The organism is Terrimonas sp., assembly GCF_003075435.1.
Classification (GTDB): domain Bacteria; phylum Bacteroidota; class Bacteroidia; order Chitinophagales; family Chitinophagaceae; genus Agriterribacter.
Genome location: NZ_QCZJ01000024.1, coordinates 1 through 85,760 on the forward strand (window position 1 = coordinate 1; position 85,760 = coordinate 85,760).

General features: G+C 40.4%; 77 protein-coding genes, 1 tRNA gene and 1 other RNA gene. 37 read left to right on the forward strand and 42 right to left on the reverse strand.

Features of this window, described 5'->3' with window-relative positions:
- Positions 1–251 precede the first annotated feature (251 nt).
- Genes surE through lpxB form a run of 3 tightly spaced genes read left to right on the forward strand, consistent with a single transcriptional unit; the run spans position 252 to position 2,482 of the window.
- Positions 252–1,040 (forward strand): 5'/3'-nucleotidase SurE, encoded by a 789-nt coding sequence (gene surE, locus DC498_RS20265; RefSeq protein WP_116875991.1) that lies wholly within the window; start codon positions 252–254, stop codon positions 1,038–1,040.
- The gene (locus tag DC498_RS20270; protein ID WP_116875992.1) at positions 1,037–1,336 is read left to right on the forward strand and encodes a hypothetical protein; all 300 of its coding nucleotides are present in this window, start codon (positions 1,037–1,039) and stop codon (positions 1,334–1,336) included. Before surE ends, DC498_RS20270 begins: the two co-directional genes overlap by 4 nt.
- Positions 1,337–1,354: 18 nt before the next feature.
- Complete coding sequence (gene lpxB / locus DC498_RS20275) at positions 1,355–2,482, forward strand: lipid-A-disaccharide synthase (protein WP_116875993.1); 1,128 nt, start codon at positions 1,355–1,357, stop codon at positions 2,480–2,482.
- Here lpxB and DC498_RS20280 read toward each other — a convergent pair.
- Positions 2,451–2,669, reverse strand: a complete 219-nt coding sequence (locus tag DC498_RS20280) for a DUF6728 family protein (protein WP_116875994.1) — start codon at positions 2,667–2,669, stop codon at positions 2,451–2,453. The two genes, lpxB and DC498_RS20280, sit on opposite strands and share 32 nt — an antisense overlap.
- A gap of 73 nt (positions 2,670–2,742) precedes the next feature.
- Between DC498_RS20280 and DC498_RS20285 the strand changes: the two genes are divergently transcribed.
- Positions 2,743–3,747: a Smr/MutS family protein gene (locus DC498_RS20285; RefSeq protein WP_116875995.1), complete on the forward strand. Its 1,005-nt coding sequence runs from the start codon at positions 2,743–2,745 to the stop codon at positions 3,745–3,747.
- Between the two features lie 13 nt (positions 3,748–3,760).
- Here DC498_RS20285 and DC498_RS20290 read toward each other — a convergent pair whose 3' ends face one another.
- On the reverse strand, positions 3,761–4,582 hold the full coding sequence (locus DC498_RS20290) for an alpha/beta fold hydrolase (protein WP_116875996.1): 822 nt from the start codon (positions 4,580–4,582) through the stop codon (positions 3,761–3,763).
- Between the two features lie 104 nt (positions 4,583–4,686).
- On the opposite strand from DC498_RS20290, the gene DC498_RS20295 reads away from it, so the two are divergent.
- Both DC498_RS20295 and rnpB read left to right on the forward strand, forming a co-directional pair.
- Positions 4,687–5,016 (forward strand): hypothetical protein, encoded by a 330-nt coding sequence (locus tag DC498_RS20295; protein ID WP_116875997.1) that lies wholly within the window; start codon positions 4,687–4,689, stop codon positions 5,014–5,016.
- Positions 5,017–5,088: 72 nt separating this feature from the next.
- An RNA gene (rnpB, locus tag DC498_RS20300) (RNase P RNA component class A) lies at positions 5,089–5,454 on the forward strand.
- A 145-nt stretch (positions 5,455–5,599) separates the two neighbouring features.
- On the opposite strand, the gene DC498_RS20305 is transcribed toward rnpB, so the two are convergent.
- Positions 5,600–6,769: a glycosyltransferase family 4 protein gene (locus tag DC498_RS20305; RefSeq protein WP_116875998.1), complete on the reverse strand. Its 1,170-nt coding sequence runs from the start codon at positions 6,767–6,769 to the stop codon at positions 5,600–5,602.
- 499 nt (positions 6,770–7,268) lie between these two features.
- On the opposite strand from DC498_RS20305, the gene DC498_RS20310 reads away from it, so the two are divergent.
- The 4 genes from DC498_RS20310 (at position 7,269) to DC498_RS20325 (ending at position 17,325) form a co-directional block, all read left to right on the forward strand.
- Entirely contained in the window at positions 7,269–10,487 is a 3,219-nt protein-coding gene (locus tag DC498_RS20310) for a SusC/RagA family TonB-linked outer membrane protein (RefSeq protein WP_116875999.1), read from the forward strand.
- 11 nt (positions 10,488–10,498) lie between these two features.
- A complete protein-coding gene (locus DC498_RS20315; protein ID WP_116876000.1) occupies positions 10,499–12,373 on the forward strand; it encodes a RagB/SusD family nutrient uptake outer membrane protein in 1,875 nt (624 codons plus the stop codon).
- Positions 12,374–12,593: 220 nt separating this feature from the next.
- Complete coding sequence (locus DC498_RS20320) at positions 12,594–13,871, forward strand: Gfo/Idh/MocA family oxidoreductase (RefSeq protein WP_116876001.1); 1,278 nt, start codon at positions 12,594–12,596, stop codon at positions 13,869–13,871.
- A 58-nt stretch (positions 13,872–13,929) separates the two neighbouring features.
- Complete coding sequence (locus tag DC498_RS20325) at positions 13,930–17,325, forward strand: DUF1080 domain-containing protein (RefSeq protein WP_116876002.1); 3,396 nt, start codon at positions 13,930–13,932, stop codon at positions 17,323–17,325.
- Positions 17,326–17,645: 320 nt separating this feature from the next.
- Here DC498_RS20325 and kdsA read toward each other — a convergent pair whose 3' ends face one another.
- Positions 17,646–18,467 carry a 3-deoxy-8-phosphooctulonate synthase gene (gene kdsA, locus DC498_RS20330; protein ID WP_116876003.1) on the reverse strand — a complete coding sequence of 274 codons (822 nt, stop codon included), beginning with the start codon at positions 18,465–18,467 and terminating at the stop codon, positions 17,646–17,648.
- A gap of 166 nt (positions 18,468–18,633) precedes the next feature.
- Positions 18,634–19,566, reverse strand: coding sequence for an AraC family transcriptional regulator (locus DC498_RS20335; protein ID WP_133176919.1), 933 nt, complete (start codon positions 19,564–19,566; stop codon positions 18,634–18,636).
- 101 nt (positions 19,567–19,667) lie between these two features.
- Between DC498_RS20335 and DC498_RS20340 the strand changes: the two genes are divergently transcribed.
- From DC498_RS20340 to DC498_RS20365, 6 genes are all read left to right on the forward strand, one after another.
- On the forward strand, positions 19,668–21,191 hold the full coding sequence (locus tag DC498_RS20340; protein WP_116876005.1) for a sodium:solute symporter: 1,524 nt from the start codon (positions 19,668–19,670) through the stop codon (positions 21,189–21,191).
- Between the two features lie 68 nt (positions 21,192–21,259).
- Complete coding sequence (locus DC498_RS20345) at positions 21,260–22,198, forward strand: dihydrodipicolinate synthase family protein (protein ID WP_116876006.1); 939 nt, start codon at positions 21,260–21,262, stop codon at positions 22,196–22,198.
- Between the two features lie 102 nt (positions 22,199–22,300).
- Positions 22,301–23,392, forward strand: coding sequence for a sialidase family protein (locus DC498_RS20350; protein ID WP_206197710.1), 1,092 nt, complete (start codon positions 22,301–22,303; stop codon positions 23,390–23,392).
- 80 nt (positions 23,393–23,472) lie between these two features.
- Positions 23,473–24,762, forward strand: a complete 1,290-nt coding sequence (locus DC498_RS20355) for a hypothetical protein (RefSeq protein ID WP_133176920.1) — start codon at positions 23,473–23,475, stop codon at positions 24,760–24,762.
- A gap of 57 nt (positions 24,763–24,819) precedes the next feature.
- Positions 24,820–25,710 carry a hypothetical protein gene (locus DC498_RS20360; RefSeq protein ID WP_116876008.1) on the forward strand — a complete coding sequence of 297 codons (891 nt, stop codon included), beginning with the start codon at positions 24,820–24,822 and terminating at the stop codon, positions 25,708–25,710.
- 139 nt (positions 25,711–25,849) lie between these two features.
- Positions 25,850–26,488 (forward strand): hypothetical protein, encoded by a 639-nt coding sequence (locus tag DC498_RS20365; RefSeq protein WP_165813912.1) that lies wholly within the window; start codon positions 25,850–25,852, stop codon positions 26,486–26,488.
- Positions 26,489–26,497: 9 nt separating this feature from the next.
- Here the strand turns inward: DC498_RS20365 and DC498_RS20370 are convergent, their stop codons facing one another.
- Positions 26,498–28,366, reverse strand: coding sequence for a six-hairpin glycosidase (locus DC498_RS20370; protein WP_206197711.1), 1,869 nt, complete (start codon positions 28,364–28,366; stop codon positions 26,498–26,500).
- A gap of 122 nt (positions 28,367–28,488) precedes the next feature.
- Between DC498_RS20370 and DC498_RS20375 the strand changes: the two genes are divergently transcribed.
- Complete coding sequence (locus DC498_RS20375; RefSeq protein WP_116876010.1) at positions 28,489–28,815, forward strand: MmcQ/YjbR family DNA-binding protein; 327 nt, start codon at positions 28,489–28,491, stop codon at positions 28,813–28,815.
- 327 nt (positions 28,816–29,142) lie between these two features.
- Entirely contained in the window at positions 29,143–31,512 is a 2,370-nt protein-coding gene (locus DC498_RS20380; protein ID WP_116876011.1) for a TonB-dependent receptor, read from the forward strand.
- Between the two features lie 92 nt (positions 31,513–31,604).
- Here DC498_RS20380 and DC498_RS20385 read toward each other — a convergent pair whose 3' ends face one another.
- Entirely contained in the window at positions 31,605–32,375 is a 771-nt protein-coding gene (locus DC498_RS20385) for an META domain-containing protein (protein ID WP_116876012.1), read from the reverse strand.
- A gap of 241 nt (positions 32,376–32,616) precedes the next feature.
- Between DC498_RS20385 and DC498_RS20390 the strand changes: the two genes are divergently transcribed.
- Positions 32,617–33,174, forward strand: coding sequence for a PhnA domain-containing protein (locus DC498_RS20390; RefSeq protein WP_116876013.1), 558 nt, complete (start codon positions 32,617–32,619; stop codon positions 33,172–33,174).
- 94 nt (positions 33,175–33,268) lie between these two features.
- Here the strand turns inward: DC498_RS20390 and DC498_RS20395 are convergent, their stop codons facing one another.
- From DC498_RS20395 to hisH, 8 genes are all read right to left on the reverse strand, one after another.
- Entirely contained in the window at positions 33,269–34,204 is a 936-nt protein-coding gene (locus tag DC498_RS20395; protein ID WP_116876014.1) for an NAD-dependent epimerase/dehydratase family protein, read from the reverse strand.
- A gap of 59 nt (positions 34,205–34,263) precedes the next feature.
- A complete protein-coding gene (locus DC498_RS20400) occupies positions 34,264–34,854 on the reverse strand; it encodes a Crp/Fnr family transcriptional regulator (RefSeq protein WP_116876015.1) in 591 nt (196 codons plus the stop codon).
- Between the two features lie 58 nt (positions 34,855–34,912).
- Positions 34,913–35,308, reverse strand: a complete 396-nt coding sequence (locus DC498_RS20405) for an ExbD/TolR family protein (protein ID WP_116876016.1) — start codon at positions 35,306–35,308, stop codon at positions 34,913–34,915.
- A 44-nt stretch (positions 35,309–35,352) separates the two neighbouring features.
- Entirely contained in the window at positions 35,353–36,054 is a 702-nt protein-coding gene (locus DC498_RS20410; protein WP_116876017.1) for a MotA/TolQ/ExbB proton channel family protein, read from the reverse strand.
- 203 nt (positions 36,055–36,257) lie between these two features.
- Positions 36,258–37,016 carry an imidazole glycerol phosphate synthase subunit HisF gene (gene hisF / locus DC498_RS20415; protein ID WP_116876018.1) on the reverse strand — a complete coding sequence of 253 codons (759 nt, stop codon included), beginning with the start codon at positions 37,014–37,016 and terminating at the stop codon, positions 36,258–36,260.
- A gap of 28 nt (positions 37,017–37,044) precedes the next feature.
- Complete coding sequence (locus tag DC498_RS20420) at positions 37,045–37,443, reverse strand: four helix bundle protein (RefSeq protein WP_116876019.1); 399 nt, start codon at positions 37,441–37,443, stop codon at positions 37,045–37,047.
- 49 nt (positions 37,444–37,492) lie between these two features.
- The gene (hisA, locus tag DC498_RS20425) at positions 37,493–38,206 is read right to left on the reverse strand and encodes a 1-(5-phosphoribosyl)-5-[(5-phosphoribosylamino)methylideneamino]imidazole-4-carboxamide isomerase (RefSeq protein ID WP_116876020.1); all 714 of its coding nucleotides are present in this window, start codon (positions 38,204–38,206) and stop codon (positions 37,493–37,495) included.
- Between the two features lie 8 nt (positions 38,207–38,214).
- Positions 38,215–38,820 (reverse strand): imidazole glycerol phosphate synthase subunit HisH, encoded by a 606-nt coding sequence (hisH, locus tag DC498_RS20430; protein WP_116876021.1) that lies wholly within the window; start codon positions 38,818–38,820, stop codon positions 38,215–38,217.
- Positions 38,821–38,837: 17 nt separating this feature from the next.
- Between hisH and DC498_RS20435 the strand changes: the two genes are divergently transcribed.
- Positions 38,838–38,910 (forward strand) — tRNA-Gly (locus DC498_RS20435).
- Positions 38,911–38,913: 3 nt separating this feature from the next.
- Here the strand turns inward: DC498_RS20435 and trpA are convergent.
- The 10 genes from trpA to DC498_RS20485 form a co-directional block, all read right to left on the reverse strand.
- Positions 38,914–39,684: a tryptophan synthase subunit alpha gene (trpA, locus tag DC498_RS20440; RefSeq protein ID WP_116876022.1), complete on the reverse strand. Its 771-nt coding sequence runs from the start codon at positions 39,682–39,684 to the stop codon at positions 38,914–38,916.
- Positions 39,685–39,800: 116 nt separating this feature from the next.
- Complete coding sequence (gene trpB / locus DC498_RS20445; protein WP_116876023.1) at positions 39,801–41,021, reverse strand: tryptophan synthase subunit beta; 1,221 nt, start codon at positions 41,019–41,021, stop codon at positions 39,801–39,803.
- A gap of 227 nt (positions 41,022–41,248) precedes the next feature.
- Positions 41,249–41,737, reverse strand: coding sequence for a hypothetical protein (locus tag DC498_RS20450; RefSeq protein WP_133176921.1), 489 nt, complete (start codon positions 41,735–41,737; stop codon positions 41,249–41,251).
- A 65-nt stretch (positions 41,738–41,802) separates the two neighbouring features.
- The gene (locus tag DC498_RS20455; protein WP_116876025.1) at positions 41,803–42,294 is read right to left on the reverse strand and encodes a GNAT family N-acetyltransferase; all 492 of its coding nucleotides are present in this window, start codon (positions 42,292–42,294) and stop codon (positions 41,803–41,805) included.
- A 1-nt stretch (position 42,295) separates the two neighbouring features.
- The gene (locus DC498_RS20460) at positions 42,296–42,928 is read right to left on the reverse strand and encodes a phosphoribosylanthranilate isomerase (protein ID WP_116876026.1); all 633 of its coding nucleotides are present in this window, start codon (positions 42,926–42,928) and stop codon (positions 42,296–42,298) included.
- 5 nt (positions 42,929–42,933) lie between these two features.
- A complete protein-coding gene (gene trpC, locus DC498_RS20465) occupies positions 42,934–43,725 on the reverse strand; it encodes an indole-3-glycerol phosphate synthase TrpC (RefSeq protein ID WP_240628062.1) in 792 nt (263 codons plus the stop codon).
- Between the two features lie 71 nt (positions 43,726–43,796).
- Entirely contained in the window at positions 43,797–44,792 is a 996-nt protein-coding gene (trpD, locus tag DC498_RS20470; RefSeq protein ID WP_116876027.1) for an anthranilate phosphoribosyltransferase, read from the reverse strand.
- Positions 44,793–44,845: 53 nt separating this feature from the next.
- Positions 44,846–45,073 (reverse strand): GxxExxY protein, encoded by a 228-nt coding sequence (locus DC498_RS20475; protein ID WP_116876028.1) that lies wholly within the window; start codon positions 45,071–45,073, stop codon positions 44,846–44,848.
- A 113-nt stretch (positions 45,074–45,186) separates the two neighbouring features.
- Entirely contained in the window at positions 45,187–45,771 is a 585-nt protein-coding gene (locus DC498_RS20480; protein WP_116876029.1) for an anthranilate synthase component II, read from the reverse strand.
- A gap of 67 nt (positions 45,772–45,838) precedes the next feature.
- The gene (locus DC498_RS20485) at positions 45,839–47,275 is read right to left on the reverse strand and encodes an anthranilate synthase component I family protein (RefSeq protein WP_116876030.1); all 1,437 of its coding nucleotides are present in this window, start codon (positions 47,273–47,275) and stop codon (positions 45,839–45,841) included.
- A 248-nt stretch (positions 47,276–47,523) separates the two neighbouring features.
- On the opposite strand from DC498_RS20485, the gene DC498_RS20490 reads away from it, so the two are divergent.
- On the forward strand, positions 47,524–48,612 hold the full coding sequence (locus tag DC498_RS20490) for an acyltransferase family protein (protein WP_116876031.1): 1,089 nt from the start codon (positions 47,524–47,526) through the stop codon (positions 48,610–48,612).
- A gap of 89 nt (positions 48,613–48,701) precedes the next feature.
- Positions 48,702–49,298 (forward strand): bifunctional phosphoribosyl-AMP cyclohydrolase/phosphoribosyl-ATP diphosphatase HisIE, encoded by a 597-nt coding sequence (gene hisIE, locus DC498_RS20495; RefSeq protein WP_116876032.1) that lies wholly within the window; start codon positions 48,702–48,704, stop codon positions 49,296–49,298.
- 46 nt (positions 49,299–49,344) lie between these two features.
- On the opposite strand, the gene DC498_RS20500 is transcribed toward hisIE, so the two are convergent.
- Positions 49,345–49,863 (reverse strand): DUF2911 domain-containing protein, encoded by a 519-nt coding sequence (locus tag DC498_RS20500; protein ID WP_116876033.1) that lies wholly within the window; start codon positions 49,861–49,863, stop codon positions 49,345–49,347.
- A 46-nt stretch (positions 49,864–49,909) separates the two neighbouring features.
- Entirely contained in the window at positions 49,910–50,638 is a 729-nt protein-coding gene (locus DC498_RS20505; protein ID WP_116876034.1) for a pyridoxine 5'-phosphate synthase, read from the reverse strand.
- Positions 50,639–50,765: 127 nt separating this feature from the next.
- Here DC498_RS20505 and DC498_RS20510 point away from each other — a divergent pair, with 127 nt between their 5' ends.
- The 5 genes from DC498_RS20510 (at position 50,766) to DC498_RS20530 (ending at position 56,927) form a co-directional block, all read left to right on the forward strand.
- Complete coding sequence (locus tag DC498_RS20510; protein ID WP_116876035.1) at positions 50,766–52,067, forward strand: DUF5690 family protein; 1,302 nt, start codon at positions 50,766–50,768, stop codon at positions 52,065–52,067.
- A 24-nt stretch (positions 52,068–52,091) separates the two neighbouring features.
- On the forward strand, positions 52,092–53,204 hold the full coding sequence (locus DC498_RS20515) for a 2-aminoethylphosphonate--pyruvate transaminase (protein ID WP_116876036.1): 1,113 nt from the start codon (positions 52,092–52,094) through the stop codon (positions 53,202–53,204).
- A 101-nt stretch (positions 53,205–53,305) separates the two neighbouring features.
- Complete coding sequence (locus DC498_RS20520) at positions 53,306–55,018, forward strand: IlvD/Edd family dehydratase (RefSeq protein ID WP_116876037.1); 1,713 nt, start codon at positions 53,306–53,308, stop codon at positions 55,016–55,018.
- A 122-nt stretch (positions 55,019–55,140) separates the two neighbouring features.
- Positions 55,141–55,914 carry an SDR family NAD(P)-dependent oxidoreductase gene (locus DC498_RS20525; protein ID WP_116876038.1) on the forward strand — a complete coding sequence of 258 codons (774 nt, stop codon included), beginning with the start codon at positions 55,141–55,143 and terminating at the stop codon, positions 55,912–55,914.
- Positions 55,915–56,042: 128 nt separating this feature from the next.
- Positions 56,043–56,927, forward strand: a complete 885-nt coding sequence (locus DC498_RS20530; RefSeq protein ID WP_116876039.1) for a polysaccharide deacetylase family protein — start codon at positions 56,043–56,045, stop codon at positions 56,925–56,927.
- A gap of 194 nt (positions 56,928–57,121) precedes the next feature.
- On the opposite strand, the gene DC498_RS20535 is transcribed toward DC498_RS20530, so the two are convergent.
- From DC498_RS20535 to DC498_RS20545, 3 genes are all read right to left on the reverse strand, one after another.
- Positions 57,122–57,595 carry a 2-dehydro-3-deoxyphosphooctonate aldolase gene (locus DC498_RS20535; RefSeq protein ID WP_116876040.1) on the reverse strand — a complete coding sequence of 158 codons (474 nt, stop codon included), beginning with the start codon at positions 57,593–57,595 and terminating at the stop codon, positions 57,122–57,124.
- A 120-nt stretch (positions 57,596–57,715) separates the two neighbouring features.
- Positions 57,716–58,642 (reverse strand): lipoyl synthase, encoded by a 927-nt coding sequence (lipA, locus tag DC498_RS20540; protein WP_116876041.1) that lies wholly within the window; start codon positions 58,640–58,642, stop codon positions 57,716–57,718.
- 38 nt (positions 58,643–58,680) lie between these two features.
- Positions 58,681–59,499 (reverse strand): hypothetical protein, encoded by an 819-nt coding sequence (locus tag DC498_RS20545; protein ID WP_133176922.1) that lies wholly within the window; start codon positions 59,497–59,499, stop codon positions 58,681–58,683.
- A gap of 51 nt (positions 59,500–59,550) precedes the next feature.
- Here DC498_RS20545 and DC498_RS20550 point away from each other — a divergent pair, with 51 nt between their 5' ends.
- Positions 59,551–59,976, forward strand: a complete 426-nt coding sequence (locus DC498_RS20550) for an OsmC family protein (protein WP_116876065.1) — start codon at positions 59,551–59,553, stop codon at positions 59,974–59,976.
- Between the two features lie 408 nt (positions 59,977–60,384).
- Here DC498_RS20550 and DC498_RS20555 read toward each other — a convergent pair whose 3' ends face one another.
- The 4 genes from DC498_RS20555 to DC498_RS20570 form a co-directional block, all read right to left on the reverse strand.
- Positions 60,385–61,659 (reverse strand): DUF2851 family protein, encoded by a 1,275-nt coding sequence (locus DC498_RS20555; protein ID WP_116876043.1) that lies wholly within the window; start codon positions 61,657–61,659, stop codon positions 60,385–60,387.
- A gap of 215 nt (positions 61,660–61,874) precedes the next feature.
- Positions 61,875–62,450 (reverse strand): Maf family protein, encoded by a 576-nt coding sequence (locus DC498_RS20560; protein ID WP_116876044.1) that lies wholly within the window; start codon positions 62,448–62,450, stop codon positions 61,875–61,877.
- On the reverse strand, positions 62,450–63,406 hold the full coding sequence (locus DC498_RS20565) for a geranylgeranylglycerol-phosphate geranylgeranyltransferase (protein WP_116876045.1): 957 nt from the start codon (positions 63,404–63,406) through the stop codon (positions 62,450–62,452). The genes DC498_RS20560 and DC498_RS20565 overlap by 1 nt, the downstream gene beginning before the upstream one ends.
- A gap of 45 nt (positions 63,407–63,451) precedes the next feature.
- Entirely contained in the window at positions 63,452–64,237 is a 786-nt protein-coding gene (locus tag DC498_RS20570; protein ID WP_116876066.1) for a Rossmann-like and DUF2520 domain-containing protein, read from the reverse strand.
- Between the two features lie 57 nt (positions 64,238–64,294).
- Here DC498_RS20570 and DC498_RS20575 point away from each other — a divergent pair, with 57 nt between their 5' ends.
- From DC498_RS20575 to tsaD, 5 genes are all read left to right on the forward strand, one after another.
- A complete protein-coding gene (locus tag DC498_RS20575; protein WP_116876046.1) occupies positions 64,295–65,137 on the forward strand; it encodes an alpha/beta hydrolase in 843 nt (280 codons plus the stop codon).
- A gap of 108 nt (positions 65,138–65,245) precedes the next feature.
- Positions 65,246–67,819, forward strand: a complete 2,574-nt coding sequence (topA, locus tag DC498_RS20580; RefSeq protein WP_116876047.1) for a type I DNA topoisomerase — start codon at positions 65,246–65,248, stop codon at positions 67,817–67,819.
- Between the two features lie 50 nt (positions 67,820–67,869).
- Positions 67,870–69,129 (forward strand): ABC transporter permease, encoded by a 1,260-nt coding sequence (locus DC498_RS20585; RefSeq protein ID WP_116876048.1) that lies wholly within the window; start codon positions 67,870–67,872, stop codon positions 69,127–69,129.
- 115 nt (positions 69,130–69,244) lie between these two features.
- Positions 69,245–69,562 carry a hypothetical protein gene (locus tag DC498_RS20590; RefSeq protein WP_133176923.1) on the forward strand — a complete coding sequence of 106 codons (318 nt, stop codon included), beginning with the start codon at positions 69,245–69,247 and terminating at the stop codon, positions 69,560–69,562.
- Between the two features lie 39 nt (positions 69,563–69,601).
- Positions 69,602–70,663, forward strand: a complete 1,062-nt coding sequence (gene tsaD, locus DC498_RS20595; RefSeq protein WP_116876050.1) for a tRNA (adenosine(37)-N6)-threonylcarbamoyltransferase complex transferase subunit TsaD — start codon at positions 69,602–69,604, stop codon at positions 70,661–70,663.
- Between the two features lie 10 nt (positions 70,664–70,673).
- Here tsaD and DC498_RS20600 read toward each other — a convergent pair whose 3' ends face one another.
- From DC498_RS20600 to DC498_RS20620, 5 genes are all read right to left on the reverse strand, one after another.
- Entirely contained in the window at positions 70,674–71,054 is a 381-nt protein-coding gene (locus DC498_RS20600; RefSeq protein ID WP_116876051.1) for a response regulator, read from the reverse strand.
- A gap of 571 nt (positions 71,055–71,625) precedes the next feature.
- Positions 71,626–72,663 carry a tRNA dihydrouridine synthase DusB gene (gene dusB / locus DC498_RS20605; protein WP_116876052.1) on the reverse strand — a complete coding sequence of 346 codons (1,038 nt, stop codon included), beginning with the start codon at positions 72,661–72,663 and terminating at the stop codon, positions 71,626–71,628.
- A 130-nt stretch (positions 72,664–72,793) separates the two neighbouring features.
- Positions 72,794–74,221 carry an L-serine ammonia-lyase gene (locus DC498_RS20610; RefSeq protein WP_116876067.1) on the reverse strand — a complete coding sequence of 476 codons (1,428 nt, stop codon included), beginning with the start codon at positions 74,219–74,221 and terminating at the stop codon, positions 72,794–72,796.
- A 79-nt stretch (positions 74,222–74,300) separates the two neighbouring features.
- Positions 74,301–74,825, reverse strand: a complete 525-nt coding sequence (locus tag DC498_RS20615; RefSeq protein WP_116876053.1) for an FKBP-type peptidyl-prolyl cis-trans isomerase — start codon at positions 74,823–74,825, stop codon at positions 74,301–74,303.
- A gap of 71 nt (positions 74,826–74,896) precedes the next feature.
- Entirely contained in the window at positions 74,897–75,202 is a 306-nt protein-coding gene (locus DC498_RS20620) for a hypothetical protein (RefSeq protein WP_116876054.1), read from the reverse strand.
- A gap of 276 nt (positions 75,203–75,478) precedes the next feature.
- Between DC498_RS20620 and DC498_RS26245 the strand changes: the two genes are divergently transcribed.
- On the forward strand, positions 75,479–76,363 hold the full coding sequence (locus tag DC498_RS26245; RefSeq protein WP_206197712.1) for a hypothetical protein: 885 nt from the start codon (positions 75,479–75,481) through the stop codon (positions 76,361–76,363).
- A gap of 4 nt (positions 76,364–76,367) precedes the next feature.
- Complete coding sequence (locus DC498_RS20625) at positions 76,368–77,057, forward strand: lysoplasmalogenase (protein WP_165813914.1); 690 nt, start codon at positions 76,368–76,370, stop codon at positions 77,055–77,057.
- Between the two features lie 10 nt (positions 77,058–77,067).
- Here the strand turns inward: DC498_RS20625 and DC498_RS20630 are convergent, their stop codons facing one another.
- Positions 77,068–77,616: a DUF1599 domain-containing protein gene (locus tag DC498_RS20630; protein WP_116876056.1), complete on the reverse strand. Its 549-nt coding sequence runs from the start codon at positions 77,614–77,616 to the stop codon at positions 77,068–77,070.
- 75 nt (positions 77,617–77,691) lie between these two features.
- Between DC498_RS20630 and folP the strand changes: the two genes are divergently transcribed.
- The gene (gene folP, locus DC498_RS20635) at positions 77,692–78,519 is read left to right on the forward strand and encodes a dihydropteroate synthase (protein WP_116876057.1); all 828 of its coding nucleotides are present in this window, start codon (positions 77,692–77,694) and stop codon (positions 78,517–78,519) included.
- Positions 78,520–78,608: 89 nt separating this feature from the next.
- Here the strand turns inward: folP and secDF are convergent, their stop codons facing one another.
- Positions 78,609–81,680 (reverse strand): protein translocase subunit SecDF, encoded by a 3,072-nt coding sequence (gene secDF, locus DC498_RS20640; RefSeq protein ID WP_116876058.1) that lies wholly within the window; start codon positions 81,678–81,680, stop codon positions 78,609–78,611.
- A 268-nt stretch (positions 81,681–81,948) separates the two neighbouring features.
- Here secDF and DC498_RS20650 point away from each other — a divergent pair, with 268 nt between their 5' ends.
- Entirely contained in the window at positions 81,949–84,066 is a 2,118-nt protein-coding gene (locus DC498_RS20650) for a choice-of-anchor tandem repeat GloVer-containing protein (RefSeq protein WP_116876060.1), read from the forward strand.
- Positions 84,067–84,117: 51 nt separating this feature from the next.
- On the opposite strand, the gene DC498_RS20655 is transcribed toward DC498_RS20650, so the two are convergent.
- A complete protein-coding gene (locus DC498_RS20655) occupies positions 84,118–85,497 on the reverse strand; it encodes an MFS transporter (protein WP_116876061.1) in 1,380 nt (459 codons plus the stop codon).
- Between the last annotated feature and the right edge of the window lie 263 nt (positions 85,498–85,760).

Below are 85,760 nucleotides of genomic sequence, written 5' to 3' on the forward strand. Positions count from 1 at the left end.
TAAATCAAATAAGTTTATAATAATCCACAATTAAAATGTGGATTGTAAAAAGAAAAAAAGTAACAAAAAAAAGAAAAAGGGTAATAGTAGTAATAGTGTCTACTTTTTTCAGGACATGACACTGATAACTGATAGCTGACGGCTGATAGCTAACCGCTGATAGCTAACCGCTGACCGCTCACAACCCATTCACTTTGATTTGGGCATCAGGCGAATAATCAGGACTTTTACAAAAACAAGTTTTCGATTGCATGGCAGTATCAAAACGTAAGAAAAAAGACCCGGTGATATTAGTAACGAATGATGATGGCGTAATGGCTCCGGGCATACGCAACCTGGTAGAAGCGGTAAAAGACCTGGGAAAAGTGGTAGTGGTTGCACCTGATAAACCGCAGTCGGGCATGGGGCACGCTATTACTATTGGCTCGCCATTAAGGTTGCACCAGGTAAATTTAATGGATGGTGTGGAAGCCTGGAGTTGCAATGGTACGCCGGTAGATTGTGTTAAGCTGGCGGTAGATAAAATACTTGGCGGCAAGCCGGATATCTGTGTAAGTGGTATTAATCATGGCGCTAATCATTCTATTAATGTAATTTATTCCGGCACCATGAGCGCGGCTATTGAAGCATCTATAGAAAGTATTCCGTCCATCGGTTTTTCTTTGCTGGATTATAGCATGGAAGCTGATTTTACCGCGGCGCGCAGGTACGCGAATATCATTGTAAAGAAAATATTATCACAAAAATCAGATAAGCATCTTTGCCTCAATGTAAATTTTCCGCCGGTTACTGATGATCTTATCAAAGGCATAAAAGTATGCCGCCAGGCTTATGCCAAATACGAGGAAGATTTTGATGAGCGCAAAGATCCCGGTGGAAAAAAATACTACTGGCTTACCGGTGCATTCGTAAATTTTGATAAAGGAAAAGATACTGACGTGTGGGCGCTGGCAAATAATTATGTTAGTGTAGTGCCTGTACAATTTGATCTTACCAATTACGTTTTAAAAACCAAACTCGAAAAAACTTTTCATAAGTGATTTTTAAAAAAGACGATTTTCGTTTAGGAATAGTATTAGGGCTTTTGTTACCGCTGGTAAGCGTGGTAATATATTATTTTGTTAAGTTTTATCCCTTGTACAGTTTTGGAGATATGATGGCTGCTTTTAAAACCAATAAAAGCCTGGTAAGGGCAATCAGCATAACATGCCTGTTTCTTAATGTGGTTTTGTTCACTATTTATATTAATACCAGGAAGGATAAAACCGCAAAAGGAATTTTTGCCATAACAATAATATATGCCATCTCCTCACTGATTTTTAATTACTTTGGGTAGTAAATAAAAGAGCCCTTGGTGAAATATTATATCATAGCAGGTGAAGCTTCAGGCGATCTCCACGGATCTAATCTTATTAAAGCTTTAAAAAAAACAGATCAAAATGCAAGGTTCAGGGCATGGGGCGGTGATATGATGGAAGCTGCCGGCGCTGATGTGGTGAAGCATTACCGTGACCTGGCTTTTATGGGATTTGCCGAAGTGGTGATGAACCTGCGTACTATTTTAAATAATCTTTCTTTCTGCAAAAAAGATATACTCAATTATAAACCGGACACCCTTATTCTTATAGATTATCCCGGTTTTAATCTACGTATTGCAAAATGGGCTAAAACGCAGGGACTTAAAATTATCTACTATATATCGCCGCAGGTTTGGGCATGGAAAGAGAATCGTGTTAATACAATCAAGAAATGTGTAGATAAAATGCTGGTGATACTTCCTTTTGAAAAAGCATTTTATCAAAAATGGCACTATGACGTAACTTATGTTGGTCACCCACTGGTAGAAGTGATAGATGAATATTCGAAAAAAGATGCGGGCACGAATAATATACTTTCTTCTATTCAAAAACCTCTGATAGCGTTACTGCCAGGCAGCCGCAAGCAGGAGATATTAAAGAAGCTGCCTGTTATGCTGGAGGTAAGCAAAATTTTTCCTGACTACCAGTTTGTGGTAGCCAAGGCACCGGGGCAGGACGATAATTTTTATAAAGAACTGCTCAGTCATTATCCTGGTGTAAAAAGCGTAAGCGGTAAAACCTACGATTTATTGCTACATGCCAAAGCCGCCCTGGTAACATCCGGCACCGCAACGCTTGAAACAGCGTTGTTCGGTGTGCCTGAAGTAGTTTGCTATAAAGGAAGTCCTGTTTCTTATGCTATTGCTAAAAGGGTGATAAATATAAAATATATCTCTCTTGTTAATCTCATTATGGATAAGCCTGTGGTAAAGGAATTGATCCAGCATGAGCTGACTGTTGAGAATGTTGTAAAAGAATTGAATGACATTTTAAATAATCCCGAACGCATACAGCAATTAGGATCTGACTATCAGCAACTTCGCGATATTTTAAGCAGGGGAGGACATGCGTCGGATAATGCGGCTAAAGCCATCAACAGCTTTTTGCAAGGCGAACCATCATAACAATAATGGCAAACAGGAATAATAAAATGGATATGCGGTTTATCCCATGCATATACTTTATCCATGTAGTATCTTCCCTGTTCGGGTCTTTCTTTTTTATGTAGAGATACTCTGCGATCTGCCGCCAGACACCCATGAGGTAAATGTTTGTTTCAAAGGTATTGATTTGTAGGATTGATAATTTCATTTTTAATGATAAACACAGCCTATTGCCCACGGCTCACCGCCCACCGCTGCACTCTTTTCCTTAATTTCGCCCGATGAAATACCAGGTAGGAGATAAAATTTTGATATTGCATACCGATGAAGAAGGTGAAGTGATTGATATTATAAATGATAAAATGGTGATGGTGAGTGTGAGAGGTGTGAAATTCCCCATATATCTTGATCAGATTGACTTTCCTTATTTCAAAAGATTTTCGCAGAAAAAATTTGAGGATAAAAAGCCAAAGCAGTTTATTGATAATATTAAAAAAGAAAAAAGTTCGGCTAAATATAAAGTAACCGAAGGAGTGTGGATCTCATTTTTGCCGGTGTTTGATAAAGATGTTTTTGATGATGATATTGTAGAAAAATTCAGGTTGCATTTGGTTAACCAGTCAAATACAGCATATCGTTTTATTTATACGGTTTGGTATGACGGGCGGTTAGATTTTGAGCTTGAAAATGAAGTGCCGGCGCTCAGCGATTTTTACCTGCATGATATATCTTTTGAAGCATTGAATGACGCTCCGCGCTTTTCGTTTGAGTTTTCGCTAAGTAAGCCTGATAAGAAAAAAGCGGAGTATTTTGAAACGTTCATTAAACCAAAAGGTAAGCAGGTATTTAAGCAACTGGAAGAAATGCGATTAAAGCAGGAAGCTACTTTTTCTTACAGGCTATTTGATACATATCCCGATAGGGTAGAGGAAGAAAAGCCGGATTTGAGCAAACTTTCCAAAGCAGGGTTTAAAGTGCATGCCTCGGGTAAAACTTCGGTTATACCTCCCCGTACGGTTGTTGATCTGCACATTGAAAAACTTACAGACAACTGGCAAAAAATGAGCAATGCTGAAAAGCTTGATCTTCAGCTAAAAACTTTTGAGCAGCATTATGACGCGGCATTGCAGCATCATCAGGCGATGATTATTATTATTCATGGCGTAGGCACGGGAAAACTCAGGGAAGAAATACATGAACTGCTGCGTTTGAAAAAGGAAGTAAAATCTTTTGTCAACCAGTTCCATCCTTCTTTTGGCTATGGTGCAACAGAGATATATTTTTAAAAAGGAGAGACAGCTAATAATTTTCTTTTAAAAATTTTTGTATTTCAGTTGAAAATTGCGGCGTATGATACGCGCCTCCATGATTACCGGGGACCGTTGCGAACGAAGATCTTTTAAAAAGTTTTGCAAGGTCTGCGGCCGATCCATTATCGCTATCCTGGTCTCCGCAAATAACGAGCACGGGTTGTTTAACCTTATTCAACGTTTGTATACTGGTAGAAGGTTGGTATCGCTGCATCCACATCAATGCAGTACGGTCAAGATTTTGCCTGCTGATATTATCAATAACCGCTTTCATCTCAGGAATACTGTCTCCTCTCAATGCATGATAAAACATAATTCTTCTTGGCCAATCCGGGTTGGTAAAATCGGTTCCCATGCCACCAAGCACGGCAGCATGTATTCTTTTATCAAGCGCTAACAATTTTGCGGTAATAATAGAACCTCTCGAATAACCAATAACGGCATAATTTTTAATTTTCAGCTTATCCATCAGCAGCATAACATCTTTTGCTTCTGCGTCATTTTCATAAGCAGTGCTATCATGTGGTTTGTCAGATTTGCCATTGCCGCGCAAATCAAGCAGAATAACGCGGTAACCATTATTTAACAGATCTGTATACATCGCTGTCTTTTTCCAGGAGTTGCTGTTTACAATAAATCCATGTATAAGCACAACGGGCTTCCCATTTCCCCGGCATTCGTAATAAATTTTGGTATTGTCAAATGAAGAAAGATAGCCTGTATTAACAGGGAATTTTGCAGATAGGGAGTCTGTTTGTGTATAAGCAGTGCCCGTATATATAACTGCCAGCAAAATAAAAAGTGAACGCATGATAATGAGTATTGGTTATTGAAGATAAGAACAGGGATTATGATATATATTGAAATTTTTGTGGAAATTTTTTGAAATGGTGTCTAAAGCTAAAATCATAAGGTATGAAAAAGATATTTATTATTACCTGCATTATATGCACATCAACGGTTGTTTGCGCACAAAAGGAAACAAAACCGCCGCCTCCGCCACCACCTCCTCCTGCCATTGAAGCAACAAAATTTTCAGGGGTAAAAAGCTTTCTTGATCATAATCCTGGCGTTGCCAAAGTTCATTGGAAGGATCCTAATACGATTGTTTTAAAAATGAAAGACAAAACCACCAGGTCTTATAATTTGTCTGATGCAGCAATAAAAAAAGCGTTCAGCGATCAATACGGAGACATACCAGTGCCGCCGCCTCCACCACCTCCGCCTCCGGCAAAAGAAAATTGAGCCGGATATTTTGTTTTACGGGAATGCACCAGGAGTGCGAAGAAGAGGTATTAAAATTTTATCTTTGCATTTGCTGCATTCCATGCTATCGCGGTATAAGCAATATACTGAGGAAAGTCCGGACAGCACAGGGCAACGTACCGGTTAACAGCCGGGTTCCGATCACAGCGGAAACAGATAGTGCCACAGAAAATGACCGTCTTGCTTTAGCAGGATAAGGGTGAAAATGTGAGGTAAGAGCTCACAATTTTGCAGGGCAACTTGCAGAATGGGTAAACCTTGCGTGCTGAAATGCTATGTATACCCTGATTTTCCGCCTGCCCGGTGGAATTTCTCCGGAAATATCAGGGAGGGTAAGCAGATAGACCTGGTTAGTAATAACCCGGCCAGATAAATGATAGCACACGACAGAATCCGGCTTACAGGTTTGCAGTAAAAAATTAAAGAGGCTGTCTCAAAAGTATGAGATAGCCTCTTTTTATTCGGATACCTGATGGAGACAGGTGATCGTTTACGCGATTCTCAAGCTCTTCATTTATTTTTGATACAGCCTCTTTTTGTTAATAATGCATTATTCCCGGCATCAGTTTTGATGTTTAGATAACAGTAGCCTGTATTCCTCCAGCAGGGAATTCCATACAATATCCTGGTTATAGCGTGATGTAATAAAACTTCGGGAACTCTCCTGTAGTTTTATACGTAACTGACTATTCTCCAGTAAGGTTTTCATGGCTTCTCTTAGGGCTACTTCAGACCGGGGTTCAATAATGATCCCATTTTCATTTGGGATCACAATTTCATTGCAGCCGCTGATATCTGTAACAATCATTGGCAACCCCATTGCTCCGGCCTGAAGCACCACGTTGGGAAACCCCTCACGATAGCTTGGAAAAACCAAAGCGGTGCTTATAGCGAGAAAAGAGCGAACGTCTGGTTGAAAACCTACAGCAATAATATTAGAGTTATGCTCAATTTTTGCAATAGTTCCCGGCTCCAAAGGGTCTAATGCGGGTTCTGTATTTCCAACCAGCAGCAATTTTATATGTTGATATTGAGGTTGTGTATTCAATGCAGAAAAAGCGCTTACCAGTTCATTAATGCCCTTATCTTTTACTAATCTTCCTACAAAAACAAAAACAAAGTCTTCTGCACCGATATCCCACGTAAATTTAAGCTTAGCTTTTTCTTCTGCTGTTACCTGTTCAGGAGAAAAAAAATGGAGATCTATGCCATTAACATTACCATTGGCTATAATTTTTAAAGGCTTTTGAGTGATACCAAATTTTTGAAGATCATGCATTACGCCTTTGCCTTCAGGAAAGATGCTGGTTGCTGCCCAACATAAAATTTTATCAGTTGTGATAAGTATTTTCTGCAATAAGCCAGTGCGATAAGGAAACAGGAGTCCCGTAAATGTATGGATCCTTACAGGCACTCCGGCCATTTTAGCTGCAAGCATAGATAATAGTCCTGCCTTGGGAGTGATGGAGTGCACAATCTGCGGCCTTTCTTTTTTAAAATAGCGGTATAACTTCCAAAGGCTTTTTAAATCTTTTAAGAGTGAAATCTGTCGCTGCATTTCAATAGGGTAGGTTTTTACCCCTTCCCGCCTTGCAACTTCATCAAGATCTTTACCGGCTCCGGAGACTGCGGTTATATCAACATGCTGATTTAAAAATGAAAGCTGACCTTTTAACAGTAGGTTAAGCGAGAATGGAATAGTTGCCGTGCGAATAATCTTAGTTTTTTTCAAAGCATTTTTTTTGAAGGTCGCTAAATTATTATGAATTGTTCACTTGAGATGCACCAAACGTTTGGGATATCATAAATATGTTCAAAAACAAAATAAAGTAGCATATAATCAACTATGAGTGCCTGTATTAGATATAATTGTGGTGCATTTTTGTCAATTTTTATTCTTAAACAAGCTGTTAAAAAATAAAGTGTCAAAAAAACATTTGTAATTCTTTTTTGACTATTTTTACCTGCCAAACACAGTATTTGGGCTATTAACGATTGATTTTAATAGATAAGTCTATTTTATTAATAACCAAACTAACAAGCCATATGAATAGAAACTTTCTCTTTTCATTCCATTGCATTTAATGATGTTTTACAGCAAATAAAAATCTCAGCATTTTTATTGTAATCTCTTATCAGAGCCCTGGTCCCCATCCCTTTGAGTTAGCTTCTTCCACCCCACGTGACAACTTTTATTAATCAGTAAATACAAAACCAAACCAAACACACTTATGCAACAAGTTCTTCAAAAAGCAAAACGTGTCTGCTTAATCGTTATGGCATTGTGCATAACTACAGCAGCAGTATTTGCTCAGTCGATTGCTGTTAAAGGAAAAGTAGCTAATGACAAAGGTGAAGCTTTGGCCAATACCACTATTGTTGTAAAAGGTACTAACAATGGTACCACAACAAATGATGCCGGAGAATTTAGTATTAATGTACCCGGCACAAAATCAGTATTGGTGATTACCGCCGTCGGGCATCAGTCACAGGAGATAACAGTTGGTAATCAAACCAACATTAATGTAACCCTGCTTTCAGGCGAGGCCTCACAGTTGGAATCTGTGATAGTAGTAGGTTACGCAACACAGAAAAAAGTAACCGTAACCGGTGCTGTGGCGCAGGTTAAGGGGTCTGAGTTGCAGAAATCTCCTGCCGTAAACCTTTCAAACTCACTGGCAGGCAGGTTGCCTGGTATTACTGCTATTAATAGCAGTGGTGAGCCTGGTTACGACGGTTCTACCATACGCATTCGCGGTACAAATACCTTAGGAAACAGCTCAGCATTAATTGTAATAGATGGTGTGCCAGAGCGTGCCGGCGGTTTTGACCGTTTAAACCCTGCAGACATTGAAAGTATGTCAATATTGAAAGATGCATCTGCCGCTATATATGGAGCAAGAGCTGCAAACGGTGTAATACTTATTACCACCAAACAGGGTAAAACCGGAAAGCCTAGATTGTCTTATGATTTTAACCAGGGCTGGGCACAGCCTACCGTTATTCCTAAAATGTCGAATGTACTGGAATACGGGGAAATCAGGAACCAGAACCAGGTATTTGATAATGTAGCGCCGGCAAATTGGGCTGCAGCATGGCAGGCAATTCAAACTACAGGAACATATATTAACCCGGATAATGGAAACGAAGTAAAGGCCGCATTAGGCTTTATGCCGGAAGAAATGGAAAAATATCGTAACAAGTCAGATCCATGGGGTTACCCTGATACTGACTGGTTTGATGCGGTGTTAAAAAAATGGTCACCACAACAGCGGCATAATCTTCAGTTGAACGGTGGTACCGAGAATGTGAAATACCTGCTTTCAGTGGGACATCAGAATCAGGAGGGTTATTATAAAAACTCTGCTACCGGGTATAAGCAATATGACATGCGCTTTAACCTGGATGCAAAAATTAATAAATACCTGCGGGCAAATATTGGTGTATCAGCACGTGAAGAAGATCGTTTCTTCCCTATCAGAAGTGCAGGAGCCATCTTCAGAATGCTGATGAGAGGTAAGCCACAGGAAAATGCCATTTGGCCGAACGGGTTGCCAGGAAGAGATATTGAATTTGGAGATAACCCGGTAACCATTACTACCAATGCAACCGGTTATGATAAGGATAAAAGGGATTATTTTCAATCAAATGGAAGAATTGAGTTTGACATACCCGGTGTGGAAGGCTTAAAGCTCAGTGGTATTGCTTCTTTGGATAAGTCTTACAGGAATGTGAAAAGATGGGAAACGCCCTGGTATTTATATTCCTGGGACAAAAGTACATACGAGGCTGATGGCGTTACCCCGCTATTAATACGCGAGCTGCGTTCCAACTTCCAGGATCCCCGCCTTAATCAATTAAATGAAACCGTGCTGAATATCCTGTTGGGTGCAATGCTGAATTATGATAAATCTTTTGGTGACCACACGTTTAATTTTTTAGCGGCGGTAAACAGGGAAAGCATAAGGGCAGATAATTTCAGCGCCTACCGGCGTTTCTTCATTTCTTCTGCTATTGACCAGATGTTTGCCGGTGGCGACAGGGAGAGAAATAATGGTGGGGGTGCATACGAAAGAGCCCGTTTGAGTTATTTCGGTCGCCTGGGATATAACTTCAAAGAAAAATATTTAGCAGAGTTTTTATGGAGATATGACGGTTCGTATATGTTCGCGCCGGATCAGCGCTGGGGCTTTTTCCCTTCAATCTCTGCAGGATGGAGAATTTCTGAAGAGGATTTCTTCAGGAATAATGTTTCATTCATAGATAACCTGAAGCTGAGAGCTTCTTACGGAAGAATGGGTAATGACCAGGTATATTACAATGATGTATTGCAGGAGTTCCACTATATGTCTACCTATGGCTTTGATCGTTCTTATATTATTGATGACCAGGTGATGAAGGCTATTTATGAAAGAAGGGTGCCAAACCCGGGCTTTACATGGGAGGTTGCTAATAATATGGATATCGGGCTGGAAGGCTCTTTACTGAATAACAAATTGTCTTTTGAAGTAGATTATTTTGTAAATAAGAGAGAGAAAATCCTGATCCAGCGGTTAGGATCTACGCCCGGAAGCTCAGGTATCAGGAGTTTATTACCACCGGTAAATGAAGGTAAAATTGAGAACAGGGGATTTGATTTCAGGGTAGGATATAATGGTAGTATAGGCGACCTTACCTATAGTGTTTCCGTAAATGGCGGTTATGCAAAAAACAAAATTGTGTTTTGGGATGAAGGAAATGTACCGGAATGGCAGCGCTCTACCGGCAAGCCTTTCGGAACCAACGGAGCAGCTTTTTTAGCATACCAGTATGATGGTGTATTTGTTGATCAGAAAGATATTGATGCCAATGCCATTGATTACAGTGGGGCGGGAGGTACTAACCTGCGTCCTGGTGATATGAAGCTGAAAGATATTAATGACGATAAGGTAATTAATGGTGATGATATGGTGCGGCTAGACAAAACCAGGGATCCGCGGTTTACAGGTGGTTTTTCAATTAACCTGCAATATAAAAACTTCGATCTTTCCCTGCTTTTCCAGGGTGCTACAGGAGGGCTGCTGTTTATTGGTACTGAGTCGGGTGATATTGGTAACTACCTGAAATATTCCTATGATAACAGGTGGTCAATTGATAATCCGAGCAGCGAACACCCACGACTGGCAAACAGGAATAATACCTATTATACCAATGGCGGGCAGGCAGGAAATAATACTTACTGGCTGAGAAACAGTAATTACCTGCGTATGAAAAATCTTGAAATTGGCTATAATCTTCCTGCTAATATCGGGAAGAGATTAGGTATGTCTAATTTCAGGGTATATGTAAATGGTCTGAATTTAATTACCTGGGATGAATTGGGAATTTTTGATCCTGAATCAACCAGCAGCAGCGGGCAATACTATCCGCAAGCCAGAATTATTAACGTAGGTGCCAGAGTAACTTTTTAAATAAACTGATCATGAACTATATACATAAACTAACTATATTACTATTGCTGATAACAATATCAGTTGGATGCAACAAGGATTTTTTAGACCGAAGGCCGCTTGGAGAAGTATCTGCTGCTGATGTGTGGAAAGATGCACCTTTATCCGAAGCATTTATAACCAATATTTATGGTGGACTTGGTTTGGGAGGATTTAATGAACAGATGCTGGCTTCCCTGTCTGATGAAGCAATATTTACACATGCAGGAAGAAATATTAATACAGTAAACGAAGGCAGTGCCAGCCCTACCAATCCAGGATGGGTAAATGGCACTTATGAGTGGACCAGTATGTATAACTGGGTAAGAACCTGTAACGTGGCGCTTGCCGAACTGGAAAATGCCACTTTTGACAATCCTGCATTATTGGAAAGGTTAAAAGGAGAATCCTATTTTCTGAGGGCGTATTTTTATCACCAGTTGGTTAGGTACTACGGAGGCGTTCCGATAGTAGATAAAGTGTATGGGCTCAACGAGGATTATACTCAGGAAAGGAGCAGCTATGAAGATTGCGTAAACTTTATTTTAAGTGATCTTCAGCAGGCACAAACTTTATTAAGTGGTAAGTCTATTCCTAAAGGCAGAGCTTCTGTAAATGCAGTATTGGCGCTCAGATCAAGGGTTTTGTTGTATGCTGCCAGTGATTTGCATGATATACCAACCGCCAGCACTAAAGCCTCTGCCATTGGCGATTACGGTAATAAATCATTAATTGGATATGAATCCGGCGACAGGATTGCCCGCTGGACAGCAGCAAAAAATGCTGCCAAAGCTGTAATGGATGCAACTTCGGGTTATAAATTAGATCTGACTGCACCGGCAACTGCTGAACAGGGAAGGCTTAATTATAAATCTATTGCAATGGGAGGCGGAAGCAGCGGACCCGGCATAGATGCTGCTGCAGAAACAGAGATTATATTTGGAAGATATTTTGTGCCGGAAAAAAATGAAGATGCCGGCTGGCATGGAAGGCATAACGGTCCTAATGGTTATGCTAATTGGGCGGGCAATACACCTATCGGTTCGTTTGTTGATGCTTTTGAAGTACTGGAAGGTGGAAATGCTGTTCCTTTTGACTGGTCAAAACCGGCTCACAAAGCAAATCCCTATATCAACAGAGATCCCCGTCTGTATGCTACCATATTGTATGATGGTGCTTACTGGAAACCCCGTCCCAACAGCACCCTCGATCCGGTAAGCCGTATTCAAACCGGCGCATATGATATCATTCAGGGTGGGTCTCTTACCACCTGGCAGGGACTCGACACCCGCCTTTCACCAATTGAGGACTGGAATGGCAGCAGAACCGGTTATTATTTTGTGAAGTTTGTAGATATTAACCCTGCACAAATTGATCAAAGTATGCTGCAATATATTCCATGGCCTTTTTTCAGGCATACGGAAGCAGTGTTGAATTATATTGAAGCCTGTATAGAATTAGGTGAAGATGGAGAAGCCGTAAACTGGCTGAATAAAATACGCTTCAGAGCAGGAATGCCTGCTATTACTGAAACAAGTGGCACAGCATTGAGAGACCGGTACAGGCATGAAAGAAAAATAGAACTGGCATTTGAAGAACACAGGTATCACGATGCCAGGAGGTGGATGATCGCTCCAACAACATTGGGCAGAAAGGTGACTTACATAAGTGTAACAGGTAAATTTAAGCCTGGTCAACAGCAAAATGCGCCTTACCAGCACAATGAGGCTATATATAATTACACATATAATCCTGTTGAAAACAATACACATGAAAACAGGAAATGGGACGATAAAATGTATTATGTTCCCATTCACAGAGACGAGATAAACAGGAACGATAAACTGGTTCAAAACCCCGCGTATTGATGTGTAGGATGTAGAGCGTAAGGTTTAAGTGTAAGGTTTAAGGTGTAGGGTGTAAGTTCGCTTACCCTGCACCTTTTACCTTTGTGCCCTGTACCTTTTATCCTACAGCTTTTACCTTTTATGAAGCAGCTCTGCTGTTTTGAATCAAACGTTTGCGTAAACTTCAATCAATTTTATCGGTATTTTAGTGCTCTTATCACTAAACTTCTCATAAGCAAACATGAAATCAAAACAAAAAAACTCCCGGCGCTTTTTTTTAAAAAATACAATGGGCGCACTGGCGGCATTTACTATTGTACCGCGGCATGTATTAGGCGGTCAGGGATATCTTGCACCCAGCGATACGCTTACAAAAGCTATTGTTGGCGTAGGCGGTATGGGGCGTGGCCACATACCTTATGCAGGCACCAAAGTGGTAGCCGTCTGCGATGTTGATACAAGACATATTCAACTGGCGCTAGACGCAATGGGTGGAGGAAAAGGCGTAAAAACGTTTAGGGATTACCGGGAACTGATCACACTTCCGGAAGTTGATATAGTGCATGTGGCTACTCCGCCACACTGGCATGGTATTATAGCTTCCGATGCCGCAAGAGCGGGCAAAGATATATGGTGCGAAAAGCCAATGACAAGAACCATTGGTGAAGGCAAGCGCCTTGTGGAAGCAGTGCAACAATATGGAAGAATATTCAGGCTGAATACATGGTTTAGGTTTGAAGATAATTTTTACGGCATGAATACTACCGTTAAGCCTATTAAAAAACTGGTGGAAAGCGGTATGTTGGGTTGGCCTTTGAAAGTTACCGTGAGTAAACATACCGGGTTCGACTGGAAATTTTACTGGGTGGGTAAAACACATCTTGAACCGGAAGCCATTCCTGCAGAGCTGGATTATGAAATGTGGTTAGGACCAGCGCCATATAAGCCATACAACGCACATCGCGTACATACTACTTTCCGTGGTTACTGGGATTATGATGGTGGAGGTTTGGGTGATATGGGTCAACATTATATTGATCCTGTTCAATATTTTTTAGGTAAAGATGATACCAGTCCGGTATCGGTTGAAATAGATGCACCGCAGCAACACGACGATGCAGTGGGAACATGGCGTAAGATCACCTATACTTATGCAGATGGTTGCCAGATCATACTTGATGGCGCCGGCACTGAAGAAAAAGCGGCATATATAGAAGGTCCGAAAGGAAAAGTATATAAAGGGTTTAAATGTGATATTCCTGATTTTGAAAGAAAGCTTGCCGCATTTCCTGATCCTGAACCACAGGTTACTGATTTTATTGATGCAGTTAAGAACAGGAAAAAATTTGCATTGAATGAAGCAAACGGGCATCGCTCATGCACGATTGTAAATATGGGGAAAATCGCTTTGCAATTGGGACGCAGTCTCAAATTCGATCCTGTTAAGCAGGAGTTTATTGATGATGAAGGCGCAAACCGTTTGTTAAACCCGCCATTGCGTGCGCCCTGGTTTATTTAACTGTGTGCAATTGATATAAAATACATTTTGTAACCGAACGATAATAATAACATCTTTCATGCTACGTAAATTTTTATTCTTTTTTATAAGCTGTTCGCTCTGTGTTTCGCTGTATGCTCAAACTGACGATAACAGAACCGTTACTACCAAAATAGCAGACCTGCTTGCAAAAACGCCTGCAGAAGAAGCTAAGCAATTATTAACAAATGCAGAAGCTGTTGCCAATCTTGGAGAATCGGGTATTGCTGAGTTGGTGGCTGGTTTAAACAATGGAGGTGATGATACCAGGCTCCATTATGCCATAAACGGATTTTCATATTATGCTATCCAAACCGGAAAAGAAAACTGGCGTGCCCTTGCTGTAAAAGCATACGGACAGGCACTTTCAAAACTTACCAATAAAGAAGCACAGTTGTTTATCATTACACAGTTGGAGCATGTTGGTAAAGATGACGCCATTGCTTACCTGGAGCCATTTTTAAAAGACGAACGTTTATCAGACGCTTCCGCAAGAGCTTTAGCTACTATTAACACTGAAGCGTCAGGTAAGACCTTACTCCAGGCACTTAATGGAGCTAACGGCAATGCACAGTTGTCAATAGTGCAGGCCCTGGGCTATACCAAAAATACAGGCGCTTTGCCAGCGCTTTCAGGCTTTGTGGCATCTGGCGATCAGAAGTTAACTAAAGTAGCATTATATGCAATAGCTGAAATAGGAGATCCATCTTCTGCTAAAATACTTGCAGATGCAGCGGCTAAAAGCAATTACGGGTATGATGTTACCAATGCAACATTTTCTTATCTTTTTTTTCTTAATCAGTTATCAGCAAATGGCAAAACCGCTATTGCGGAAAAAGCTGCAAAGCAACTGCTCAAAAAAGCTGTGGCAGATAACCAGGTTCAAACACGTATAGCCGCATTGAAATTATTGTCGGGCATACAGGGAGACAATAACACGAAGCTGCTTACCGATGCTATGAAAGATAAAAATGCACAGTATCGTGAGGCGGCCTTATCATTCGCCCAATCTAATCTTAATACCGGCAGTACAGGAGAGTGGATAAAAACATTTAATAAATCAGGTGCTCCGGTTAAATCGGAGATCATAAAAATGTTTGGTAATAATAATGTTACTGCCGCTTTACCTGTTGTGCTGCAATCTTTGCAAAACAATGATGCATCTGTAAAGCTTGCTGCTATAGCGGCGGCTGGTAAAATAGGTCAACAGGAGGCATTGCCTGCACTGCTGGCACTGTTGAAGACGGCTGATGTTACAGATGCAGCCGCAGTTAAAACAGCTTTATTGTCGCTGAAGGGTGAAAACGTTACGGAGAGTGCAGGCGCGGCACTTGCTGATGCTTCTCCTGCAGGAAAAGCAGCTATAATTGATGTTTTAGGTGCAAGGCGGGATGATAAAAAGCTGAAGGATATAATAGGTTTGATAAACAGCGGGGATCCTTTAATAAGCACATCAGCAAGAAATGCTGTGAAGCAAATAAAGTCGCCCAGGCAGGTTTCCCAATTAAATCCATTGTTATTAGCTGCATCCAATGCGCAGGATGTTACCGATATCCAGGATGGAATGATCGCAGGCGTTTCTTCATTTTCCAAAGAAGAACAGCGTACAAGGTTGGTATTGGAGCATATGAAAAGGGCACCGGAAGATAAGAAGTACTTGTACTATCGGATATTGTCTGGCGTTGGGGGTAATGAAGCCCTGTCAACTGTAGCTGGTGCTTTTGTTCCTGGTAATAATGCAACAAAAAAAGCGGTGATCGATGCTCTTGCTGAATGGAAAGAAGGCGAAGCTACTACCCAAATCTACCAGGTACTGCAGCAGTCGGCACAAGGTGATTTTACAAAAGATGCGGTTGATGCATTTATAAAACAGATCAGAGCATCAGATAATACAGGTGATAATAAGCTGATCATGTTGCGTAATGCAATGGAGTATGCGCAGAATGCAGATCAGAAAAACAGGATATTAAGCGAGGTGGAAAAATGCAAAACTTTTCCTGCTCTATTATACGCCGGCAAATTTTTAGACGATCCTGCCCTGCAGCAGAAGGCAGCGTCTGCGGTAATGAATATTGCATTGGGCGATAAGTCAATATACGGCGATAATGTAAAGGCGTTACTTGAAAAAACAATTGCTGTTTTAAAAGGCTCGGAAAGCGAATATCAGAAAGAAGCCATACGCAAACATATTGCGGCAATGCCACAGGGTATTGGCTTTATTCCATTATTTAACGGTAAAGATTTAACAGGCTGGAAGGGCTTGGTTGCTGACCCTGTTAAGCGTGCCAAAATGGACGCTAAAACATTCGCGAAAGAACAGGTGAAAGCAGATGCAATAATGCGTGAAGGATGGAGCGTGAAAGATGGTTTGCTGGTATTTAACGGGCATGGAAATAATCTTTGCACAGAGAAGAAGTATGGAGATTTTGAAATGTATGTTGACTGGAAGATAACCAAAGATGGTGATGCCGGTATATATTTAAGAGGTACACCACAGGTGCAGATATGGGATACATCACGTGTGGATGTAGGTGCACAGGTAGGATCCGGCGGATTGTATAATAACCAGAAAAACGAAAGCAAACCGCTTGTTTTAGCTGATAATGCCATAGGCGACTGGAATACCTTTTATATTAAAATGGTTGGCGACCTGGTAACTGTTTATTTAAATGGAAAGCTGGTAGTAAATGGAGTGCCGCTTGAAAACTATTGGGATCGTAATATTCCGATTTTCCCTGAAGAGCAACTGGAATTGCAGGCACATGGTACATATGTTGCTTACCGTGATATTTATGTAAGAGAAATACCAAGACCCCAACCTTATACGCTTACTGAAGAAGAAAAGAAAGAAGGATATAAAATATTATTTGATGGAACCAACCTGCACGAGTGGACCGGTAATAAAACCGCTTATACCATTGAAGATGGCGCTATAGCGGTTTATCCAAAAAGAGGAGGTAACGGCAACCTGTACACGAATAATGAGTACGGTGATTTTATTTACAGGTTTGAATTTAAACTTACACCAGGCGCTAATAATGGCGTAGGTATACGTGCACCATTAAAAGGCGATGCCGCTTACGAAGGTATGGAAATACAGGTGTTGGATAATGAAGCAGATATTTATAAGAACCTGCAGCCTTACCAATACCACGGTTCAGTATATGGTATTATCCCTGCAAAGCGTGGCTTTCTTAAACCGGTAGGAGAGTGGAATGTAGAAGAGATACAGGCAATAGGTAACAGCATAAAAGTAACCCTTAACGGAACTGTTATTGTAGATGGTGATATTGCTGAAGCAACTAAAAACGGAACACCGGATCACAGGGAGCATCCTGGTTTATTTAATAAAACAGGGCATATTGGGTTCCTTGGGCATGGGGATATTTTGTATTTCAGGAATATCAGGATAAAAGACCTGGGTAAAAAGAAATAGTATTTGCAGAATACTCCTTAAGAGAGGTTGCCTTATAAAGGGCATCCTCTTTTTTAATGTCAGTTTCCCTGGGAAATCCCTTGCCTTAAGCGTTCTTTGTGGGGAAAACTGATCACAAAGCTCCACGAAGATTTCACAAAGAGCACGCAGTGCTGATGCTATCTGAAGTTGGTCATTTCTTTGGCAGGGTTTACCGAATTTACAAATCCTTCGCCCTACAGGCTATGGTAGTTTAATTTAGGGTGCATCCCAAATTTTCGCTACCAGCCGGTGTACCATCTACAAGAAAGTTAACATCCGTGAAAATTTAAAATGCATGCTTAAATTACGGACGCTCTTAACTTTAATAATTTCTTCAGCAGATCTTCCAGCAAGTCTAGCCTGAGCATATTAGCTCCATCACTTTTGGCAACTGCAGGATTGGGATGTGTTTCAATAAACAACCCGTCTGCACCCGTGGCAATAGCAGCTTTGGCTATTGTTTCAATTAATTGAGGGTTGCCGCCTGTAACGCCTGAAGTTTGATTAGGTTGCTGCAACGAATGCGTGCAATCCATTACCACAGGAACGCCATGTTCCTTCATCCAGGGTATGTTACGGTAATCAACTACCAGGTCCTGGTAACCGAAAGTAGTGCCTCTTTCGGTAAGAATAATTTTATCATTACCGGCTTTCCTGATTTTTTCAACTGCGAATTTCATTGCCGGCCCGCTCAGGAACTGCCCTTTCTTTACATTTACAATTTTACCGGTTTCTGCTGCTGCAATAAGTAAATCAGTTTGCCTGCATAAAAAGGCAGGTATTTGTAAGATGTCAATATATTTTGCTGCAGGCGCCGCTTCATCATGTGCGTGAATATCTGAGGTTGTAGGTAATGAAAATTTCTCTCCTGTTTTTTTTACAAGTTCCAATGCGTTTTCATCACCTATACCAGTAAACGAAGTTGCGCTGGTGCGGTTTGCTTTTCTGTAAGAGGCTTTAAATATATACGGTATACCGAGGTTTTTGCAGATGCCTGAAACGCGTTCAGCTACTTCGTTAATCAATGCTTCACTTTCCACAACACACGGCCCTGCAATAAGAAAAAAACTTTTGTCATTATAAGTCTGACCCTTAAACAGGTTTTTTAAAAATTGTTCCATGCGACAAAGGTAATGGTGAAAGGGCAATGGGCAATGAGCTTTCAGCCGTTAGCTACTAGGTATCAGCTTTCGCTATCAGCAGTGGTTGCAAGGTTACAGGTTTTTGAATGCTGACAGCAATCGCTATCGGCTGAAAGCTGATACCTGATAGCTAATTCCCCAGCCCCTACTTACTCTCTCTGAATTTCTTAGGCGATGTTCCCATGATCTGTTTGAATGATCTTGAAAAACTATACTGATCTGTATATCCCATCTCCTCTGCAATTTGCTTGATGGGCATTTTAGATACTTTTAATAACTGGCTTGCCTTCTGGATTTTTAATGAAGTATACAAATGGATTGGGGAATAATGTGTTTTTTGTTTGAACAATGCAGATAAATATGAAGCGGATACACAGGCCTTTTTTGCTAATTCATCCAATGTAAGATTTTCATGCAGGTGTTCTTTCATTATAATTATGCAGCGTTCAATAATATTATCCACTCCCTTTTTCATATAATTGAAAACAGTAAGTGTAAACGTTCCCAAAAAACTATAAAAGCGAAAATTAGCGTATAGTAAATTCTCAAGATTATCCATCAATTCAAGATGATGCATAATATCTCTGAACTGAGCCATGCGGCCTACCAGCGGAGGGGTAGTTTGCTCTATTTTTTTATCGCGAAGCAAATAATTATACATGGCTTCACCAATGGCTCCGTTGAATTTTACAAAATATAAACTCCAGGGTTGCGTATTATCTGTACCGAGTTGAAAATCTGTTTTCTTGGGTAAAACAATAAAGTGATTCGCTTTAAGCGTATACTTTTTATTAGCTATTTTGTACCAACCCTTGCCGCCAACACAATATACCAACACATAATCAATATTGCTTTTCAGTACATCTCTTCCAAAATAGTTTTGTTCATCATAAAAACCTATTTCAGTGATGTATAAATTTTTACCAATAAGGTGATTGTCGAGCTTACTACGCATTCTTGCGGGTAGTACCCAGGGTTGGTGGGCTGTAATAGGCTCTAACAGTGGCTTTTGCTGCATGGTACGTTTACTATTTCCAGGTATATTACAATCAAAAATAACATTAATTGTAAACTTCAATAATAATTTATGCTATTCTTTTTATAACAATTAACATTGCTTTCATTTTAAATTTGAATAACCTTTGAACGACTACGATTTAAAATACTGAAACATAACTGATGCAACATTTGCCCTTGATTGATTTGCTTGTAATTGGAGTTTATTTGCTGAGCATGATACTTGTGGGTGTGTATTTTTCCAGGAAAAATAAGAATGCGAACCAGTTTACAACCGCTTCGGGGAATATTCCGGGATGGGCTTTAGGGCTTTCTTTCTATGCCACTTTTTTAAGCAGTAATACTTTTTTGGGCGTTCCGGGTAAGGCATATGGCGGTAACTGGAATTCCTTTATATTTAGTTTATCAATGCCTGTGGCTGCATACTTTTCAGCAAAGTATTTTGTGCCATTTTACAGGAAGAGTGGTGAAGTAAGTGCTTATACACATCTTGAACATCGCTTTGGTGCATGGGCAAGAACTTATGCTATGGTGTGTTTTATGCTTACCCAGTTAACAAGAATGGGTTCTATATTTTTTGGTATTGCGCTAACCTTACAGGCGCTTACCGGAATTGATATGAAAACCATTATGATCGTTACCGGTATCTGCATAATAATATATACCGTTATGGGAGGCATGGAAGCTGTGATATGGACGGAAGTGGTGCAGGCAATCATAAAAACTGTCGGCGCTTTTGCAGTGTTATATATTGTTTTCAGCGAAATGAAAGGCGGTATAACTGATGTTTACCGTATAGGAATGGCAGACAATAAATTCAGTCTCGGGAGCTATAGTCTTACTGATTTCAGTACTGCTACTTTCTGGGTTATCTTTTTATATGGCTTTTTTATCAATCTCAATAATTTCGGAATGGATCAAAATTACGTGCAGCGCTATCATACTGCACGTACCGAAAAAGAAGCTGCAAGAAGTATATGGCTGTGCGTATACTGGTATGTACCTGTATCGCTGCTTTTCTTCATAATAGGTACCGCGCTGTATGCATATTTCAACCAGCACCCCGAATTGTTATTAACGATAAAGCAGCAGGTGGCAGCGGAAAAAAATGTTGATATCAATAGTTTAACGCCTGCAGATTATGGAGACAAGGTATTGCCATATTTTATGGTATTGAAAGTACCCAAAGGGCTGCTCGGCTTAATTATAGCAGCCATTTTATCAGCCGCAATGAGTTCCATCAGCAGCGGTATGAACAGTTGCGCAACTGTGTTTCTGAAAGATATTTATCAACGGTATATTAATCCGAATCCGGGTCCCAAAAAAGAAATGACCATCCTGTATACCGTAACAGCGCTTACAGGCATAATTGCCATTGTATTTGGTATTGCCATTATTGGAGTTAAGAGTATACTTGATCTGTGGTGGGAGTTGGCCGGCATTTTTGCCGGTGGTATGCTGGGGCTTTTTCTTTTGGGGATTATTGTAAAAAAGGCACAAAATGCTGAGGCTGTAACCGCAACAATGATTGGCATACTTGTAATTCTGTGGATGTCTCTTTCAAAATATTTTCCGCCGGAACTGGCACATTTAAAAAGCCCGATGCATGTGAATATGATTATTGTAATTGGCACATTAACTATTTTTTTGGCAGGGCTTCTTTTAACAAAATTAAAACGGAGGTGAGTATATACATGACTGCTGCATCCTCTATTCACTATACCTTATCATACTTTTAAAACGCAACAGATAATATGCCCAAGAAATTTGTTCCCGTAATGTTAACGCCTTTCACACCACAGGCGGATATTGATTATGATGTGCTGGAAAAGCTTATTGATTTTTACCTTGCATCGGGCGTTAAGGGATTATTTGCTAACTGTCTTTCAAGCGAAATGTATAGCCTGAATGAAGAAGAACGTATAAAACTTACCAAAGCCGTGGTAGATCATGTTGATGGAAGGATACCTGTGGTAGCTACCGGATCTTTTGGATTAACAATAGAAGATAAAGCGGAGTTTACAAAAAAGATATACGATACAGGCATTGAAGCTGTAGTGCTGATCACTTCTCATTATGCCAAAACAGGGGAAGATGATGATGTGCTTTTAAACAATTTTGAAAAAATGCTGTCATTAACAGGAGATATTCCTTTGGGATTATATGAATGTCCTGTTCCATATAAGCGTGTGCTCAGTGCAGAAATGCTGAAAACATTAGTGGATACCGGCCGCATGTTATATCATAAAGATACCTGTTGCGATGAAAAGCTGGTTGCTGAAAAGCTGCAGGCTATTAAAGGAAGTAAAATGCAGTTTTTTGATGCGCATACTCCCAATGCCGTATCATCAATGAAAGCCGGGGCGGATGGCATGTCTGCTATTGCAGGAAACTTTTATCCTGAAGTAATGTGCTGGTTGTGCGACAATGTAGATAATCCGGGAAAACAGGAAGAGGTGAAGTGGTTGCAGGAAGAATTGAGGAAAGGAGATATACCTGTTCATACTGCTTACCCTATGAGTGCAAAATTCTTTCTTCAATTGAGAGGCTTGCCTATACACGCCATCAGCAGATCACATGCATTAGAGCCAACGCCTGCTGAAAGAGCCGGTTTGGATAAATTATTACAAACAATGAAGATGTGGTGTGATAAGTTGGGTATTAAAGAAAAAGTTTACGAAAGCGTGATGTAAATTTAAGCGGTGAACCGATAGTCACAAGTGTTTAATATCTGTCGTTTCACCAATAAACCCTGATTAACACAATACAATACTCATTGTTCAAAATCATTAAAGATGACTGTATTAAAATACCTGCCTGTGCTATTATTGCCTGTCTTTAGTTATCTTTTTGTGATGCAGCAGGAGAAGAAAATAACAGCAGAAGCATCCGGACCTCCTTTTGAAACAGGTTTCTTTTTTGAGCAGGATAAATTCTTTAAAGAATGTCATGCTTCAACAATTGTACATTTAAAAAGCGGGCAGTTAATGGCTGCGTGGTTTGGTGGCGTTAAGGAAGGAACAGATGATGTTGCAATCTGGCTTACCAAAGGAACGCCGGGTAACTGGTCAACTCCTGTTAAAGTAGCAAAGATCCGTGAAGACGCGCACTGGAACCCGGTACTATTTCAATCACCGCAGGGAAGAATATTTTTATTTTTTAAAGTGGGAAAAAAAATCCCTTCATGGGAAACATGGTTTATCACATCTGATGATGATGGTAAAACATGGACAGCTCCAAAAGAACTGGTTGCAGGCGATAAAGGTGGGCGTGGCCCGGTAAAGAACAAGCCAATAATGCTTTCCAATGGAACATGGGTTGCCGGCGCATCGCATGAAGAAGGACAATGGGATGCATTTGCTGATTTGAGCACAGATAACGGCAAAACATGGACAGCTTCTTCTTATATAAAATTAGATAGGACCGCATTGAAAGGTAAAGGTGTAATACAACCTACGCTATGGGAATCTGCTCCGGGAAAAGTGCATATGTTATTACGCAGCTCAGATGGCGCGATATATCGCAGTGATTCTGAAGACGGTGCTAGAACATGGAGCGCCGCATATAAATTTGGATTGCCGAACCCCAACAGTGGTATTGACCTTACCCGTTTGCCTGATGGCACACTTGTAATGGCCTACAATCCTGATACTGCCAACTGGGGTTCCCGTTCTCCGCTTTCGCTCATTATTTCTTTTGATAACGGTAAAACATGGCCGAAGATACTGGATATTGCCACCGGCGATAAAAAGGATGAATTTTCATATCCTGCTGTTATCAGCTATGGAAATACAATTGCTGTTGCATATACGTGGAAGCGAAAAAATGTTGCGTATTGGATTGGCACAAAAGAAGCATTGCTGAAAGCAGCGAAGGACAGGAAATAAGTTTATAGTTTGTAGTTTATGGTTTGTGCATAAACTATAAACCACAAACTTCTAACCACAAACCATAAACCCTAAACCAAATGTTCTCATCATTATTTCTGAAAAGAATGTTGCCTGTAGCATTGGCATTCGGCACGGCATGGGCTGTGCGTGGTCAGATAGGGCATGAATATGGCGCTACATGGGCAGCCGCTATAGGTATTGCCTGTGTAATTGCATTATCCGGCAAACAGGATTGGATAGTCCGCATGCCGGTAATAGTAACGCTTGGCGCTATTGCATGGGGATCTGGAGGAATGATCAGCTATGGACAGGTAGTAGGCTATGGTCATGCGCCTGACTTTTTTAATACGAGCTATGGTTTGTTGTCGCTTACATTAATTGGCGGTTTATATGGTTTTATGGGCGGAGGTATTACAGGGCTTGCTATGGAATCGCGCCCGGATAAGAAAGTGAACTGGGCAAACGTATTTGTAGAAATGTTTGTTGGCGGTTTTTTATTCTGGGGATTTTTTATTTACCAGCTGGAATGGTTCATGACTCCGCCACGGTCAGAATTGTGGGCCGCATGTATGGGTGCATCACTTGCATTGGGCTGGCATATGTATCGTAATGGTTACGCACATGCGCTGCGTGTAGCAATGTATAGTTCTGTAGGAGCAGGTTTTGGCTTTGGCTTAGGTAATTTTCTGCAGCGTATGGGCCATGCTTCCGGCATTCATTTCAACTGGTGGAATGTAATGGAATACTCCATTGGGTTCTTTAGCGGATTAGGATTAGCGTACGCTGTCTTCAGCAGGAAAGACTGGCCCAGATCAGTTGCTGCAGATAAGGCAGCTAATGTAAGCAGCTGGATATTTCTAATAGTGCTTTTACCGGTTATTAATATTGTTGAAGCAGTAGGTGCGGAAAGATTATTTGACGAGGGAAAAAGCCTGGCAGTAGCCGATCCTGCTGCGTTTTCGTTGCAGTGGCGTATAGCGGTGTGGGTATTATCGGGTTTATTTGCGCTGGTGATATTTTATCTGGTTAAACCAGCCGGTGCAGGCCTGCTTACGCAAAAGAAATCTGAGCGGTTTGTATTGCTGTATTTGTTGTGGTATATACTTATCAGCAATATTGTTAGCGCTGTATGGTTAACGCCAACATTCAGTTCACAGCATTTGTATTGGGTAAACTTACTTATTGTTGGTTTTATGCTGCATAAAAATGAAAAGGATAATCCTTATACAGGTTATGAAGCATCTCCCCGTTATGCACCTAATGTTATTAAATTGGCTTCTTTATGTATACTTATCATACTGGTATTAAGCTTTATTGCGGTATCAATTGATTATACCCATCCCCAGGGAAAATTAAGATTTGAGTAAGATTCACAGGATGATAACATAATCATCTTTACTTTTGTTTAACTAATTTTTGTAAAGATGTCGTCTGCAGAATTTGAAAAAGCGAAAAATGTAAAAGCAGGAACCCTTACGGGAGTGATTTCCGGGCTTTTGCTGTTATTCTTTTTTCTTGTTTCATGGTCTGTGCCGGTTCCACCACCGCCGCCTGTTGAAGAAGGCATGGAAGTGAATCTGGGCAACAGCGATGATGGTTCAGGAGATGTACAGCCTTTAATCCCGGGTATGCCTGCCGCAGCCGAAAAGGAAGTAAATACTCCACCTAAGGCTGCCAATACGCCTGTGCAGGATGTGAAAGCGGTTGAAACAAATGATGACGATGAGGAAGCAGAAGATGTGCATGTACCAAAGCCTAAAGTATCTAACCCTAAGAGTACAAATATCCCCACAAAAGAAAATACTACTACCGCAAAAGCGCCGGTTACCAAACCACAGGTAGTTGAAAATCCCAAGCCTGCACCTCCAAAACCTAAAGCCACTTATAAGGGTGGTGATGGAACCGGCCCCGGGGGTAATAATGCCGATACATGGAATGGCAGCCGCAGCGAGGGCAATACCACAGGCTCAGGTGATCGTGGTAAAATCAATGGCGACCCCGACTCCAAAAACTATGATGGTTTTGGCGGCAGTGGTAACGGTAGTGGTTACACGATACAAGGTAACCTGCGCGGTCGTAAAATTGTTCGCCAGCCTTCTTTCCAGGATGAATTTAATGAGAATGCAAAAGTTGCTGTTGATATTTCTGTAGATGCTTCAGGCGCTGTAACCGGAGCTACATATCAACCCCGTGGTTCTACAACATCCGATGCCAGTATGAAGGAGATTGCTATCCGCAAAGCAAGACAATTAAAATTTGCTGCAGGAAGTGAAGACCGCGGAACAATTATCTTCAATTTTAAGGTGACCAATTAGATAGTCAGGTTAACCAGTGTTTTTATAGTTTCTACTTCCTGATCCTGTATTTAAAAGTAGCTGCATTGTAATACTTTCTGTAATAACTATACAATTAAATTATCTTTTGGGATTTGCATAAAGCAAAGTAGCTTAGCCTATGTTACTTAAGAATTCACCAATAAGATATATCATCTTCATAATAGTTTGCATTATATGTGTGCCGGTTTATTCTCAAGACTGTGAAAAGCTTGAACGTGCATCTTTCTTTAAAAACATAAAACACGGTCACCCGATACCAAAAGATCTTATACAATGTGCCGGAATTAATGGTTATACACCCGGGCAGCCCGGTCAATATTTAATAGAATATGATAAACTGGAGAGAGGTTGTAAAAATAAAAATGCCGGACTGTTTGATTTTATGAATACACATTTTTCTTTTGCAAATATTTATACTGATGACAAGGGAAATGTAAATACTATAAGTTTATATACCTTTTTTGATGATAACCGAAAAGACGCTGTAATTCTGAACCTGCCGGATAATTTCACGCATATTTACAATAAGCTAACCGCGCTTTATGGCAATTCTATATTGATGAGTTACCCGGCACAATCAGATACCCTGTTTATAAGAGATTTAGGATTACAATATTCAAGAGGATGGGAATGTAACGATATGATCATACGATTAAATGTGAGGTATGGCTCAAGAGTGAAAAATCTTAATGTGCTTGAAGTTCAAATAATAAATGGAATATATCTTCCCCCGGAAGTTGAAATGCTGGAACAATAAGAAGTATATTTATCCATTAAGCCTTATATCATCTATATAAAAAACTGCCTTTTCAACTTTTTCATCTGCACCTGGTAATGGAGGCTCCGGCTCTTCATTAGGTGTTGTGCGGGTTGGTAAATTCCTGTATGCTCCTGTACGAAAGGAAATACGCTCCACAGATTTCACCGCTTCAGCTAATTTAATAGCTGATGCGGCTTTCTTTCCATCCACATATATATCATAATGCCCTTTCAGGGATGCATTAATAACAAGCCGGATATCATACCATTTTTGAGGCTGGTATTGTTGAATTGTTTTTGTTTTACTGCCATCTGAAACAGTAATTTCTTTAGCGGGGCTGAAGCTGATACGAACCGGCCGGTTTCCATACTGATCGGTGATATCAACTGACAATTCACTATTGTTATTCTGATCTGTGTACATCCGAAACCGGATATCAGCATTGGTTGTTTCTTTAAATACCCTTATAGCCCTTGCATAATCATAAGGATCTTCATCAGCCAGTTTTAAACTCTTATTTCCGTTGCCGGGAAAATCAGCAACAGACACGGCAGCCCATTGTGTTGAGTAAATATTCCAATCCGGAATCCTGCCTCCTGGTGTTAGTGCATTAAAATTATCATTCACAGGTGTAGATATTTTGTATTTAACCGGTACCTGTATCCGGCTGATCCACATGTCTTCTTTGTTCATACTATACGATAGCCACATATCGTTTCCCGGAGGGTTCCCGTTTCCCTCAGCAATTCCACGCATATAACAGGGGCCAAAGTCTTTCCATCTTCCATAAAATCTTCTTGGCGGAACTTCGCCCTGCACGAGTAGCATATCGTCAAAAATAATTCCATCATTGCTTGTGATAATAATAAGCGGATACCTGTATTCCGAATTGTCAATCGGGTTATAGCACATGGCATACCTGTTGTCTTCGGTGCGTTGTCCCCAGTTTTTACCGCCGCTCATTATAAGCGTAGGCACTTTTACCGGAGAAAAAGTCTGCCCTTCATCATCTGACAATGCTGCCTTCGATTTTTTCCATAACATTACCAGCCTGCCATCCTTCCGGTGAAAATAAGAAAGTGCAGAAAGATGATCGCCGGTTCTGTTCTTTGCATATAATGTGTCCCTGTCATCATCTTCATCCCGCCACTGTAATGTTTGCAGCCTGTTATTTAATAAAGCTTTACATGCGGCAACAAAGCCTGTATCGCTGGAACTTGTATAGAATGGATATGAAGTATTTGTTTCATTCCATTGAGCATGGGTTTCATATTTGATAAAGAAAATATCACTTAATTTTCCGTCTTTGTAAATTTCTCTTACTACCCGCCCGATACCGCCTTCCTGGAATGGATCTTCAGCATGTCCACAAAAAGCCAGCGTGAGTAAACGACCATTGGGCGCTGTATAAAAGCCCATACGCTGATGCATCATGTAGCCGCTGTATCCTTTAGGTACGGTTACTCCCTCAGGAGCTTTGTAAGGAGGAAATATAATTTGTGGTGTTTCCCAATGTCTTCCATCTGTAGAGGTCGTAAGCAGCGTTTGCCCGGGGGCTATATGTTCGTCAACAGGATTACTGAGATACTGGAAATAGAATTTTCCGCCCCGGTAGGCAAGATCCGGCGCGTGATTGTACGTCCAACCAGAATCTGTAGCAATGGTTGTATATTTCCTGTTTGCACGCATCACCTGTATATGTTCTGTTCCTATCGCATACCTCAATCTTCCTTCATGCACTGAAGGGTCAATGGTTACGCCACCAACATAGCGAACAGGCTCTGAGGCAGAACCCGTTTGAGCCCATAAGGATAAACAAATACATACTACAAATAATGACAGTACGATTTTTTTTAACCAGACAAAGAGTATCATGCTATTATTTTGTTGAAGTGAACAAGCCTGATATTAAGAGAATACAGACATAGCAATATACTACGCTTTACCTGTTGATAATTTACATTGGTTCTTATGCTTACCTTCGCCCAAAATATTCAATGAACGTAGAGCAGATACGGGAATATTGTCTCTCAAAAGATGATACAGAAGAATCACTGCCTTTTGGGCCTGATGTAGTTGTATTTAAAACAGGCGGGAAAATATTTTTGTTATTATCGCTTGATACAAGCCCGGTTCAATTCAACGTAAAATGTGATCCTTCTGTAGCCGAAGAGCTGAGAGCACAATACGACTGTGTATTGCCCGGGTACCATATGAATAAGAAGCATTGGAATACTGTTATGGTAGATGGTTCTATCTCCGCTAAACTTCTCAGGGAATGGATTGATCATTCATACAACCTGGTAAACAGGAAGAAAAAATAAAATAGCTGATAAAATATATTGTTGTTAAAAAGGAAATCAAGGTCCCTTTAACTGGTTGGCTATAAGCTTTTTTAAGCCGGTATATTGTTTTTTATGATCATTTATTCATTCATTGATAAACCTGAATAAGCCAGCCCTCTTTCCTTTTCTCGAAAATAAATATTCCCGATTTCGATAATGTGAGAGAAAAAATCCCATCATTTTTGTTGACGGTATTCCTGATTATTAAACCAGCCGGGTATAACGCCTGCTAAGTTTATTTATTTGTTTCAGTAAGATAGCTTTTGAAAAGACACTCATTTAACAGAACCAAAACAACCCGGTTATATGAAGAAAAAAGCATCTCTGCTCTTGTGTTTTTCTATTCTTGCTGCTGTTCTCCAGGCACAAAGCGACAAAGGAAATATTGAAGGTCATATCATCACTTCTGATGGAGGGCCGGCTTCTTATGTTAGCGTATTACTTAAAGGGGATAAAAAGGCAGTAATTACGGATAATGAAGGAAAGTTTGTACTTACCGGAATTAAGCCCGGCAGCTATACGCTTCTGGCAACACTGGTGGGCTACAATCCTGTTGAAAGGCTGGTAGAAGTGGAAGCTGGTAAAACGGCTCACATATCGCTGCAGATAAATGCTTCTGAGCGGGAGTTAAAAGAAGTGATTGTAAATGCAAACCGAAAGTCATATATAGCTGAAAAACCTTCTGCTTCGCTGCGTTTAAATGCCCCGCTCATTGAAGTACCACAGAATATTACTATTGCAACCAAGCAATCACTGCGCGATATGGGACTGCTTTCCAAAACAGAAATTTTCCGTTTGTCGAGCGGTATTACAAGAAGCTATGGAGGCAGCATGGATATGACTGTACAGATAAGGGGAACCAATGCAACTTATGGCACATACAGAAACGGGATCGGTGGACCCATCTGGTGGAACGCCCAGGAGGATGCATCGATGATTGAAAGGCTTGAATTTGTAAAGGGTCCTGCAGGATTTATGCTTGCAAATGCAGAGCCCGGAGGATTGATCAACACCGTAACAAAGCAACCTACACACCAGCAAATTGCGGAAATCGGTTTTGGGGTAGGTAGCTGGAACATGATGCGTACCAATATTGATTTGGGTGGTGAATTTAAAAAGGAGGGAAAACTAACCTACAGGCTAAACGCCGGTGTGCAAAAGAATAATGAGTTTTACCAGTTTGGCAGGTTCAACCGCTTTTTTGTTGCCCCGGTTTTAAAATACGAATTCAGCGAAAATACCAGTCTTACAGTTGAACATAATTATGTAAAAGCAAAGGCGCGGGAAAATACACATTCTATGATGTCTGTTAATGGTGACCTGTGGGCTGTACCAATAAATATTGCCATTAACGATCCCAATAACCCGATGTGGGGAGCGGCTGATATTTACAACCGCGTTTACCTGCAACACAGGTTTAATGACAACTGGACGATGAATGCACAGGCTGCTCATATGACTACTTCATGGGGAGGCACTACGTTATATCTTGAGGGATTATCACCTAATAAAGATTCGCTATATCGTTACCTGGCGCAAAATGACTGGTGGGGGCGGTTATCAAACGTTCAACTCTTTATTGACGGTAAATTCAATACAGGTAAAAAGATTGAGCATAAAGTACTACTGGGTATTGATTATGGTGATGGGGCAGAAGGCAGCACCTATGGTGATCATTGGGGAGAACCGGAAAACCGGTATCCTTTATCAATTACATCTCCTGCTTATTATTTGCCAAAAGACACATTGGTTTTTGAAGGAGATAAATATTCCTGGCTTACCAGCAACACATGGCAGGCTGTTTACGTACAGGATCACATTAAAATGTTTGATAAGCTAATTGTTACGCTTGCCGGAAGATTTACGCAGCTTACTACAGGGCAGGATTGGAATACTCCCGATGACCCTGCTTACGAGGTAACGGATAATAAATTCACGCCAAGGCTTGGGCTAACATATATGTTCACTCCAAACATTTCTGCATACGCTTTGCATGATGAAAGTTTTCTTTCACAAAGGGGTGCCATATTCGGAGGCGGAAGATTACCACCCTTAACCGGCCGGAATAATGAACTTGGGGTGAAAGCTTTGTTCTTTAATAAACTGCTTTCCGTAACAGCATCGGTATATGATATTATAAAGAATAATGTTGGAACCAGTGATCCCATACACCCGGGCTTTTATTTAAAAACAGGGCAGATCAGGAGCAGGGGAGTAGATGTTGATATTGCGGGCAAGGTGAATGATAATTTATACATCAATGCCAATTATTCATACGTAGATGCTAAAATTACAAAGGATGAAGACAAAACGCTGATAGGAATGGTAAACAACGGAACAGCCAAAAATCTTGCTAACGTATGGCTTAAATACCAGGTGAATGATGGTGCATTAAAAGGACTTGGCTTTGGTGGAGGGATGCAGTATACGGATAAACGAAGTGGAACCTGGCCGGGTTACAGCACAACCGATGGTAATAAATATTTGCCGGCATACAGCGTATTCGATGCAACTGTTTCTTATACACTCGGCAGGTTTAATATTGCACTAAATGTATACAATTTGGCAAACAGGAAATATGCAACCAGCGGTTCATGGCAGCCTGATATACAGGAGTGGTATTTTGATATAGAGCCGCCCCGTAATTTCCGGTTAATGACCACTGTTAGATTATAGCAATACTGATTGTTATCCGGGCTTATTACAAAAATGCCGCGTGTCGTTATTGATACCCGGCATTTTAATTGATCATCATCTGTGAAGTTCTTTTATCTCAAATACACAGCCTGGAATTTGGCCAGCGGAGCCATACGAGCCTTTGTTACGCTGAGCGTATCACCACTGATCATGTAAGTATCAATTTTATTTAAAACCTGGTGAAGCATTGTTTCGGTTTCCATACCATTCATACAGGCCATTCTTGTGCTGATAGCCTGTGAGAGCTTTATTTTTCCATTGCCTGGTAAAGTATAGGTGCCTGAAAAATTATTACAGCTTCCATTGCCCAAAAAGCGGTTGTCGAAAGATTTAAAAATGATATGAGGTTCTTTGTTTAGTTTGGTAGTATCAAGTGCTTTTCCATTGAGCTCAATCAGTTTCCAGTATTTTTCAAGTAAAGGATCAGAAAGCTTTTTAAATGATATGGCGGTAGTAGCTCCGCTGGGATCAAGCGGCGCTATGCTGCCTTCCCGTACCTGGTATTTTGCATTATCGATAGTAATGGTATTGCCATCTGCACCCCAGTTAATATTTCCTTTTGTTTCTGTTGGTTTCCCGTTTCCTTTAATGGTGGTTTCAGTACTGTAGGTATTGTTACTGTTTAGTTGTATAACTGTTTGGGCACTGTCGTTGCCTGAAAGCACTATGCCGGTGTATACTCCGTTCCAGTCGAGAGAGTTCCTGGAATTATGGGTAGTATCTGCCGGAGCACTTACACCTGACGGAGCTGTTGCAGCATCATCTGCTGTTTTATTATTGCTGTTATTATTGCATGAAGCCATTAATATAACCAGAACTATAAGGGAGATATTTTTTTTCATTGTATTGCTTTTTAAGATTTACAAAGGTTTATTTATAGCTAAACAGAACGTATAAATAAAGTTACATGCTTCTTTTTTGATATTTTCGGTTATGCCCTGGTGCAGGTAAACGTTAGGGCACGGATGGTTATAACAAGTTAAGCACTGTTGCGTAAAAAACCAGCAGGAATTTTAATAGTGATAAAACTCACCACTACCTGTATGATATTATCCATACTTTTGCGCATTTCAAAAAAACAACATGAGTATAAGCAAAACATTAGATGAACGTTGCCAGGGAACTTGTGAACTATGCAATAATGCTCCGGCAACTGCGGAATATACAGTGAGCCCCAGGAAGGATGACGCTATAGTGAACCAGGTGGCCTTATGCGATACCTGCTTAACAGCAATAGATACGAAAGGCAATGGGGCATACTGGAGTTTTCTTGAAGGCAGTATATGGAACCCTGAGCCGTCAATACAGGCGCTGAGTTACCGGATACTGCAGTCTTACAAAGATGAGGATTGGGCCAATGATATCATCAGCTCTGTTGAACTGGATGAAAATACTGTTCAATGGGCGATGAGTGCTTTTGAAGTTGCTGATGTGCATAAGGATGTTTTTGGAAATATACTGGAGAACGGAGATAATGTTGTGCTTACCCAGGCGCTCGATGTAAAGGGCACAAGCTTTTCTGCTCCTAAAGGCACGGTTGTTAAAAAAATACGGCTTGTGCAGGATAATACCGGGCAGATAGAAGGAAAGATCAATGATCAAACCATTGTGATCCTTACCAAATATGTGAAGAAAGGATAGCTGGTGTCGTCAACCAAAGAATGTTGGTACGTTGTCGATAAACGTGAGAGGTGAGATAAACTTTCACGCCTTACATTTCACGTTTGACATAACACTACTGTAATGTTTCCTTTGCAAATTCCATTGTCTGGCGTATTCCATCTTTAAAAGAAGTAGGTGTAAACCGGAATGCTTTGTTGAATTTTTCGCTGCTGAAAAAATAATCCTGGTTATTCTGATACTGCATTTCTACCAGTTCTTTTATCTGCGTTGAAAAAAGCCCGATAACAGCCATCAGGAAGGGTCGCAATACCATATAAGAAGGTTTGCGTTTTGCTATCTGCGCAGCCAATTCAATGATTTGTTTACCGGTAAGCCGTTCGGCGGTAGTAGGTAAATGCCATACCTGGTTATACGCGCTTTCTGTATTGCCTAATATTGCTGTAGCTTTTGCAGCATCAGGTGTATAAGTGGCGCTGTGAATTTTATGCGCGTTTGATTGCCAGTTGGCGGTTTTTCCTTTTATATAGTTATTGATGACCAGGATATTCAGAATGCCATTTTTTGCGCCCGGCCCGTAAAAATCTGCGCTGCGGGCAATAATAGCTTTCAGTCCTTTTTCAGCCATTGCTTTATTAATCATTTGCACCAACTGCGCTCTCACCTTTCCTTTTTTTGAAGGGGGATTGATGGGGCTTTGCTCCGTCATACCGGGAATAGCAGTTTTGTCGTACATGTATACATTGTCAAAAAACACCAGCCTGCAATGATGTTTGATACAGGCTTCAATAACATTTTGCATAATAACAGGCCATTGCTTTTGCCATACGTTTAAGTCGTACTTTAAGCCTACGGTGAGGTAAGCTACTTCCGAACCTTTTATCGCGGCATCTGTTTCACCGGCATTAAGCAGGTTAGTGGCATATAGTTCATCATCTCCATTTACCTGTTGCGGGTTACGCGCTACCAACCTTATTTTGTTAGTGTATTGTTTTAGTTCTTTTGCTAAAAGATTACCTATATCACCGCCCGAACCTAAAATAGTTTGCATATACTGTGTTTTGTTTACGCAAAGCTATGATGGAGGGATATTGTAAACGATGATCCGGGTTAAGATTTTTGATGTTCCATGAGGCGTTTACGTATACGGCTTAAGCTTTCCGGTGCGATACCAAGAAACTGGGCTATATAGCGTTGGGGAACTCTCTGCAGTATTTCAGGTTTGTTGTGCACCAGTTCTGCAAATTGTTTTTCCGGCGAAAGGGAAAGCAATGATTTTGTACGACGGATGTTTTCTGTAGCAACATTTTCAACTACTATCCTGAAAAACTCCGCGGCAGAAGGAGAGGCTTTAATGATTTGTACCAGGTTAATGCAGGTAATGACCAGGCAGGTTGTATGTTCAAGCGCAACTATACTGGATGCAGTCCGGGATTGACGCGAAAAACTTTCAAGGTCAGTAAGAAATTCATTCTCAAAAGCAAAATTGCAGGTTCTTTCATGCCCCTCTTCTGTAACGATATATTGTCGTAATGCGCCTTTGATAATAAAGAATACTTCGTGCGCAACTTTACCTTCTTCAAGCAGCATAGCATTACGCCTGTATTGCTTTTCTTCGAAAAAAGAAAGAAAACCGGCAGCTTCATCATCAGGGAAATCAGTATGGCTTTTAATGGCAGCTATAAGCGGGTGGTGCGTCATCTTGTAAAGGTAAGCAGCGCCGGCTAATACAGGAAAACAGTGTTTTGCTGATTGCCATTTAATTAGCGCTAACCGAAGCTACGGCAGATGCTCCTAATTTTTTAGCAGTTTGTAATACCTTATATACATCACCCCAATGCCCGGCAGTGTCTGCATTTACAACAACAGAAGGTTTATCCGTTTCCCGGGCAAGAACTACTTTTAATTCTTTTTCAAGATCATCAAGTGATATTTTTTTCTGACCTATATATGCCTGGTTATTTTTATCTATAGATATCACTACGGTTTGTTTTGCTTTAGTATCACTTTTCCCTTTTGGCGCAGAAACCTTAATTACATTGGGGTTGGCCAGGGTGGAAACAATAAGAAAAAACAGCAATAATATAAACAAGATATCATTTAATGCACCCGTATGCACTTCCGCATGATCTCTTAGTTTTTTTCTTAAGTTCATTTGTTAAACCGTTTCTGTTTAAAAGAGTATATATAAAACTGATATTATCTTGTTGGCTCCTGAAGCACGTCAATAAATTCAGCGCTGGCTGCTTCCATCTTATTTACATTTTTATCAATCTGCGCGTTCAGGTAATTGTATCCAACATATGCCAGCAAGCCAATAATCAAACCACTTGCCGAGGTTACCATTTTTGTATAGATACCGCCGGCAATTGTGCTGAGCGTGTATTCGCCTGTTGAAGATATTCCATAAAATAATTGAACCATCCCCACAATTGTACCCAGAAACCCAAACATGGGAGCAATACCGGCAATAAGCGATAACACGGAAATATTCTTTTCCATCTTGTAAATCTCAAGCTTGCCAACATTTTCCATGCTTTTTTCAATAGCTTCAATAGGTTTTCCTATGCGCTGCAAGCCTTTGTCAATCATTCTTGCAACCGGGTTAAAAGTGTTTTTAGCAAGTGATCTTGCCGCAGTAACATTACCGTTTACTACATGATCCCTGATGATGCTCATAAAGTTAGCGTCAATTTTTCCGGCATTGCGTATCGCAATTAATCTCTCAAAAAAGAAGAAAATAGCAATAACCAGTAACAGTGCAAGCGGCACCATTATCCATCCCCCGGATAATAATAGATCCCAAAGACTGATTTTAGTTCCTGGCTCAGGAATACCGTGTTGCGCAGCAACCACTTTGTTTATTGAATCTGTAGCAACCTGCAAGAAAAACAATTTCATATTTTGCTTTTATTTTTTGAATTGGACAAAAGTAATGACTATTAAACAACTTTTGTTAATCGCCTGCCGAACGTGAAAATAGTGTGATTATTTTTTTGTATTGTTCGAACGGTATTCTATTAACATTTTATATAGAAAGTGGGCAATGCATAAAGTTCATTACGCTATGAACTGTTAAATTTTTAAAGAGAGATGGCAATGGGCTAAATCCTGACCTCCACAGCTTTTTCTTTTAGAAAAGCCTTAAGATCAGGAATATCAATTTCCTTAAAATGAAATATGCTTGCTGCTAAAGCCGCATCAGCTTTGCCTTCTTCAAAAACCGTTACAAAATGCTCCATTGTGCCGCCGCCGCCGCTGGCTATAACGGGAACAGGCAATTGCCCGGAAAGATCTCTTGTAATATCCAAAGCAAAGCCCTGCTTTGTTCCGTCATGATTCATAGACGTGAGCAGTATTTCCCCTGCACCAAGATCAACCGCCTGTCTTGCCCAATCTGTACACTTTGTATCTGTTTTTGTTCTGCCGCCATTAAGGTATACATACCATTCACCATCCGCTTCTTTTTTAGTATCAATTGCTAATACCACACACTGACTGCCAAATTCTTTTGCCAGTTGGTTGATAAGCTGAGGATTCTTGTATGCGGCAGTGTTTACGGATATTTTATCTGCGCCATTCTGCAATAATATGCTTACATCCTGCACACTGCTGATACCACCACCAACTGTAAAGGGAATATTAATATGATGAGATATACGGTTTGCCAGTTCGCTTAATGTTTTCCTTTTTTCTACAGTAGCGGTAATATCCAGGAAAACCAGCTCATCAGCACCCTGTTTGGCATACAATGCTCCCAACTCAACAGGATCTCCCGCATCGCGCAGGTTTACAAAGTTGGTACCTTTCACAGTTCTCCCGTCTTTTATATCCAGGCAGGGAATGATGCGTTTTGTTAACATTTGAAATTTGAAATTTGAGGTTTAAAGATCATTGCCGACTACGAAATTTCTGACCTTTTATCGGTGATTTGTTTAAATAATTCATAAATGCCGCAATTTTAGCAGAAAGTTGCTCATATTGAGAAACGGTTTCATCAAATTCTTTTTCAGATATGTATTGTTGATCAAAGGCTCTGTATAATTGTGAACGAACTTCACCACAAGAGCCTTTTGCAATTCCTAAAAAATTCAAAAATTCCAGCCTTGAAGACCGATCAAATCCTTCTGCAATATTGTCCATAACCGATCCTGCAGAAGATTTTATTTGTTCTTTGAATTTATACTCTCTTGAGAAAACTTCTTTCTGAGTGATCTGAAATATTTTTAAGGAAAGCATTCTCGATTGTTTCCAAATTTCCAGTTCTTCAAACTTTAAAATAGTAGGCATTTTATTATAAATTAGCAACAGCCTAAAACTACAAACAATAAACCACAAACTATAAACTCTTCAAATCTCCGATCTTTATTCTCCCCTCATAAATCGCTTTACCTACAATAACGCCTTTACAGCCGGCATCGCTGAGCATATGCAGGTCATCTATATTGCTTACGCCACCGCTTGCAATAAAATGCAGATCAGGAAATTTCTGAATGATGTTCTTATATAATTCCGTTGAAGGACCTTCGAGTTTTCCATCCTTGCTCACATCAGTACAAAATAATTGCTTTACACCGTGATTAATATATTTTTCAATAAAATCGTAAATCCATATATCAGTAGTTTCCAACCAGCCGGCAACCGCAATTTTTTCATCTTTTACGTCCGCGCCTAACAAAAATTTATCTGCTCCAAAAACAGTAAACCATCTTACCAGTTCCTTTTCATCTTTAACCGCGATGCTACCAACGGTAGCCAGTGCCGCTCCTGAATTAAAAACAATATTTACATCCTCTTCTTTTTTTATACCTCCGCCAAAATCAATAACAAGAGCGGTTTTGCCGGCAATGGTTTCCAATACCTTCCAGTTTTTTACCTGCCCGGCTTTGGCCCCGTCAAGGTCTACAAGATGCAGGCGTTTTATACCGGCGTCTTCAAATTGCATCGCCACCTCAAGCGGACGTTCATTGTAAATTTTCTTTTGTGCATAGTCGCCCTGTGTTAAGCGTACGCATTTTCCCTCTATAATATCTATTGCAGGTATTATTTCCATTTGTTGTTTTAGTTGATCAGTTGTGCAAAATTTTTCAATATCTGTTCTCCCACGCCGGCACTTTTTTCAGGATGGAATTGTGTTCCATAAAAATTATCCTTATGTAATGCGGAACTATAAGGAATAACATAATTGGTAGTAGCAATAGTATGCTCACCCAATGCCGCATAATAACTATGCACAAAATAGGTATAGCTGTTTTGAGGCACATTATCAAACAAAGGGCTTTTCAGATCATAAATATTGTTCCAGCCTATTTGTGGAATCTTCAGCCTGTTATCAACATTGGCAGCTTTACCAAAGTACTTAACATCTTCATCAAAGATATTCAGGCAATCCACATCATTTTCTTCAGAAAACCTGCACATTAATTGCATACCAAGGCATATACCTAATACAGGTTGTTTCAAATTTTTGATAACAATATCAAGCCCTCTTTCTTTCAAATATCTCATTGCACTGCTGGCTTCCCCAACGCCGGGAAAAATCACTTTATCCGCCTGCTGAATTTCAGCAACATCATCCGTAACCTTAGCCTGCACGCCTATCCGGTCGAGCGCATATAACACAGATTGAATATTACCGGCATTATATTTTATAATTACAAGATTCATTGTAACTTTAGTTTTATGCGGAAGTAGCTCAGTTGGCAGAGCATCAGTTTCCCAAACTGAAGGCCGCGGGTTCGAGCCCCGTTTTCCGCTCTTTTACTGCAATACTTCTTCCAGAAATTTTTTTGTTGCCTGTTTTACATCATTGTTTTGCTGCAAAGCTTTTATATAAGCGCTGCCTATAATTGCGCCGTTGGCATAATTACATGCTGATTGAAAAGTTGCTTTATCTTTTATACCAAATCCCACCAATAGCGGGTTATCCAGGTTCATTGCTTTTAACCGCTCCAGGTATACTTCCACATCGTTAAAGTTCTTGTCTTTACCTGTTGTTGAAGAAGATGAAACGGCATAAATAAAACCAGTGCTCAGCTTATCAATCTTTCTTATACGCTCCTCAGATGTTTCCGGCGTGACCAGGAAAATAAAATCGAGTCCATACTTTTTGGTTATGGCGCCATACTCTGTTTCAAATTCCCGCATCGGCACATCAGGCAAAATCAATCCATCAATGCCTGCTGCTGCCACATCCTTACAAAATTTTTCAAAGCCATATTGTAAAACAGGATTAACATAGCCCATCAGGATTACCGGCACATGAATGGTTTTGCGCATTTGCTGCAACTGGCTGATCAGTATTTTAATGGTCATGCCGTTTTGCAAAGCTACTCCGCCGCTTTCCTGTATAACCGGCCCATCCGCCAGCGGATCACTATACGGTATGCCTAATTCAATAAGATCAGCGCCATTAGCCTGCAATGCTTCCATTACTTCTATTGTACTGTTCAATGTGGGATAACCCGCAGTACAGTAGATATTCAAAACATTGTTTTGCTTTTGCTTAAATAATTGTTGTATTCTGCTCATTTCTTGATTTCTGATTTGAAATTTTAACTAAAACAACTACACCGTTTTTCTTCATTGTTTTACCTTCTCCTAAATTCCACATTCCCACATTTTCACACTCTTCCCCCATTTTCACATTAACCCTCCATTACCTTCATATACGTTGCCATATCTTTATCTCCTCTTCCGCTCAAACAGATTACTACAGTATCCTTTGGCGTTAGTTTCAGCTGATTCAATCCTGCAATAGCATGTGCGCTTTCAAGCGCAGGAATGATACCTTCCAGCCTCGTCAACTCGAACGCGGCATCCAATGCCTCTTTATCAGTAGCGCTTAAAAATATACCCCGGCCTGTTTCATATAAATGCGCATGTAATGGGCCTATACCCGGGTAATCTAATCCTGCCGAAATACTATGTGGTTCTACAACCTGTCCATCTTCGGTTTGCATTACCAAGCTCTTGCTGCCATGCAACACACCTGGTTTGCCCAACTGTGTTGTAGCTGCGCTCATGCCAGTTTTCACGCCGTGTCCTGCCGCTTCCACTGCTACAAGCTTTACAGAAAATTCCTCCAGGTAATGATAGAACGTTCCTGCAGCATTACTGCCACCACCAACACAGGCAATAACATAATCAGGTAATTCACTGCCTGTTTTTTCTTTCAACTGCCAGCGTATTTCTTCGCTGATAATACTCTGAAACCTCGCCACCATATCAGGATAAGGATGCGGACCCACCACACTGCCGATTATATAATGCGTATCAACAGGATTGTTGATCCAGTCGCGTATCGCTTCATTGGTAGCGTCTTTTAGTGTTTTACTACCGCTTGTTGCAGGCACCACAGTAGCGCCAAGCATCTTCATACGGGCAACATTGGGTGCCTGGCGCTCAATATCTTTTTCACCCATATACACCAAACACTGCATATTCATCAAAGCACAAACTGTTGCTGTTGCCACGCCGTGTTGCCCTGCACCTGTTTCTGCAATAATCCGATGCTTGCCCAAACGCCTCGCCAATAAAATCTGCCCGATAGTATTATTGATCTTATGCGCACCGGTATGATTCAGGTCTTCGCGTTTCAGAAATATAGTGCTGTTATGTTTTTCGCTCAACCGTTTTGCATGATATAACGGTGACGGACGGCCGACATAATCCTTCAGCAGATCCCTGAACGCTGTTTGAAAACCTTCATCATACATGATTTTCAAATACTGTTCTTTCAGCTCCTCCACATTCGGATGCAGCATTTCTGGAATATATGCCCCGCCAAAATGCCCATAATATCCGAATATATCCGGCTGCTGAAATGTGCCTTTGTATTGCCCTAATATTGTTGTTCGGTTAATCATCTTGTTTTATTTGCTGTCCGAAGTCGGAGATTTCGGACTTTTTATGTTCTTCATAGTCCCCGGCTATGAAATATGTTTTTATGTTCCCGGCTTCCGCAATCCTGCTCATCAGCTGTCGCGTCGCACTCTTATACAATAACAATTCTATTCAGCAGAATTAAAACACTTCAACTACTTCCCATTCCATGGTTCGTGTCTCACGAACCATGGAATGGAGATTTAAATACTTACCCTGCTTTCCCATCTATTAGTCTTGGCTTTACCAATAATGTTCTAACTATTATATCTATCCAAATCCAAATCTGGTAATATATTGGCAAATAAATTAACTGGTTTAAAAATGGATTTAATCCCATAACAAATACCCTACGAATTTTTTCAAGAAAAAAATATGGAAAAACAACAAAGGGAGTAGTGAGAATAACGAGTACTATATAAAGCATTATCCTTCCCCGCATAAAAGTTCCGTAAACATTTATTACACTTCTAAAAACAAAAAACTGTACAACGAGATAAAGCACAGCATTCAAAATATAAGGAAAGGATTGCTGCATTTCTGCTTCGTTTATAGTGTTCGAATAATCATAATATCTCCTCGGCATACCACCTACTCCATCACTCATAGTTTCAAGGTCAAAAAATGGGAACCTGATAAAGAGCAATGCTATAATTATTGCTATCACTAATGATAAAATTGTATAATAAACTGGTTTCATAATTTTCACGCAATGGCTCGTGTCTCGAACCATAACTGCATAGACTTCGTACAACTAATCAGTAACTACAATATCAATTGCATAAACTTCAGATCAAGCCATTTATCAAACTTCCAGCCCACCTGCTTAAAATGTGCCACTTCTTCAAAGCCAAAACGCCGGTGCATTTTTAAGCTAACCTCATTATCCGCATCTATACCCGACACAATCGTATGCATTCCCAATGCTCTCGAAGCATTAATTAATGGCTGCATTAGCAGTTTGCCAATACCTTTTCCCTGTTGATCCGCCCGCACATATATCGCATTTTCCACAGTAAATTTATAGGCGGCCCATGCCCTGAATGGGCCTATCGAGCTAAACCCAACTACCTCGTTGTTGTCTTCAGCAACAAATACCGGGAAGTTTTGCTGCTTTTTTGTTTCAAACCATTGCCGGCGCATTTCAAAACTATGCGGTTCATAATCATATACAGCGGTGGTGTACACAATAGCATAGTTGTATATATCCAGTATCACCTGTATATCATTATCTGTTCCAAGTCTTACCTGTGCCATATTATTTTAGTACTTGGGCAAATGTCTTTATCATTTCCATATTCTTTACTCCCGGTCTTGTTTCAAATTTGCTGTTGACATCAATTGCAAAAATTTCCTGGCTGTGATTACCCGCCGCAAATGCTTTAACGGCTTCCACATCATCAATACCAATTCCCCCGCTCAGTAAAAAAGGTTTATTGATCTCTGCCTGTTCCAGGATTTTCCAGTCAAATTTTTTTCCACTGCCGCCATAGGTTGACCAATCCGTATCAAACAAATAGAGATCGCTCACATTTCCATATTCCCTGATCTTCCATTCAATATTATCGCCTTCTTTGATCCTGAATACTTTTATGGTAGGCACCTGCAGGCTGACTTTTTCACAAAACTTCGGTGATTCATCGCCATGTAGCTGAACCATGTGCAGCCCGTATTGTTCAACATAATTCATCACTTCATCATAATCCGCGTTTACAAATACGCCCACTTTATTAATATTGAGCTTTGCCTTTTTCAATTGCTCAGGATTGATTTTATTTACCACATATCTCGGCGATTTGTGATAAAATATAAATCCGGCAAATTCAACGCCCATTTCATCCAGGGCATGCACCTGTTCAAGTTGTGTATTTCCGCAAACTTTAATTCTCATCTTGTTCAGCCTTTAAGTTGCTTAACAAATGAGGCAAATGCAATCTGTGGGCTGGTGGATTTCATAAAATTTTCGCCAATCAGAAAACCTTTAAAGCCATGCCTTTTTAATTCAAGTATTGTATTTATCTCACTTATGCCGCTCTCGGAAATTTTAAATTTATCGGCCGGAATCTTAGCGCTTAAATCTATTGATGTTTGAATGCTCACTTCAAAAGTTTTCAGGTTCCGGTTGTTTACGCCAACAATATCTACTTCGTCACAAATATGTGCTAGCTCTTCTTCGTTATGAATTTCGAGCAATACTTCCAATCCAAGATTTTTTGCCGCTCTTGCAAGCTGCTTAACCTGGTGAATCGTTAAATTCGCTGCAATCAACAATATCACATCAGCACCAATTGATTTTGCTTCTGTCAACTGGTATTCATCAATCATAAAATCTTTACGCAATACCGGCACTTCATTTATTCTTGCTTTTTCAAGATCAGCAAAACTTCCCCCAAAAAACTGCTCATCTGTTAATACCGATAATCCTGACGCGCCATTATCCGCATAAGCTTTTGTAACAATTGCCGCATCTGCATCTGCGTTTATCCACCCTTTTGATGGCGACTTTCTTTTAAACTCCGCTATTATGCCTGTCCGGTTTTCATCTGCCAGGAACTTTTTTAGGGAAAGTATATCCCTTTTGAAATATACAGACTGCTCCAATAGAAACACAGGGGTTTTTAATTTCCGTTCTTCTACTTCTATCTTCTTTTGGGCTATTATGGTATCTAAAATGTTCATTATTTTCATTTGTGATTTGAAGTTTATAGTTTGTTGTTAGCGCTTCACATTTAAACTTCAAACTATAAACTATAAACAAACTATCTCTGCATTCCCACCAACTTCTTCAATGCTCCCAATGCTTTTCCGCTTTCCAGGCTTTCTACCGCCGCAAGATACGCATCATTATAGTTTTTGTAAGCGCCTGTACAATGTAATGCCATCGCTGCATTTGCAAAAACTACTGCATTTTGTGCCCAGGTGCCTTCGCCATTTAATATCGTCATGAACATTTTTGCCGCTTCCTCCACCGTGTTTCCTCCATATATATCCATGGCCGCTACCATTCGCTTGCCCAATTGTTCAGGTGTCATTATCCATTCGCCTTCGTTGGTGATCACTTTGGTGTCATTGGTCAGCGAAATTTCATCATAGCCATCAAGACCGTGTATGATGGTAAAAGGCTTGCCTGTCTGTTGTAAAAGATAGTTATATATTCTGCCCATCTCCAGGTTATACACACCAACCAATTGATATGCAGGCCGGGCCGGGTTCACCATCGGTCCAAGCATATTAAAAAAAGTCCGGATACCTAAATTTTTCCTGATAGCACCAACAGCTTTTAATGCCGGGTGAAATAAAGGCGCATGCAGAAAACATATATTAGCCTCTTCAATTTCTCTTTTCAGGTCATCAGTTCCTGATTTAAACCTGTAGCCTATTTGCTCCATTACGTTTGACGCGCCGCTTACAGAAGTAGCGCCGTAGTTACCATGCTTGGCAACTTTATGTCCTGCACCTGCAACAACAAAACATGACAGCGTAGAAATATTAAAGGTATTTTTACCATCGCCGCCGGTGCCAACTATATCAACCACATTGTATTCATCAACCGGCACTGGCACACATAGCTCCAGCAATGCATCCGCAAAGCCCTGTAATTCATCAATGGTAATGGTACGCATGAGGTATACTGTAACAAAAGAAGTAACCTCACTTTCGTTATATGCTCCTTTGGAAATATTTAACAACACTTCTTTTGCCTGCTGGCGGGAGAGTGTTTTGTATTCAAAAAGGTATTGTAATATCTTCTTCATAACTGGGATTGTGAGATTAATGTGATTTTGGGATATTGGATTAAATATTTAATCTAATGGTGGCTTACAAAAAAATCAACTCTTCTGCTTCCTACTTTTTGACTCATACAGTATACATCCATATTAAATTCTCTTTCAAACGAAAGTCCAAGTGCTCTTAATTCAAGCGCCAGTGCTCTTTGATAAATCACTTCGGGAAAGCCATTGCCAAGCGTATTGTGTATTCTTAAACATGCTCCTATTATTTTTTCGGTGATATCACCATATTTATATTCCGGCATTTTTCATGGGTTTAGCGTTAATATCATGTATTGATTTTATACATTCTTATCTCAAAAAAATTATCAAATCATCTCACTCACCCCAATCATCCTACACATCTCACTCATCTCATTCATCTCAGTCCAAGCCAGTTCCTCATAATCGCCTCTCCATCCGGCGTCAATACACTCTCCGGGTGGAATTGCACACCCTGTACATCATATTTCTTATGCTGCAATGCCATAATAAAATTGTTTTCATCTCTTGCCGTTACTTCAAGCTCTCCGGGAAAACTTTCATCTGCCACCACCCATGAATGGTAGCGGCCAACATCAATCGTATCACTCAAGCCGGCAAACAATCCGCTTCTTTTGCCACTATTATCTGTGGCTATATATACCGGTAATGACACGCCATGATATACAGTACTCAAATTGATCAGCTTACCACCAAATGCTTGGACTATTGCCTGGTGGCCAAGACAAACACCGAGTATTGATTTTTTTGCAGCATATTCTTTTATCAAAGGCAATAATAATCCTGCTTCTTCAGGTATGCCGGGACCCGGTGAGAGAATAATCTTATCATATTCGTCAACTTTCTCAAGACTGATCTGGTCGTTACGATATACATCTACTTTCTGGTGCAATATCTTTTCTACAAGATGTACCAGGTTATAGGTAAAGGAATCATAATTATCAAAAACCAATATTTTCATTGCTGTAAACTTTAAAGTAAGGTGTATGGTATAAGGTGTAGGGCATAAGGTGTAAAAATTTCAAATCTCAAATCCCTTCCGCCATCTCCACCGCTTTCTTCAGCGCGTTCAACTTATTATTTACTTCCTGTAATTCGCTTTCCGGTTTTGATGCAGCTACCACACCGGCGCCGGCCTGCGATATAAGCGTATTATGCCTGCTGAGGAAAGTGCGTATCATAATAGCGTGATTACAACTCCCGTTAAAGCCCATAAAACCTATTGCGCCGCCATAATAACTTCTTGCCGTTGATTCATAGCTATCTATTAACTGCATGGCTTTGAATTTTGGCGCGCCGCTTAATGTACCTGCAGGAAAAGTTGTTGCCAGTAATAAAAAAGGATTTGTTCCAGGTTTTACATTCCCGTTTACTTCGCTCACCAAATGAATTACGTGAGAGTAATACTGCACCTGGCGATAATGTTTCACTTTAACTTCATCACATAAACGGCTCAGATCATTACGTGCCAGGTCAACCAGCATCACATGCTCCGCGTTTTCTTTTGCATCGTTCAATAGTCTTTCCGCTGCCTGCTGGTCTGTTTCATCATCACCTGTTCTTTTAAAGGTGCCGGCAATAGGATGCACAACAGCTTTCCCGTTTTTTATGATCAACTGGCTTTCGGGCGATGAACCAAGCAGTTTATAATCTCCATAATCAAAATAAAAAAGATAAGGTGATGGATTGATATTGCGCAATGCCCTGTACACATTGAACTCATCACCGGTAAATTTTTGCTCAAAGCGACGGCTTAATACAATCTGGAAAACATCACCGCGATAACAGCTTTGTATTCCTTTTTTCACCATTGCTATATAATCATCATCCGTCATGTTAGAGGTTTCTTCTCCCTTGATTTTAAAAGGAAATACGGGAACATCTTTACTCCTGATTAAAGATTCAATAACAGCTATATCACTTTGCAACCCTTCAATCTCATTTTCGCAGATATACATTTCGCTTTTAAAATGATTGATGGCTATAACGTACTGGTATAAACGATATCGCATCAGCGGAATGCCTTTATCATCAGCAGCCCTGCCGGTTTCAAACTTCTTTTTTTCATTAAATTTTATACTGTCAAAAAACTGCACGGCGTCAAAAGTGGTATAACCATATAAGCCCTGTACAAGAGCCGCTATTTTTTCTTTGGACGGTTCTACCTCAAACCGCTGCATAAAACCCCAGAGAATACCGGGTACTTCCGAGGGGTTGGCAATAGAAAGTTTTTCAGGTTTTTGGTTGGGCAACTTAAACTCAACAGAGGAAGTGTTTGTTATTTCCATGCCGGCAATAGCATTTATACCAATAAAGGAGTAACTGTTTTCAGCCGCATGATAGTCGGTGCTTTCAAGCAAAACCGTATCTCTGAAACGGTCTCTCACCCTCAGGTATATACCTACCGGTGTATGCACATCTGAAAGCATTTTTCTGCAATTGGTTCTTATGGCGATCTTCTTCATATTAAAATTTACCAGTGATAGTCAACAAAAAACCCCGGATGAACCGGGGCTTAATATTATAAAGTAGTAATAAATACAATACCAGCATTACAAGCCCCTGAGAGAGTTTGTATGCCACCACCAATATTTATTTACTGTATTATTTCTCATTGCGGGCACAAATATTCGATGCTTTTTTGATAAAAAAAAATTTTTGACTTACTTTTTCAGAATTATTTACTGCTTCATTCAATATAATCATCCCTAACATGCTTCCAAAAAGATTACAATCATTAGATTTTTTACGTGGTTTTATAATGGTGCTGCTTGCGCTGGAAAGCGCCGGATTATACAGTATCATGTCACACAATTCTGAAGGTTCATGGTTTCATAACATTGCTGTGCAATTTCACCACCACCAGTGGAACGGATTGCATTTCTGGGATTTGATACAACCAGGCTTCATGTTTATTGCAGGTACGGCAATGGCATATTCCATACATAGTCAACAGCAAAAAGGCATACCCTGGTCGCAATCTTTTCGTAAAGCACTGAAAAGAAGTGGCTGGTTGTTTTTTTGGGGTGTGTTGAATTATGCTGTAAGGAAAAGCGGGCTTTCGTTTGAGCTATGGAATGTGCTCACGCAACTTTCGTTTACAATGCTTGTAGCATTCCTGATCTTCAGATTTTCCTATAGCACGCAAATTGCAATATCAATAGGTATATTGTTGTTGACAGAAATATTATATCGCTTTACCCATGTACCGGGATTTGACCAGCCGTTTACTGACCAGCAAAATTTTGGCAATTATGTTGATCTGTTACTGATGAATAAAATAAATAAAGGTGGATGGGTAGCCATCAACTGTTTACCTACGGCCGTACACACTATTGCCGGCGCGCTTGCAGGTAAGCTGCTGCTGAGTAACGATACCCGTAAGGTGAGCAGGTTAGTGTTATGGGGTATTATTACGCTTGCAGCGGGTTTTGCGTTAGACTGGCTTCACATTACACCCATCATCAAAAAAATAGCGACAACTTCATTTACGCTGGCATCATTAGGCTGGTGTTTGCTGGCACTGGCTTTTTGTTATTGGTGGATTGATATTAAGAATCATCGTAAATACCTTTTCTTTTTCACCGTGGTGGGAATGAACTCCATTTTTATTTACCTGTTTTTTGAAATTGTAGGCGACAGGTGGTTTAATGATTATGTTGGCGCAGTTACCAACGGATTGATGAGCATGGCACACTTCCCTCCATTACTAATGGACCTGGTAACCTGTTTCACTATTTTCGGGCTTGAGTGGGGGTTATGTTATTTCCTGTATAAGAAGAAGATTTTTTTCAGGTTGTAATGGATGCTTCAACTGTTATTATATTACAAATAGCAATAACTCCAAATAACAAATGAAATGATGTAATTTGCGGCATTTATTTTTTATAAATGAAAATTGATTTTAAAAAATACAGCGATGGTCTGGTTCCTGCCATTGTACAGGATAATGAAACCATGAAAGTGCTGATGCTCGGTTTTATGAATGAGGCTGCATGGAATACTACTATGCAAACAGGTAAAGTAACCTTTTTCAGCAGGAGCAAAAAAAGGCTCTGGACAAAAGGAGAAGAGAGTGGCAATTTCCTTGAATTGAAATCTGCCGCAGTAGATTGTGACAACGATACTTTATTGATAAAAGCGCATCCGCTTGGCCCGGTTTGCCATACTGGTGCAGATACCTGCTGGGATGAAAAAAATCATAAAGATGATTTCCTGTATTACCTGGAAGGTATAATTGAATTGCGTAAAAAAGCCTCTCCCGATGAATCGTATGTAGCTAAACTTTTTACAAAAGGTATCAATAAAATAGCGCAAAAAGTAGGAGAGGAAGCTGTAGAAACAGTAATTGAAGCAAAGGATAATAATGAAGAGCTGTTTCTGAATGAATCAGCTGATCTGTTGTTTCACTATCTTATATTGCTGAATGCGAAGGGGTACAGGCTGAAAGATATTGTAGCAGTGCTTGAAAAGCGTCATTCAAAATAAAAAATCCCCCGATAATTTACCGGGGGATTTTTCTATAAAAAGAATATTACTTCACGGCAAAATCTGTCTTTGTATCTCCCCATAATAAACTCACTTTACCATCTTTGTCAATATTAATGGTAAATGTTTCTGTAAAAGCAGGTGCTTTACTAACAGGTACTTTCACACGTAGCACATCATCAGCCTCATTGTATTTAAATGCACCCCATTGTTTCCATGTTTTGTTAAAGATGATGGTCCATTCCTGATCACCGGCAATGGTAAATAAACCATATTTTCCGGCAGGCAGTTTTTGACCTTCAACAGTAATGTCTTTATCGGTTTCAAATACAGTTGCTTCGTTAGCGCCTGTACGCCAAACCTTACCTGGTAATGGTTCAAGGTCTTTACCGATTGTTCTGCCTTTTACAGATGGCTGGCTATAATTAATAGTAATTGTAGCGCCTGAAGTAATTGTTTCAGATGCTTTGGCCGGAGGGCTTGCAGGTTTCTTATCCTGGGCGCAGGCTACACCTGCAATAAGCATCGTTGCCGCTACCAAGGGCATAAAAAGAGATCTTTTCATATTGTTGTAGTTTTAAATATTTAGAAAACAATATTCATGCCACCGGTTAAATGTGTAGTTGCCGCTTATATAATTGCACTGTATTTTCCAGTCCAAGATATAGCGCATCGCTGATGAGCGCATGCCCTATTGACACTTCATCTAACCAGGGAATATGTTGTTTGAAAAACTTCAGGTTGTGCAAATCAAGATCATGACCTGCATTTAATCCCAATCCTAAAGCCTTTGCTGTTGTTGCAGCAGCAAGATATGGAATAACGGACTGCTGCGGGTTGCGTAAAAATGCGCTGGCATATCCTTCGGTATATAGTTCAATCCTGTCTGTGCCGGTAGCAGCCGCGCCCTCTACCATTTCAACAACAGGATCCACAAAAATTGAAACACGTATTCCTGCTTTTTTGAATACACTGATCATTTCTGTTAAATATGCTTTATTTTTTATGGTGTCCCATCCGTGGTCGCTGGTAATTTGCCCAAGATCATCAGGAACCAATGTTACCTGGTGTGGCCGGGTTTCAAGCACGAGGTCAATAAATTTTTGTTCCCTGCAATTACCTTCAATATTGAACTCTGTAGTAATGATTTTTCTTATCTCTCTTACATCGCTGTAGCGGATATGCCTTTCATCGGGGCGGGGATGAACCGTTATACCGTCGGCACCAAAGCGCTCAATAGCTACAGCTGATTTTAATACATCGGGATTATTACCACCCCTGCTGTTACGGAGCGTGGCAATTTTGTTTATGTTTACGGAGAGTTTTGTAGTATGATTCATAGGCAAATGTACTCCTTATATTTTCTTTTTGTTAAGCCGTAGTATTGAACTGAAATTTGAATATATTTACAAAGGCTAAACAAGGTTTAATTATTGTAAAACGGAGCTGCCTGCTAAAAATTGACTGATGCAATCTATTCAACGACTTCTCAACACATCAAAACCATTTTTTATTGCATGGTGCATGCTGGCGGCTTTCGGCACATATTTTTGTATGTATGCCTTCAGGAAACCTTTTAATGCGGGTATATACGAGGGATTAACACTTTGGGATATTCATTATAAAACCATCCTCATTATTTCGCAGGTGTTTGGTTATATGTTGTCCAAATTCATGGGCATAAAAGTTATTTCCGAATTGAAATCAACCAGCCGCACCAAACTTATTATCGGGTTGATCCTTTTTGCGGAAATAGCTTTACTGCTTTTCGGGTTTGTACCGCATCCTTATAATTTTATCTGCCTTTTCCTCAACGGGCTGCCGCTCGGTATGATATGGGGGATTGTATTCAGCTATCTCGAAGGAAGAAAATTTACAGAGATACTTGCTATAGGTTTAAGTATCAGCCTTATTGTTTCATCAGGCATTTTAAAAACATTGTATTTTGACGTAAGAGAATGGTTCCCTTTTGTAAGTGAGTTCTGGATGCCATTTACTATGGGATTGCTTTTTCTCCCGCTATTTTTTTTATTTGTATGGATGCTATCCGTAATACCTGCTCCGTCGGAGGAAGATATATTGGCAAGAGCGCCGCGGCGTCCTATGAATAATGAAGATAAAAGAACGGTATTCAGAAATTATGGGCTTGGTGTGTTATGCTATATTATACTGTATACTTTTCTTGCTACGCTCAGGGATTTTCGCGACAATTTCGCAGTTGAAATATGGAATGAGGTTGATCCTTCATTTAATAAGAATGTATTTACACAAACAGAAGCTATTGCCAGCGTTATTGTGCTGGCAGCTATAGGAAGCCTTTCAGCGATAAAAAATAATTTCAAAGGCTTCTGGTCGGTAAACAGTATTATAGCCATTGGTTTTCTTATAAGCGGACTGTCTACGCTTTTATTCCAGCTGCATAAAATTTCTCCCTTTTTGTGGATGTTTTTATTGGGTACCGGGCTCTTCCTGGCTTATATGCCCATGCAGATCGCGTTATTTGAACGTATGATCGCTTTTTTCAGGATAAAAGCCAACGCCGGTTTTTTTGTGTATATGTGCGATTCTATAGGTTACCTGGGCAGTGTGGTACTAATGTTGTATAAGGAGTTTTTTATGAAAGATCTTCAATGGTCGCTGGTATTAATAAAATTTACATACCTGCAGGCAATACTTTCGCTGGCACTGCTTGCGGTGGCTTGTATCTTCTTTTTTAAAACCGCGAAAAGAAAAAATATTACAGAAGCCGGTATTATAACCAGCGCATAAATTTTTAAAATTAAAAAGTTATATATGTCACGTTCTGCTTTATTATTTACACCGGGGCCATTATCTACATCAAGCACTGTAAAAGAAGCCATGCTTGAAGATATGGGATCGAGGGATCATGCATTTGTGAAAGCCGTGAAAGATATCCGCGAAGGATTACTGAAGCTTGCGCATGCACCGAAAGAAGAAGGATATGAGTGCGTGATCATGCAGGGTTCAGGTACTTTTGGCGTGGAAAGTGTGATAAGCAGCGTAGTGGGAGAAAAAGACAAGCTGCTGATACTGGCTAATGGCGCTTATGGTGAGCGTATTGCGAAAATGGCTAAAATACATAAGCTCAATCATGCAGTATTACGCTTTGACGAAGACAGTATAGTAACGCCGGAAGCAGTGGAAGCATTTTTAAAAGACAATAATGATATTACACATGTTGCGTGTATTCATAGTGAAACAACAACAGGACTGTTTAATCCTGTTGGTGATATTGGAGCAGTATGCAAAAAATACAATAAGGTATTTATAGTAGACGCGATGAGTAGTTTTGGCGGTGTGGTAATGGATATGGTAGCATTGTATATTGATTTTCTTGTATCATCTTCCAACAAATGTATAGAAGGTGTTCCGGGTTTTGCATTTGCCTTATGTAAAAAATCCGAGCTTGAAAAAGCTAAGGGACAGGCAAGAAGTTTGAGCCTTGATCTATATGATCAATGGTATGGTCTTGAAACGAACGGTCAGTTCAGGTTTACACCACCCACACTAAGCATTATGGCTTTTCAGCAGGCGATGAAGGAACTGGAAGAGGAAGGTGGTATATCTGCAAGAGAAGAAAGATATAAAACGAATAAAAAAATACTGGATGAAGGCATGCACCAGCTGGGCTTTCAGCAATACCTCTCTCCGGAAATACAGGGTCACATCATTACTTCATTCTTATATCCTGATTCTCCTGATTTTAAATTCGATCGTTTTTACAATAAATTAAATGAAAGAGGATTTGTAATATATCCCGGTAAATTAAGTAAGGCTGATGCCTTCCGTATAGGTAATATAGGGCAGATATTTCCGGATGATGTAAGGGCATTACTGAAAGCGATTGAAGAAGTGATGAAGGAAGAGGGAGTGGGTGTTAATTGATGGGTTTGGTTTGAAGTTTATAGTTTGTAGTTTATAGTTGTGTAAACCACAAACTTCCAACTCTTAACTTTCCCTATCTTTACCCGAAAGGATTGTTCCGCATGAATAAAAAACTCCGCAGTCAAAACTGGTTTGGCAAAAAAGGGAAGGATGGGTTTATATACCGCGCCTGGATGAAGAACCAGGGTATTCCCAATTATGAATTTAAAGGCAAGCCTGTTATAGGTATTTGTAATACATGGTCTGAGCTTACACCCTGTAATGCACATTTCAGGGAGCTTGCTGAATCGGTGAAAAGAGGCATTTCCGAAGCTGGTGGTTTCCCGGTAGAGTTCCCGGTTATGTCGCTGGGTGAAACGCTTATTAAGCCTACGGCTATGCTTTACCGTAACCTTGCCAGTATGGATGTGGAAGAATCTATCAGGGCAAATCCTATAGATGGAGTAGTACTGTTATGCGGTTGTGACAAAACTACGCCTTCACTTGTAATGGGTGCATGCAGCGTTAATATTCCAACCATTGTGGTATCAGGTGGACCAATGTTAACGGGAAAATATAAAGGAAAGAATATTGGCACAAGCGATATATGGCGTTTCAGCGAAGCGGTACGTTCAGGGCACATGTCGGAAGAGGAAATGGAAGTTACAGAAGCATGTATGGCACGCAGTCGCGGGCATTGCGCTGTAATGGGCACTGCTTCAACCATGGCCTGTATGGTTGAGTCGCTTGGTTTGTCTTTGCCCGAAAATGCCGCCATACCTGCTGCCGATTCACGCAGGAAAGTACTGGCACAGCTTTCGGGTATACGTATTGTTGAAATGGTGAATGAAGATCTGAAACCAACGGATATCCTTACCCGAAAGGCATTTGAAAATGCTATAAAAGTGAATGCTGCCATAGGTGGCTCTACCAATTTCGTATTGCATTTGCTGGCTATAGCTGGCAGGGTAGGAGTAGCGCTTTCATTGAAAGATTTTGATGTGCATTCTGATGATATTCCGCTTATCGCCAATCTTCAGCCTTCCGGCGAACATTTTGTGGAAGATCTCTATTATGCAGGAGGGCTTCCTGCTGTGATGAAAGAAATTCTTCCATCATTACATAAAGACGCGTTAACCGTTAACGGGAAAACAGTTGGAAAAAACTGCAGCAGTGTTGCGTGCTATGATCGTAATGTGATTGCAACTGCTGAGCAACCGTTTAATGATATATCAGGTATTGTTGTTGTAAAAGGGAACATTTGTGAAGAAGGCGCTGTGCTGAAACCTTCTGCCGCAAGTCCGCATTTATTAAAACATAGCGGCAAAGCCGTGGTATTTGAAGATATAGAAGATTATAAAAACCGTATTGATGACCCCAATCTTGATATTGACGAAAACAGCGTGATGGTACTGAAAAATGTTGGGCCGAAAGGATACCCCGGAATGCCCGAAGTAGGCAATATGGGATTACCCAAAAAAGTACTGGCAAAAGGTATTACTGATATGGTGCGTATTTCAGATGGCAGAATGAGTGGAACAGGATTTGGTACCGTTGTGCTGCATGTTTCTCCGGAAGCTGCGGCAGGTGAAAATTTTTCTGTAGTGAAGGATGGTGATATGATTACACTGGATGTAGAAAAACGGATATTGCAGGCCGATGTAAGTGATGAAGAATTTGCAAAACGTAAAAAAGAAAAGCAGCAGGTAGTCACATCATATACCAGGGGATATGTGAGCTTATATATTAATCATGTGGAGCAGGCGCACCTCGGCGCCGATTTTGATTTCTTAAAAGGGTCATCGGGAAGCGAAGTAACAAGAGATTCTCATTAGGGGGAAGCTGTCAGCGATCAGCTATCGGCGGTGGGCAGTGGGTAAATTGCCATTCGCTATTGACCATTCACCATTGACTATTCACCATTGACCATTGCCATATAATTTATAATGCTTGTTTTATGAATGATAATGAAAAAAATTTTAAAGACCAGGTTGCTATAGTAACAGGGGCGGGGCAGGGGATAGGTTTTGAAATTGCGAGACAATTATGCGAAAACGGCGCTGCAGTTGTGTTGAATGATGTTGATGCATCACTGGCAGAAAAAGCAGCCGAAACTATTGCCAAAGAAGGCTACTCATGCATTGCTTTTGCAGGCGATGTTTCTGATAAGAAGTTCATAGATGCTATGGTAAACGAGACGGTATCAAAGTTTGGTAAGCTGACTATTGCAATTGCCAATGCGGGTATTACCTTGTTTGGTGATTTTCTTACCTACCCTGCGGATTCTTTGTATAAAGTAATGCAGTTAAATTTAGGTGGAAGTTTTTTGCTGGCGCAGGCTATTTCAAGGCAGATCATTAAACAAAGATCCGGTGGGAGTATATTGCTGATGTCTTCTGTAACCGGTCACCAGGCGCATAAAAACCTTGCGGCTTACGGCATGACAAAAGCCGCGCTTGAAATGCTGGCTAAAAATCTTGTAGTTGAATTATCGGAATACAATATCAATGTAAATACAATTGCACCCGGCGCTACATTAACGGAACGTACATTAGGCGACCCTGAATATATGAGTACCTGGAGCCGTATCACGCCAATGGGAAAACCTGCTACAGTGCAGGATATTGCTAATGCGGTACTGTTCATGGTGTCTCCGCTCTCCCGCCATATTACCGGGCAGAGCCTGGTGGTAGATGGTGGCTGGACATCGGTAAGTCCTTCGCCATATTAATAAAGTGAGACGAGAGGGGTGAAACGTAAAAATTCAAAGTCATGCCCTGAGTAAAGTGATGCAGGAATGTACATAAATTTTTCCTGCCCGGTCAATACTTAGTTATAAGTTGTTTTCGTTTTTGCTGCATGAAAAATCCGGTATCTTTTTCCTGTATTGCAGCATTGCTCTTTTTGAGCTCATGCCAGTATTCTGTAAGTACATCTCTTATACCTGAAATACCTGCTGTACCTGTTGCCAACTCAAAGTCTGAAGCAGCTGAAGCGGAACTTGATAGAAAGGAGGAAACGCCAGTTGCAGTTTCAGATATAGACGCCGCAACGGTATTATCAAAACCACAAATACCTGTTTTATGTTATCACCAGATAAGAGACTGGCGTGGAAATGAAAGCAGGGGCGTAAAAGATGCTGTTGTGCCTCCGGCAATTTTTAGAAGCCAGTTACAGATACTGGCAGACAGCGGTTACCATACTATTTTACCGGATGACCTGTATAACTATCTCACCAAAGGTTCACCGCTTCCGCCTAAACCAATCATGCTTACTTATGATGATGGCGATGCAGACCAATATAATATTGCCGCGCCTGAAATGGCAAAGCACGGTTTTAAAGGTGTGTTTTTTGTGATGACGGTTTCGCTTGGGCGATCTATCTATATGACGAAAGAACAGGTAAAACTATTATCTGACGAAGGTCATATAATTGCTTCACATACTTATGACCATCATGATGTAAGAAAATATACTGATGCCGATTGGGATAAGCAACTTATTGAATCTGGCAGACAACTGGAAGCCATTACAGGTAAACCTGTCAGATATTTTGCATACCCGTTTGGTGCATGGAATAAACAGGCAATTCCCGCGCTTAAAAAACGAAATATGATCGCAGCATTTCAACTTTCCACCAAAATGGACCAGGATGATCCTTTATATACTATCCGCCGTATGATGGTGCCGGGAGACTGGAGCGCAACTACAATGCTGAATGCTATGAAGAGGACATTTAAGTAATTCAGGTTGCTGGTTAAGCAGTGAGCTTATTCAGTGTAAATGCCAGAATAAAGATCACCGTTTTATTAAAAGCCCTTTAAAGGCTGCTGCGTGTATTTTGCTTAGCAACAGCGCCCTTGTCCAGGTAACTTTCAAAATAAAATAGCTAATGCTATTGTTCTGATTTCACTATCACTTACTTTTCGATAAGTTGTTTATTTTTTGGCGGTAAATCCAACAGGAATATATAGATCGCCTTTGTCGTACATATTGATAAAGATGGTTACAGTATCCTTACTTCCTTCAAGCCATACGCGGTAAATATCGAGTAAACCTGTATTGTCCAGTAATCCGTTCGGCGTTTTGAATGCGCAGCAGCTTCCTGTACGGGAATAACTAACATTTTCACCATTTGGCCCAAGCAGGGCATTAAGAAACCGCCGTTCATTTTTGGGACCGTTTCGTTCGCGGTTACCACCGGTTTTTACGGGGTTTTCTTTGGTAAATCCGTAAGTCTTATCTGTTGTAGTTTCTGTCAGCAGGTAGGTATTATCATCAACGGATTCAACGGTATATACTCTTGTATCTCCAATTCCCGGGTTGTTATCAGCAGTTTGGGTTACGGTTTTTTTCTGCGGGGAGCAGGCAACTGAGCAGGTAATTAATACAGGGATTATGTATTTTTTCATAGTTAGATAACGTGGAATTTTAAAAATATTGCTACTGAAGCTAAACAGAGAAATGAAATGACAAACCTTAATACCCGGGTTTATCATTTCATTTCTCACTATATAAATACAATATATATTTTAGGAAACCATCATCGCTTTCTTCCTCAGCCATTCCGCTTTACCTATGCCTTCAAACACGTGTTTTTCGCTGTGGTAAGATGACCGTACCAGTGGGCCGCTTTCCACATAGTCGAATCCCATGTCATAACCGGCTTCAGTATATTCATTAAATTCATCAGGGTGCACAAAACGCTGCACCGGCAAATGTTTACGTGTTGGCTGAAGGTATTGCCCTATAGTAATTACATCCACACCGTTGGCGCGAAGATCACGCATGGTTTGCAGTACTTCCTCTTTTGCTTCACCCAGTCCAAGCATAATGCCTGATTTGGTACGCATACCTTGTTCTTTAAGATGTTTCAGCACTTCCATGCTGCGCCAGTATTTTGCCTGTATGCGCACCTGGCGTGTCATACGCTCAACTGTTTCTATATTATGAGATACTACTTCAGGTGCTGCTTCAACAATACGTTGTATGTTTTCTTTCTCCCCTTTAAAATCCGGAACCAATGTTTCGAGTGTAGTATCCGGGTTTAAAGCTTTTACTGCTTTAATCGTGTTGTACCAGATAATGCTTCCGCCATCTTTTATTTCATCCCTGTCAACAGAGGTTATTACAGCATGTTTAACTTTCATCAGGTAAATCGCCTCTGCTACGCGCTGAGGCTCGTCCCAGTCAATAGCATCCGGTCTGCCGGTGGCAACCGCGCAAAATCCGCAACTGCGGGTACATACATTACCAAGTATCATGAAGGTTGCAGTGCCTGCTCCCCAGCATTCGCCCATATTAGGACAATTACCACTTTCGCAAATGGTATGCAGCTTATGTGTATCTACTAAATTTCTTACGTTCTTATAACTTTCACCTATCGGCAGCTTTACTCTTAACCAATCCGGCTTTTTAGGCCGAGGCTCCGCTTCGGTTGTTGTTGCACATCCACTCATAGTTAAAAATTACTTTACAATATGCAAATTTAACGGTCTTACTTCCGTTTGCCAAATAACAAGGAAACGTAGGCGTTGAAGAAGAATTTTCGTGACGGGCTATATACCATTTGCTGAACATCTTTAAAGTAATATTCCATATTTAACCCGCCTTCAATGGCCGACACTACTGTATTAAACCTGTTGTAATCAAATCGTATAGCAGTTTTTGCGTGAAGCCCGGGAGCAAGTTTCATTTCATTCCAGCCCTTGGTTAACCCGGCGCCGCCAATAATTCCTTCCTGCCCTAAAAATAACAGGCTGTCAGGCGAGTCATATTTTACATATTTGCTGCTATTGTTCCCATCCGGCACTTCCATATAATATGGTCTTAGTAAACCCAACGATAATCCGCCGGCACCTATTCCATACACAGAAACTCCGTTTTTATTTCCTTTGCCCCCAATTAAAATTTGTTGCCCCATAGCTCCTTTTAGCTGGTAAAAAATATTTTTTTTGCCATACACGAAGGGCGTACCAAAAAAGATAAAACCGCCATTGGCTGTGGTAGTATTCTGCTTGTCTTCTTTGCGGTGCTTTTTTTCGTTGAATTCAATTTGATAAATGGTGGCGCGGGTTACTGAGTTTGATTTTCCGAATTCATAAGATATTCCCCATCCGTCAGTATTCAATTTTATTCCAAAGGCGTTCTGCTTGCGGAATGATGGTACACCTTCTTCCTCAAGCCTCATAATCTGGTTCATCTTCTCTTTCTTTTGCCTTTTCTTATCGTCTTTGGTTTTCCTTTGGTTGTCTTGCTGGCTATAGCCGGCAAACGTAAAACTGGCGAATACAATAACCGCAATGATTTTTTTCACCTTCAATGATTTATGTGTTCTTTAAACGTAAATTTAAACAAAAATAATACAATGACTTCAACAGTAGTGTACGAAGGAAATTTGCGTACGGTTTGTACCCATCTGAAATCCGGAACTGTAATTGAAACAGATGCTCCGCTCGATAACCAGGGACTTGCAGAACGTTTTTCGCCTAGTGATCTGGTGGCAACAGCGCTCGGAAGCTGTATGCTTACAATAATGGGTATAAAAGCAAGAGATATGAATGTTGATATTAAGGGTATAAAAATCGAGATTGAAAAGATCATGGCTACTGATCCCAGGCGGATTTCAGGCATAAATTTAACATTTCATTTCCCGGAAACCCTTGATTTAACTGATAAGGGAAAAACCATACTTGAAAGAGCGGCACATACCTGCCCGGTAGCGTACAGCATTCATCCTGATATAAAGGTGAATACTATATTTAACTGGCAGAACGCAGGGGCGCTGCAATAGTGAAGCGCAAATATTTTTTTATAGAATAGCACACGGAATACACAGATGATACTAATAAACACGGGTACATTCCGTGAATATCCGCCATATCCGTTTTATCCGTGTTCCATTCTTCGTATTGGAGATGCCCGAAGTTATTTTTAACTAACTCTTGATATATTTCCTGCCACGAATTCCAGTGTTCGCATTGGCGAAACAGGATTTGCTACGCAAAGAGCCACAAAGCATACACAAAGTTACACAGAGCATTAATTAGCCTCTTTGTGGCTCTTTGTGTATCCTTCGTGTACCTCTTTGAAATAACCAGTGAATAATACAACCGGTAAGCTGAGAACTTATTTCAGGACAATACATTATATTTTTCCTGAATCAGGTTTGGTACTTAAAATGACGGCACCTTCCTCCTCTCTACAGCGTTCGCTTAAGTATAGCAACGCCTATAGCGCAACTGAGGCATTTTTTTTGAAGACAATATTTTTTGGTGAGTTGTATGAGGGACTGAGAGTCTGCCGCAGTAATATTTTGAATATTTAGCTGCTTCCACTGCCTGGTAATATGGTTGTTTTCCGGGGAAATATCTTCCAGCCATTTCAGGGCCTTGTTTTTATATACCTGTTCTTTATGTATATGCCCATAAGCGAAAACGATTGGAATAACCGTATTGATCAGTATATTATCAATCATCTGCCTTCCCAGTGTTTTTTCTTTGTAAGAAGTTATGTCATCAAATTTGTAATGATAGTGCCAGTAATCATTAGCTGTTACCTGTAAAAGTTTTACAACCTCTTTTACTGAAGCGGCTGCTTTTACCTGCGAAAATAAATGCAGAGAGTTGTTGATAAGCATTGCCAGCTGTGCCAGGCGTATAGTGGGGAAATTACCGGGACGCATGCGCAGAAAATGTACCGGCTCATATACCGGCGTAAAATTGTATTTCTTTTTATAAAACCTGAATTCTTTTTGTAACATTTTAGGGTAAGATTCCCTGAAGTTACTGTTCAATAAACCTGCCTGCCCAAGCAGGAATGATTCGAGTTGATGAATTTGTCCTTTGTGTTTGGCAAGTATATTAACCGCGATGGAACGTGCAATGGCTTCGAATGCATTGCTGTTAACCGGGTTGCCAAAGTTCCTGGCGATCAGCCACCAGAAAACTTCTTCCCAATGTGCATTGGTTTGTGCAAGAAATCCTGCAACAGCTTCAGTTTTGCTTTGCATGCGCTCTGTAACAAGCCTTGTTTTCCAGCTATCCCATATAATGGCAGGTACTGATAAAAGACTATTTTCACATGGAATGATTTTTTGAGTATAGATTAATTCTTCGTAGCGCTGCAACAAAACTTTGGGTACTTTATCATTCAGCGATAATGCAGGTATTGTTTTTCCTTTTGCATCGTAAATATCTTCATCATGTTCCCATACAACGTGAAGAATAATGTTGCCATAATTTTGGTCATTATCGTGTCCGTGCACTTTCCAGTCTGATGCTTTTACGTGTAATTCTATATTCCCTGCCCATTTTGTATTGGCTATTGATATAACGGCTTCTAAAAAATCAGGTCCCTGGTTGGTATTAAACTGACCGGGATAAGAGATGGATAACCGGTCACCTGAAACGGTATGCAGATCAGTTTTATTAAAGTACTGCATTTGCCAGATAAATTGCAGCAGGCGCTCTGTCATAGGTTGTAGTTGTGGTGTTAAATATTGCAGAACTAATTTACGGAGAAATGTTTGAAAAACGGACTAAAGTAAATTGCCGGCTCGCATTGCAAACTTTTGCAATCAAAGCAGATTATTGTTTACGGTATTTGATACAAGTATACAGATGCTTCCTTAGCCCGGCATGATAGCCCGAGGTGATCATTTCATTTTCCAATCTTCAAATTGCTTAATCTTCAAATTTTTCCCAACTCCCTTACCACCCTGCTAACCGGCAGCCCCATTACATTATAGAAGTCCCCGTTAATTTTTTCAATTCCAACAACACCTATCCATTCCTGTATGGCATAAGCGCCGGCTTTGTCGTAGGGTTTATAATTATCCACGTAAAAAGCGATCTGTTCGCCCGACAGCGGATGAAACCAAACTTCTGTTGCATCAGCAAAGCTTATTGTTTTATCGCCGGATGTAATAACAACGCCTGTAATCACCTGGTGTTTTTTGCCTGACAGCGTTTGAAGTATATGTATCGCATCATTCCTGTCTTCAGGCTTGCCGATGATCAGATCATTACATACCACAATGGTATCGGCAGTAATTACAGGAGTGGCCGGCGCATACAATTTAAATTGATCTGAATTTCTGACCGCTGTGTTTTTCTGTTCAGCAATATAAATCGCAACTTCAGCAGGTGATAAACCTGCAGGATAACTTTCGTCGGTAGATCGTACAATAATATCAAAATCTATAGCAGCCCATTCAAGCAGTTGTTTTCGCCTGGGTGATTGAGATGCGAGAATAACTTTGGTCATCAGTGATATAATTTGAAAAAAATCATGGATAAGATGCCGGTAAGCATTACAAATTTTACAGCGCCGCTCAGGTAGCCGAAGTCAGCGGCAACGGTGGCGGCATATAATTTTCTTGTTATCCATAGTAAAGGTAGAATAATGAGGGTTACACAATATAGAACACTCCACCACCAACCAAGATAAACAGCGTATATCTGTATGGCTACCAGCGCGCCGGTTAATGCCATCAGCCAGACACCGGTAAATACTTTTGCAACAGGAACACCCCATACGATAGGCATGGTGCGGCAGCCAAACCGTGCATCACCTTCCATATCTTCCATGTCTTTTATCACTTCTCTTATAATAGAAATTACAAAAGCAAATCCACCATATAAAAATGCTAACCGCATAATTCTGCGGTGCGCCTCTTCATTTAAGGGTGTTGAGATCTGCCATGCTTCCAGGCTGTTTGAAGAAAGGTGATCTATAAAAAAAAATATGATCAGTACCACCCATGCTGTAAGCAGGGAAATAATGATATTGCCTGATAATATTTTCTTTTTGAAGGTGGTGGAGTAAACCCACAACAGCAATACGCAAACGATGTTTGAAAATCCTATCCACCAGTTTTTGGTAACATAGGAAACATAAAATCCAATCACAATACCGGCAGCGGAAAAAAGCCAATGCAGGAGGATCGCCCAGCGTCTTGGAATAACTTTTTCCACCACAATTCTGCCGGGTTTATTTACCTGGTCAATGTTCAGGTCAAAATAGTCATTTATAATATAGCCACCCGCCGCAATGAACACCGATGAGAGTACAATCAACCCCAGCAGTATCAGCTCGTCCGGGTAAAATATATCAGGGTGAATAGATGGCGCAACAATACAGCAATAAAACAGAAACTGGGTAACAGCAATGAAAATCAGGTTGGGGTATCTTACCAGCCTCAAAAATGCTTTCAGTTTCATGGCGTGAAGATAAATGCAGAAGCATTAAATCAAAAATGAAAAAAGTTAAACAATACTTTCTTTATTATATTTTCCGTAATAATCAATAATAAGCTGAGAAAATTCCTGGTAAAGCCGGTGCAGCACAGGATAATTTTCTAAAATGGAAAGATGTTTCTGAATAGTGACCATATCTCCTCTCCTTGCCGGCCCGGTTTGTAATAACGGAGGGTCGTTATATTGCAATCGTTGTACTGTTTCAGTTAACAAAGGCAGCAGCAGCTTAAAATCTATATTTTCTTTTTTACAAAATTCATTGGTGAGCGTATAAAGGAAATTGGTAAAATTATTGGTCATTACCGCGCCAGCATGTATTTTCTGCCGCATTTCATCATCTGCATATTGCACTCTGCCAGATAAGGTAAGGGCAAATTGCTCTATACGCAGCATAGTTTCTTCTGTATTTCCATCAATTAAGAAAGGTATTTCGGGAATACTTTCTCTTTGAGCTGATAAGCTTTGTAAGGGATATAATACGCCAAAGGAACGTGCTGATCTTTCCAAAACATTTTTTGACACTGCACCCGCTGTGTGAACAACGATGCCGTTATCAATTAATAATTGGGCGGCTATTTCGGGTATCGCCTCGTCTGAAACTGCTATAATATATATATCCGCGTCTGGCCTTACGGCAGAAAAATAATTATTGCTTCCTGCTCCCAGCATATCCGCAAGCGTATAGGCATGGTCAATATTTCTGCTGATAACCTGTAAAATAGTATGGCCAGCCGCTTTTATTTTTCTGCCTAAAACATTGGCAACATTTCCTGTTCCTATGATTACTATTTTCATAACGTGAATATAAAGTATAAACTGCAGTAATTTCGGCATTTGACAATTAGAACAGGTATGAAGATTGTACAGCAAATAGCATTAGGATATACAGCCAGGAAATTGCAACTGCTGTCTGCAGTTTCAACAAAAAAAGCCGCAGCGGAAGCTTTTAAGCTTTTTTGTACACCACAAAAGCGGGTTCTGAAAAGAGCTACCCCGGTTATTGATAAGGCCGAGGTAATTAAGGTAAAATCAGGCGGGCTTAATATATATGGATACCGCTGGAATCATCCCGCACATAAAAAAGTATTGATCGCTCATGGGTTTGAATCGTCTGCCGTAAATTTTGAAGGGTTTGTGCCACCGCTTATAGAAAAAGGATATGAAGTAATAGCATTTGACGCGCCGGCACATGGCTTAAGCGAAGGCAACCAGATCATGCTTCCTTTGTATAAAAATATGCTTGACGTGGTTTATAAGGAGTTTGGAGCATTTGATGCATATATAGCTCATTCATTAGGCGGACTGGCAGTTGCACACTTTTTACAAAATATTCCCCACGATCATGATATAAAACTTGTGTTGGTAGCACCTGCAACTGAAATCACATCTGTAATGGACCGTTTTTTCCGGCTGCTCAAACTAAATAGCAGGGTAAGGCGGGACTTTGATAAGCTGAGTGCGGATATTACAGGCATTACCCCCGCAGAAGCAGCTGTTCTTCCAACATTAATAAATATACAGGCGGATATTTTATGGCTGCATGATACAGAAGATGATATAACGCCTTACAGGGATGTAGAAAAAATAAAAGCAACTGACTTTCCGGGTATTAAGTTTATCATTAGCAGTGGTTTGGGGCACCGGAAAATATACCGTGATGCACAATCTGTAAAGGCAATTCTGGACTTTGTATAAATTACGTTTTTTTTTGTTTTTAAAGGTTTACGCTAATATTGCAGCAATTTTAAATGAAAAACCTGCCCTGCTATATCATTTTTATAATCAGGGCGTTTAAGCAGAACAATGGCAAAAAATTTATTAATAGTTGAGTCTCCGGCAAAGGCCAAAACGATCGAAAAGATCCTCGGAAAAGATTTTGAGGTAAAGAGTTGCTATGGTCATATCCGCGACCTGGAGAAGAATGATATGGGTATTGATGTGGACGATCATTTCAAGCCGCGCTATATTATTCCGGAGGAAAAGGAAAGGGTTGTGAAAGAACTGAGGGGGCTGGCAAAAAAAAGTGATGAAGTATGGCTGGCAACGGATGAGGACCGTGAAGGGGAAGCCATCAGTTGGCATTTATGTGAAGTATTAGGTCTTGACCCTAAAATCACCAAGCGTATAGTATTTCATGAAATCACCAGGCCTGCCATACAATCCGCTGTACAAAATCCGCGGGTACTGGATATGAACCTGGTGAATGCCCAGCAGGCAAGGCGGATATTAGACAGGATAGTTGGTTTTGAGCTTTCTCCTGTGCTCTGGCGCAAAATGAGCATGCGCAATAATCTTAGTGCAGGAAGGGTGCAAAGCGTTGCCGTACGATTGATTGCAGAAAGAGAAAGAGAGATCAACGCTTTTAATACTACAAGCACGTTTAAGATAGAGGCATTGCTTGAGGCGAAAGACATCAGCGATAAGACTGTAACATTTAAAGCAGAAGGCAGCCGCTATAATGCTGAAAAGGATGCTAACGATTTTTTGAGTAGCTGCATTGGTGCAAGATATACGGTGAGAGATGTGCAGGTTAAGCCTGCAAAAAAATCTCCTGCCGCCCCGTTCACCACTTCTACCTTACAGCAGGAAGCCTCAAGAAAATTAGGATATTCCGTCAGTCGTACCATGTTGTTGGCGCAGAAGCTGTATGAGAATGGTTATATAAGCTATATGCGTACAGATAGTGTGAACCTGAGCGATACCGCGCTGAATGATATTACCGCGAGAATAAAATCGCAATATGGCAATGAATATGTGCAGGTACGTAAGTACAAAAACAAAAACGAATCTGCACAGGAGGCACACGAAGCCATCAGGCCAACAGCAATGGACAGGCTAAGCGTAGATGATGCCGATGCCCGCAGGTTGTATGAGCTGATCTGGAAAAGAACAATTGCCAGCCAGATGGCTGATGCGGAACTCGAAAAAACCATCGCGAAAATTAATATCTCCACCAATAAAGAAGACCTGACGGCGCAAGGCGAAGTATTGAAATTTGAAGGGTTTTTGAAAGCATACAGGGAAGATATAGATGAGGAAGATATAGAAGATGAAACGCAGGAGGGGATGCTGCCGCCATTGGCACCTGGACAAAATGTTGGCTTTAAGGAGATGAAGGCCATAGAAAGATTTTCAAGACCTTCCCCGCGTTTTACAGAAGCTTCGCTGGTAAAAAAATTAGAAGAGCTGGGCATAGGCCGGCCTTCAACCTATGCGCCAACCATTTCAACTATTTTAAAAAGGGGGTATGTTGAAAAAAGAGACAAAGAAGGAGTGAGGCGCGATTACAGGGTGCTGGTATTGAAAGATGATAAGGTTGCTAAATTAACAGAGCAGGAAACCACCGGCGCTGAAAAAGCTAAGTTATTTCCAACGGATCTGGGATTAGTAGTTACTGATTTTCTGAAACAGTATTTTGATGATATAATGGATTATGGTTTTACAGCCAGGATTGAAGAAGAGTTTGATGAAGTGGCGCAGGGGAAAATGAAGTGGAACAAAATGCTGGATGATTTTTACACGCCATTTAAGAAAGATGTAGATAATACGATAGAAACCGCGGAGCGGATAAAAGGGGAGAGGGAGTTAGGTAAAGATCCTGAAAGCGGCAAACCTGTTGTGGCACGCATGGGTCGTTATGGCCCGATGGTGCAGATAGGCACAACCGATGATGTGGAAAAACCGAGGTTTGCCAAGCTGCAGGCTGGTCAGAGTATAGAAACAATAACTTTTGAAGAAGCGCTTGACCTGTTTAAAATTCAGGGTGCGCTGGGCGAACATGAGGGTAAAGAAATATCTGTGGGAGTGGGAAGATTTGGACCTTATGTAAAATGGGGAGATGATTTTATTTCAGTGCCAAGAGGAACAGATCTAACAACTGTTGATCTTAAAAAGGCTATTGGTTTTATAGAGGCAAAGAAAATAGCCGATGCGCCTGTGGGCACTTATGAAGGCAAACCCATTACAAAAGGTACTGGTCGTTTTGGTCCTTTTATAAAATGGGATGGCATTTTTATAAATGTACCGCGCAGGTATAATTTTGAAAAGCTTACCCAGGCAGAAATGAATGAACTGATTGAGGCGAAGATGGAAAAAGAAAGCAATCGCTATATACAGCGCTGGGAAGACGAAAAAATTTCTGTAGAAAATGCGAGATGGGGCCCTATTATAAAGTTTGGCAAGAAGATCGTAAAACTCCCCAGGAAGGCTGATAATACAAAATATACCGCTGAAGATCTGCAACAGGTTTCGCTTGAAGAAGTGAAAAAATTCATTGAAGTGGAAATCCCCGGCGCATTTGCCAAAAAAGAAAAAAAGCCTAAAACTGCCGCTAAAGCAGCGCCTAAAAAGGCTGCCGCAAAAGCAAAGAAAAAATAACATGGTGAGATTTGAAATTTTAAATCTCAAATTGTAGTTACTTTTGACTTATGCTTAAAACCATACAGATACTCTTTTCAACATTCAGGCTTGCATGGCAGGAGTTGAAAAGTAATAAACTGCGTACATTCCTCTCCTTGTTCGGAGTAACTATCGGCATATTCTGTATTATAGGCGTTTTAACTACTGTTGACAGTCTTGAAAGAAATATAAAAGATGGCATTAATGCTTTAGGCTCAAATACTATTTACATAGATAAATGGGATTATGGTGCAGGAGGTGATGGAGATTATCCCTGGTGGAAATATGTGAAACGACCGGAACCTAAGTATGAAGAAATGCATATGATTAAAGCTAAGACGAATGCTATTGAAAACATTGCATTTACTTTAAGTACAGGCGGTCAAAATGTCATTAACGGAAAGGACATGATTCAGAACGTAAATATATATGGCGTATCTGAAGAGTTCAATGCTATTCAACCATTTGAAATACTGTTCGGGCGTTATCTTACGCTTTCTGATATGGACAGAGGTACAGCGAGCGTTGTAATGGGCTACGAAAATGCTGCAAAACTTTTTGGTAATGCTGAAAATGCCGTTGGTAATAGCATAACAGTTAAGAATAAAAGAATTAATGTAGTTGGGGTAATAAAGAAGCAGGGTAAAAGTTCCCTGGTAGGTGGATGGAATTTTGATGACTGCATTATTCTGCCTTACCGGTTTTTCAGAACAATTTTTGAAGAGAAATATTCACAGCCTAATATATTAGTTCAGGGAAAGCCAAATGTTACTACAGAAGCCTTTAAAGATGAATTAAGGGGTAATCTACGTGCTATTCACAGGCTTAGCCCGGGTGCAGAAGATGATTTTGCTTTAAATGCTGTTAGCGATTTCAGTGATAATATTTCAAAGCTTTTTTCCAGTATAAAATTAGGCGGCTGGCTTATTGGGCTGCTAAGCCTGGTAGTGGGGGCATTTGGTATAGCCAATATTATGTTTGTAACCGTTCGTGAGCGAACGCCGATTATAGGTTTGAAAAAGGCAATAGGCGCCAAGAAAAGAATTATTCTGTCTGAGTTTCTGCTTGAGTCTGCGTTTATTTGCTTTATAGGCGGAGCTATCGGGCTTTTGCTGGTGTTTGTTCTGGCAAAAGTGTTAAGTGGACCGCTCAATTTTAATGTCTACATATCGTATAATATCCTCGGGGTTGCCGTATCAATCTGTATAATAATCGGCATACTTGCCGGCATTATTCCCGCCACCATTGCTGCAAGAATGGATCCTGTAGTAGCAATACGTTCAAAATAGGGATAGTTTTAATGCATAAGGGCTTACCCTTAAATTTTAAGAAAAAGATATACTATAACACGAGTTCCTTCGTTTAAAGTATTAGACATATTAAATCATTTCTTAAAATTATCCTATGATAAAATTTGTCTATATAGCATCATTGTCTATAGCATCCTTTCTTCTTTTTATTTTTTCAAAAGATAAGGAAGAAGTAGAATGCAACAATACGGCCAGAGGTAAGGTTGAAATAATACAAGATTCATCCCATAGCTTTCTCGGTGTAATAACTGATGAAAACAAAATATTTTATCCATCTTCAATGGCAAACGAGGTAGTGCTGGCGGTTGGGCAAAAAGTTGTGATATGTTATGCCGTGGATTCTTCGTCATACAAATCAGAAGCTCATCCTGTCCCTGTATATATCGGATCAGTCAGCTATCTCAACAAATAAACACGCACCTGTTCAATAACTAAGTGTTAATTTTGCCTTATGCTGCAATCAAGGGCTGAGGTTACTATTCTTGCTATCGAGTCTTCCTGCGATGAAACTTCCGCGAGTATCTGTTCTGATGGAAAAATACTTTCTAATATTATTGCCACTCAAAAGGTTCATGAGCAGTATGGGGGTGTAATTCCTGAGCTGGCGTCAAGGGCACACATGCAGAATATAGTGCCTGTTGTAGATGCGGCCGTAAAAAAAGCAAATTGCCGGCTTGCTGATATAAATGCTATAGCTTTTACTCAATCTCCGGGTTTAATTGGTTCTTTGCTGGTTGGTTCGCAATTTGCCAAATCACTGGCGCTTGCGCTTGACGTGCCGGTTATACCTGTGCATCATATGCAGGCACATGTATTGGCTAATCTTATTGAAGAGCCTGCACCATCATTTCCTTTTCTTTGTCTTACGGTTAGCGGCGGGCATACGCAGATTGTTGTATGCAATGCTCCTGATGATATGCAGGTAATGGGTGAAACCATTGATGATGCCGCGGGAGAAGCTTTTGATAAATCTGCAAAGCTGCTCGGTTTGCCTTATCCCGGCGGCCCGTTGATTGATAAGTATGCTAAGGAAGGAAACCCATTACGCTTCAGATTTCCTGAGCCGCAGATAGCCGGTCTTGATTTTAGCTTCAGCGGATTAAAAACCGCGATTTTGTATTTTCTTAAGAATGCAGGGCAAAGTATGGTTTTTAAGGAAGCGTTTACTGCAACAGAAAATGAGCAGGCTGCATTTATCCAGGCAAATATGAACGATATCTGCGCATCTGTTCAACACCGCATCATTACTATATTGCTTAATAAACTAAATAAGGCTGTAAGCAAAACCGGTATTACAGGTATTTGCCTGGCAGGAGGTGTTTCTGCTAACAGTGGTTTACGTAATGCGTTCAAAAAACTTGGCGAAGAAAAAGGCTGGCAAACATATATACCATCATTTGAATACTGTACAGATAATGCTGCTATGATTGCTATAACAGCATATCATAAATACCTCTCAGGAAGCTATTCCGCTGATTTAGCTGTTAGTGCAAGCGCGAAATCCGGCTGGTAAAACAATGCAGTTATACAAATGCCTGTTTATTTTCTGTTGCCTTATCAATTGCTTTAATAAAATCTTCTATAGAACAATCCTTTGCTATGCAGGCTGAGGCGCCTGCAGCAGTTAGTGCATTTTTTAAAAGCGGATTTTCTCCAGTTGTAGTAATTACCAGCCTGCTTTGAGGGCAGACTTGTTTTAATGTGGAGAGCAATTGGAAATTTTTACCGGAAGCATCAGCAATATCGAAAATAATAATATCCCAGTTTTGCTGCCTGGCTTTATCTGCAAGTTGAACTGCTGAGTTAACTTCAGTTATTCCGGAATAAGGAAACCTGCTTCTGAGAATTTCATTTATGCCTTTGCGGTAAATGGCATAATCATCCTTCAATAAAATATTGTACATACGGATCAGGGTTAAAAATTAAAAATGAAAAGGATGAAGGCTTAACTTAAAACTGGAAAATGCGACAGAAAATGTAATTTCTTTCTGGTTTAAAGGGAATAAACTGAAGTGGTTTCTCAGCCATTTTCTGCCGCATTAATTAAAGCAATGATTTAACTGGACGGTAAAATTACATTGCAGTTCTTGCTCAGGTATTGGATTTTCGTTGGTGTTTTAAGGTTTAACCTTAGTTTTTCAGATCTTAGGATTTAGAAATCGGGATTTGTTACACAAAGAAACGCTGAAGCATTTTTTTAAAAAATAGTAACAGATATTATTATATCGTCATTTTTAAACTACAGTATAGAAAAACTACTATGTTTATTATTTAGGAAACGGGCAACATTGTAAAGGCAAGGTATAATAAGTCGTTGTAAATCAATTTTCTGAATTAAAGTTGGGGTTAATGTGGTTGCTGTAAATCTTGAAAATATACGTAGAAGTACTCTTGAAATGGAATGGGGTAAGTAAAATTGTAATAGCATTTATTTAAAAATACCAGGTTGATTTAAAGTCAGCAATGCAAAGTTTTTTATAAGGGGCATTTTTCGTGATAATTGATCAATTCAATAGCTGCTTTTTCAAAGGTAAAACCTTTATAATACTGTGTTACTTCATCCAGCACGGCATCTATTTCCTGTGTGGTATTCAACACAACCAGTCTTTGCCTGAACTCTTTAATGCCAGGCAAGCCTTTCAGGTAATTGGCATAGTGGCGGCGCATTTCCAGTATACCCACTACAGGACCTTTCCACTCTACAGATTTATATAAATGTTTGCGGCAAACCGCTATGCGTTCTTCCAAAGTTGGAGGCGCCGCATGTTCACCGGTTTTGTAGTAATGCTTAATTTCATTAAATATCCAGGGATAACCAATAGCTGCGCGCCCTATCATAATACCATCTACGCCATACCTGTTTTTATATTCAACAGCTTTTTCCGGAGAATCGATATCCCCGTTTCCAAAAATGGGTATATGAATGCGTGGGTTATTTTTAATTTTACCGATAAGCGTCCAGTCTGCGGAGCCTTTATACATCTGGGTACGTGTGCGGCCATGAATTGCCAGGGCTTTAATGCCTACGTCCTGCAAACGTTCAGCAACTTCTTCAATATTGCGGGTATTATCATCCCAGCCAAGTCTTGTTTTTACGGTAACGGGTAAACGGGTTGACTTTACAACGGCATCGGTCAAACGAACCATCAGGTCTATATCTTTCAATACACCCGCCCCGGCGCCTTTCAGCGCTACTTTTTTTACAGGACAACCGAAGTTGATATCAAGTAAATCAGGGTTGGTTACATCTACAATTTTAGCAGCGAGTGAAAGGCTCTCTTCATCTCCTCCAAATATTTGTATGCCAATGGGACGTTCGTAGTCAAAAATGTCGAGTTTTTTGCGGCTTTTAATGGCATCTCTTATCAATCCTTCGCTCGAAATAAACTCTGTATACATCAGGTCAGCGCCATTGTCTTTACATACTGCGCGGAACGGCGGATCGCTTACATCCTCCATTGGAGCGAGTAATAGCGGAAAATCAGGAAGTTGTATATTGCCTATAGAAACCATACTTTAAAACTGGCAGGCAAAGGTACAAGTGATTGGTGAAATGGCGAAAGACGGCTAGAATAAAGGTGGAGGAGTAAGGAAAATGGTGTAGGGGAGAAGGTGTATACACTGAAGCTGAAAGCCGATGGTCTTAACACTCACTTAATCCCAAAGGAATATTTATTGCCAGCCCGCCTTCGGCTGTTTCCTTATATTTATGATTCATATCAACCGCGGTATCCCACATTGTTTTTATTACGGCATCAAGGGATACTTTAGCAAAATCAGGAGTGCTTTGTAAAGCAAGCTGGGAAGCGGTGATCGCCTTTATTGCTCCCATTGTATTTCTTTCTATGCAGGGTACCTGCACCAAACCAGCAATAGGATCGCATGTTAATCCGAGATGATGCTCCATGGCTATTTCAGCAGCCATAAGCGATTGTTTTTGCGTACCGCCCATAGCTTCCGTTAACGCGCCTGCTGCCATTGCTGATGATACGCCAATTTCAGCCTGGCAACCTCCCATTGCTGCTGAAATTGTTGCTCCTTTTTTAAAAATACTCCCTATTTCAGACGCCGTAAGTAAAAAGTTGATGATAGCATCTTCACTATTGCCATCGCCAAAAACAATATAATACATCAGCACTGCCGGTATTACGCCTGCAGCGCCATTAGTTGGAGCTGTTACCACCCTTCCAAATGAAGCATTCTGCTCATTTACCGCAAGTGCAAAACAACTAACCCAGTCTAGGGTATATTTAAACCCATTTCCGCCTTCCTGTATACAGTTTTTCCAACTGTTAAAACCAGTATAGGTTTTATTACCCAGTAGTTTTTTATTGAGCGCGGAAGCGCGGCGTTTCACAAATAAGCCCCCGGGCAAAATACCTCCCTCATGACAACCTTTATAAATACAATCCCGCATTGTATGGAAGATACGCATCACCCTGTCTTTGGTTTCTTTTTCAGGTTGCCAGGCATTTTCGTTTTCCAGTACCACCTCGTGTATACTTAAGCCGGTTTTCATGCACCAATGTAAAAGATCTGATGCTGTATTAACGGGAAAAGGTAATGCAACGGCACTTCTGTTCATATTCTGCTCCCCTTCCTGCTTTACAAAACCTCCGCCAATTGAATAATAGGTTTCAGATATTTTTTCGTTGTTGTGCAGTTCAACTAAAAAACTAACCGCATTAGGATGGTAAGGCAATGACTCCTGCATGAGAAATACTATATCGGTATAAGGGTCGAAGCTGATATTTTTAATGCCGCCCAGGCTTATCTTTTTGCTTAGAGCAATGTCATTAATGCGTTTATTAATATCTTCTACTGCAAAGGTTTCAGGATCTTCCCCGCACAATCCCAGTTGTATGGCTATGTCAGTGCCATGGCCCTTGCCTGTTTTTGCCAGTGATCCGTATAATAAAACGGTCAGGCTGATAACACTATGTAACCTGCTATTGTTTTCTAATTTATTTATAAAAGATTGCGCGGCACGCCAGGGACCCAACGTATGTGAACTGGAAGGTCCTACGCCGATCTTAAACATATCAAATACAGATATAGCTTCGTGAGGCACAAAAAAGTTTGTATAAAGATAAAAGCTTTGGCACATATGATAATGCACCAAAGCTTCTCAAAAAATCAAGATAACAATCTTATTGCATTGCAACTAACTCCACATCAAAAATCAAAATAGCATTAGGCGGAATTACCACGACAGTGGCACCATTCTGATCTGTTCTGGTAGCACCAACACTTCCGTAAGCAAGGCTTGGGGGGATATACAGCTTGATTTTGCCTCCTGTTGTTATATGCTTTAATCCGGCTATCCATCCTGGTATTAAACCGCCCAGCCTCAATACAATGGGAGTACCATCTGTTTTATCAAATACACTGTCAGTGGTTAATTTTCCGCTATAATTAATACTGATCGTAGAGCAAACATCTGGTGTAAGGTTTCCTGTTCCTGCACTCTCAATAATATAATATACTCCGGAACTATCTTTAAGCGCATTGGTAATTCCTTTACTATCAAGATATTGCTCTACCTGAAGCACCTCCGCAGCAGGGGCTTTGATGGTTGTTTCCTTATAAGGGCAACCATTTCCGTCTGCCTTTAAACAACCATTAAAAGAAATCATCATCGTACTCAATGCACAAAACATCAATAATTTTTTCATAACCTTTAAATAACTTTATACGCAATGATAGAACGCAGTAATAAAACGTTGCATCATCCCTTGTTTCAGTACTATTTTTCTTTTTTGCTCTTTAATTCTTTATACCGCTGTTCGTTCATATCCCAGCGATGTTTTTTGCTGAACACCGCAAAAAATGAAGCAATAAGCAATACGGCAATAATTAAAACAACAGGATTAAGTTGAGTATTGGCAACCATAGCTGCCCTTTTATCCCATCCTGAAAAAAGATTCAGCAGGATTGGCAAGGTAAAAATCATTCCCAGGGGAAGCCCAATCAGTAACTGCCGCCATGTTTTTTTCTCTTTTTCCCTGTTCGCCTCCCAAAAGATCATAAAATCTTTTTCTTCTTCAGTCATGTTGCATTAATTCGCCGCAAATATACTGTGTTGACAGGAAGTTTAGGTATCAGGTTTCAGGTATCAGGTATCAGCCATTAGGTTTCAGCGGTGGGCTATGGGCTGTGAGAGTTACTGACCTGATAGCTGACGGCTGATAGCTGATACCTCATAGTCATTGATAAAAATTAGTTTTCGTAACTTGCCATCCTTTAAAGCCAATTATCTTTAAACCATAAAGCTTTTACATTGAAAATTGCTCACTTATTAGCGCAATACCTTTACCAAAACAAGAAGATGCAATTGCAGGGCATCGGAGAATTTTTTCTGGATAATTTTTATGAAAATCCTTTTGAAAACGAAAAAGGTAAAAGCAGGGTTCCTGAAAACGCCATTCGTTTTACACCCGATAAAAAAAGCCCTGAAGACAACGGACTGATCGAATTTATTTCTGCCAATACAAAAAAAATAAAACCATTAGCAGCCTCTGACCTGGAGGACTTTCTTAATATTGGCAAGCAGCTCCTGAATGTAAGCAAGCAATTTTATATTGAGGGATTAGGTACCCTGATCTTAAATGACAGGGGTAATCTCGAGTTCTTACAGGGAAATGAAATTTTTGTTTCGCCGGCAGTCGATGAAAACGTCCACTCCAAATCAAAGCCCAGAAAAGAAGAACAGCATGAAGACCTTGATTTTGAAAAAAATTACCCGGGCAGCAAACCTTCAGGCAATACATTAAAAAAAGCCGTGATTGCGATAGCTTTTGCTGCCGGTTTGTTTATTATTGGCTGGATTGGATGGTATTTCTTCAGGCAATGGCAAAACGATAAAAACGCTGCACAAACCGACCTTGAGAACATTAAACCGGTATTACCCGGAACCGCTCGGCAAACGGATTCGCTTACAACCGCTAATCTGGCTACCGACTCATTGAATGCCGCTGCAGCAGTTGACACTGCCTATTCATACGATGTAATAATTGAAACCGCCAACAAAGCGAGGGCATTATACAGGAGTGCTGAGCTTAAAAAGATTGGATATGCTGTTAAACTCAGCACATCAGATTCTGTTGCGTTCAATATATATACCACCATTAAAGGTCCTATATCAGACAGCAGCAAAGTACTTGATTCCATTTCAAGGTTTTTTGGCAGAAAAGCCAGGATTGCTTCAAAATAAAAGCATGAAACGTATTACGTTCATCTTACTATGTTGTTATGGAATTGCTGCCGGGTTGAATGTTGCGTTAACTTTTGCCGGCAATGAATCTTTTAGATTTTTCACGAAAATTTTATTGATGCCTTTGTTGCTGTTTGCCCTGGCAGCAGAAACAGGTTTAAAAAGCAATTATGCCAGGCTATTTGCGGCTGCATTGTTTTTCTCATGGCTGGGAGATATCGCATTGCGATGGGAAGCATGGTTTATCCAGGGACTTATAGCATTTTTAGCAGCACATATCTGTTACCTGCTGTTTATGCTGAAAATAAAAGGCGACAGGGGATTACTGCAGTTTCAACCACTATTTGGTTTGCCTGTGCTGGTATACCTGGTAATATTACTGTTTGTGTTGAATGATTATCTTGAGCAATTGAAAATACCGGTATATGTGTATGGTACTGTTATTTGTGCCGTTTGGCTGTATTCTATTAACCTATTCTGGAAAACAGATAAAAAAATTGCAGCGTTGTTATGTTTTGGCTCTTCGCAATTTGTTATGTCTGACTCTTTACTGGCGGTACATAAATTTATTTATCCCTTTGAGATTTTACCGCCGCTTGTAATGCTGACCTATTGTTCCGCACAGTTTTTACTTACATCAGGCGCAATGCGATATATCAGGCTTATAGATAAGGAGCAGCAACCTTCACTGTAGCGCTGCTATGCTATTCCGCGTGTTTTCCTTCCCCTATCATTATTAAAGCAAAAACAGCGTAATTAATAATATCATAGTAATTCGCATCTATCCCCTCGCTGATGAGGGTTTGTCCCTGGTTTGACAGGATTTGTTTTATACGCAACAATTTTGACAAAATAAGATCTGTATAGCTTTCCTGGCTCATCTCCCGCCATGCTTCGCCATAATCATGATTTTTATTCACCATCAGCAAACGCGCTTTTTCTATTATTCCATCATACAGGCGTTCAACTACAGGCACTTCCAATTCCTGTATTTCATCCTGTTTCATATCCAGTTGCATTAAACCAATTACAGCATAGTTCAGTATACCTTTAAATTCGGAGGTGATACTGTCGCCTATTTTGGCAATTTTATTTTCCTGCAGGGTGCGGATACGTTTTGCCTTAATGTAAATCTGGTCAACAATTGAAATGGTACGTAATACCCGCCAGGAGGTTCCGTAATCAGTTGTTTTTTTAAGAAAAATATCCTTGCTTTCTTTTACCGCCTTATCATATTGCTGTAATGTATTCATTGCTTCACTTGATTTTATACCCGATGAACTTATTTTTGCTGACTATATCTTTCAAAAATAAGCCGAAAAGCAATAATGTATACATTAAACTGTAAAGGCAAACTTCTTGTTATTGATAAACCTGTTGTAATGGGTATTATCAATATTACACCTGATTCATTTTATGAAGGCAGCCGCAAACAAAGCATAAAGGATATTGTGGAGGTAGCTGCAGCAATGCTTGCTGATGGCGCTGCTATCCTCGATATTGGCGGGCAAAGTACCAGGCCGGGAAGTGAGCGGCTTCATACTGAGCAGGAAAAACAGCGTGTGCTCCCTGCAATAGAAGCTATTATTGCGGCATACCCTGATGCAATAATTTCTATTGATACCTATAATGCGGCAGTTGCTGAGGAAGCTGTGCAGGCCGGAGCTGCAATTGTTAATGACATCAGCAGCGGAGACATGGACGAAGCGATGCTGCCTACTGTTGCCAATCTTAAAGTGCCTTATATCTGTATGCATATGCAGGGCACACCCGACAATATGCAGCAGCATCCGCAGTATACTGACGTAACAGCCCAGGTTTTAGATTACCTGGCTCAAAAAGCAGATGCATGCAAACGGGCAGGTATAAACGATATAATTATTGACCCGGGATTCGGTTTTGGAAAAACCATCGAACATAATTTTACGCTCCTCCGGCAACTCAGTGCTTTTAAAATATTGAACTGCCCGGTGCTGGCAGGTTTGTCAAGAAAATCAACAGTATACAAAACCCTGGGCACAACTGCCGAAAATGCATTAAACGGAACAACAGTACTTAATACCATAACCCTGATGAATGGAGCGGATATCCTACGCGTTCACGATGTAAAAGCCGCTGTTGAAGTCATTACGCTTTTCAAAAAATATGATGTATAGCCTCCTGGTAAATCTTAACTTCAATAAGCATCTTTCAAAACAAAAAACCCCGGCAAAAGGCGCCGGGGCTTATATAATCAAACTATCAGTTAAGAATGTGCTGCCTTGGCAGTAGTTGCTGCTGCTGATTTGGTTTTCGCTCTCGCCTTAATCTCTTCAGGCGTTAATTTACCCAATGGTTTATCTTTTGCAAAATCAACCAGTATTGGCGCTGCCACAAATATTGATGAATAAATACCGGTGATCACACCTATCAGCATCGCGAAAGAAAATCCTCTTGTTACTTCACCACCAAAAATAAACAGTACCAATACCACGATCAATACCGTTACCGAAGTCATGATGGTACGGCTGAGGGTATCATTGATCGCCGCATTGATGATTTTTGATTTACTTTCTCCATGCATGGTTTTACTGTATTCGCGAATACGGTCGAACACGATAACCGTATCGTTCATTGAGAAGCCAACCACCGTTAAAATAGCAGCGATAAAATGCTGATCTATTTCAAGCGGGAAAGGCATTATGTGACGCAGGAATGAGAATACCGCCAATGTTACAAACACGTCATGCACCAGTGATATAATGGTTCCCAAAGAAAATCTCCAGTCGCGGAAACGCACAAAGATATACAGGAAGATAAGTATGATCGATACAATGGTTGCAGTAACAGCACCTCGTTTCAGGTCTTCAGAAATGGAAGGTTGCACGCTTTGAGAACTTTGTAAATATTTCTTTTTGAATTCCGCATGCGTTGTTCCTTCAGCAAGAAAAGGTTTCAACCCATTAAATACAGTCATCTCAACCAGTGAATCAGCAGTACGTGAAGGGTTTTCTTTTTGGAAAGATGTTGTAATATTTAATGTGCGGTTATTCCCTACTGTTTTTACAACAGGGAACTCGCCGAGCGGAGCATGTAACGCATCTTTTACAGTAACCTCTTTTTGTGGCTGATCAAAATGAACAGTATAGCTACGTCCGCCTTTATACTCAACACCTTCATCAAACCCATAAAAGAAAGAACCGATGCCCAACAGCAACACCACAACAGATATTCCGTATGCTACTCTGCGGGATTCCACAAATTTGAAATGCGCCTTTTTAAATATAGCTTTTGAGAGCTTGGTAAAGTATTCAAAGTGACGTCCTTTTTTATTTGTCCACCACTCAGATACCAGTCTGGCTATAAGGATACCGCAGAACAGGTTAAGCACAACAGCAATAATTTGTGTTGTTGCAAACCCTTTGATTGGTCCCATACCAAATACATACAAGATAATCGCGGTAAGTAAAGTAGTTACGTGCGCATCCAAAATTGGCGGAAGCGAACGGTTATAACCATGATCAACAGCGGTAGCGTAACTTCTTCCCCAGGTAATTTCTTCTTTTATACGCTCAAAGATGATCACGTTTGTATCAACAGCCATACCAATTGCCAATACCAGGGCCGCAATACTTGCGGAAGTTAATGTAGCACCAAGTCCGGCCAACACTCCAATAGTGAAAAGCAGGTTCAATATTAAGGTGATATTGGCTACCCAGCCGCTGGTATTATAATACAACAACATGAGTGCAAAGATTACTACAAAGGATATAATGAACGACATTGCACCGCCTTTAACGGCTTCAGCGCCTAAAGTTGGCCCTACCATTTGTTCCTGCACAATTCTTGCAGGTGCGGCTAACTGTCCAGACTGTAAAATATTAGCAAGGTCAGATGCTTCTTCTACGCTGAAGCTACCGGATATCTGGGAGTTACCATCGAGGATAGGATTAATGACATTGGGTGCGGAATATACCACATTATCAAGTACGATAGCAATAGGCTTGTTTACATTGGCACTGGTAAGATCACCCCATTTTTTTGTGCCTTGTTTTGTCATGCGGAGCGATACTGCGGGTCTGCTTCTCTCATCATAGGAGATCATTGATTCTTCCACATCATTACCCTCAAGCGGAGCTTTATCGCCTTCACGCAGCTTCAATGCATATAAAGGCACAAAAGAAGCACGTCCTGTTTCTGTTTTAGGTGCAATACCATACGCAAACTTTACGTCAGCAGGAAAAATATCTTTTGCTGTTTCAAAATTTGTGCTAAGTAAAGCAGTATCTTTTGTAGCAACATAAGCAAGGGCTGCTTCTCCCTGCTGGGCTCCCTGCAATAATCCTATAATTGTATTTGCAGGTGTAGCAGCAGCAGTTGCTTCAGTTGCAGTATCTGTTTTATTCAGATCACCTAAAGAAAGCGTCTTTGTTGTATCTGTTGGAGCAGAAGCTGTTTGAGTGCTGTCAATTGTTTTTGCCGTGGTATCTGTGCCTTTCGCGGTTTGTGATTCACCGGATTTTTTCAACATTTCTTCAGCCTGTAAAAAAGAGGATTGAAGTTCGCTGCCACTATATACTTCCCAAAACTGGAGGTTAGCAGTTGCCTGTAATATTTTACGTACTCTTTCAGGATCATCTTTCACGCCCGCAAGCTCCACGCTGATGGTTCCTTTGCGGGGATCAGGATTAATATTAGGCTGCGCTACACCAAACTGGTCGATACGTTTTGTTAATACGCGGAAAGTATTCTGGAACGCTTCGCCAGCCATTGTTCTCAGCTTTGAAATAACCTGCGCGTCAGAATCTTCAAGCTTGATATTCCTTTGACCTGCGTTTGCAAATAAGCCGGATAATGCCCCGGAAGGATTAACTTCTTTGTATGCCTGTGCAAACAAACCGATAAAATCGGCATCGGTTGTACCTTTACGCTGAGATGCTAATTCAAGTGCTTTATTTAAGGATGGATCTTTAGGATTATTAGATATTGATTTCAATAAATCCTGCAATTCCACTTCAAGCGTTACACTCATACCACCCTGTAAGTCCAGCCCAAGGCTTAATTCCTGTTCTTTTGCTTTTTCATAACTGGTAGCACCACCTATACCATAAGTAACAGTTGTTGATTTTGTACTATCTAACAAACGCTTTAAGCGTGTGTTATAAGCAGAATCCTTAGCTTCCTGTGAAGCTCCGCTAAAATTGCTGTTAACCCAGTTTTGGGCTTTAGCTTCCATCTTTCCTTCATGGTTGTGAACCGCCCAGGTAAAATGCAGTTGGTAAAGGGAAATGGCAATCAACAAAGTCGCAAAAACAGTAACCAAACCTTTCAGTTGCATACAAGTAACCTTTTTACAAAAATTTAAAAATTGGGGGCAAAGATAGGGTTTCAACCTGAATTTATGGCATAAAAAGAAAGCTGAAAAAAAGGCGGTTTTACCGGACTGCTGACAATGCGAAAACCTGGAGTATATCCGGTATATCGGTAGCTTTGACAGTATAATATTTTATATTTGGCTGACTTTTCTTCTTTAATCCAATCTTGATTAACTTCTTCTGGTTCCGTGTGCCTTTTACCATTATCTGCAGCACTAAACCTCACGACATATGAAAAAAGTATTTACGATTGCAACAGCCCTGGTTTTAAGTTTTCAACTCTCTTATGGCCAGGGCGTAAAACAGTTTTGGACTACAACCTTTGAGGATCAATATCCCGACGTAGCCGGACTTATCATTAGCTTTGATTCAGTTGGAAATAATTTTCAAAAACGCCATGAATTTTTATCCCCCCCTCCAGCTATTCCTTTATCGTTGAATTATTATAATGGAAAATTTTACAGCATAGTAGGAGAAGTTGGAAACTTTATTGAATATGATCCTTTAACAAACCAGCGTGACACTATTGGTCAACTTGCCGGCTCAGAAATTGCTATACCTGTGTTCAATGCCATGACCATGAAAGATGGTGTATTTTATGGTGTGAGTTCACGCAGTATCGATGAAGTTAATATTAATAAAGGTTACATATATACATTGGATCCTGCGACACATGAGTTTACGATAAAATACGAGCGTACAGAGGATTTACCTACAGATGCAATGATCGAAAAAAATGGGAAATGGTATGGGCTTTGCTGGGGAAGCATTTTTGAATGGAATCCGATAAACAACGAGTATACCACGAAAATTAACTTTCCAAATCTCCCATCCTTCCCCGAGGGTGATATGGTTTTGTGGGGCGACAAGTTTTACGGGGTGTGGTCAAGCAGTTGGAGTGAAGATACTCTTTATAATGGTTGCTTGTTTGAATGGGATCCGGTAAGCAATGACTTTATCGTTAAATATGATTTCAGTATTCCGGAAGACGGATCAGGCACTTTGGGAAAGCTCGTTGAAATGAACGGTAAATTATATGGCACCACTTCCCGTGGCGGAGCAGATGATGCAGGAGTTCTTTTTGAATTCGATCCTGCAGCTATAAGTAATGGCTATAGCAAAAAGGCAGATCTCACTCCTTACAACAGTGGTGCAACCAGAGGATTAAAGGCTTCTTCAGCGGGCAACCTGTACGGATACAGAAATGGGGCTATCTTCGAATGGAACTCAATTACCGGTGAATTAAGCAATAAAACGGAACTGCCATTAGCTAATACCGAACTGCTGCTGGTTTCAGCCCCGGTAGCTTTGCCCACACCGGGAAATTGTGAAAACTATCCCACTGTTCAGGTTGACCAGGCTAACAACAACAGGTGGATACCCATTACCGATAGCAAAGGCGATGTGCTGGCAGAAATACAGCCCAATGAAAACAACCTTGGAACAATTAATGTAGAAGCTTATATACATAATGGGACAATTCGTAAAGACGGGCAGGGACATCCTTATCTTGATCGTAATATCACCATTACCCCACAAAATACCACCATCACTGATCCTGTGGAACTCAGGCTCTATATTACAAAAGCTGAGTTTGAAACATTGAAAGCCGATCCTGCTTCGGGCATTACTGATATCAGCGATCTTGCCATTTTTAAAAGTACTGATGCCTGTTCAGGTGCGCTTATCACCAGCGCCTTACCTATACCTACTACGTATGAAGATTATGAGTTCGGCTATGTACTGAAAGCTTCCGTTAGCTCTTTCTCTACCTTCTATTTTTCCAACAGAACTTTTGAAGCACTACCACTGCAGTTTATTGATTTTACTGCCATTCAAAAAGGCGGTGATGCATTACTGCAATGGATAACCGAAAATGAAGTGAACACCAAAGACTTTGCTGTTGAAAAAAGTATGGATGGCGTACACTTTACAAGCATTGGCAATGTTGCAGCTAAAAATACTACGGGTAAACAAAGCTATAACTTTACAGATAAAAACATTGACCAGTTAAATACAGGTACTGTCTACTATCGCTTAAAACAAAATGATATTGATGGCAATACTGATTATAGCAAAACAGTAAGCATACGTTTAAGTAATGCCGCTTCATTAAAGTTAAGCCCTAACCCTGCAGGCAGTGTAATTAATCTTACATATAAAAAGACAACGGGCAACAATGCTATTGTTCAAATTATTGATGCAGGTGGTAAAAAAGTGCTGGAACAAAGGCTCAGTGCACAAACCGCTAACCACAAAATAAATATCAATGCGCTTGCCAAAGGTGTGTATTTGATCAGTGTGATTGATAACGGTGAAAGATTGATAACTAGGTTTGTGAAGCAATAACCAATCATAATAAAAATAAAAACGATTGGGATTACCTGGTCGTTTTTATTTTTATTTAAGCTTCTTCACCTCACCCGGATCATACACATATATCACACTAACAGCAGCACAAAGCATAAATACTCCAGACATCACCAGGGCATAAATGGGCTGGTTATTATAAACGTATTTTACTATCGGCCCGCCGATAATACCATTTACAAGTTGGGGTATGGTAATAAAAAAGTTGAATATACCCATATATATACCCATTTTACCTGCCGGAATTGAACCGGATAATATTACATAAGGCATGGCCAGTATGCTAGCCCATGCTATACCTATGCCAATCATAGGCAGAATCAGCATATTGGGGTCACTAATGAAATAGATAGCTATTAAACCTATGCCGCCGCAGGTTAATGAAAAGGCATGCGTTAATTTTCTGCCGATCCTGGCAGCAATTAAAGGTAACAGTAATGCATACACAGCAGAAACGCCACTGTATACGCTGAATAGCAGCCCCACCCAATCGCCGGCACTTCTGTATGTATCAGAACTTTTATCATCTATTGATAAGCCATAAGTGTGTGTTGCTACTGCATCATTTGTAAATACCCACATACCAAATAATGCAAACCAGCTAAAAAATTGTACTAATCCTAACTGCTTCATGGTTTTGGGCATTCGGGCAAAGTCTTTAAATATTAGCCCTAACCCATGATGCGCATCTGCATCATCAGGCTTACCATGATATTTTTCATATTCAGCAGGAGCATATTCCTTTGTTCCGAAAATAGTGACCAGTATAGCGCCAATAAATACTATAGCGCCAATATAAAATGCCCATTTTACATTTTCTGCTACAACGCCTTCCGCTGCAGTGTTATGCACACCAAACCATTTGGTAAGTATAAATGGAAATGCAGAACCCGCTACAGCACCAACTCCAATCAAAAATGTCTGAACAGAAAACCCGGTGGTTCGTTGCGAGTCGGGAAGATTATCAGCTACCAATGCACGAAAAGGTTCCATGGCAAGATTAAAACAGGCATCCATGATCATCAGCATGCTTGCTCCTACCAATAATGCCGGCGCTATTGCGGTAAATAAAGACGCATTTGGCATCAGGCAGAGCGCTATGGAAGAAAGTATTGCGCCTGCAAGAAAAAAAGGCTTTCTTCTTCCCAGGCGATTCCATGTTCTGTCGCTGTAATGACCAACAATTGGTTGAACGATCATGCCTACCAACGGAGCAGCCAGCCAAAACCAGGAAAGATGTTCCACATCTGCACCAAATGTTCTGAGTATACGTGAAGCATTTCCATTCTGTAATGCAAAAGCAAACTGGATACCGAGGAACCCAAAACTCATATTAAATATCTGCCGGTAACTTAACGCGGGTTTGGGTATCAGTTCCTGTTTAGCGGAAGTATTGTTTCCCCCTGCCATAACTATCGTTTTAAATAACAAGCAGGATAGCGAAAGCTATCCTGCAAAATTAATTTACTGCGTAATGAAACATATTTGCCGGAGCAACAGCATTTATCGCCTGCCTGCCGTTTCACACGGCTCAAAGCCCATAGCCGTGTCATGTCCTGAAAAAAGTAGACACTATTACTACTATTACCCTTTTTCTTTTTTTTGTTACTTTTTTTCTTTTTACAATCCACATTTTAATTGTGGATTATTATAAACTTATTTGATTTACAGCT

Excerpts from the sequence above, each read along its gene's own strand:
- surE (WP_116875991.1), top strand. The coding sequence starts at position 252 with ATGGCAGTATCAAAACGTAAGAAAAAAGACCCGGTGATATTAGTAACG.
- DC498_RS20280 (WP_116875994.1), bottom strand. The coding sequence starts at position 2,669 with ATGAAATTATCAATCCTACAAATCAATACCTTTGAAACAAACATTTAC.
- DC498_RS20285 (WP_116875995.1), top strand. The coding sequence starts at position 2,743 with ATGAAATACCAGGTAGGAGATAAAATTTTGATATTGCATACCGATGAA.
- DC498_RS20290 (WP_116875996.1), bottom strand. The coding sequence starts at position 4,582 with ATGCGTTCACTTTTTATTTTGCTGGCAGTTATATATACGGGCACTGCT.
- DC498_RS20295 (WP_116875997.1), top strand. The coding sequence starts at position 4,687 with ATGAAAAAGATATTTATTATTACCTGCATTATATGCACATCAACGGTT.
- DC498_RS20310 (WP_116875999.1), top strand. The coding sequence starts at position 7,269 with ATGCAACAAGTTCTTCAAAAAGCAAAACGTGTCTGCTTAATCGTTATG.
- DC498_RS20315 (WP_116876000.1), top strand. The coding sequence starts at position 10,499 with ATGAACTATATACATAAACTAACTATATTACTATTGCTGATAACAATA.
- DC498_RS20320 (WP_116876001.1), top strand. The coding sequence starts at position 12,594 with ATGAAATCAAAACAAAAAAACTCCCGGCGCTTTTTTTTAAAAAATACA.
- DC498_RS20325 (WP_116876002.1), top strand. The coding sequence starts at position 13,930 with ATGCTACGTAAATTTTTATTCTTTTTTATAAGCTGTTCGCTCTGTGTT.
- kdsA (WP_116876003.1), bottom strand. The coding sequence starts at position 18,467 with ATGGAACAATTTTTAAAAAACCTGTTTAAGGGTCAGACTTATAATGAC.
- DC498_RS20340 (WP_116876005.1), top strand. The coding sequence starts at position 19,668 with ATGCAACATTTGCCCTTGATTGATTTGCTTGTAATTGGAGTTTATTTG.
- DC498_RS20345 (WP_116876006.1), top strand. The coding sequence starts at position 21,260 with ATGCCCAAGAAATTTGTTCCCGTAATGTTAACGCCTTTCACACCACAG.
- DC498_RS20350 (WP_206197710.1), top strand. The coding sequence starts at position 22,301 with ATGACTGTATTAAAATACCTGCCTGTGCTATTATTGCCTGTCTTTAGT.
- DC498_RS20355 (WP_133176920.1), top strand. The coding sequence starts at position 23,473 with ATGTTCTCATCATTATTTCTGAAAAGAATGTTGCCTGTAGCATTGGCA.
- DC498_RS20360 (WP_116876008.1), top strand. The coding sequence starts at position 24,820 with ATGTCGTCTGCAGAATTTGAAAAAGCGAAAAATGTAAAAGCAGGAACC.
- DC498_RS20365 (WP_165813912.1), top strand. The coding sequence starts at position 25,850 with ATGTTACTTAAGAATTCACCAATAAGATATATCATCTTCATAATAGTT.
- DC498_RS20370 (WP_206197711.1), bottom strand. The coding sequence starts at position 28,366 with ATGATACTCTTTGTCTGGTTAAAAAAAATCGTACTGTCATTATTTGTA.
- DC498_RS20375 (WP_116876010.1), top strand. The coding sequence starts at position 28,489 with ATGAACGTAGAGCAGATACGGGAATATTGTCTCTCAAAAGATGATACA.
- DC498_RS20380 (WP_116876011.1), top strand. The coding sequence starts at position 29,143 with ATGAAGAAAAAAGCATCTCTGCTCTTGTGTTTTTCTATTCTTGCTGCT.
- DC498_RS20385 (WP_116876012.1), bottom strand. The coding sequence starts at position 32,375 with ATGAAAAAAAATATCTCCCTTATAGTTCTGGTTATATTAATGGCTTCA.
- DC498_RS20390 (WP_116876013.1), top strand. The coding sequence starts at position 32,617 with ATGAGTATAAGCAAAACATTAGATGAACGTTGCCAGGGAACTTGTGAA.
- DC498_RS20395 (WP_116876014.1), bottom strand. The coding sequence starts at position 34,204 with ATGCAAACTATTTTAGGTTCGGGCGGTGATATAGGTAATCTTTTAGCA.
- DC498_RS20400 (WP_116876015.1), bottom strand. The coding sequence starts at position 34,854 with ATGACGCACCACCCGCTTATAGCTGCCATTAAAAGCCATACTGATTTC.
- DC498_RS20405 (WP_116876016.1), bottom strand. The coding sequence starts at position 35,308 with ATGAACTTAAGAAAAAAACTAAGAGATCATGCGGAAGTGCATACGGGT.
- DC498_RS20410 (WP_116876017.1), bottom strand. The coding sequence starts at position 36,054 with ATGAAATTGTTTTTCTTGCAGGTTGCTACAGATTCAATAAACAAAGTG.
- hisF (WP_116876018.1), bottom strand. The coding sequence starts at position 37,016 with ATGTTAACAAAACGCATCATTCCCTGCCTGGATATAAAAGACGGGAGA.
- DC498_RS20420 (WP_116876019.1), bottom strand. The coding sequence starts at position 37,443 with ATGCCTACTATTTTAAAGTTTGAAGAACTGGAAATTTGGAAACAATCG.
- hisA (WP_116876020.1), bottom strand. The coding sequence starts at position 38,206 with ATGGAAATAATACCTGCAATAGATATTATAGAGGGAAAATGCGTACGC.
- hisH (WP_116876021.1), bottom strand. The coding sequence starts at position 38,820 with ATGAATCTTGTAATTATAAAATATAATGCCGGTAATATTCAATCTGTG.
- trpA (WP_116876022.1), bottom strand. The coding sequence starts at position 39,684 with ATGAGCAGAATACAACAATTATTTAAGCAAAAGCAAAACAATGTTTTG.
- trpB (WP_116876023.1), bottom strand. The coding sequence starts at position 41,021 with ATGATTAACCGAACAACAATATTAGGGCAATACAAAGGCACATTTCAG.
- DC498_RS20450 (WP_133176921.1), bottom strand. The coding sequence starts at position 41,737 with ATGAAACCAGTTTATTATACAATTTTATCATTAGTGATAGCAATAATT.
- DC498_RS20455 (WP_116876025.1), bottom strand. The coding sequence starts at position 42,294 with ATGGCACAGGTAAGACTTGGAACAGATAATGATATACAGGTGATACTG.
- DC498_RS20460 (WP_116876026.1), bottom strand. The coding sequence starts at position 42,928 with ATGAGAATTAAAGTTTGCGGAAATACACAACTTGAACAGGTGCATGCC.
- trpC (WP_240628062.1), bottom strand. The coding sequence starts at position 43,725 with ATGAAAATAATGAACATTTTAGATACCATAATAGCCCAAAAGAAGATA.
- trpD (WP_116876027.1), bottom strand. The coding sequence starts at position 44,792 with ATGAAGAAGATATTACAATACCTTTTTGAATACAAAACACTCTCCCGC.
- DC498_RS20475 (WP_116876028.1), bottom strand. The coding sequence starts at position 45,073 with ATGCCGGAATATAAATATGGTGATATCACCGAAAAAATAATAGGAGCA.
- DC498_RS20480 (WP_116876029.1), bottom strand. The coding sequence starts at position 45,771 with ATGAAAATATTGGTTTTTGATAATTATGATTCCTTTACCTATAACCTG.
- DC498_RS20485 (WP_116876030.1), bottom strand. The coding sequence starts at position 47,275 with ATGAAGAAGATCGCCATAAGAACCAATTGCAGAAAAATGCTTTCAGAT.
- DC498_RS20490 (WP_116876031.1), top strand. The coding sequence starts at position 47,524 with ATGCTTCCAAAAAGATTACAATCATTAGATTTTTTACGTGGTTTTATA.
- hisIE (WP_116876032.1), top strand. The coding sequence starts at position 48,702 with ATGAAAATTGATTTTAAAAAATACAGCGATGGTCTGGTTCCTGCCATT.
- DC498_RS20500 (WP_116876033.1), bottom strand. The coding sequence starts at position 49,863 with ATGAAAAGATCTCTTTTTATGCCCTTGGTAGCGGCAACGATGCTTATT.
- DC498_RS20505 (WP_116876034.1), bottom strand. The coding sequence starts at position 50,638 with ATGAATCATACTACAAAACTCTCCGTAAACATAAACAAAATTGCCACG.
- DC498_RS20510 (WP_116876035.1), top strand. The coding sequence starts at position 50,766 with ATGCAATCTATTCAACGACTTCTCAACACATCAAAACCATTTTTTATT.
- DC498_RS20515 (WP_116876036.1), top strand. The coding sequence starts at position 52,092 with ATGTCACGTTCTGCTTTATTATTTACACCGGGGCCATTATCTACATCA.
- DC498_RS20520 (WP_116876037.1), top strand. The coding sequence starts at position 53,306 with ATGAATAAAAAACTCCGCAGTCAAAACTGGTTTGGCAAAAAAGGGAAG.
- DC498_RS20525 (WP_116876038.1), top strand. The coding sequence starts at position 55,141 with ATGAATGATAATGAAAAAAATTTTAAAGACCAGGTTGCTATAGTAACA.
- DC498_RS20530 (WP_116876039.1), top strand. The coding sequence starts at position 56,043 with ATGAAAAATCCGGTATCTTTTTCCTGTATTGCAGCATTGCTCTTTTTG.
- DC498_RS20535 (WP_116876040.1), bottom strand. The coding sequence starts at position 57,595 with ATGAAAAAATACATAATCCCTGTATTAATTACCTGCTCAGTTGCCTGC.
- lipA (WP_116876041.1), bottom strand. The coding sequence starts at position 58,642 with ATGAGTGGATGTGCAACAACAACCGAAGCGGAGCCTCGGCCTAAAAAG.
- DC498_RS20550 (WP_116876065.1), top strand. The coding sequence starts at position 59,551 with ATGACTTCAACAGTAGTGTACGAAGGAAATTTGCGTACGGTTTGTACC.
- DC498_RS20555 (WP_116876043.1), bottom strand. The coding sequence starts at position 61,659 with ATGACAGAGCGCCTGCTGCAATTTATCTGGCAAATGCAGTACTTTAAT.
- DC498_RS20560 (WP_116876044.1), bottom strand. The coding sequence starts at position 62,450 with ATGACCAAAGTTATTCTCGCATCTCAATCACCCAGGCGAAAACAACTG.
- DC498_RS20565 (WP_116876045.1), bottom strand. The coding sequence starts at position 63,406 with ATGAAACTGAAAGCATTTTTGAGGCTGGTAAGATACCCCAACCTGATT.
- DC498_RS20570 (WP_116876066.1), bottom strand. The coding sequence starts at position 64,237 with ATGAAAATAGTAATCATAGGAACAGGAAATGTTGCCAATGTTTTAGGC.
- DC498_RS20575 (WP_116876046.1), top strand. The coding sequence starts at position 64,295 with ATGAAGATTGTACAGCAAATAGCATTAGGATATACAGCCAGGAAATTG.
- topA (WP_116876047.1), top strand. The coding sequence starts at position 65,246 with ATGGCAAAAAATTTATTAATAGTTGAGTCTCCGGCAAAGGCCAAAACG.
- DC498_RS20585 (WP_116876048.1), top strand. The coding sequence starts at position 67,870 with ATGCTTAAAACCATACAGATACTCTTTTCAACATTCAGGCTTGCATGG.
- DC498_RS20590 (WP_133176923.1), top strand. The coding sequence starts at position 69,245 with ATGATAAAATTTGTCTATATAGCATCATTGTCTATAGCATCCTTTCTT.
- tsaD (WP_116876050.1), top strand. The coding sequence starts at position 69,602 with ATGCTGCAATCAAGGGCTGAGGTTACTATTCTTGCTATCGAGTCTTCC.
- DC498_RS20600 (WP_116876051.1), bottom strand. The coding sequence starts at position 71,054 with ATGTACAATATTTTATTGAAGGATGATTATGCCATTTACCGCAAAGGC.
- dusB (WP_116876052.1), bottom strand. The coding sequence starts at position 72,663 with ATGGTTTCTATAGGCAATATACAACTTCCTGATTTTCCGCTATTACTC.
- DC498_RS20615 (WP_116876053.1), bottom strand. The coding sequence starts at position 74,825 with ATGAAAAAATTATTGATGTTTTGTGCATTGAGTACGATGATGATTTCT.
- DC498_RS20620 (WP_116876054.1), bottom strand. The coding sequence starts at position 75,202 with ATGACTGAAGAAGAAAAAGATTTTATGATCTTTTGGGAGGCGAACAGG.
- DC498_RS26245 (WP_206197712.1), top strand. The coding sequence starts at position 75,479 with ATGCAATTGCAGGGCATCGGAGAATTTTTTCTGGATAATTTTTATGAA.
- DC498_RS20625 (WP_165813914.1), top strand. The coding sequence starts at position 76,368 with ATGAAACGTATTACGTTCATCTTACTATGTTGTTATGGAATTGCTGCC.
- DC498_RS20630 (WP_116876056.1), bottom strand. The coding sequence starts at position 77,616 with ATGAATACATTACAGCAATATGATAAGGCGGTAAAAGAAAGCAAGGAT.
- folP (WP_116876057.1), top strand. The coding sequence starts at position 77,692 with ATGTATACATTAAACTGTAAAGGCAAACTTCTTGTTATTGATAAACCT.
- secDF (WP_116876058.1), bottom strand. The coding sequence starts at position 81,680 with ATGCAACTGAAAGGTTTGGTTACTGTTTTTGCGACTTTGTTGATTGCC.
- DC498_RS20650 (WP_116876060.1), top strand. The coding sequence starts at position 81,949 with ATGAAAAAAGTATTTACGATTGCAACAGCCCTGGTTTTAAGTTTTCAA.
- DC498_RS20655 (WP_116876061.1), bottom strand. The coding sequence starts at position 85,497 with ATGGCAGGGGGAAACAATACTTCCGCTAAACAGGAACTGATACCCAAA.